A 115343-nucleotide genomic window follows, 5' to 3' on the forward strand; every position below is an offset into this window, starting at 1 on the left:
AAAAATTTGAGCTTCTTTGCGGCTGGTTTACAATGAGCGCAGCTAAATCCGTACAGCAGTGACAGTACGGGAAAAAATAATGAGGAAGCTGAATGAGTCGTCGTGCTAAAAGCGTGGTTTCTGCGCCAAAAGGACCACTGAAAGATATTGAAGAGCATGTCGAAGGTTTTCGGCAGGTGCGTGAAGCGCATCGTCGGGAATTAATTGATGACTACGTTGAGTTAATCTCTGATTTGATTGGTGAATTTGGCGAAGCGCGTCAGGTTGATATGGCGGCCCGCCTGGGCGTTTCACAACCGACCGTAGCGAAAATGCTGAAGCGGCTTGGCAGTGCCGGGCTGGTTGAACAGGTGCCTTACCGCGGTGTCTTTCTGACTGGTGAAGGAGAGAAACTGGCAGAGGAGAGTCGCGCCCGTCATCACATTGTTGAAAGTTTTCTGCTGGCGTTAGGCATCAGTCCCGAAACTGCCCGACGTGATTCAGAAGGTATTGAGCATCACGTCAGTGATGAAACGCTGGCCGTATTTAAGAAATTCTCCGAAACCCGCTAACGCTAAGGCGTACCTTCATCATGCCTCAACTGCTTCGATCTTTTTTGCATGACTCTGTTTTGCATTTATTAATCGTGATTGGTGTAGTTCTGGCATTTCTGGCGGATTTTCGCTGGGCCGATCTGCCCGGTGCCGTAGACTGGCATACCATTATTACGCTCACCGGGTTGTTGATCCTGACCAAAGGGCTGGAAACCAGTGGCTACTTTGACGTGCTGGGGGGACGACTGATTGCGCGTTTCCGGCACGAACGTGCGCTGGCGCTGTTTATGGTGCTGGCTGCCGCGTTGCTCTCTACGTTTCTGACCAATGATGTGGCGCTGTTTATTCTGGTGCCGCTGACGCTGACGCTGCGAAAGTTCTCTCACTTACCCATCTCGCGACTGATCATCTTCGAGGCGCTGGCGGTCAACGCCGGATCCCTGCTGACGCCGGTCGGCAACCCGCAAAACATTCTGCTGTGGAGCCACGGCAAACTAAGCGTTGTCGCGTTTATTGTGCAGATGCTGCCGCTGGCCGCCTGGCTGCTGCTTAGCCTGATGGTATTAACCTGGTTCAGCTTTTCAAAGCGGTCGATTGATAAGCATGACAACCCGGAACAGCCGCAGTGGCAGAAGCCGCTGTTTATTGTCAGCGTGGTGCTATACCTGCTGTTTATCGCCGGCCTGGAGCTGGAAATCACCGGCTGGGTCCTGCTGCTGATTCTTGCCACGTTCCTGGTGATGGCGCGTCCGGTGCTGCTGCGCATCGACTGGAGCCTGCTGGCGGTGTTTATCGCCATGTTTATTGACGTCTTCCTGATGACGCGTCTGCCGGTGATGCAGGCTCACTTTGATGCGGTTTCTCATTTCGGTCAGGGGCAGCTCTACCTGCTGGCGATTGGTCTGTCACAGGTGATCAGCAACGTTCCGGCGACGATTCTGCTGCTGCAAAAAGTCCCGCCTGGCGATGTGCTGGCCTGGGCGGTCAATATTGGCGGATTCGGCCTGCTGCCGGGTTCGCTCGCTAACCTTATTGCCCTGCGTATGGCGAAAGATCGGGCCGTCTGGTGGCATTTCCATCTCTTTTCTCTCCCTCTGCTTGCCTGGTCGATGGCCAGCGGCTGGCTGCTGTTGCGGCTGCTTAATTAGGCCCGACGCATCCTGCTACCCGCCACAGGTGGCAGGATGTGCGCCATTTCTCAAGTTTCGTAAAGTTGCGCTGGATTTTGTCAGTTTCCGATATAAGGTTAACAGGACCTTTATGCCCGGGAATTAGGGCCTTAGCCAGTGATGGGAACTATGAGCGAGAATAACCAACGCGATCCACACCAGCAGGACGCAGAGAATGCGACGGATAAAAACCGTCAGTCAGAGGAAAATCAGGACAACGACCAGCAGCCTGAGCGTAAACGCCCCGGTAAAAAGCCGCTGATTATTCTGGCGGTAGTGGTGGTGATTATGCTGATTGTCGGCTTCTGGTTCTGGTTCACTACCCGCAATATTGAAACCACCGACGACGCCTTTACCGAAGGCGATGCCGTTACCATTGCACCTAAAGCCTCCGGCTATGTCGTGAAGTTGCTGGTGAAAGATAACCAGCGGGTGAAGAAGGGCGATCTGCTGGTGGAGATCGATCCCAGCGACAATCGTGCCCAGCGTGAACAGGCTAATGCGCAGCTCGGTTTAGCTGTCGCACAGCTGCATCAGGCGCAGGCTCAACTTGCGCTGTCAAAGGTACAGTATCCGGCACAGCGCGATCAGGCGCTGGCGGATCAGGCGAAAGCCGAAGCGAATCTGCTTAATGCGCAGGCGGATTATCGTCGCCAGCGCGGCGTCGATCCGCGTGCGACCAGTCAGCGTAATATCGACAGCGCGTCCGCGCAGTTACGTTCGGCGCAGGCGCAGTTACAAAGCGCGAAAGCACAGGTTGAAGTGGCGTCACAGGTTGCTCTGCAGATTCGCCAGCAGGAGACCAATGTTGAAGCGCGTCAGCAACAGGTTGAGCAGGCGAAGGCGCAGTTAAGCACGGCCGATCTTAATCTCTCCTATACCCAGGTTCGCGCGCCCTATGACGGGTTTGTCACCAAGCGTAACGTTCAGCTGGGCACACTGGTGCAGGCGGGATCGTCGCTGTTTTCGCTGGTCTCGCCTGAGATCTGGGTCACCGCTAACTTCAAAGAGTCTCAGCTGCAACACATGAATCCTGGCGACAAAGTTGAAATCAGCGTCGATGCCTGGCCGGATATGAAGCTGGAAGGGCATGTCGATAGTATTCAGATGGGCTCTGGTTCACGCTTCTCGACTTTCCCGTCAGAAAACGCCACCGGTAACTATGTGAAAATCGTTCAGCGCGTGCCGGTGAAAATCGTCATCGACAAGGGCCTTGATCCGAACCATCCTCTGCCGCTGGGTCTCTCTGTTGAACCGAAGGTAACGGTGGAATGAGTACGGCGCAGAGCTGGAAACCCGCCAGTAATCCGTGGTTAGTGGCGATCACGGTCACGCTGGCGGTGTTTATGGAGATCCTCGACACCACCATTGTTAACGTGGCGCTGCCGCATATCGCCGGTTCGCTCTCCTCCAGTTACGATGAGTCAACCTGGGTGCTGACCTCTTATCTGGTGGCGAACGGCATTGTGCTGCCTATCTCTGCGTTCTTCAGCCGACTGTTTGGCCGTAAACAGTTTTTCCTGATCTGCATCGTGATGTTTACCATCTGCTCCTTCCTGTGCGGCATCGCTACCGAACTGTGGCAAATCATTCTGTTCCGCGTGCTGCAGGGCTTTTTTGGTGGCGGATTGCAGCCGGTTCAGCAGTCTGTGCTGCTGGACTACTTCAAGGCGGAAGATCGCGGCAAGGCATTTGGGCTCTCCTCTATCGCCATTATTGTCGCGCCGGTGATTGGTCCGACATTAGGTGGCTGGATTACCGACAACTACAGCTGGCGCTGGGTGTTCTTTATCAACATTCCGGTCGGCGTACTTACCGTGCTGGCGATCTATCAGCTGCTGGAAGATCCACCGTGGGAGCGTAAATGGGCCAAAGGTAAACTGAAGATCGACTATATCGGTATCAGCCTGATTACCTTAGGACTGGGTTGTCTGCAGGTGATGCTGGATCGCGGAGAGGATGAGGACTGGTTTGCCTCGCACTTTATTGTGCTGTTCGCCATTCTGGCGCTGATTGGCATCGTCGGCGCCATCTACTGGCTGATGTATGCCCGTAAGCCAGTGGTCGATATTCTGGTGATGAAAGACCGCAACTTCTGGGTCGCCGGGCTGTTGATGGCGGGGATGGCGATGATTCTGTATGGCAGTTCCGTAGTGCTGCCACAGCTGGCGCAGCAGGATCTGGGGTACACCGCCACCTGGTCAGGTCTGGTGCTGTCGCCTGGCGCGGTGCTGATTGTGCTGACCATACCGCTGGTGCTGAAACTGATGCCAATCGTTCAGACGCGCTACATCATTGCCTTTGGCTTTAGCTGTCTGGCCGTGGCGTTTCTCTACTCCGCTACCTTAACGCCCAACGTTGATTTCACCACTTTGGTGTTGATGCGTAGCGCACAGTCAATCGGGCTGGGTTTCCTGTTTGTCCCGCTGACGACTATCGCCTTTGTCACCATTCCGCAGCGGCTTAATGCTGACGCCTCGGCGCTGTTTACCATGTTCCGTAACGTTGCCGGATCGATTGGGATTTCACTCTCGACCGCTGCCATTACCGAGCGCGAACAGGTGCGGTCAGCGCACATGGTGCATAACATGACGCCGCTGAATGAGCCGTTCAACATTACGCTTCAGCACTGGGCGCAGGCGATACGCGACTTTACCTCGGCGGTAGGCGATCCCGTCACGCTGGCAACCGGTCAGCTCTATCAGGAGATGATTGCGCAGTCGCGTATCCTCGCTTACATCGATGTCTTCTCAGGCCTGAGTATTGTCGCCCTGATTTTGATTCCATTTTGTTGGCTGCTGTCGCCGATTAAGAGCGAAGGCAGTGCAGGAGCACACTAACATGAAGGTTTTTTATTCTCATCGCCTGAAACCCCTGAGTTTACTGCTGGCCCTCGGGCTGGCGGGCTGCGCCGTCGGACCTGACTATCAGGCGCCGAAACCTGCCGTGCCGGGTGGCTACAACACCCTGGATTCGCAGGAGGCGTCTAAGCCACAAAACGCCGCGATTAATTCACGCTGGTGGCGCAGCTTCAATGATCCGCAGCTCGACAGTCTGATTGAGCGCGCGATTGCGGGCAATCTGAGCCTGCAGCAGACGGTGCTGCGCATTGCCGGGGCACGTGAACAGCTGACGCAGGCGCAGGGCAGTCTGTTCCCCACCCTGGGCGGTTCAGCCAAAGTGACGCGTCAGCAGCTCGGGCTGGAAGGCTTGCTTAAATCCAATGGCGCAACCGATCAGCTCGACAGCAACGTGGCCAGCCAGCTCAATGGATTGACCCAGCCGGTTAACCTCTATCAGGGCAGCTTCGATGCCAGCTGGGAGCTGGACCTGTGGGGCAAAGTGCGCCGTCAGGTTGAGGCAGCTAATGCCCAGCAGCAGGCAGCGATAGAACAGCGCAACGATGCGCTGGTCTCACTGGAGGCCGAAGTGGCGCGTGCCTGGCTGCAACTGCGCGGCGCGCAGAGCACGATTCAGACGCTGCAACAGCAGATTGAGGTGGCGCAGCAGACGACCGAGCTGACCCAAAGCCAGCAGCGTAATGGCCTGGCCCCGCTGACCGATGTGGAAAATGCGCGTGCCCAGCTCAGCACGCTGCAGGCGCAGCTGCCGCAGTATCAGTCGCAGGCACGGCAGGCGATGAATGGGTTAGCGGTGCTGCTCGGCAAGACGCCGGGTGCGCTGGATGCTGAACTCAGTACGCCAAAAGCGTTACCCCCGCTGCCACAGTTTGTCCCGGTAGGCATTCCTTCTACGCTGGCACGTCGTCGTCCTGATATTCGTCAGGCTGAAGCGACGCTGCATGCACAAACCGCTGAGATTGGGGTTTCTGTCGCGCAGCTTTTCCCGAGCCTGTCACTGACCGGCCAGCTGGGCGTGCGCAACACCGATGTCAGCTATCTGGATAACTGGAGCAGCCATTTCTACAGTTATGGCCCGTCGTTATCGATTCCGATTTTCCAGGGCGGACAGCTGGTGTCGAGCGTGAAGTTAGCGCGGGCACAGCAGGCCAGTGCCGCGCTGGATTATCGCCAGACGGTGCTGACGGCGTTGCAGGATGTGGAGAATGCGCTGGTCAGCTATCGCGCCGATCAGCAGCGGGTCACCGCGCTGGATGAGACAACCGGTGCGCTTCAGCGCGCGTTTGATCTCGCCAGCGACAGTTATCGCCAGGGGCTCTCGACCTTCCTGGAGGTGCTGGATGCGCAGCGTCAGCTGGCTCAGGCAGAGGAGCAGGCGACACAGGCGCGGATGCAGAGTGCACTCGATTTAGTGGCGCTCTATAAAGCACTGGGCGGCGGCTGGGAGACTTACCAGAACGTGGATATGCCGCAATATCCGGTATTTGGCCCGGCCACGCAGGCGAATTAGTCATCCGGCGGTAGCTGCCTCTGCGCAGTTACCGCTTTATCTCTCCTCCGGCAGCGTTAAACCGATGCTGCCTGTCTCTCCATGCTGTTCATCATGATCTAACCCGTTGATAAAGAGAGCTTCTCAGCATCACTGGAACGGGCGCAGCCAGCAGAAAATAAAACAGTGGTAATCGCAGGGTTATTATCAGCGCCTCCGGCGAGCGATTAATTTTATGTTGCAGGCACTTTCCGGATTCAGGTTTTTGAGCTCTGTCACCTTTCTCAGTTTATTTCTTTGGCGTTTTTTTAAGGCAACTTTCGACTGAACGAGTGAGGGCGCGTGAGGCTATTCAGTCAGCCTGAGCCGGGCGGAACTGTTATTGCGCAGCTAAGCGATCTGCGAATAATCCGACTCTGCTATAAATCGCAGCGGCAAAAATGGTTAACAGGTGGCAAAGTGCATAATTAAAAAAGCCACCAGAGCGTTAATTCTTTTGCGCTATTTAACGGTGCCGGGGGTGGCTTTTTAAGCATAATCTGTAAGCTGGTGTGACTGGGGTCACGGGCAGGCACATTTTTAATCTGTTATCTCCGGCCCGTAAGCGTAAATAATGAGGCTGCATGGCCCGCATTTAGTTGATAGCGTTAACTGCCTTCTGCCGGGATAATCTGCCTGAAATCGTTTTCAACTCCTGAGTAAAAGTGCCATTTGTTGTTAATTCAGCGTTAATAAAAGGTCAGGCACGCCCGATTTTAATAGCTCTGTTTCGGCCGAATTAATACTTAGGAATTATCTGTAGCGTAAAAATAATTTATTTTTTTATTTGAATTAGGTAGTCTTGGCGCTACAGTTTTATTAACCCCCCTTAATCAAGGACATTGTGATGAGTGACGCATTTAAGGTACTGAACAATATTCGCACATTACGTGCCCAGGCTCGTGAACTGCCACTGACCGATCTTGAAGAGATCCTGGAAAAATTAACGGTTGTTGTTACTGAGCGCCGTGAAGAAGCAGAAGCGGAAGAGACGCAGAATCGCGAAAAAGAAGAAAAGCTTTCTAAATATCGCGAAATGCTGCTGGCTGACGGTATCGATCCTAATGAATTATTAGGTGCACTGGAAAGCGGGAAAAAACGTACCAAGCGTGCGCCGCGTCCGGCTAAATATTCTTACACCGACGAAAATGGTGAGCAGAAATCCTGGACTGGCCAGGGCCGTACCCCGGCAGCGATTAAAAAAGCGCTGGATTCCGGTAAAAGCCTGGACAGTTTCCTGATCGATTGATCGACACAATCCTTGTAAGTGGGAGCCGGGGGGCCATTATGGCCTTCCGGCTTTTTTATTTCTGCCGGGATATCAATCACCCCGCAAGGAATCCACGGCTGACGCTGGCGTGCGCTGCGTCACATCTGGCATAATAGCCGCCGTTTTTTCATCCATTCTCTTCACAAAGGTCAATGCCGTGTTAGTTAGCAGCAATATCACCATGCAGTTTGGCAGCAAGCCACTGTTCGAAAATATCTCCGTTAAATTTGGCGGCGGTAATCGTTACGGTTTAATCGGTGCGAACGGCAGCGGAAAATCCACCTTCATGAAGATTTTGGGTGGCGATCTGGTGCCTTCAGGCGGCAATGTTTCTTACGATCCCAACGAGCGCATCGGTAAGTTGCGTCAGGATCAGTTCGCCTTTGAACAATTTAGCGTGCTGGACACCGTTATCATGGGTCACCATGAGTTATGGGAAGTGAAGCAGGAGCGCGACCGTATTTATTCTTTGCCAGAAATGAGCGAAGAAGAGGGGTATAAAGTCGGCGATCTTGAGGCACTTTACGGTGAGATGGACGGCTATAGCGCGGAGTCTCGTGCCGGTGAGTTATTACTCGGCGTCGGCATTCCGGTTGAGCAGCATTATGGCCCGATGAGCGAAATTGCGCCGGGCTTTAAATTACGTGTGCTGCTGGCGCAGGCGCTGTTTTCTAATCCTGATATTCTGTTACTCGATGAACCGACGAACAACCTGGACATCGATACTATTCGCTGGCTGGAGCAGGTGCTGAACGAGCGTGACAGCACCATGATTATCATTTCGCATGACCGTCACTTCCTTAATATGGTCTGTACGCACATGGCTGATTTGGATTATGGCGAGCTGCGGGTTTATTCCGGTAATTATGACGAATATATGACCGCGGCGACCCAGGCGCGTGAACGTCTGTTATCCGATAACGCCAAGAAAAAAGCGCAGATTGCTGACTTACAATCGTTCGTCAGTCGTTTTAGCGCCAACGCCTCTAAATCGCGTCAGGCGACATCACGCGCTAAGCAGATGGATAAAATTAAACTGGATGAAGTGAAAGCCTCCAGCCGCCAGAACCCGTTTATCCGCTTTGAGCAGGACAAGAAGTTGTTCCGTAATGCGCTGGAAGTGGAAGGTTTGACCAAAGGATTTGATAACGGTCCGCTGTTTAAGAATTTAAATCTGCTGCTGGAAGTGGGTGAGAAGCTGGCGGTGATCGGTGCCAACGGTATCGGTAAATCAACACTGTTAAAATCGCTGGTGGGTCAGCTGACGCCAGATAACGGCAGCGTTAAATGGTCAGAGAATGCGCGTATTGGTTATTACGCTCAGGATCACGCCGATGATTTTGCCAATGACCTGACGGTATTTGACTGGATGAGTCAGTGGAAACAGCCTGGCGATGATGAGCAGACCATTCGCGGTATTCTGGGTCGCCTGCTGTTTTCGCAGGATGATATTAAGAAGCCGGCCAAAGTGCTTTCCGGTGGAGAGAAGGGTCGTATGCTGTTCGGTAAGCTGATGATGGAAAAACCGAACATTCTGATTATGGATGAGCCGACCAACCACCTTGATATGGAGTCGATTGAATCGCTCAATATGGCGCTGGAGATGTATGAAGGCACGCTGGTGTTTGTTTCACACGACCGTGAATTTGTCAGCTCGCTGGCAACCCGCGTGATAGAGCTGAAAGCAGATCGCGTGGTGGACTTCACCGGTAATTACGAAGATTACCTGCGGAGTCAGGGTATCGTCTGATTGAAACGGGGGTGGCGCAGGTCACCCCGTTTTTTTTGTGCTGATGATTGGTTTTGTTATTTTTGATGCTGTTGGGTCTGTTGATTGAGCACGGGCTTCAGGGAGCATACGCCTTTCGCAAAGACGCAAAAGCGCCATCCATGGCGGCTCAGCGCGGGCCATCCGTGGCCCGCGATGCTTTGCTACAGGCGTATGCTCCCTTCGCTTTAAGTTTTGAGCTGTCAGTGAACGTATACCCGCTGACGTTAAGCCCCGTCTCCACACACTTCACAATGCGCATCCTGCGCCACCTTCATGCTGCGGAACTCCGCGCTCATCGCATCGTACATCAGCAACCGGCTGGTGGCGGGCGTGCCAAATGCCGTCAGCACTTTAATCGCTTCCATCGCCTGCATCGCACCAATCACGCCAACCAGCGGAGCCATGACGCCCGCTTCCACGCAACTCAGGGTTTGTTCCCCAAACAGGCGGCTGATGCAACGATAGCAGGGTGTGCCGGGCTGCCAGTTGAATACACTGATCTGACCTTCCATCCGAATCGCGGCGCCGGAGACCAGTGGCACCCGCTGCTGACGGCAGAGCTGGTTAAGCTGCTCACGCACCGCAACGTTGTCGGTGCAGTCCAGCACCACCTGCTGCCGGGCGATCAGCGCCAGCAGCGCTGCATCGTCCAGCTGTCCATTAACAGGATGCAGCTGGCAGTGCGGATTGATGGCGGCCAGGCTTTGTGCGGCGGAGTCCACTTTGGCATGACCAATATCAGCATCATGATGCAGGATCTGCCGTTGCAGGTTGGAGTGCGATACGGTATCGAAGTCGAGCAGCGTCAGGCTGCCGACACCGGCAGCCGCCAGATAGGGCGCAGCGGCGCAGCCGAGTCCGCCCAGCCCCACGACCAGCGCATGACTCGCTTTCAGCCGCTCCTGACCGTCGAAATCAAAGCCGCGCAATACAATCTGCCGGTTGTAGCGCAGCATCTCCTCATCGCTTAATTCAGGCAGCATTTACGCCTCCAGCAGGGCGTTGAACGGTTCCACCTCGACCCATTCGCCCGGTTCAACATTGCCGCGATCCCGTTCCAGCACAATAAAACAGTTTGCCTGGGCGAAGGAGCTGAAGACGTGTGAACCCTGCATCCCGGTGGTTTCCACCTCCAGTTCACCCTGTGCGTTCTGTCGCAGGATGCCGCGCTGGAAATCGAGCCGGCCTGGTGACTTTTTAAGCCGCGAGGCGCAGCGCACTTTCTGACGTGGCGGCAATGCTGATTTTTGCTGGCCGGTGAGGGTGGCAAGCAGCGGCTGAACGAGCTGATAAAAGGTCACGGCGGCGGAGACCGGATTACCAGGCAGGCCGCAGAACCAGCTGCTGTTGAGGCGGCCAAAGGCAAATGGTTTGCCAGGCTTGATCGCCAGCTTCCAGAAGCTGATGGCGCCAAGCTCTTCCAGCATCGTTTTGGTGAAGTCCGCTTCGCCCACCGAGACGCCGCCGGTAGTAATCACGACATCCGCCTGCCGATCGGCCTCGGTGAAAGCAGCACGCAGTGCGGCCGGGTCATCTTTGATGATGCCAAGGTCGATGACTTCGCAACCCAGCTTATGCAGCATCAGCGATACCGCAAAGCGATTGGTGTCGTAGATCTGGCCTTCGGCCAGCGGCTCGCCTACCGGCTGGAGTTCATCACCGGTGGAGAAGATAGCGACCCGCAGTTTTCGCAGCACGCTGACCTGTGCGATACCCAGTGAGGCGAGCAGTGGCAGCTCCGCCGCGCCCAGACGCGCTCCCGCTTCCAGCACCACGGTGCCTGGCTGAATGTCATCGCCGATGAGACGAATGTTCTGTCCGGGACGGACCGGCGCGGTGATCATAATCGCATCACCCTGTGTTTCGGTCTGCTCCTGCATCACTACTGCTTCACAGCCTGCGGGCACCGGCGCACCGGTCATGATGCGAATCACGCTGCCCTGCGGCCACTCACCGTTAAACGGTGCGCCGGCAAAGGCTTTACCCGCCACTGGCAGCGGCTGACCGCTGCTGGCGTCTGCCAGCCTGACGGCGTAGCCATCCATCGCAGAGTTATCAAATGGCGGCACGGCAATCGGTGAGGTCACCGCTTTGGCGGTGATACGCCCGACCGCTTCGGCCAGCGGCACGCTAAGAGAGTCGGTGACGGGCGTCAGCTGTGACAGCATTTTTTGTTGTGCCTCCTCAAGGGAGATCAAGCCTGCAGTAAAACTTTCCATGGATATTCCAGCCTGGTTATCTCAGATGCTGCCTATTATGGTGGGAATTAGCCGCTGAGTCACATCGGTGTCGGCCTGACTTGCCTGTTGTTGTGGCCAAAGTGAAATATGGCGGTAAGAAAAGGTTATAACCACAGGAACAGTTTCCGCTTTACAACACTTAGCAGGCTTTCTATAGTCAAAAATCACCAAAAATGGGTGAAAACCATTTTAAATCAGTGTTTTTCGTCCTGATGCAACCACAGGGTAGATCGTTATGGTCAATGCAGTGATCGCCATTCATGGAGGCGCCGGTGCCATTACGCGCTCAGCAATGAGCGCCGAAAAAGAGCAACTCTATCGTCAGGCGCTACACGATATTGTCACTCAGGGCCAGCAGATACTGGCTCAGGGCGGCAGCGCACTCGATGCGGTGACCGAAGCGGTGCGGCTGCTGGAAGAGTGCCCGCTGTTTAACGCCGGTAAAGGTGCGGTCTTCACCCATCAGGGCACACATGAACTCGATGCCTGCATCATGGATGGCCGCACCCTGGGTGCAGGGGCGGTCGCGGGCGTAACGCGGGTACGGAATCCGGTGCTGGCGGCACGTGCCGTGCTGGAACATAGCGAGCATGTCCTGTTTATCGGCGAGGGCGCAGAGCAGTTTGCTAAAGCGCACGGGCTGGAAACGGTCACGCCTGATTACTTCTCGACCCCGGAACGCTGGGAGCAGTTGCAGCGCGCGCTGAACAGCGATACGGCAGTGCTGGACCATGATGGAGCCGCGCACAGCGATGACCCGCTCGACCCGGACCGTAAGTTTGGTACGGTGGGGGCCGTCGCGCTGGATCTTGAGGGCAACCTCGCGGCCGCCACGTCAACGGGCGGTATGACCAACAAGCAGGCCGGGCGGGTCGGCGACTCGCCGCTGCCGGGCGCAGGCTGCTACGCCAGCAACGACAGCGTGGCGGTCTCCTGTACCGGCACCGGTGAAGTCTTTATGCGGACGCTGGCGGCCTACGATGTGGCAGCGCAGATGCGCTACGCCGGGCGCTCACTGCAGCAGGCCACGGTTAATGTTATTCATGACAGTGTGCTGGAGCTGGGCGGCAGCGGGGGGCTGATTGCCGTCGACCGCGCAGGCAACGTAGCGCTGCCTTTCAACAGCGAAGGGATGTATCGCGGTGTGGCGCGGGTTGGCGAAGTGGCAGACGTCGCTATCTATCGCGAAAGTTAAGGAGCAGAGATGAGCGACAGGCAAACGTTACCGCCGCTGGCCCCTGAGCAGGTCCTGGCGGTGCGCGATCTCAATGTGCGTTTTCAGCACGAAACCACCGTCACTGACGCGGTGCGTCATTTGTCACTCGATCTGTTTCGCGGCGAAACGCTGGCGCTGGTGGGGGAGTCAGGCTCAGGGAAATCAGTGACCTCGCTGGCGCTGATGCGGCTGATTGAGCAGGCTGGCGGGAGGGTCAGCGGCGAGGTGCTGTTGCGGCGTCGCAACGGCGACGTGCTGGATCTGATGCGCGCCTCAAAAGGTCAGATGCGGCGGGTGCGCGGTGCGGATATGGCGATGATCTTTCAGGAGCCGATGAGCTCGCTGAATCCGGTCTTCTCCGTGGGCGAGCAGATCGCGGAATCCATCCGTCTGCATCAGGGTCTGAGCCACGCTGGCGCGCTGGCCGAAGCGCGCCGGATGCTGGATCTGGTACGAATCCCGGATGCGCAAAATGTATTATCCCGCTTCCCGCATCAGCTGTCGGGCGGGATGCGCCAGCGCGTGATGATCGCCATGGCGCTCTGCTGCAAACCGGCCCTGCTGATTGCCGATGAGCCGACCACCGCGCTCGACGTCACCATTCAGGCGCAGATTCTGCAACTCATCCGCGTGCTGCAAAAAGAGATGCAGATGGGGGTGATTTTTATCACTCACGATATGGGCGTGGTCGCCGAAATGGCCGATCGGGTTCAGGTGATGTATCGCGGCGAAGTAGTAGAAAATGCCCCGGTAGCCAGGCTGTTCAGCGCACCGCAGCAGCCCTATACCCAGGCACTGCTGGCGGCGGTGCCAAAGCTCGGTTCGATGCAGGGCCAGCCCCTGCCGGCCAAATTTCCGTTGCTGCACAGCGATGCCGTTGATGACGTACCGCAGGATACGGTTCGCCGCCTGCAGCCACCCATTTTGCAGGTGCGCGATCTGGTCACCCGCTTTGATATTCGCGGCGGCCTGCTGAACCGCGTCAAAAGCCGGGTGCATGCCGTCGAAAAAGTCAGTTTTGATCTCTATGCCGGTGAGACGCTGGCGCTGGTGGGCGAGTCTGGGTGTGGTAAATCGACCACCGGGCGATCGCTGCTGAAGCTGGTGGCCAGTCAGGGTGGCACCCTGACGTTTGACGGACAGCGGATAGACCATTTGTCGGGTGCCGCGCTGGCCCATCTGCGACGCGACATTCAGTTTATCTTCCAGGATCCCTACGCCTCGCTGGATCCCCGGCTGACGGTTGGCTTCTCCATTATGGAGCCGCTGCTGGTCCACAAGGCGATGCCGCGTCGCGAGGCGGAGCAGCGCGTCGCCTGGCTGCTGGATAAAGTGGGTCTGCTACCGGAACATGCTCAGCGCTATCCCCATGAGTTTTCCGGCGGCCAGCGTCAGCGCATCTGTATAGCCCGCGCGCTGGCGCTGAATCCCAAAGTGGTGATCGCTGATGAGTCCGTCTCGGCGCTGGATGTGTCAATTCAGGCGCAGATTATTAATCTGATGCTCGACCTGCAGCGCGAGTTTGGCATCGCCTTCCTGTTTATTTCTCACGATATGGCGGTGGTGGAGCGTATCAGCCATCGCGTGGCGGTGATGTATCTCGGTCAGATTGTCGAGATGGGGCCGCGTCAGGCGGTGTTTGAGCAGCCTCAGCACCCTTACACCCGAAAACTCATGGCAGCGGTGCCGGTAGCCGATCCGGCTCACCGGCGTCGCGAACGAGCCTTACTGGTCGATGAGATCCCCAGCCCGATTCATGCGTTAGGGGATGAACCTGAAGTGGCGCCGCTGATGGAGGTGGCTCCGGGCCATTTCGTCGCCCGCCACGTTATCAGTGCGACCTGAACAGTGACGATGTCGCCCCGGCGACCAACCCGACAGGGATTACAGGAGAACAAGATGCAGATTACGATGCGTAAAGGGTTACTGGCGGCTGGCGTGTTAAGCAGCGCAATGGCATTGCCCGCCTGGGCAGCACAGGATGCGGTGATTGCCGTCGCGTCCAACTTCACCACTCTCGATCCCTATGACGCCAACGACACGCTGTCGCAGGCGGTCGCGAAATCCTTCTATCAGGGCCTGTTTAGCTTTGATAAAGAGATGAAGCTCACCAACGTGCTGGCTGAGAGCTATCAGGCCAGCGCCGACGGCCTGACCTACACCATTAAGCTGCGTTCCGGAGTTAAATTCCAGGATGGCACTGACTTCAATGCGGAAGCGGTAAAGGTCAACCTCGATCGCGCCAGCAATCCGGATAACCATCTCAAGCGCTACAACCTGTTTAAACATATCGCCAGCACCGAAGTGGTGGATCCAACTACGGTAAAAGTAACGCTGAAAGAGCCGTTCTCCGCCTTTATCAACATTCTGGCCCATCCGGCGGCGGCGATGATTTCACCCACCGCGCTGAAAAAATATGGCAAAGAGATCGGTTTCCATCCGGTAGGAACCGGCCCGTTTGTGTTCGAAACCTGGAACCAGACCGATTTTGTGAAGGTGAAAAAGTGGGACGGCTACTGGAAGCCGGGCTATCCGAAGCTGGACAGCATTACCTGGCGACCGGTGGTGGATAACAACACCCGCGCGGCGATGCTGCAGACCGGCGAAGCGAACTTTGCTTTCCCGGTGCCCTATGAGCAGGCAAAACTGCTGGAGAAGAACAGCAAGCTTGCTGTGGTAACCACGCCATCGATTATGCAGCGTTACATCAGCCTTAACGTCACTCAGAAGCCGTTCGATAATCCGAAGGTGCGTGAAGCGCTGGAATATGCCATCAACCGTCAGGCGCTGGCGAAAGTGGCGTTCTCCGGTTACGCCACGCCTGCTACCGGCATCGTGCCGCCCACCATCGACTTCGCTCAGACCTATCCGGCCATCAGCTACGATCCGGCCAAAGCGAAAGCCCTGCTGAAAGAGGCGGGTTACCCGAACGGGTTTGAAACCACGCTCTGGTCGTCACACAACCACAGCACCGCGCAGAAAGTGTTGCAGTTCACCCAGCAGCAGCTGGCGCAGGTTGGCGTGAAAGTTAAAGTTACGGCGATGGATGCGGGTCAGCGTGCCGCTGAAGTAGAAGGCAAGGGCCAGAAAGAGAGCGGCGTGCGCATGTTCTACACCGGCTGGTCCGCCTCAACCGGCGAAGCGGACTGGGCACTGACGCCACTGTTTGCTACTACGGCCTGGCCACCGGCGATCTTCAATACCGCGTTTTACAGCAATCCTAAGGTCGATAAAGATCTGGCAGATGCGCTGAAAACCACCGATCGTGCCGAGAAAGCGCGTCTCTACAAAGATGCGCAGGATACCATCTGGCAGGATCATCCGTGGATCCCACTGGTGGTTGAGCAGCTGGTTTCTGCCAACAGCAAAAACCTCAGCGGTTTTTATGTGATGCCCGATACCTCATTCAATTTCGATGAGGCAACTCTGAAGTAACGGAGCAGGCCAGCCCGCGAGGCTGGCCGCAGCTGCAGGATGTTGCATGTTTAACTATTTTCTCAAACGACTCTTTGGGCTGATCCCCACGCTGCTGATTGTGGCGGTGCTGGTGTTCCTGTTTGTTCACCTGCTGCCGGGCGACCCGGCGCGTCTGATCGCCGGGCCGGAAGCCGATGCCTCGGTGGTGGCGCTGGTGCGTCAGGAGCTGGGACTCGACCTGCCGCTGCCGCAGCAGTTCTGGCACTTTATGCTGAATGCGCTGCAGGGCGATTTCGGCCAGTCGATGGTCTCGAAGCGGCCGGTCGCGGAGGAGATCGCCTCACGCTTTATGCCAACTTTGTGGCTGACGCTGGTCAGCATGATCTGGGCAGTGATTTTTGGCATGGCAATCGGCATCGTTTCCGCTGTCTGGCGCAATCGCTGGCCCGATCGACTGGGGATGACGCTGGCGGTGTCGGGCATTTCGTTTCCCGCCTTTGCACTGGGCATGCTGCTGATGCAGGTCTTCTCGGTGGAGCTGGGATGGCTGCCAACCGTCGGTGCAGAGAGCTGGAAACATTACATTCTGCCCTCCATCACCCTGGGTGCGGCGGTGGCGGCGGTGATGGCGCGCTTTACCCGTGCCTCGTTCGTGGAGGTGATGCAGGAAGATTATATGCGGACCGCCCGGGCCAAAGGGGTGCGCGAGTCGCTGGTGGTGGTCAAGCATGGCCTGCGCAACGCCATGATCCCGGTGGTGACGATGATGGGGCTGCAGTTTGGTTTCCTGCTGGGCGGATCGATCGTGGTCGAGGTGGTGTTTAACTGGCCGGGCCTGGGGCGACTGCTGGTCGATTCCGTGGCGATGCGCGACTACCCGGTTATTCAGGCGGAAGTTTTGCTGTTTTCACTGGAGTTTATTCTGATCAACCTGTTTGTCGACATGCTCTATGCGGTGATTAATCCCGCTATTCGCTTTAAGGAGTCGCGATGAAAAACTGGCGACGCGAAGCGGCACTGAAAACGATGCCGCTGATTGCGGAGAATCGGGTGCGAACGCCGTGGCGTGAATTCTGGCGGCGTTTCAGAGGACAGCCGGTGGCGCTGCTGGCCGGGCTGTTTGTGCTGGTACTGATTGTGCTGGCGGTTATCGCCCCATGGATTGCGCCGTTCGACGCAGAGAACTACTTCGATTATGACCGGCTCAATGACGGCCCCTCGCTGATGCATCTGTTTGGCGTCGATTCGCTGGGGCGTGACATTTTCAGTCGGGTGCTGGTCGGCACGCGGATTTCCCTGATTGCGGGCTTCTTTTCGGTAGTGATCGGCGCGCTGATCGGTACATTCTTTGGTCTGTTAGCCGGCTATTACGAAGGCTGGTGGGACCGCATCACCATGCGTATCTGCGATGTGCTGTTTGCCTTTCCCGGCATTCTGCTGGCGATTGCGGTGGTGGCGATTATGGGCAGCGGCATGAGTAATGTGATTGTGGCGGTCGCTATCTTCAGTATCCCGGCTTTTGCCCGGCTGGTTCGCGGCAATACGCTGGTGCTGAAGCATCAGACCTATATTGAGTCGGCACGCAGTATCGGCGCTTCTGACTGGACTATCCTGATGCGGCATATCCTGCCCGGCACGGTATCGCCGATTGTGGTCTATTTCACCATGCGGGTCGGTACCTCAATCATTACCGCGGCCAGCCTGTCGTTTCTGGGGCTGGGCGCACAACCGCCTACGCCGGAGTGGGGGGCGATGCTGAATGAGGCGCGGGCCGACATGGTTATCGCGCCTCACGTGGCAATTTTCCCCAGCCTGGCCATCTTCCTCACCGTTCTGGCATTTAATTTACTCGGAGACGGGCTGCGCGACGCACTTGATCCTAAACTAAAGAGATGAAACCTTTCGATTATGATCAGGACTTCAGCACTATCGACTTCCGCCAGCACCCCGAGCTTTATCAGGTCGGGCGTGGTGAGCAGGGCGTGCTGATGGTCGAGCCTTATAAAGGCGAAATACTGCCACACTGGCGTTTTCGTACCGTTCCCATTGCTGAAGAGTCGGCTGAGAAAATCATGGCGCTGTTTGAGGAGTATCGGCGCAAAGATGATTTTGTCGGCATGGATATGGCGCGCAAATTTATTCAGATGGGGTATACCCGTGCGCGCCGTTACAGCAACCACAAGGGCGGACGCAAATATGATGCGGATGGCAAGGAGCTGCCGCGCGGTGTCAACGAGGAAAAAGCCGCGGCGGCGGCTGTTTTCAAAGGCTACTGGGACAAACTTCGTGCAGATGAAGACTATCTGCGACGTAAAAAAGCGCATCAGCAGCAGTATGGCTAAGCGTTAATCCTGCTCTTCCGGCAGCTGTTACCTCCTGCTGCCGGGGTTGTTTTAATGAACCCGTCCTGCTCTCTCCTATCCCTCATTCCTTGCCTGCAACGGTTCTGGCGCAGCGCCCGTGCTGTCAGATGCGCAGCCGTTTCGCCACGCCCCAAAACGCCATAGCCCGCCACGCTTGCCAGATAAAGTCAGACAGCAGCAGAAGAGAAACCTTTTCTGCTGGCGAGCCGGGGGCGTAAAGTAGTGAAAAAACGCGTAAAAGCCGATCCACAGCACAGGCAAAAAAACGGGCGGTTCAAACCGTGCTTTTTCCAATAACTTCCCGTGCTATAAAAAGAAATTGGCTGCGGAGCCTCTGACTGGTGAACAAGCGAAACGCTGACAGTGTCCGCTGTTTAGAGCATCCGGTAAAAGGTGGGTTGATATTCACTTGTTTTCATTAATAATAAACGGGCAAACCCCACTGAGGGGGCTATGCCCCTCAGGTAATGAAATGGATAATGTGAGAGCTAAATAATGAAAGAGATCATCAACGGATTTCTGAATTTCCAGCAGAATGTGTTTCCTGAAAGGAAGGATCTTTTCAAAAGCCTGGCATCAAATCAAAATCCGAAAGCGCTGTTCATCTCCTGTTCAGATAGCCGTCTGGTGCCTGAACTGGTGACGCAGCAGGAGCCAGGAGAGCTGTTCGTTATCCGCAATGCGGGCAACATCGTTCCCTCATTCGGCCCGGAGCCAGGCGGTGTCTCCGCCACTATCGAATATGCGGTGGTCGCGCTGGGCGTCTCCGACATCATCATCTGTGGTCACTCTAACTGTGGTGCCATGAACGCCATCGCCTCCTGCGCCTGCATGGATACCATGCCTGCGGTTGAGCACTGGCTGCGCTATGCCGATGCGGCAAAAGCGGTGGTTGAGCAGCGTGAGTATGACTCGCCAGAGAAGAAGCTGAACGAGATGGTCAAAGAGAACGTCATCGCCCAGCTGAACAACATGAAAACCCATCCTTCCGTCTCCGTCGCGCTGCGTAACGGTAAGCTGCGTCTGCACGGCTGGGTTTACGATATCGAAAGCGGCACCATTATGGCGCTGACCCAGGGTGGCAAACAGTTCATCACCCTGTCTGAGAATCCTGATACCTGCTTTGAGTAATCTTTTTCGCCCGCTGTGCTCTGCAGCGGGTTTTCCTGCTATTTATTCTGCATAACAGCGTTAAACCGCCTCTGTTATTCTGCATTTCCCCTCTGGCTTATCTATGCTTGCTTAAACCTTCCTGATACAAGCGAGTTGATGATGCGTAAAACTTCCGTTGCTGCTCTTCTGGCGGTCTCTGCCGTGCTGCTCAGTGGTTGTACTTCTCATGTTGCTGATAAGCAGCAATATTCAGGTTTTTTAAGCGATTACAGTCAGTTGCAACCGGCTTCGTCAGCCAGTGGTGAACCGACTCTGCGCTGGATATCACCCGACTATCAAAGCAGCCATTATAAAGATGTGCTTTATACATCGCTGATCTACTACCCGGCGGCGCACCCCACGCCACGCGTCACTCAGCAAACGCTGGATCAGGTGCTCAGTTACACCGAGATCCAGCTAAAAGGCGCGATAGCCACCCGCCTGCCGCTGGTGAATCAGGCTACGCCGCATACCCTGAAGGTAAGGGCCGCCATTACCGCAGTGTCAGCAGAAAATCAGGGCGTGCAGTTTTATGAAGTGGTACCGGTTCCCGCGGTCGTTGCCAGCACCATGGCGGCGTCAGGGCATCGTACTCAGAACAGCGAACTGTTTCTGGAGATAGAAGCCACCGATGCGGTGACGGGCAAACCGATGATCCGGGTGGTTCGCAAAGCCTTTGGCAAAACGGTCAGTAACAGCAATACGCCGATCACCTTTGACGAGCTGAAGCCTGGTATCGATACGATGGTGCGTGACACGGTAAGTTTTAACGCGCCCTGACTCTGACGGGCGACAGCAGAGCGCTGTCGCCCTGATTAATCTTTTGTAAATCCTCAACATCATTGCAGAGGGGCTGACTACGCTTAAGGGCATTCTATCCCGTCAGGAGATCGTTATGGCCCGTTTCTCAACTGCCTTGTTGCTGAGTGGCTCCCTGTTCTGTACCGCCCCCCTGTTTGCCGCCGACGTAAAGGTCGAGGTATTACAGGATAAGTTACAACATCCATGGTCCGTCGCCTTCCTGCCCGACAACAAAACGCTGCTGATTACCGAACGTAGCGGACAACTGCGCAGCTGGAGCCCGGAGAGCGGCCTGTCGCAGCCGATCCAGGGCGTGCCAAAGGTCTGGGCAGAACGGCAGAGTGGCCTGCTGGACGTGGTGCTGGCACCCGATTTTGCCACCAGTCGTCGCGTCTGGCTTAGCTATACCGAAGCGAACAGCAGTGGCAAAGCGGGCGCGGTGGTAGGCGTGGGCACGCTGAGCAAGGATAACCGGCAACTCAGCGATTTCCGCGAGGTGATTCGGCAGACGCCGATGCTCTCCAGCGGCAACAACATCGGTACCCGTCTGGCGTTTGATACCCAGGGCTATCTCTGGATCGCCTTCGGCGATAACTTTGCCAGCAGCGCTGCGCAGGATCTCGATAAGCTGCAGGGCAAACTGCTGCGGCTCAACGCCGATGGCAGCGTGCCGGACGATAACCCGTTTGCGAAACAGCGCGGCGCACGGCCAGAGATCTGGGCCTATGGTTTGCGTAATCCGCAGGGGCTGGCGCTTAACCCCTGGACCGGCAAGATATGGGAAAATGAACATGGCCCGCGCGGCGGCGATGAACTGAATATCATGGAGCGGGGCAAGAATTACGGCTGGCCGCTGGCAACCTACGGCATCGACTATAGCGGTGACAAAGTGCCGGAGTCACAAGGCACACAGGTTGCGGGTACCGAACCGCCGCTTTATCACTGGAAGGATTCTCCGGCCATCAGCGGCATGGCGTTCTACAATAGCGCCCGTTTTCCGCAGTGGAAAAACTCGCTGTTTATCGGCGCTCTGAAAGAGAAAAACCTGATTCGTCTGAGTATCAACGGCGAGAAAGTGGTGGAAGAGCAGCGTCTGCTGGACGATCAGAAGGCGCGCATTCGCGATGTGCGTCAGGGGCCGGATGGCTGGCTCTATGTGCTGACCGATGAGGCCAATGGCAAGCTGCTGAAAGTGGGATTAGCGCAGGACGCTGGTGCGTCCCGCGGCTAAGAGCCTGTCCCCGGGCTATTTTATTGGTCAGTCTGGGCCTGGGCAGTGCTCACACAGGCTGCTTTAGCAACCTGAACGCCCGTCAGGGCGGCCCTGAAGGGGCGAGCGCAGCGAGTAATCCTCACGGACTACGTGTACTACGGATTGTGCCGCGCTGCCCGTGTCCAGGCTGCCAGCAACAGTATGCCTGATGGAGCAGGCTCTGAGTCAGCGCGCCCAGTGATAAACCTGCCAGCCGCGGTTTAACGCTTCCTTGTGTAACTGTTCGTCAGGGTTGATGACATGGGCATGATCGGCCTGTTCCAGCAGCGGCAGGTCGTTCATCGAATCGCTGTAGGCCCAGGTGCGGTCAAAGGCCTCGTCCTGCTGCAGCGCTTTCCAGTCACCCAGTCGCGTGACTTTGCCCTCTTTATAGGTCATGGTGCCGTAAGTGTTGCCGCTGTAGCGCTCGTCCACGATTTCAACGCCAATCGCCAGCGCGCCGCAGGCACCCAGCTTTTCTGCAATCGGCACCACCAGATGCTCGCCGCTGGCGGAGATGATCATGACCTTGTCGCCACGCGCCCGGTGCCATTCAATCCGCTCGCGGGCCGCAGGATAAACGCGTGGCATAATGTCGCGGTGAATGAAGCGGCGCACCCAGCCTTCAACGGTAAGCGTGGCCATGCCCGCCAGAGGGGAGAGTGTTTTATTCATATACTCTTCAATCGACAGCGTACCGGCATAGTACTGGCTCATTAATGCCTGTTCCTGATCAATCAGTTCACTAGGGGCGAATCCCTGTGATACCAGCCAGCGCAGCCACAGGCTGGTGCTGTCTTCACAAATGAGTGTTTCATCCAGATCAAAAAGGGCTAAGTCCATGGTCGGTCTCCTCGGCTGACTGGCGTTCAGGTTAACTGATATTTGTGACGGGCTTAACTCTTCTGCGAAAAATCGGAATTTCACGCAGTTTTAATAGCGACAGAATCGGGGAAAAGCGGCACGCGCGCGGCACTTATGCCAGGGTTACTCTACTAAACTCTAAAAAACTTTACGATTCGACGGTTTTTTTCGCTGCCGTCAAGGGTTAGCGTTTGAGTGAGAATTTTCTGCCCCTGGAATTTCGATTTAACAAGGACAATCCGGCCAAGCCCATGACAAACACTCGCTTCACATCTCGCCTGCGGCACCTTGCTGCCACTTCATTACTGATTCTTGCCCCCGTCAGCGTTTTTGCTGAGCAGGCTCCCGCCGCGCCAGGCATTGATGCTAAAGCGTGGATTCTGATCGACTACGCCAGCGGTAAGGTGTTAACCGAATCCAGTGCCGATCAGCGCCTCGACCCCGCCAGTCTGACTAAAATGATGACCAGCTATGTTGTGGGTCAGGCGATTAAAGCGGGGAAAATCAAGCCGGATGACCTGGTTACCGTCGGACAGGATGCCTGGGCCACCGGCAACCCTAAGCTGCGCGGCTCGTCGCTGATGTTCCTCAAGCCGGGCGATCGTATTCCGGTGCATGAGCTGAATAAGGGAATCGTGATCCAGTCCGGCAATGACGCCTGTATTGCGCTGGCGGATTATGTGGCGGGCAGTCAGGATTCGTTTATCGGCCTGATGAACAACTACGTGAAGGCGCTGGGACTGCAGAATACCCACTTTATGACGGTGCATGGTCTGGATGCAGAAGGGCAGTACAGTACCGCGCGTGACATGGCGCTGATTGCTCAGGCGCTGATCCGCGATGTGCCCGAAGAGTACGCGCTGAATAAAGAGAAAGAGTTCACCTTCAATAATATTCGCCAGATCAACCGCAACCGCCTGTTGTGGAGCACCAATCTCAAGGTTGATGGCGTCAAAACCGGCCACACCTCAGGCGCGGGGAATAACCTGGTCGCTTCAGCAACCGAAGGGGATATGCGTCTGATCTCGGTGGTGCTGGGCACCGCCAGCGATGCGATTCGTTTCCGCGAAAGTGAAAAGCTGCTGACATGGGGCTTCCGTTTCTTTGAAACGGTCACGCCGATTAAAGCGGATGCGCCGTTTGCGCAGCAGCGGGTCTGGTTCGGTGATCGCAGCCAGGTCAATCTGGGCGTAGCGAAAGATGCTGCGCTAACCATCCCTAAAGGGCAGATGAAGAATCTGAAGGCGAGTTTCAGACTCACTACGCCGCAGCTGGAAGCCCCGCTGAAGAAGAATCAGGTGGTCGGCACCATCGATTTCCAGCTGGACGGGAAAACGATTGAGCAGCGGCCGCTGGTGGTGATGCAGGATGTGCCGGAAGGCGGGTTCTTCAGCCGGATGATTGATTTCGTGATGATGAAATTCAATGGCTGGTTCGGGAAGTGGTTTTCATAAGTAAGCAGGGACGCTGATATGTTCCTCTCAGACGAGCGCTGTTTCTAAAACAGGATCTAACCGCAACGCATTAGCTCAGCGCGCAGGGAGCTGGGTCAGAAGAGGAAAGCGTCCCGCGCCAGGGATGGCGCGGGCCGAGCATGCCATGGATGGCGGTTTTTGCGTCTTTCCGATCTGACCCAGTTCCCTGCGCAGGCTCGATCTCACCGCTGTCAGGTGCAGTTTTTTTCCGACAGCTTCAGGGACGCTAACGCGTCCCTTTCTTAATCCTGCGTCCAGCCTTTGCGAATCGGCACGGCAAACAGCGACCGATAGAGTGGATTGATTACCGCCAGCATCCGCTCGCCATAGAACTGCCACGCCAGATGCGAAGCCAGACAGCTCAGCAGACCCACCAGGAACCCGCCCAGCATATCCATTGGCCAGTGAACGCCAAGGTAGACCCGCGACCAGGCAATAGCGCAACCGGCCACCATCAGAACCACACCTGACCAGAGGCGATGCCAGAAGATAAAGGCCAGTGCAAAGGTGAAGATCGTGGTGCCGTGATCGCTGGGATAGGAGTCATCGGCGGCGTGATGCAGGAACTGATAACCAAAACCGATAGCGAAAGGGCGGGGATGCGGCAACAGCTGGCCCACAGACCAGGAGATCGCCAGCGCATAGATCAGCGCCATACCGGTTTTCAGTACCAGCACCCGCTGCGAAGAAACCTGATCGCGCGGTCCCCAGAGCCACATCGCCACGATTAACAGCGGCACGATGGCGATCAGATCTTTGGCAAAAAACGTCGCCAGCTGCAGTAACCAGGCGGGTGAAGCCGGTGTGGCATTAATGGCAGTAAACAGTGAATGGTTCAGCTCTTCCATTTCGGGATAAATTCCTCAGCAGACGGTCCGGTTAACGGCAGCTGGCAGCATCCCGCCAGCCCGGTCCGATAACAGCGGCAAAAAAAACGGTAAGCGACAGCTCGCTCACCCAATCAGTCAGCACAAATTGCTAACTAAACAGCGGTCTATCCTGCTTTTTACCGTTTTGTTCGTCTATAGAAAGGCTCTTAATCTGCCGTTGAGTTGTGTAACGGTTTAAGTTTTATGACACTTGAAGTTGCGAATCAGGCGGGGAATGACGGGGAGGGACGAAAAAAGGCATAAAAAAACCCGCCGGGAAAAAGACCAGCGGGCTCCACAATTTGGGGATTTCAAAGAAAAGCAGTGGCACTTATTATGACTATCCCTTAACAATAAAGTTCTGGACGCAGGCAAAAAAATTTTATAGGGGCAATATCGGCCAGATAATCACAATCAGCGTTCCCGCCAGCGTCAGCAACACGTTGGCGATGGCATAGGTTCCGGCATAGCCCAGCGCCGGAATATTGCTGCGTGCCGTATCACTGATGATCTCCATGGCCGGTGCGCAGGTACGTGCGCCCATGATGGCGCCAAACAGCAGGGCGCGGTTCATCCGCAACACATAAGCACCAAACAGATAGCAGATGATCACCGGAATCAGGCTGACCAGCAGGCCGCACAGCAGCATCAGCGCACCATCGCTGCTCAGGCCGTGATTAATGCCGCTACCGGCACTCAATCCCACTCCCGCCATAAACACCATCAGACCGAACTCTTTCACCATAGTGAGCGCGCCCTGCGGAATATAACCAAAGGTTGGATGGTTGGCGCGCAGGAAGCCGAGCATGATACCGGCGAACAGCAGGCCCGCGGCGTTACCAATACCAAAACTGAAATTGCTGAACTGGAAGGTGATCAGACCAATCATCAGACCCACGATAAAGAAGGCGCAGAAGGCTAAAAGATCGGTCATCTGACTGTGAATCGCGATAAAGCCAATGCGATCCGCAACGCTTTTGACCCGTCGTGCCTCGCCGCTGACCTGCAGCACATCACCTTTGTTCAGCATGATACTGTCATCGATCGGCATCTCAATCTGACTGCGTATCACCCGGTTCAGGAAGCAGCCGTGATCGGTGAGGTTTAACTTGCTGAGGCGTTTGTTTACCGCATTGTGGTTTTTCACCACGATCTCTTCAGTGACGATGCGCATATCCAGCAGGTCGCGGTCAAAGACCTCTTTGCCGTTGCGGAAGCTGGGGTCGAGCCGGGCGTGAGCATCGGGATAGCCCACCAGCGAGATATCATCGCCGAGCTGTAACACCGCATCACCATCGGGACTGGCGAGAATACCGTTGCGGCGGATGCGCTCAATGTAGCAACCGGTCTGACGATAGATACCCAGTTCGCGCAGGTTTTTGCCGCCGCTCCATGCCACCAGTTCCGGACCGACGCGATAGGCGCGGATCACCGGCAGGAAAACTTTGCGCTGGCTGTCCGCATCCAGACCGCGCTCCCGGGTGATCTGCTGGGCGCAGGTGGGCAGATCCTGATGTTGCAGACGGGGCAGATAACGTGCGCCGAAAATCAGACTGACCAGGCCTATCAGATAGGTCACGGCATAACCGAGGCTCAGCTGATCCTGCATCAGTCCAAGCTGCTTCGGATCGCTGATGCTTTGCCGCAGGGTATCGCCCGCCCCGACCAGCACCGGCGTTGAGGTCATCGACCCGGCCAGCATGCCGGCGGTGAGACCGATATCCCAGCTAAAGAGTTTGCCCAGTCCCAGCGCCAGCAACAGTGCGCTGACCACCATGACGATGGCGAGCATGAAATAGTTTTTGCCGTCGCGAAAGAAAATGGAAAAAAAGTTGGGACCCGCTTCGACGCCGACACAAAAAATAAACAGCATAAAGCCCAGACTCAATGCATCGGTATTGATCGTAAAGTGCTGCTGGCCTAATAAGAGCGAAACCACTAATACGCCAATCGAATTTCCGAGCTGAACCGAGCCCAGACGCAACTTACCCAGACAGAGGCCGAGCGCTAAAACGACAAACAATAACAAAATGTCATTTCCGCTTAACAATCCTGCGACGTTAATATTCACTGTTTAACTTCTTGTTTACATGTAACCTATTGAAGAGTAGCCTGTTTTTCGCTATCGTTAGCAGGCCGTTGAGGTGCTGTTGCATCAGTACTGCAAATGGAACCTTTACCGCGGCGCTATTCTAATCACAAATATCTTTCACAGCCATTGGCTGTTTTCATTCGTTGCCACAGCGAACTGTTTCTTTTTATTTCCATCTGAACGCATCAGGGTTATCAGCAGGTTATTTTCGGGGTTACTTTTAATCAGTGGGGTGGTATGCCGCAGCGTTCTTATCTCTGGACTACCCGCCTGTGCGGCGTGGTGTTGTACAGTCTGGTGTTTGTCTTTACCTGTCATTTCTGGCAGGTCGGTCCCGGCCCGCTTCGCGGTCAGCCCGAATTACTGCTCTTTATGTTGCCCGGTATCGTGATGGCATTGGTGCAGGTGGAAAGCCCGTTAAAAAGCACTCTGCTGATGGGGCTATGGGGAACGTTACTGGCAGCACTGCTGTTAAACAGCAGCCTGTTTATCCACAGCAATGCACTTTTTGTGGTCGCATGGAGCCTTAGCGCGCTGTTCTGGGCAGGCTGCGGGGCTTTGCTGGTGCGGTTGATGCAGATAGTGATGGCCTCACTCAATTAAACAGTGCCGGGTGACGGGTGTCAGGCAGAGCGCAAAAAGGCGAGCCAGGAAATCCTGGCTCGCCTTTTTCATTCCGGATATCAGCGCTTACGCGGCAAATCCCAGATTCTCTTTGGTCCAGGCCGCAAACTCGGTGTAGCCACCGATATGTTTTTCGTCGACGAAAATCTGTGGCACGGTGCTGACCGGTTTACCGGCGCTCGCTTCCAGGTCGGCTTTAGTAATGCCTTCTGCGTTGATATCGACATACTGGTAGCTAAAATCATCACGTTCAGCGGTCAGCTTGTCGGCCAGTTCATGGGCACGCACACAGTAGGGACAGCCCGGACGACCAAAAATAACAGCAATCATTGAAACTCCTTGCAGCGACTATTATGTGATGTGTATCACACAATGAAACAGAGAATGGCAACCATGATGCCCGCTCGTATCGCTTAAGGAAAGCAGGATTTGCCTGTTAGTCTGATGCCCGCACGCTATCGCTGCCCGGTCAGGAAGCCTCTGAATCAGAGGCTTTTTCGCGCCGGCAGCCCGTGTATCTCGCGCAATTTTTGGGTTGTTGACCATAATTGACGCTCAGTCAGCCGCTAAGGCAGGAGGATATCATGCAGAGTGTAGCCAGATTACCCCGGTTTGTGGTGGTGCTGGAGGCGGCTGGCGGCCTGTTAATCGTGGCCGCGCTGCTGCTGATCAACCACTGGCTTCCGCTGCCAGACAAGGCGGATGTAAAAACGCTGGCCACTGTGCTGTTTATTGCTGGCGTGGTTCTGATGCTGCCTGCTGCCTGGCTGTTAATGTGGCGCACCGCGAAAGCGATAGCACCACAGCTGTTTAATCAAACTGACAAAAAAAGATAATATTGCTGGAGACTTTATGACACCGACCATTGATCTACTGTGCAGCCATCGTTCAATCCGCGCCTTTACTGACCAGCCGGTCAGCGAAGCACAGCGTGAAGCGATTATTACTGCGGCGCAATCGGCGTCCACATCCAGTTTTTTACAGTGTTCTTCCATTATCCGTATCACCGACAAAGCCCTGCGCGACAAGCTGGTGACGCTGACGGGCGGACAGACCTGGGTCGCGGATGCGCCTGAGTTCTGGATCTTCTGCGCTGACTTTAATCGCCACCTGCAGATTTGCCCTGATGCGCAGCTGGGTCGTGCCGAGCAGTTGCTGCTGGGCTGCGTCGATACCGCGCTGATGGGTCAGAATGCCATGGTCGCAGCGGAATCGCTGGATCTGGGCGGCGTCTTTATCGGCGGAATCCGTAACAGTATCGTGGAAGTAACCGAACTGCTGGGCCTGCCGAAATTTGTTCTGCCGTTGTTTGGTTTTTGCCTGGGCCATCCGGAGTCAAAGCCGGACGTCAAACCGCGTATGCCGCACGCGATGCTGGTGCATGAGAACCGCTATCAGCCGCTGGATCCGGCGGTACTGGCCGAATACGATAGCCGCACAGAACTCTATTATCAGCAGCGCGGCAGCAACCAGCGCAGCGAAACCTGGAGTGAGCTGATCCAGCGCCTGATCATTAAAGAGACGCGTCCGTTTATGCTCGATTATCTGCATCAGCAGGGCTGGGCCACGCGTTAAGCCAGTAAGGGAGAGCAGCGATGAAGATAGCTATCCTGTCACGTGATGAGACGCTCTACTCCAGTCGGCGACTGCGTGAGGAGGCCGCCGCACGCGGCCACCAGGTTCAGATCATCGATCCGCTCTCCTGCTATATGAATATTAATCCCGCCTCACCGGCGGTTCACTACTGTGGTGAACCGCTGGGCCATTTTGATGCGGTTATCCCGCGCATCGGCAACCCTATTACCTTTTATGGCACGGCCGTGCTGCGACAGTTTGAGATGTGCGGCAGCTATCCGCTGAATGAGTCCGCCGCCATTACCCGCACCCGTGACAAATTGCGCTCGCTGCAGCTGCTGGCACGGGAAGGCATCGACATGCCGGTCACCGGCTTTGCCTCCTCACCCGATGACACCGCTGATCTGATCGCCCTTGTCGGCGGTGCGCCGCTGGTGGTCAAGCTGGTGGAAGGTACCCAGGGCATTGGCGTGGTGCTGGCGGAGACACGGCAGGCGGCAGAAAGCGTTATCGATGCCTTTCGCGGCCTGAATGCCCATATTCTGGTGCAGGAGTTTATTAAAGAAGCGCAGGGTCGTGATGTTCGCTGTCTGGTGATTGGCAATCAGGTGGTGGCAGCGATTGAGCGGGTGGCGAAAGAGGGCGACTTCCGCTCTAATCTGCATCGCGGCGGCAAAGCTTATCCGGTCGTCATTACGCAACAGGAGCGCCAGATCGCCGTGAAAGCGGCGGCTACGCTCGGGCTGGAAGTGGCGGGCGTCGATATTCTGCGCGCCCATCGCGGCCCGCTGGTGATGGAAGTTAACGCCTCGCCCGGTCTTGAAGGCATTGAAACCAGCAGTGACCTTAACATCGCCGCCCTGATGATCGAACGGATTGAGCAGCAGGCCATCCCCGGGCTCCGTCCTAAAACCGCTGGCTGACACGCGCTTTTCAGCGGTTTTCATGGCATCGTCGCGCATTTTTCCGTAAGCTAAGTCGCCTGTTTATCACCCCACTGGGATTTTACGATGGATTCTCTTGTCGTTCCTGATATCGACCTGCTGCGTCGCTGGCTGGATCAGCAAAATATCACCTGGTTCGAATGCGATGCCTGTCAGGCACTTCATCTGCCGCACATGCAAAACTTCGATGGGGTGTTTGACGCCAAAATCGATCTGGTCGACAACGTCATTCTGTTTTCGGCGCTGGCTGAAGTGAAGCCGACGGCGCTGATTCCACTGGTTGGCGATTTGTCGCAGATCAATGCCAGTTCGCTGACGGTGAAAGCATTTATCGACATTCAGGATGATAATCTGCCGAAACTCATTGTCTGTCAGTCAATGATTACCACCGCCGGGTTAACCTTTGGTCAGTTCTCGCACTTTATGAAACAGAGTGAAGAGCAGATCTCCATGGTGATCCTGGAAGCCTTTGCCAACAATCTGTTGATCGTGGGCGAAGAAGAAGAGCACGTTCCGGTGACCAGCGTTCATTCTGTGCTGCACTAAGCCCGACATGGTCACACACTAAGCCGTCCCTGAGACGGCTTTTTTATGCCCGCCATCCGCTGCCGCGATAATTTTTTATTCTGCATTTTGCCCTTTAACGCCAGATATTAGTCGTGGTTTATGCCATCAAAGCCGAACCTCATAGCTCAAACATGCATAAAATATCGCTTTCAGGCGTTTTTTACGCTGGGGTCTGGTGAAGCCTGACCGGGGGGGCTATGCTTGCGGGGCTGTAACAGGCGCGTAACTGCGCCTCAGCTATAGGTTTTTGCTATTAAACTCCCGCTGAATAATGATTCATTGTGTCACTGACGTCTTGTACAGAACGCAATGCAGGGATCTCTGGTTTGCAGCGTTGTAATGACCCGCTCAGGAGGATGGAAAAATATGTTCAACTCACGTCAGAAATGGCTGTCAGCTGTGGTAGCTGCTGCGCTGATGGCCGCATCGGCCAGCAGCATGGCGGAAGATAAAACGCTGCACGTCTACAACTGGTCCGATTATATTTCGCCAGATACCGTGCCGAACTTTGAAAAGCAGTCCGGCATCAAAGTGGTCTACGATGTGTTTGACTCCAACGAAGTCCTGGAAGGCAAACTGATGGCGGGCAGCACCGGCTATGATGTGGTGGTGCCATCCTCCAGCTTCCTGGCGCGTCAGTTGCAGTCCGGGGTATTCCAGCCGCTGGATAAGAGCAAACTGCCTAACTACAAAAACCTCGATCCGGCGCTGATGGAAAAAGTGGCGCAGCACGATCCGGGTAATAAATATGCCATTCCTTATCTGTGGGGCACCACCGGTATCGGCTACAACGTCGACAAGGTCAAAGCCGCACTGGGCGCCGATGCGCCGGTCAACAGCTGGGATCTGGTGCTGAAGCCGGAAAATCTGGAGAAGCTGAAAAGCTGCGGCGTCTCCTTCCTGGATGCGCCAGAAGAGATTTTCGCCACGGTGCTCAACTACCTGGGCAAAGATCCTAATACCTCTGATGCCAAAGAGTATTCCGGCGCGGCCACTGACCTGCTGCTGAAACTGCGTCCGAATATCCGCTACTTCCATTCGTCGCAGTACATCAACGATCTGGCCAACGGTAATATCTGCGTCGCCATTGGCTGGTCGGGCGATATTCTGCAGGCGAAAAACCGTGCTGATGCGGCGAAAAATGGCGTGCATCTGGGCTACAGCGTACCGAAAGAGGGCGCACTGGCCTTCTTCGATATGATGGCGATCCCGAAAGATGCGAAAAACCTCGATGGTGCTTACGCCTGGCTGAACTACATCATGGATCCGAAAGTGATCGCCGATGTCTCCAACAAAATGAACTACGCCAACGGCAACAAAGCGTCGCTGCCGTTGATCAATGCCGACGTCCGCAACAACCCGGGTATCTTCCCGACGCCAGAAGCGATGTCGAAATTGTTTGTGCTGAAAGTCCAGGATCCTAAACTGGATCGTGTGCGTACGCGCGCATGGACTAAAGTAAAAAGTGGTAAGTAATTCGTCCTTAACGGATTGACCTGTCATGAATCAGCAACAGAGGCGCGGTGTCGGCCTCTGTTGTGCCATTTTTAGCGGCAAATTTTGTCGCCATGTTCCGCCTGGCTCCGGAGAGAACCTTTGTGAACGATGCCATTCCCCGTCCTCAAAATAAAACCGCAAAGGCGTTAACGCCACTGCTGGAAATTCGCAATCTGACCAAATCCTTTGACGGGCAACACGCCGTGGATGATGTCAGCCTGACTATTTATAAAGGTGAGATCTTTGCCCTGCTGGGCGCATCGGGCTGTGGTAAATCAACGCTGCTGCGCATGCTGGCCGGTTTTGAGCCGCCAACCAGCGGGCAGATTGTGCTGGATGGCCAGGATCTGTCCCACGTTGCTCCCTATCAGCGCCCGATCAACATGATGTTCCAGTCCTACGCGCTGTTTCCCCACATGACGGTGGAGCAGAATATCGCCTTTGGTCTGAAACAGGATCGGCTGCCGAAAGGGGAGATCACCAGCCGGGTAGCAGAGATGCTGGCGCTGGTGCATATGCAGGAGTTTGCTAAACGCAAACCGCACCAGCTCTCCGGTGGTCAGCGTCAGCGTGTGGCGCTGGCCCGCAGCCTGGCGAAACGGCCAAAACTGCTGCTGCTGGATGAGCCGATGGGGGCACTGGACAAGAAGCTGCGCGACAGGATGCAGCTGGAAGTGGTCGATATTCTGGAGCGTGTTGGCGCCACCTGTGTGATGGTGACGCACGATCAGGAAGAGGCGATGACCATGGCGGGCCGTATCGCGATTATGAATCGCGGCAAGTTCGTGCAGATTGGCGAGCCGGAGGAGATCTACGAGCATCCTACCAGCCGCTACAGCGCGGAATTTATCGGTTCGGTTAACGTCTTCGAAGGCTTACTGCGTGAACGTCAGGCGGATGGCCTGGTGATCGACAGTCCCGGCCTGATGCATCCGCTGAAAGTCGACTCCGATGTCTCGGTGGTGGATAACGTTCCGGTCCATGTCGCGCTGCGCCCGGAAAAAGTGATGCTGTGCGATGAGGTGCCTGCCGATGGCTGTAACTTTGCGGTGGGTGAAGTGGTCCACATCGCCTATCTCGGCGACCTCTCTATCTTCCATGTCCGTCTGCACAGCGGACAGATGATCAGCGCACAGTTGCAAAACGCGCATCGCTACCGCAAAGGGTTGCCGACCTGGGGTGATGAAGTCCGCCTCTGCTGGGAATGCGACAGCTGCGTGGTGTTGACGGTTTAAGGAGCGGCTATGAGCCAGATTTTCCAACGCGCTAAAGCGCCTGCCCGACTGGTCGGCACGCCGCTGCAACGCTGGGCCACGCGGATAAAAATGCAGCATGGCCGCAAGCTGGTGATCGCCTTGCCTTATGTCTGGCTGGTGCTGTTGTTTCTGCTGCCGTTTCTGACGGTGCTGAAGATCAGCTTCGCGGACATTGCGCGTGCGATTCCCCCCTACACCGAGCTGGTGAGCTGGGCTGATGACCAGTTCAGCATTGTGCTCAATTTCGGCAACTACCTGACGCTGACCGACGATCCGCTCTACGTCGATGCCTATCTGCAGTCGCTGAAAGTGGCGGCGATCTCCACGGTGATCTGTCTGCTGATTGGCTACCCGCTTGCCTGGGCCGTGGCGCACAGCAAGCCATCCATGCGCACCATTCTGCTGCTGCTGGTGATCCTGCCGTCATGGACCTCATTTCTGGTGCGCGTCTACGCCTGGATGGGGCTGCTTAACAACAACGGTATTCTGAACCGGTTCCTGCTGTGGCTGGGGGTGATCGATCATCCGCTGGTGATCCTCTACACCAATACAGCGGTCTATATCGGTATCGTCTACTGCTATCTGCCGTTTATGGTGCTGCCAATCTACACAGCCCTGACCCGCATTGATTACTCGCTGGTGGAAGCCTCACTGGACTTGGGTGCGCGTCCGCTGAAGACCTTTTTCAGCGTTATTGTCCCGCTGACTAAAGGGGGCATTATCGCCGGATCGATGCTGGTGTTTATCCCGGCGGTGGGGGAGTACGTGATCCCTGAACTGCTGGGTGGCCCGGACAGCATCATGATTGGCCGTATCCTGTGGCAGGAGTTCTTTAACAACCGCGACTGGCCGGTGGCCTCCGCGCTGGCGGTCATCATTCTGCTGATCCTGATTCTGCCGATCATCTGGTTCCATAAGCATCAAAACCGTGAAATGGGAGAGAAGGCATGAATAATTTGCCAACCATCCGCTCACCCTGGCGTACCGGTATTCTGGTCTGCTGCTTCCTGTTCCTCTATGCGCCGATGCTGCTGCTGGTGGTTTACTCCTTCAACAGCTCACCGCTGGTGACGGTGTGGGAGAGCTTCTCGTTCCACTGGTACAGGGTGCTCTTCCAGGACAGCGCGATGATTGACGCCGTGCTGCTGAGTCTGAGCATTGCCGGTCTCTCCGCCACCATGGCGGTGGTGCTGGGCACGCTGGCGGCGGTGATTATCGTGCGCTTTGGTCGCTTCCGTGGCCACAATGGTTTTGCCTTTATGCTGACCGCGCCGCTGGTGATGCCCGACGTCATCACCGGACTGTCGCTGCTGCTGCTGTTTGTGGCAATGGGCAACGCCTTTGGCTGGCCGAGCGAACGCGGCATGCTGACCATCTGGCTGGCCCACGTCACCTTCTGTACCGCCTATGTGGCCGTGGTGATTAACTCGCGTCTGCGTGAGCTGGACCGCTCCATCGAAGAGGCGGCGATGGATTTAGGCGCAACGCCGCTGAAGGTCTTTTTCGTGATTACCGTGCCCATGATTGCACCGGCTATTGTGACCGGCTGGCTGCTGGCGTTTACCCTGTCACTCGACGATCTGGTGATCGCCAGCTTTGTGACCGGGCCGGGTGCCACTACATTGCCGATGGCGATCTTCGCCACCGTGCGACGCGGCGTTAACCCGGAAATCAATGCGCTGGCTTCATTGATCCTGTTTGTGGTCGGTTTAGTGGGTTTTATCGCCTGGCGGGTGATGGCACACGAAGAAAAACAACGTTTAAGCGATATTCAGAAAGCTAAACGTGGCTGAAATCCGTAACCTTTGCCACTATATGAACGGGCCGGTCTGACCGGCCCGTTTTTCGATCAGGTGGAGTCACGGACTATGTCAGAAATCTTCAAAAGCAGTGCTACGCTTTCAATCGCGCCGGTTCCGGTGACCGTTGCGGGCATTGCTATTATCGCGACCCGCTGCCTGAGCGTCCTGATGCTGGCAAACGAGCTGGGTTACAGCGAACTCGCCAACTTTGTTCACCGCAGCGCCCAGTCCTGGGACGCGACACTCATCTTTATCGCCAGCCAGCTGATCTTCCTGTTCGAACTGCGCTGCGCCTTTACCCTGATGCGCGGCAGTAACCGTGGACGCTGGGGCTATGTGGCGACGCAGGTGATTGTGCTCAGCTATATGCTGGTCGCCTCGCTGGGCTGGATCTACCCTGAGATTTTCAGCATTGATGGCGACAATAACGTTCAGATTATCCACCATACCCTGTCGCAGAAAATCCCCGATCTGCTGGTGCTCCTGCTGCTGTTTCTGCCTGCCAGCAGCCGCGCTTTTTTCAGGAAGCGATGATACAATCGCGCTCCGCCCGACCCCATCGTTAAGGCTTTACCATGCACTGCGCGCTTTATGACGCTAACCGCTGCCGCTCCTGTCAGTGGCTGGAAAAACCCTATCCCACTCAGCTGAACGACAAACAGTCGCTGCTGGAACAGTTACTGGCTGAGCAGCAGGTCGCTGCCTGGTTGCCGCCGGTCACCTCACCGCAGCAGGCATTTCGTAATAAAGCCAAAATGGTGGTGAGTGGCAGCGTAGAGCGTCCGGTGCTGGGATTAATCCATCGTGATGGTGAAGCTGTGGATCTGTGCGATTGTCCGCTCTATCCCGCCAGCTTCCAGCCGGTTTTTGCTGCACTTAAGCCCTTTATCGCCCGTGCCGGACTGACGCCCTATAACGTGGCGCGCAAACGCGGCGAACTCAAATTCCTGCTGATAACCGAAAGCCAGCAGGGCGGCGTGATGCTGCGCTTTGTCCTGCGTTCAACCGCGAAACTGGAACAGCTGCGCGCCGCATTGCCGTGGCTGCAACAGCAACTGCCGCAGCTGGTGGTGATCTCTGCCAATATTCAGCCGGTGCATATGGCGATTCTGGAGGGGGAAGAGGAGATTGCGCTGACGCCCGCGCAGTCGCTGGCAGAGAACTTCAACGGCGTGCCGCTGTGGATCCGCCCGCAAAGCTTCTTCCAGACCAACCCGCAGGTTGCCAGCGCACTCTATGCCACCGCGCGCGACTGGGTCAGGGCGCTGCCGGTCAACAGCATGTGGGATCTCTTCTGCGGCGTAGGCGGTTTTGGTCTGCACTGCGCGACAGCGGAGATGGAACTGACGGGCATTGAGATCAGCGCCGAGGCGATAAAATGCGCCCAGCGTTCCGCTGAGATGCTGGGGCTGGAAAAAGTGCAGTTTGCGGCGCTGGATTCTACGGCGTTTGCGACCGGACGCGATGCGGTGCCGCAGCTGGTGCTGGTTAATCCGCCGCGTCGTGGAATTGGTGAGGCGCTGTGCGACTATCTCAGCCAGATGGCCCCGGATTATCTGCTCTATTCAAGCTGTAATCCGCAGACCATGGCGCAGGATATTGCCCGACTGAGTGCCTATGAGGTGACGAAGGTGCAACTGTTCGATATGTTTCCCCACACCGCCCATTTTGAAGTGCTGACGCTGTTAACCCGCCGTCAGCACGCGTCCGGGAAAGCATCGTCAGAGGTAGCCTCAGCCGGTAATCACTCCGGGAACCACTTCTGATTAAGCTGCTGCCAGCTGCCGTTGGCTTTCAGTTCGTTCAGCGCCTGATTGAACTGATCGCGAAGCGCCGTATTGCCTTTGCGTACGGCAATGCCGAGACCGGTGCCAAAGTAGTCCGCATCCGTAACATGTTCACCGACAGTGGCGAGATCCGCATTGGTCTTCAGCCACTGATTCACCACCGCGCTGTCGCCAAACACGCCATCCAGCCGGCCACTCTTCATATCCAGAATCGCATTCTGATAGCTGTCATAGGCCACCACTTTCACTTCCGGATACTTATCCTGCAGGTACTTCTGGTGAGTGGTGCCGTTTTCCACGCCAATGCGCTTGCCCTTAAGCTCAGCAAAGCTGCTGAACTGGCCTTTACGGGCGATCACGATGGCGGAGTTAGCGTAATAAGGCTGGGTAAAATCGACCTGCTTGCTGCGCTCAGTGGTGATATCCATGCCGGAAATCACCGCGTCATAGCGGCGGAACTTCAGTGACGGGATCAGGCTGTCGAAGGCATTGTTGGTAAAGGTACACTCCGCTTTCATCTGCTGGCACAGCGCTTTGGCCAGATCGATATCGAATCCCACCAGGTTATTTTCCCGATCCAGGGATTCAAACGGCGGGTAGGTCGCTGAGGCGGCGAAGCGAATCTTTTCCGCTGCCTGGGCGGTAAGTGCCAGCGAAGCCAGCGCAGCGGCAACAATCCATTTTTTCATTTTATGATTCCTGTGATGTGGTCAGCCAGAGAAGGCGATACCCTGCCATAAAATGCATTTTTATGCAATTAGTGTGATTTTTCAGGCGAAAAGGGCGAGGGGCCTCGCCCGGATATCAGTTACGTCGTTCGAAGGCCAGGGCGCGCTTTTCGATCAGCCGCATCATCAGCGTCAGCAAACCGTTAACGCAGAGATAAACCAGACCCGCCGCGGCATAGACTGTGATGTCGTAGGTGCGGCCATAGAGCAACTGGCCGTGGCCCATGACTTCCATCAGGGTGATGGTGTAGGCCAGCGAGGTGCCTTTGAACACCAGCACCACTTCATTGGAGTAGGAGGAGAGGGCGCGTTTAAATGCATATGGCAGCAGAATGCGCAGCGTATCTTTGCGGCTCATGCCGAGCGCGGCACACGATTGCCACTGTCCGGAAGGAATCGCACGCACCGCACCGTAAAACAGCTGCGTGGTGTAAGCCGCGCTGTTCAGCGACAGCGCCAGCATCGCGCACAGCCAGGGCTGCGACAGTAAATGCCACAGCCAGGGGATCTGCTGGATCGAGGGAAACTGTCCCGGACCGTAATAGATCAGGAAGATCTGCACCAGCAGCGGTGTGCCGGTAAACAGTGTAATAAAGCCTTTGACCAGCGGGTTGAACACCGGCGTTTTCAGCGACAGCACCACGGTGAAGAGCAGCGCCAGCAGCAGGGCCACGACCAGCGATGCTGCCGTCAGCGTCAGGCTGGTATGCAACCCTTTCAGGAGTTCAGGCAGATAGGCCAGCATTAGCTGTTCCCCCGTTCAAAGCGGGTGGTGCGCAGTTCGATGCGGCGTAACACCGCCTGGCTGAACAGCGTGATCACTAAGTAGATAGCGGCCGCCACCAGGAACCAGGTAAACGGCTCCTGCGTGCGGGTGGCAATACTTTTGGTTTGCAGCATCAGATCGTTGACGCTAATCAGCGAGACCAGCGCGGTATCTTTCAGCAGCACCAGCCACTGATTGCCCAGACCGGGCAGGGCGTGACGCCACATCTGCGGCATAATCAGCCGGAGAAAGATGGCCGATTTTTTCATGCCCAGCGCCTGACCCGACTCCCACTGACCCATCGGCACCGCTTTCAGCGCGCCGCGCAGCGTCTGCGAGGCGTAGGCGGCATAGAGCATCGCCAGCGCTATCACACCGCACAGGAACGGACTGACGTCGAAGTTTTCAATTTCAACCTGAATCGGTAACTGAAACAGGCCGAAATTCAGGGTGAAGCCGTCAGAGAGGGTGAGCAGCAGCTGGGAGGCGCCAAAATAGATAAACAGCACCACCAGAATTTCCGGCAGGCCGCGGATCAGCGTCACCAGGCCGGTGCCAATCCACGCCAGCGGTTTCAGGCGCAGTGACTCCCAGCCAGCGAAAATCATCGCCAGCACCAGGCCAGCGATGAGAGCACAAACAGCAAGGCCGACGGTCATGCCGGCGGCGCTTGCGAGGGTCATCATTTCATTCATCAGAGATTACTGCTGGAACCATTTGCTGTAGATGGTTTTGTACGTGCCGTCTGCTTTGATCTTATCCAGCGCGCCATTGAATTTGGTCTGCAGATCGGTGTTACCGGTACGTACCGCAATGCCCAGGCCGGTACCAAAGTAGGCTTTGTCCGTGACTTTCTCACCAACGGCAGCCAGCGCGGCATTCTGCTTCAGCCATTCGTTGACGACTGCGGTGTCACCGAACACAGCATCAATACGGCCATTTTTCAGATCCAGCACCGCATTCTGATAGCTGTCGTAAGGAACGGTGGTGATCTCGCTATGTTTCTCAGTCAGGTATTTCTGATGGGTGGTGCCGTTCTGGACGCCAACCCGCTTGCCTTTCAGCGCTTCCACGCTGGCGACTTTGCCTTTCTGGGCAACAAACAGCGCGGAGTTGTCGTAGTAAGGCTTGGTGAACAGGACCTGTTTTTCACGATCTGGTGTGATATCCATGCCCGCCATCACCGCATCAAAACGACGGAATTTCAGGCTTGGGATCAGGCTGTCGAACGCCTGATTGGTGAAGGTGCAGGTCGCATCAATCTCTTTACACAGCGCATTGGCCAGATCGACATCAAAGCCCTGAATCTTGTTGTCCGCATCCACAAACTCAAAAGGAGGATAAGAGGCTTCGGTCGCAAAACGAATCGTCTGTGCCGCCGTAGCGCTCAGGCTAAAACCAGCAAGCAGTGCAGCAAGTACCATTTTTTTCATTTTTAGCATCCTGACTTAGTGCGAAAGATAGTGAGCAAACGCCTCGGTTTGCGGCTGTGTAAAGCGGCTGGCATCGCCCTGTTCCACAATGTGACCGTTCTCCATATAGACGACGCGGCTGGCCGTTTTACGTGCCACCTCCACTTCATGGGTCACAATCACCTGGGTAATGCGGGTCTGGGCCAGTTCGCGAATGATACTGACAATCTGTGCGGTAATTTCAGGGTCCAGCGCGGCAGTCGGCTCATCGAACAGCAGCACCTGCGGCTCCATCATCAGCGCGCGGGCAATCGCCACACGCTGCTGCTGACCACCGGAGAGATGCAGCGGAAAGCGATCGCTGTAGGGCGTCAGGCGCAGCCGGTCAAGCAGCTTGTCGGCGCGGGCGCGGGCGTCACTTTTGCTGAGACCCAGTACCCGGCAGGGCGCTTCAATCAGATTCTGCAGCACGGTAAGATGCGGCCAGAGATTGTACTGCTGAAACACCATACCGACGTTCTGACGCAGTTCGCGAATCGCAGCATCGGAGGGTTTCTGGCTGAAGTCGAACTGATTACCGGCAATCTGCAACTGACCTGAACGGGGTTGCTCCAGCAGGTTAAGCACCCGCAGCAGCGAACTCTTACCCGCACCGCTGGGACCCAGCAGTACCAGGGTCTCGCCTTGCGGACACTCAAGGTTAATGTCGAACAGCGCCTGATGAGCACCGTAGAAGCAGTTTATTGCGTTTAGTTGAATACTCATGCGCCAGATTTGAATAGCTATTAGTGTCGCGGATTTTAACGTCACCAGAATAGTTATGCAAATAAGGTGGGTTAAAATTTGTAAAACAGCAGGCTAACCGCAAAAGCTTAGCACAATATCATGCACTGCCTGGGGTCAGCCCACTGCAGCGGGACGGGCGGCGGAAATAAAAAAAGCGCAGCGCCCGGGGGCGACTGCGCTTCTCTGAACGGTTAAGCCTGAGGTTATTTTTTCGATTTCTCAAGCATCTGGCTCAGGCTGCCACCCTCTGCATGCGCAGGGTTGGCCATGTAGCGCACATCATCCACCACCCAGCAACTGCCCTGATGGATCATCAGCACTTCATCCTGCCACTGCTTGCCGTCGCGGCTCAGATCGACCCGCAGCGGGATGTTGCGTGCATCGCGGTTCGGAATGGTGGAAGCATCAGCGACGCTGGCGGCGGTCGGACCCTGTGACAGGCTGGAGAAGAGATCGCCATTGCGCCACTGTGCGCCTGCATTGCTGCCGCTGGCCGCCTGCAATGAGTGGTACAGCGCATCACTCAGGTAAGGGCGATATTTTGCCAGGGTGTTGCTGTCGGGCAGACCCTGCGTAGGCTGTTCGATACGCAGGTCGTAAAACTGCTGGGCCACCTGGTCAGGACCGCCTTCAATGCACGGTGCGGTACGTGGGCCATTATCCTTAATCACTGGCTCAACGGTGGTACAGGCGCTGAGCAGCAGGGCCGCCGGGATCATTAGCGCAAACGCGTTGTTTCTCATCTCGATTTCCTTATGGTTCTCTGGCAAGGTGCCCTTTTTAGCATAGAGTATAGCCGTGCTTTTTAGTCGAAAGAGCCTTAGCCCGGTTTTCAACAAGGAGAATGCGATGAAATTTTCAACAACCCCCACGCTGGAAGGTCACAGCATCAGCGAATATTGTGGCGTCGTCACCGGTGAAGCGATTCTGGGTGCCAACATCTTCCGTGACTTTTTCGCTGGCATCCGTGATGTGGTCGGTGGCCGCTCCGGTGCTTACGAGAAAGAGCTGCGTAAAGCGCGAGAGATCGCGTTTGAAGAGCTGGAGGAGCAGGCAAAAGCGCTGGGCGCCAACGCAGTGGTCGGTATCGATATTGACTACGAAACGGTCGGCAAAGATGGCAGCATGCTGATGGTGAGCGTCAGCGGCACGGCGGTGATCATTCGTTGAAACGGGGGCTGTGGCTGATACTGGCGCTGCTGCTGGCGGGCTGCCAGTCCGGGATAGAATCCCGTGACGGCTACTGGGCCGATCTGCGGCATCCGGCGCAGGGCGCGCGACCGCGGGTGAAGGTGATTGTGATCCACTACACCGCCGAAGATTTTTCTTCGTCGCTGGCGACCCTGACCGATCGGGAAGTCAGCGCCCACTATCTGATCCCCCGCCAGCCGCCACAGCGCGCCGGGAAAGGTGTTATCTGGCAGCTGGTGCCGGAGCAGCAACTCGCCTGGCATGCCGGTCCAAGCTTCTGGCGCGGAGCCAGCCGCATCAATGACACATCGATTGGTATCGAACTGGTAAACCAGGGTTATCGCCGGACCCTGACCGGTCTTGAATGGCAGCCGTTTACCGCTGCGCAGATCACCACGCTGGAGGCGCTGCTGCGCGATATTGCACAGCGCTACGGCATCACACCGGAAAATATTGTCGGTCACAGTGATATCGCGCCGCAGCGTAAGCAGGATCCCGGCCCACTCTTTCCGTGGCATCAGCTGGCCCAGCGCGGAATGGGTGCCTGGCCTGATGCCGGACGAGTGCAGTTTCATTTAGCGGGTCAGGATCCGCACGCGGTGGTGCCCGTGGAGCCACTACTGGAACGTTTACAGCGCTATGGCTATCCCGTAACGGCAGAGATGAGCGCGCGTGAACAGCAGAGGGTGATCGCCGCGTTTCAGATGCATTTCCGGCCTGCGGATTATCGCGGGCAGCCCGATGCAGAAACCGCCGCGATAGCCGCCGCGCTACTGGATAAATATGGCGCGGCGCAATAGCGGATTATTGGTGTAAAAACGCCTTCCAGTGGGCGACGACCTGCGCCAGTGCCGCACGATCAGCATCCAGATGGGTGACCAGACGGGTGCGGGTTCCTGCGCTGATTAACACCCCGCGCGCCTTCATCCACTCACCTAATGGTTTGACCTGGGCTTCCGGCACCGCCACAAACAGCATGTTGGTCTGCTGATCGATGACCTGAACGCCCAGCTCATGCAACTGCTGTCCCAGCCAGGCGGCATTGTCATGATCCTCCTGCAGCCGCGCCACGTTGTGTTCTAACGCATAGAGACCCGCCGCCGCCAGAATACCGGCCTGGCGCATGCCGCCGCCGGTCATTTTACGCCAGCGACGTGCGCGCTCAATCAGCGCCGTGTCGCCACACAGCAGAGAACCGACAGGCGTGCCCAGGCCTTTAGAGAGACAGATGGTCAGGGTGTCGCAGTAGCGGGCAATCGCCGCCAGCGTGGTCTGCTGCGCGACTACCGCATTGAAAATGCGTGCGCCATCAATGTGCAGCGCCAGCTGGTGCTCGCGGGTAAAAGTCCACGCCTGTTCCAGATACGCCAGCGGCAGGACTTTACCGTGATGCGTGTTCTCCAGACTCAGCAGACGGGTGCGGGCAAAGTGAATATCGTCCGGCTTGATGGCGGCCGCTACTACGTCGAGCGGCAGGGTGCCATCGTCGGCGGCCAGAATCGGCTGTGGCTGAATACTGCCCAGCACCGCCGCGCCGCCCGCCTCATATTTGTAGTTGTGCGCCTGCTGACCGACGATATATTCATCGCCGCGTTCGCAATGGCTGAGTAGCGCCACCAGATTTGCCTGGGTGCCGGTCGGGAAAAACAGCGCCGCTGCTTTGCCGCTCAGCCGTGCGGCTTCCGCCTCCAGCGCATTTACGGTGGGGTCGTCACGGTAGACGTCATCACCGGTTTCGGCAGACATCATCGCGCTTAACATGGCGGCGCTGGGCCGGGTTACGGTATCACTGCGTAAATCGATCACCCTATGCTCCTGAACGTGGCGGAAGAAAAAAAAGGCGGGCATCGCGCCCGCCTGGATGGAGTCTCTGTTTTACCGCAGCCAGTTGGTTTTCGCCAGTTCTACCACCTCATCACCGCGACCATTCATAATGGCGCGCAGCATGTAGAGACTGAAGCCTTTAGCCTGCTCCATTTTGATCTCGGGCGGCATCGCCAGTTCCTCTTTGGCGGTAATGACATCCACCAGCACCGGGCCATCGTGGGCAAACGCCTGCTCCAGCGCGCCATTGAGATCAGATGCCTTTTCCACCCGGATACCCCGGATACCGCAGGCCTCGGCGATAGCGGCAAAGTCAGGATTCTCCAGCTCGGTGCCATCGGTGAGATAGCCACCCGCTTTCATCTCCATCGCCACAAAGCCCAGCACGCTGTTGTTGAAAATCACCAGTTTGACCGGCATTTTCAGTTGCGCCAGCGAGATAAAATCCCCCATCAGCATGCTGAAGCCGCCGTCGCCACACAGTGCTACCACCTGACGATTGCGATCAATCGACTGCGCGCCCAGCGCCTGTGGCATCGCGTTCGCCATTGAGCCGTGGTTAAACGAACCCAGCAGGCGACGTCTGCCGTTCATCTTCAGATAGCGCGCCGCCCAGACGGTCGGTGTCCCGACATCGCAGGTAAAGATGGCGTCATCACTGGCGTAGTGGCTGATCTGCTGTGCCAGATATTGCGGATGGATCGGCTGCTTGTCGTTGGGCTGCGCCAGTTCGTCCAGACTTTTGCGCGCCTCGCCATAGTGCTTAACCGCGCTGTCGAGATGGCTGCGATCGCTTTTGTGTGTCAGTTGCGGCAGCAGCGCCTGCAGTGTGCTTTTCACATCGCCGACATAGGCCTGATCGACGTGACAATGTGACCCAAGGCTGCCCGGATTGATATCAATCTGGATGATTTTAGCCTTTTCCGGATAGAAGGCGCGATAGGGGAACTGCGTGCCCAGCAACACCAGCGTCCCGGCATTCATCATGGCGTGGAAACCGGATGAGAAACCGATCAGTCCGGTCATGCCGACATCATAAGGGTTGTCATATTCGATGTGTTCTTTGCCGCGCAGCGCATGGACGATAGGGGCTTTCAGCGCTTCTGCCAGCGCTACCACCTCCTGATGCGCTCCGGCGCAGCCACTGCCGCACAGCAGCGTAATATCGCTGGCTTCGTTCAGCGTCTGCGCCAGCTGCGCCAGTTCGGCGGGCTGTGGCAGGACCTGCGGCAACTGTGGCGGATACCATTCCGCGCTGGCGCTCTCTGGTGCCAGTTTAAGCGCGACATCCCCAGGCAGCACCACCACCGAGACACCACGATTCAGAATCGCTTTACGCATCGCGATGCCCAGCACCTGCGGGAGCTGCTCAGGGTTCGAAACCAGTTCGCAGTAGTGGCTGCATTCGCGGAACAGCTCCTGCGGATGGGTTTCCTGAAAATAGCCGCTGCCGATTTCGCTGGAGGGAATATGTGCCGCAATCGCCAGAACAGGAACGCGGTTACGATGGCAATCGAATAGACCGTTGATCAGATGTAAGTTGCCTGGCCCACAGGAGCCGGCGCAGACCGCCAGTTCACCGCTGATGTGCGCTTCCGCGCCCGCTGCGAATGCGGCGACTTCTTCATGGCGCGTCGGCATCCATTCAATGGTGCCCATGCGATTAAGACTGTCGCTCAGGCCGTTAAGGGAATCCCCGGTGACGCCCCAGATGCGTTTTACGCCCGCGCTTTCCAGCGTTTTGGCGACCAGCGCCGCGACGGTTTGTTTCATGCTCTTCTCCTTTGTCGGCCCGCCCTGAAGAGTGACGTGACCAGAACCGAAAAAAGAAGCGTAGACGACACGGAAGAAAAGCAGGCGTGAAAAAATGCGCTGGCAGAGCTCAGCGCATATCAGACAGGATTCAGGCGGAGAAGAGGGCGATAAGAATCGGGGCCAGCAGGCTCATCACAAAGCCGTGCACAATGGCGGCCGGGACGATCTCATTGCCGCCCGCCCGCTGCAGCACCGGCAGGGTAAAGTCCATTGAAGTTGCGCCACACAGGCCCAGTGCGCTGGAGCGATGACGGCCAATCAGCGCCGGAATGAGCATGATTGCCACCAGTTCACGTATCAGGTCGTTGAAGAAGGCGGCGCTGCCGATGACCGGACCAAAAGCTTCGGTCATCAGAATGCCGGAGAGAGAGTACCAGCCAAAACCGCTGGCTAACGCCAGACCGGTTTTCAGCGGCACGCCCAGCAGCAACGCCGCAATCATGCCGCCGATAAGCGCGCTGACCAGCACTACGCTGGCAACCAGCAGGCCACGACGGTTCAGGATAATCTGACGCAGCGTCATGCCGCTGCCGCGCAGCTGAATGCCAACCAGAAACAGCAGGAAGATCAGCGCATATTCGCTGGCCGTCGAGGCGTGTTGCAGCAGTGGCCACTGGGTCAGGCCAAGCAGAAAACCGATGACAACCACGCCGCATAGCTTCAGAGAGTCCAGCGCCATATGCAGCCGCGAGGGCAGTTTCTCCTGCCGATGCGCATGCTGCCATGGGGCATATTTTTCCAGCCCGCGCAGCGCCAGCAGGTTGCACAGCAAAATACAGAAGGCCGCTACCAGCGCGGTGTGAAATACCGCCAGCAGATTGCTGCTCAGGTTGTCGAGAAAGGCCAGGCTGATGCCCATAAAGAACAGAATGACGTAAACCATCCAGCCCAGCAGCTGATTGACCCGGCGCAGGGTTGAAGTTTGACGGAACGGTAGCAGCCAGCCGGCGATCAGCGGCAGAAGAATAATCAGGAGTCCGGAGTACATAGCGATAAGGGCCATCCATGGTGGAAGAGGCCACACGCTAGCGAAAAAGCGTAACGGAGTAAACCCTGATAAAGCGGCTTGACCGGCTCGCTGGCGGCAACCATGCTGTTTATAAACTGAGGATGGACGCCTATGATTCTGGAACATATCGACATTCGCGGTTTCCGCGGCATCAATAAGCTCTCACTGCCTTTAACCCAGACCAATCTGCTGATTGGTGAGAACGCCTGGGGCAAATCCAGTCTGCTGGATGCCCTGAGCCTGTTACTTTCGCCCCATGAACCGGCCTATGTTTTTACCGAGGCTGATTTCCATTTCACCCCAGGCGATGTGACCGATGCGATGCGCCGTCTGTCGGTGGTGTTCCACTTTCGCGATGACGGCAACGACCCGGATGCGGTGCTCTCAACCTTCTGGCAGCGTGATGCTCAGGGCCAGCGTCAGCTCTGTTACAGCGTCAGCGCCACCTGGCGTGACAGCGGTATCGAAACCCGGCGCCGTTTTGTTGACCTGAACTATCAGCTGTTGCCTGAGCAGAACTGCGCGGCGGCCATCGATCTTTTGCTGAAACGGTATCCGGTTTTGCGATTGCGCGATGCGCGTTTCAGTAAGCGGACGCGGAGTAGTGCACCGCTCCCCACCGCACATCCTGAGCTACTGGCGGGTATGGAGACGCTGGCGCGCGATCTGGAGCACCATCCGCAACAGCTCAGCGATGAGGTGCTGCGGCAGGGGCTGAAGACGATGCAGCAACTGATGCAGCACTACTTTCTGGTGCAGCCGCCCGATGCGGGCAACGAGGTCAGGCTACGGGACCCGCAGACGCGCGAGGGGGGACAGGGATGGCGGGCGCTGGATCACCTGAATCAGCTGATTGCCGGAACCGACTCCCGCAGCCGTCAGCTGATACTGCTGCAGATGTTTACCCTGCTGATTGAGGCACGAGGAGACGTCCCGCTGGCCGCCGGTGCCCGCCCGCTGCTGCTGATTGAAGATCCGGAAACCCGGCTGCATCCGATTATGCTGTCGGTAGCATGGAATCTGCTGAGGCTGCTGCCGCTGCAAAAAATCGCCACCACTAATTCGCCGGAGCTGCTGTCGCAGGTGCCGGTGGAAAACGTCTGTCGTCTGGTGCGTGGACCCTCGCGCGTAGCGGCCTGGCGCATCGGTCCAGAGGGACTGAGTGCCGAAGAGAGCCGGCGCATTGGCTTCCATATTCGGGTCAACCGGCCTGCTGCACTGTTTGCCCGTTGCTGGCTGCTGGTGGAGGGAGAAACCGAAGTCTGGATCATGAATGAGCTGGCGCAGCAGTGCGGTTACAACTTCGCTGCTGAAGGCGTGAAGGTGATTGAGTTTGCGCAGTCGGGGTTAAAACCGCTACTGAAGTTTGCCCGGCGCATGGGTATCGCCTGGCATGTCCTGACTGACGGTGATCAGGCGGGGAATAAATATGCCAGTACGGCACGCACTCAGTTACAGCCGGGTGAACCGGAGCCGCGTTTTCTGACGCAGTTACCGGCGCTGGATATGGAAAATTTTCTCTATCAGCACGGCTTTCAGGATGTCTATCATCAGATGGCGCACCTGCCGTTAAACGTTCCGATGAGTTCCAGGCGTATTATTACTAAAGCGATTCACCAGAGCTCCAAGCCGGAACTGGCGATCGCAGTGGCTACGTCGGCGGCGGAACGCGGGCCAGAGGCCATCCCGCCATTGATGCGGCAGATGTTTGCCCGGGTGATTGGACTGGCGCAGGGCCAGGCAGATTAGGTGACATCGAACAGGAAAATGCCAGCGGCACTGGCTGGCATTTTTGGGTCTTTGTTCAGAAAGGCGATATGTGTCAGGCCACAGCCTGCACCTCGACCGGCACGATCAGGCTGGCGTGATTGCCTTTCGGGCCTTCGTGGACATCGAACTGTACCTGCTGGCCTGCCTTAAGCGTGCGGTAGCCTTCCATCTGAATGGTGGAGTAGTGCGCAAAAATATCTTCGCCACCGCCAATCGGACAGATAAAGCCAAAGCCTTTGGAATTGTTGAACCATTTAACTGTGCCCGTCTCCATGCTTTTACTTCCCTCGCAAGACATTTTATAAGTAGGTGAGGTCATCGAAGCTGTGAGTCGGATTTGATTAAAACTCAATCAGCCTGTGCAGCTAGAATGTAGAGAAAGCGCGGCTGACGTCAAGCAAACCACCGGGCCAGGTGGGGGAAAAATCATCAAAATTTGAGGCAGTTAACGCTATTGCAAATTTTGTGATGCAGGTCGCGCAGGGGAATTTCTGAATAAATTTTCAGCAGCGGCATGCGGCTTGACAGGCATGTTAAACTCTCAATATGTAGCTACTTAAAGGCTAAAAGCAAAATCTCAACGGAACACTATGGCAAACGCAAACGACTGGCTTAACTTTGAACATCTGGCCGACGATAAAGTACGTGAAGGGTTAAAGCCGCCTTCTATGTATAAAGTCATTCTGAATAATGACGATTATACACCTATGGAATTTGTTATTGACGTTGTACAAAAGTTCTTTTCTTATGATGTTGAACGTGCAACGCAGCTGATGTTGAAAGTTCACTATCACGGCAAGGCGATCTGTGGTGTATTTACTGCAGAAGTCGCCGAAACAAAAGCGGCCCAGGTGAACAACTATGCACGGGAAAATCATCATCCGTTGCTGTGTACGCTGGAAAAGGCCTGAACCCGTCTCCATATAGGAAACAGGTAAGGGCGATAATTGGGGGAGGTGCCTAATGCTCAATCAAGAACTGGAACTCAGTTTAAATATGGCTTTCGCCAGAGCGCGTGAGCACCGTCATGAGTTTATGACCGTCGAGCATCTGTTACTGGCGTTGCTCAGTAACCCGTCGGCCAGAGAGGCACTGGAAGCCTGTACGGTGGACATTGTGGCTCTGCGGCAGGAACTCGAAGCCTTCATCGAACAAACTACGCCCGTGCTGCCTGCCAGCGAAGAGGAGCGTGATACACAACCCACGCTTAGCTTCCAGCGCGTCCTGCAGCGTGCGGTTTTCCATGTCCAGTCATCCGGTCGCAGCGAAGTCTCCGGTGCGAATGTGCTGGTCGCCATTTTCAGCGAGCAGGAGTCGCAAGCGGCTTATCTGCTACGCAAACATGAAGTGAGCCGCCTTGATGTGGTGAACTTCATCTCTCACGGTACGCGTAAAGATGAGTCTGGCCAGGCGCCAGGCGCAGAAAATCCGGTTAACGAAGAGCAAGCAGGCGGGGAGGAGCGTATGGAAAACTTCACCACCAATCTTAATCAGCTTGCTCGCGTCGGTGGTATTGATCCACTGATTGGTCGCGATAAAGAGCTGGAACGTACCGTTCAGGTGCTATGCCGTCGCCGTAAAAATAACCCGCTGCTGGTGGGTGAGTCGGGTGTGGGTAAAACCGCCATTGCTGAAGGTCTCGCCTGGCGCATAGAGCAGGGCGATGTACCGGAAGTGATGAAAGACTGCACGATCTACTCGCTGGATATCGGTTCGTTATTAGCCGGCACCAAGTACCGTGGTGACTTTGAAAAACGTTTCAAAGCGCTGCTGAAGCAGCTGGAGCAGGACGAACACAGCATTCTGTTTATCGATGAGATCCATACCATCATCGGTGCGGGTGCTGCATCCGGCGGCCAGGTCGATGCTGCGAACCTGATCAAACCTCTTCTTTCCTCTGGCAAGATTCGGGTGATGGGTTCCACCACCTATCAGGAATTCAGCAACATCTTTGAAAAAGACCGTGCCCTGGCACGTCGCTTCCAGAAGATCGATATCACGGAGCCTTCACCAGAAGAGACCGTGCAGATCCTGAATGGCCTGAAGACCAAGTACGAAGCGCATCACGATGTGCGCTATACCGCGAAAGCGGTGCGCGCAGCCGTGGAACTGGCTGTGAAATATATCAACGACCGTCATCTGCCTGATAAGGCGATTGATGTGATTGATGAAGCGGGTGCGCGTGCGCGCCTGATGCCAGCCAGTAAGCGCAAGAAAACCATCAACGTCTCTGACATTGAAACGGTGGTGGCCCGTATTGCCCGTATTCCTGAGCAAAGCGTGTCAGCAAGCGACCGCGATACGCTGAAAAATCTGGGCGATCGTCTGAAGATGCTGGTGTTTGGCCAGGACAACGCCATTGAGGCGCTGACGGAAGCGATCAAAATGAGCCGTGCAGGTCTGGGTCAGGATCGTAAGCCGGTCGGTTCCTTCCTGTTTGCCGGGCCTACCGGTGTTGGTAAAACGGAAGTCACCGTGCAGCTGGCGAAAGCGCTGGGCATTGAGCTGCTGCGCTTTGATATGTCCGAGTATATGGAGCGTCACACCGTCAGCCGTTTGATTGGTGCGCCTCCGGGTTACGTCGGTTTTGATCAGGGCGGCCTGCTGACGGATGCAGTGATTAAGCATCCTCATGCGGTGGTGTTGCTGGATGAGATTGAGAAAGCACACCCGGATGTCTTCAACCTGCTGCTGCAGGTGATGGATAACGGTATGCTGACCGACAACAACGGTCGCAAAGCGGACTTCCGCAACGTGGTGCTGGTCATGACCACTAACGCCGGTGTCCGCGAGACTGAACGTAAGTCGATTGGCCTGATTCATCAGGACAACAGCACCGATGCCATGGAAGAGATCAAAAAGATGTTTTCTCCAGAGTTTCGTAACCGTCTCGACAACATTATCTGGTTCAGCCACCTGTCACCAGAGGTGATCCATCAGGTGGTCGACAAGTTCATTGTCGAGTTGCAGGCGCAGCTGGATGCCAAAGGCGTGTCGCTGGAAGTCAGCGATGAAGCACGCGACTGGCTTGCTGAGAAAGGCTACGACAAAGCGATGGGCGCTCGTCCGATGGCGCGCACCGTGCAGGACAGCCTGAAGAAACCGTTAGCCAATGAACTGCTGTTTGGTTCGCTGGTGGATGGCGGCTCGGTGTCAGTGGCGCTGGATCGTGAGAAAGGTGAACTGACCTATCACTTCCTGAGTGCTGAAAAACGCAAAACCGAAGGCACTGTGCATTAATCACCTGCTGCAGATATGAAAAAGGCCGGATTAAAATCCGGCCTTTTTTTCGCTGCAAATTGCAGAGCGATGAGATTACTGCAAATTAGCGACTACGGAAGACAATGCGGCCTTTGCTCAGGTCGTACGGGGTCAGCTCAACGGTCACTTTGTCACCCGTCAGGATGCGGATGTAGTTTTTGCGCATTTTACCGGAGATATGAGCAGTAACCACGTGTCCGTTCTCAAGTTCTACGCGGAACATGGTGTTAGGTAACGTATCCAGTACGGTACCTTGCATTTCAATATTGTCTTCTTTGGCCATCGAATCCTCTGGGTGTACTACCTTTCAGTTGAACCGGCAAGATAATGCCCAATTCAACGATTTATGTAAAGAACCGTCGGCGATTTTGCCAACGCTTTGCCGGGGTGCACGTCAGTCGCGCGCATCCGGTAAAATTAGGGTGTTTATGTGACGTCTGCGGGGGATTAGCGGGCTAAGAATCTGTATCAACCGGTTACACGCGCACGATTGAAAACAGTTCCGAGAGTGCGTTGAGATTCCCAGCCTGGCAATTCCGGCTCGTTATTGCGAAGCGCGGACGACATACCAAACTCGACCATTATACCACTTAATACGCCTTTATGTGTGCAAAACATCTCTGTGCGACTAAAAAAGGGTTTGTGTCTGCCAGCAGCCATCGCTGACAGGCTGGCACGCAAGGCTTTGTACATATTGCAGATAGTCAGCGCGCGGTATCTCCTGCGCCCCCAACGAGGCCGTATGAGGGTTAAGTACCTGACAATCCACCAGACGGCCCTGATGTCTGAGGAAATGCTGACAAAATACCCAAAGTGCGGTTTTTGACGCATTCTGCTGACGGCTGAACATTGATTCGCCGCAGAAGATTTGCCCCATCGCCAGCCCATACATGCCACCTGCCAGCTGATGTTCGTCCCATACTTCAATGGAGTGGGCGTGGCCCAGTTCATACAATCGCAACCAGGCGCGCTTCATTTCAAAGGTGATCCAGGTGCCTTCCTCACGACCGGTGGCACAGCCCTCGATCACCTCGGCAAATGACTCATTCATCGTCACCCGATAGGGCGAACGGCTGTGGAAACGCTTCATGCTCCGGCTGAGATGAAACTGCTCAGGTAACAGCACTGCACGGGGATCGGGCGACCACCAGAGAATCGGGTCGCCGGAAGAAAACCACGGAAAGATGCCGCGCTGATAAGCGTTAAGTAACCGGGCAGGGGAGAGATCACCCCCCATGGCCAGCAGGCCGTTTGGCTCGCGCAGCGCCATCTCCGGTGGGGGGAATTGCAAAGATTCCCGTGACAGTTGTACCAGTCTCATCGCGTTTTGTTACCTATCAGCATTTCGCTAAGACTATAGCGCAATCCGCTGTCGGAAACGCCAGTACCGACCCGCTTTTGAGATTAATTCGGCATGACTTCCCTGTTCCACAATCACGCCATTATCCATCACGCAGATGCGATCCATCTGCTCCAGGCCGCTGAGCCGGTGGGTGACCATTATTACGGTCTTGCCAGCGGTCAGCCGCTGCAGCAGGGTGAGGATATGCTGCTCGGTTGTGGCATCCAGTCCTTCGGTGGGTTCATCCAGCAGCCAGAGATCGCCGTTATGCAGTAACGCACGCGCCAGCGCCAGCCGACGCAGTTCGCCGCCTGACAGCGGGCGACCGCCTTCTCCCATCCAGGCGTTTAATCCTTCCGGGCTCTCAAGCAGGCGCTGCAGGCCGACGTCATTCAGCACGCGGCGTAACTGCTCATCAGTAGCATCGGGACAGGCCAGCAGTAAGTTATCACGCAGGCTCTGACTGAAAAGATGAACCCGCTGAGTCACCACGCTGATGCGCTGACGCAGCGCTGGCTCTGACCATGCGGTGATCGGCAGGTCATTCAGGCTGATAACACCGTGCTGGCTATCCCAGCCACGGGTTAACAGCACCAGCAGAGTGGATTTGCCGCAGCCGGTCGGCCCCAGCAGTGCAATGTGTTCACCGGCTGCCACCTTAAGGGTAAAGCGGTTCAGTACCTTATCCGGGCGGTCGGGATAGCTGAAGTCGAGCTGATCGATATCGACTGCGAGACGTCCTGGCCGGGCATCTGAATCTGCCGGAAAGGTGATAGCGGGTGACTGCTCGATAATGTCATTGACCCGCTGAGCGGCATTTATCACCTGCGACATGGGCAGAAAGGCCCCTGCAACCGGTGCCAGCGCCTCGAAAGCAGCCAGCGCGCAAAACACCACCAGGGCAATCAGCGAGCCGGGCAACTGCTGCTGGCTGATTGTCGCCGCACTGAGCCAGAGCAACAGTGTGACGGTTACGCCGCTGATCAGCAGCAGCAGGCTCTGTGCCGCAGCCTGCAAGCGCTGTTGCTGGCTCTGAGCCTGCTGCCAGCGCTGTTCATCTTCATCAAGTTGCTGACGCCAGCCCCGCGAGGCACCGTACAGGGTGAGTTCAGCCTGAGCCGCCAGCCACTGCATCAGCTGTAAGCGCCAGCGGGCGCGCCCACGGGCAATCGCGCCGCCTGCGGGCGATCCCAGACGGTAAAACAGCGCTGGCATCACCACCAGGGTACTCAGCATGATGCCGCCCAGCGTCAGTGCCAGCTGAAGATCGATGAAGCTCATTCCGAGGGCAACCACGACAATCACCACCAGTGCGCCGATCAGCGGCGAGATGACGCGCAGATAGAGGTGATCCAGCGTATCGACATCGGCCACGAAGCGGTTGAGCAGGTCCGCCTGCCGGAACCGCAAAAGCTGGCCTGGCGAAAGGGCCATCAGGCGGCTGAAGGTGTGGACACGCAGATGCTGAAGAACCCTGAATGTTGCATCGTGGCTGACCAGCCGTTCAGCATAGCGTGCGGCAGTGCGAATGATGGCGGCGCCACGCACGCCTGCCGCAGGCAGCATATAGTTGAAGGTATAGAGACCGGCTACGCCTGCCACTGACGAGGCGGCCAGAAACCAGCCTGAAAGCGTCAGCAGGCCGATGCTGGCCAGCAGGGTAACAATCGCCAGCACGATGCCCAGCGCCAGGCGATAAGGGTGGCGCAGCCAGAGACGAAGAAAAGGACGCAAGGCGGACATCAGCGAATCTCCTGTTGACGATGCTTCAGCATCTCACTGAAAGCACCCGGCTGTTGCGACAGATGCTGCCAGTTACCCTGTTGCACCAGCTTACCGGCTTCCATTACCCAGAGGGTCTGCCAGTGACTTAACGTATCAATCTGATGGGTTATCATCAGCGTGGTCTGGCGGGCTGCCGCCTGGTTAAGTGCCAGCATCACATGACGTTCACTGAGCGCATCCAGGCTGGCTGCGGGTTCATCGAGCAGCAAAAAATGCGAGGATTTATAGAGTGCGCGCGCGACCGCGACCCGCTGCGCCTGACCCACCGACAGCTGATTACCGCCATCGCCTGGCAGGGTGTCAATGCCCTGGGGCAGACGAGGCAGGAACTCATTAATGCCGCACGACTCCAGCAGCGCCGCAAAACGCTCGTCATCCCAGGCCGCATTCATCACGATGTTGTCGCGCAAGGTGGCGGCCGGTAACTGAGGATTCTGTCCTACCCAACTGAGTTGCTGATGCCAGTCACTCCGTCGTATATCGCGAAGTTCAACGCCATTCGCTTTCAGCGAACCCTGATAAGGCAGAAAACCGAGCAGGGCGTTCATCAGGGCCGTTTTACCGGCCCCGCTTTGACCGACCAGCGCAATCTGTTCGCCAGGGACGACAGTAAAAGAGAGCGGGCCGCACAACACCTGACCATCAGGCGCACAGACACGCAGATCTTCGGCGGTAAGTGCGATTGAGCGATCGGCAGTGAAGGGCAACTGGCCTTCCTGCGGCGCGGTGGCAGGCGTCGCCTGCATAAAGGCTTCAAGGGCATCGGCACCGCCTACAGCCTGGGCTTTGGCGTGATAGAAAGCGCCGAGATCGCGCAGCGGCTGGAAAAACTCCGGGGCGAGGATCAGCACCAGAAAGCCGGCAAACAGCGTCACGCCCTGGCCGTAATCACCAAAATGCAATTCGCCCAGATAGGAGAAACCAAAGTAGACGGCCACCACGGCAATCGCCAGCGAGGCAAAAAACTCCAGCACGGCAGAGGAGAGAAAGGCTAAGCGCAGCACTTCCATGGTGCGCTGGCGAAAATCGGTGGTGGCGGCGGCAACCGCCTGCTGCTCCGCTGCGCCACGATGAAACAGCCGCAGCGTCTCTCTGCCGCGCAGGCGGTCGAGAAAGTTACCGCTCAGTCGGGCCAGCACCAGGAAGTTCCGGCGGTTGGCCTCGGCCGCACCCATCCCGACCAGCGCCATAAACAGCGGAATCAGTGGCGCGGTGGCAAACAGGATCAGACCCGCCGTCCAGTTGAGCGGAAAAATAGTCAGCAGAATGCAGCAGGGGATCAGCACCGCCAGGGTCATCTGCGGCAGATAGCGCGCGTAATACTCCTGCATCTCTTCGATCTGCTCCAGCAGCAGCGTCGCCCAACTGCCGGCTGGCTTTCCCTGAATCCACGCCGGCCCCAGATCAGACAATCGGTCTAATACCTGCTGACGTAAAGCCTGACGGATAGCCTGTCCGGCACGATAACCGGTCAGTTCACGGGCATAGTTAATCAGGGCGCGGAGCACAAAGCAGAGCAGTAACAGCAGGATGCTGACAGTCAGGGATTCACGCGGCTGCTGGTCAACAATCAGAGCCTGCAGCAGCGAGGCCAGTAAACCCGCCTGAGCAATGATCAGAAGTGCACTTGCCATGCCCAGCAGGGTGTTGAGTCGCAACCAGCGACCGGCGAAATGACGTTGCTGACGAAGCCAGCGGGTAAGATGCTGCTGCCGCGATTTGTCCATGCGAGACCATGATGAATGTCGATGACGGGTGAAAATGGAAAGACATTTCCATCTCTTCAGGCGCAAGAATCTAGCATGAGAGCAATAAAAAAGGCGACGGAAAAACCGTCGCCTGGAACATTTGAGATCAGAGGGTTAACAACTTACTGATCGTTTTTAACCAGTCCGTCAAGAAAGCGCTCAGCGTCTAACGCGGCCATACAGCCGGTGCCCGCAGAGGTGATCGCCTGACGATAGATATGGTCCATCACATCGCCTGCCGCAAAGACGCCAGGGATGCTGGTCTGAGTGGCGTTGCCGTGCAGACCTGACTGAACTTTGATGTAACCGTTCTCCAGCGCCAGCTGACCTTCAAAAATGGCCGTATTCGGGCTGTGTCCGATAGCAACAAAAAGACCCGCCACCTCCAGCGCTTCTGTCTCATCACTGTTCTGGGTAGAACGCAGCGTCAGACCGGTGACACCCATCTGATCGCCCACCACTTCTTCCAGCGTGCGATGGGTATGCAGCACGATATTGCCATTGCGCACTTTTTCCATCAGGCGGTCGATCAGGATCTTCTCTGCGCGGAAGCTATCACGACGGTGAATAAGGTGCACTTCAGCCGCAATATTCGCCAGGTAGAGCGCCTCTTCCACAGCCGTGTTGCCACCGCCAATCACCGCGACTTTCTGGTTGCGATAGAAGAAGCCGTCACAGGTTGCACAGGCAGAGACGCCTTTGCCTTTGAAGGCATCTTCGGAAGGCAGACCGAGGTAGCGCGCTGACGCACCGGTGGCGATGATCAGGGCATCTGCCGTGTATTCGCCGCTGTCACCCGTAAGGCGGAACGGACGGTTCTGCAAATCGACGGTGTGAATGTGATCGAAAATGATCTCAGTATTAAATTTTTCGGCATGCTCATGCATCCGCTCCATCAGCGATGGACCTGTCAGATCGTGCGGGTCGCCCGGCCAGTTCTCCACCTCGGTGGTAGTGGTCAGCTGTCCGCCTTTTTCCAGACCCGTAATCAGTACCGGGTTCAGGTTGGCGCGTGCAGCATAAACGGCTGCGGTATAACCCGCTGGGCCGGAGCCCAGAATGAGTAACTTACTGTGTTTGGCCGTACTCATGCGTTCCTCAGTTTCATTCGGCTGACATAGCCTGCGATTGTAGGGAATATCCGGCGACAATGACAAGGCTTAGGCAATTTTGTTAACGATAGCTGCAAACGGCGTAGACGATGAGCGACGGTTTTGCCTGGGCCAATGCGCCAAAAGGGGGCAAAACTCGGGTTAGAGGGGTGCAATAGTGGAAAAATAGTCATTTAAAAACAGATACCCAGCGGACTGTCTGGCATCTTGTCCTGAATTTGGTGATTTTACTTTGACAATCGCCTGCGCTTTTGCGAAAACATTATCAGAAGCGAATAACATTTATCGGAACAAAACAGGTTTTCATCGCCCGTTTTGCACGTAACGCCGAATAAAAGCAGCCTGATATGGATAATGACGCATGATGTGGACAGACAACATGCGTCATATCGATAGGTGTCAGAACACAGGCTCTGTTAGCTCACTTCAGAAATGCCCCGAACAATGAGCGTTTTCAGGGCGTGGCAGGTAAAGGGAAGGAATTAAGAGAGACAATAATAATGGTAGACAATAAGAAACGCCCCGGGAAAGACCTCGACAGAATTGACAGGAACATTCTGAATGAACTTCAGAAAGATGGTCGCATTTCAAACGTAGAGCTTTCCAAACGCGTAGGCTTATCGCCTACGCCATGTCTTGAACGCGTGCGTCGTCTCGAACGTCAGGGATTTATTCTTGGCTACACCGCGCAGTTGAACCCGCACTATCTGGATGCGTCGCTGCTGGTGTTCGTTGAGATTACTCTGAATCGTGGTGCACCGGATGTGTTTGAGCAATTTAACGCCGCTGTGCAAAAACTTGAGGAAACTCAAGAGTGTCACCTCGTTTCCGGCGATTTCGACTACCTGCTGAAAACGCGCGTACCTGATATGTCAGCCTACCGTAAGCTGCTGGGTGAAACCCTGTTGCGCCTGCCGGGCGTAAACGACACGCGTACGTATGTGGTGATGGAAGAGGTTAAACAGAGCAATCGACTGGTGATCAAAACTCGCTGATGCGGGGCAGGTGCAAAACCTGTGAGATTTCGGTACACTCCTGTGCATTCATACAGGATCAGCGTCGGGCTCGCCCGGCGCTGTTGCTTCTTACTTTACAGGCACCTGGAGAGTCCTCTTGAGCCAGGAATATACAGAAGATAAAGACGTTTCGTTACAATCGATGAGCAGTGGACGTCGTCTGCTGGAAGCAATGCTCATTCTGGTGGCGCTGTTTGCCATCTACCTGATGGTTTCTCTGGTCAGTTTTAACCCTTCCGACCCGAGCTGGTCGCAAACGGCCTGGCATGAACCTATCCACAATATCGGCGGCAGCGTCGGTGCCTGGCTGGCTGACACCTTACTCTTCATTTTTGGTGTGATGGCGTATGCCATTCCGCCCGTCATCCTGGGTCTGTGCTGGATTGCTTTCCGTCAGCGCGACAGCCAGGACTACTTTGACTACTTTGCCGTCGGGCTGCGCTTAATTGGCGTCCTCGCGCTGGTGGTGACGACCTGTGGTATGGCGGCGCTGAATGCCGATGATATCTGGTACTTTGCCTCGGGCGGCGTGATCGGCAGCCTGGTCAGTAATGCTATTGCACCCTGGTTCAGTCCGGCTGGCGGCACGCTGATGCTGCTCTGCGTCTGGGCGGCGGGCATTACCCTTTACACCGGCTGGTCATGGCTCACCATTGCAGAAAGAATTGGTGGCGTAGTCATGGGCGTACTGACGTTTGCCAGCAACCGCTCACGTCACGATGAACCCTGGCAGGAAGAGGATGACGAGCGGGACGCGCGTGAATACGCGGATGTGCCTGAGCTTCATGCCGCCGATCAGGATGATGATGTGCTGCTTTCTGCCCCACGTGCAGTTGCTGAGCCTGCGGCGTCACAACAGGATCCGCTGCTGGCTAAAGCTGCAGCAGCCACCAGTGCGGCAGTCGCGGCCACCGCTGAAGCCGCTGAGGTGACCCTCGCCCCGGCAGTCACGGTGACGCCTGCACCTGTCGCTGCACCTGCTGCTGCGGTTTCAGCTTCGGCGCCTGCCGCGTCAGCGACATCCATCCCTGCATCGCCGTCTGCACAACCTGCGCCTGCGTACGCACAGAGCGCGCCAGCTCCGCAGAGTGTGGCGAATTCCCCGGCGCAGAGTGCTTCTGAACCCGCAGACTCACCACCGCTTTATCATTTTGAAATGCCAGACGACGCTCCGGCTACGCCGTCGTTCAGTGCTTACGACGATGATGAACCTAAAATGGGTAACTGGCGGGATACGTCAGCCATCCCTGCGGCCTCGGCGGCAGCGGCAGCGGCAGCCGCTGCAACGGCAGCCCAGGCAACAACGCGTACTGCGCCTGTTTTTGATTTAGCCCCTGAAACCAATCTCAATCCGCAGGTTAAACAAGGTATCGGCCCGGCACTGCCGCGTCCTAACCCGGTAAAACTGCCAACCCGTCGTGAGCTGGCCTCTTATGGCATTAAGCTGCCTTCTCAGCGCATGGCAGAAGAGAAAGCGAAAACGGAAGAGACCGAACCGGTTAGTGCTGGCTCCGTTTCCTCTGCTCCGGATGCTGAAGAGGCGCTGCAGCAGGCTGAACTGCGACAGGCTTTCCAGTCTGAACAGCAGCAGCGTTACGGCACCAGCTGGCAGCAGGACGAGGAAGATGAACAGGATGCACAGCAGCAGGATGCACTGGCGCGTCAGTTCGTCGAGCAGCAACAGCAGCGCTATGAGCCAGAAGTGAAAAAAGAGCCGGTATTTAATATTGATACCGCCTCAGCGTTTGATTTTTCACCGATGAAAGATCTGGTGGATGACGGTCCTTCTGAACCGCTGTTTACCATTGCGGCGACGCCAGAACCTGAAGCCCCGGCGGTTTCGCACGAACCCTGGCAGCAGGTGAGTGAGGTTTCAAGACCTCAGGCTCCGGCTCATGTTCCTGCACCAGCCAGCTTTGCCCCGGCAGAACCTGCCTATAGCGCGCCGGCTGCACCGTCTGAACCTGACTATGCTGCGCCTGCGGCAACCTCTGCGCCCGCTTATAGTGCCCCTGCGGCTCCTCAGGCTCCGGCGTACGCTGCGCCTGCCTATGGCACGCCACCGGCAGCGCCGCTTCAGCCGGTGGAAGAGGCGAAACCTTCACTGCATGACAGCCTGATTCATCCGTTCCTGATGCGCCATGAGCAGCCGCTGGAGAAACCTTCCACGCCACTGCCTTCGCTGGATCTGCTGACCGCACCGCCAGAAGAGGAAGAACCGGTTGATATGTTCTCGCTGGAGCAGACTGCCCGTCTGGTGGAGTCGCGCTTAGGCGATTATCGCGTCAAAGCGGAGGTGGTCGGTATCTCGCCTGGCCCGGTTATTACCCGCTTCGAACTTGACCTGGCACCGGGCGTTAAAGCGGCGCGTATCTCCAACCTGTCCCGCGATCTGGCGCGTTCGCTGTCGACGGTAGCGGTTCGTGTGGTGGAAGTGATCCCAGGCAAACCCTACGTAGGTCTGGAACTGCCAAACAAGCATCGTCAGACCGTCTATCTGCGTGAAGTGCTGGATTGCCCTAAATTCCGCGACAACCCTTCACCGCTGGCCGTCGTGCTGGGTAAAGACATTGCCGGTCAGCCGGTGGTGGCCGATCTGGCGAAAATGCCACACTTACTGGTCGCCGGTACCACCGGTTCCGGTAAATCTGTGGGCGTGAACGCCATGATTATCAGCATGCTGTATAAGGCGACGCCGGAAGAAGTTCGCTTCATCATGATCGACCCGAAAATGCTTGAGCTGTCGGTCTATGAAGGTATTCCGCATCTGCTGACCGAAGTGGTCACAGACATGAAGGATGCTGCCAATGCGCTGCGCTGGAGCGTCGGTGAAATGGAGCGTCGCTACAAGCTGATGTCGGCACTGGGCGTGCGTAATCTGGCGGGCTACAACGAAAAAGTGGAACAGGCCGAAGCGATGGGTCGTCCGATTCCCGATCCGTTCTGGAAGCCGGGCGACAGCATGGATATGACGCCGCCGGTTCTGGAGAAGCTGCCTTATATTGTTGTGATGGTCGATGAGTTTGCTGACCTGATCATGGCAGTCGGTAAAAAGGTGGAAGAGCTGATTGCCCGCCTGGCACAGAAAGCCCGTGCTGCCGGCATCCATCTGGTACTGGCGACACAGCGTCCATCCGTGGATGTCATTACCGGTCTGATCAAAGCGAACATTCCGACGCGTATCGCCTTTACCGTTTCCAGCAAAATTGATTCACGTACCATTCTCGATCAGGGCGGCGCGGAGTCATTGCTGGGTATGGGTGACATGCTCTACATGCCGCCGAACTCCTCGCTGCCGATTCGTGTTCACGGTGCGTTTGTTCGTGACCAGGAAGTGCATGCAGTGGTTCAGGACTGGAAAGCGCGTGGTCGTCCGCAATATATCGACAGCATTACGGCGGGCGAAGAGAGCGAAAATGCCGGTGGCATCGACAGTGATGAAGAGCTCGATCCGCTGTTCGATCAGGCGGTCGGTTTTGTGGTCGATAAGCGCCGTGCGTCGATTTCAGGCGTTCAGCGTCAGTTCCGCATCGGCTATAACCGCGCGGCACGTATCATTGAACAGATGGAAGCGCAGGGCATCGTTTCTGCACCAGGACACAATGGTAACCGTGAAGTGCTGTCGCCACCGCCACACGATATGTAGTGGCTAAATGTTTTGAAACACAACGCAATGAGCCAGTTCCGACTGGCTCATTGTTTTTATGCGGTTAAACCCCATATCTGAATCAGCTTTCGGTTTTTTCCTCTGTTCTGATGGCGGAACGGCGGCCAGGCTTAATGCAGTTATCGATGGGAACGTTTAAATAAGGAATTGAAGCAGATGAAATTACGCGTAATCGCTCTGGGCCTGTTGGCCACCTTTTCTTCAGCCAGCGTTCTGGCTGATGCTTCCAGTGATCTGCAACAGCGCCTGAACAAGGTCAGCAGCTTCCACGCCAGCTTCACCCAAAAAGTGACCGACAGCAGCGGCGCGAATGTGCAGGACGGCGAAGGCGAATTGTGGGTAAAACGTCCCAGCCTGTTTAACTGGCACATGACCGCGCCGGACGAAAGCATCATCATCTCCGACGGTAAATCGCTGTGGTTCTACAACCCGTTTGTTGAGCAGGCGACAGTCAGCCTGTTGCAGAATGCGACCAGCAACACGCCCTTTATGCTGATTGCCCGCAACCAGTCAAATGACTGGAAGCAGTACAATATCAAACAGCAGGGTGACAATTTTGAACTGACACCTAAGAACAGCGACGGCAACCTGAAACAGTTCACCATCCAGGTGACGTCCAGCGGGACCATCAACCGCTTCAGTGCTATCGAGCAGGATGGCCAGCGCAGCGATTACCAGCTGAAAAGCCAGCAGAATGGCGCTATCAGCCCGGATAAATTCACGTTCACACCGCCAAAAGGCGTGACGGTGGACGACCAACGTCAGTGAGGTCACGGTGAGTAACCTGTCCCTGGATTTTTCCACCGAAAATTTCAAACCTCTGGCCGCGCGTATGCGGCCAGAAACATTGAAACAGTACATTGGTCAGCAACATCTGCTGGGCGCAGGCAAACCTCTGCCGCGCGCGATTGAAGCAGGGCACCTGCATTCAATGATCCTGTGGGGACCTCCCGGGACCGGCAAGACCACGCTGGCTGAGATCATTGCCCATTACGGTAACGCCGATGTGGAACGTATTTCAGCCGTCACCTCCGGCGTAAAAGAGATCCGTGAGGCGATTGAGCGGGCCCGTCAGAATAAACATGCCGGGCGACGCACGATCCTGTTTGTGGACGAGGTCCATCGGTTCAACAAGAGCCAGCAGGATGCCTTTCTGCCCCATATCGAAGATGGCACCATTACCTTTATTGGTGCGACCACCGAAAACCCCTCTTTTGAACTTAACTCAGCGTTGCTGTCACGCGCCCGCGTTTACCTGCTGAAATCACTGACTCTGGAAGATATTGAGCAGGTGCTGGATCAGGCGATGCAGGATAAAGCGCGAGGCTATGGGGACAGTGACATCGTGCTGCCGGACAACACGCGCAGGATGATCGCTGAACTGGTTAGTGGTGATGCACGTCGGGCGCTGAACACGCTGGAGATGATGGCTGATATGGCCGAAATCACCGCATCAGGTCAGCGGGAACTGACGCCGCAGCTGCTTAACGAAGTCTCTGGTGAGCGATCCGCGCGGTTTGATAATAAAGGCGATCGTTTTTACGATCTGATTTCTGCACTGCACAAATCGGTACGCGGCTCCGCACCGGATGCGGCGCTCTACTGGTATGCACGCATTATCACTGCGGGCGGCGATCCGCTCTATGTGGCTCGTCGGTTGCTGGCAATCGCCTCCGAAGATGTCGGCAATGCCGATCCGCGCGGTATGCAGGTGGCAATTGCGGCCTGGGATTGCTTCACGCGCGTCGGTCCGGCAGAAGGGGAGCGCGCGATTGCCCAGGCCATTGTTTATCTGGCTTGCGCGCCTAAAAGTAATGCGGTCTACAACGCGTTTAAAGCCGCAATGCGTGATGCGCGCGACCATCCCGATTACGATGTGCCGGAACATCTGCGCAATGCCCCGACTAAGCTGATGAAAGAGATGGGCCTGGGTAAAGAGTACCGTTATGCCCATGATGAAACCAACGCCTATGCCGCGGGTGAAGTCTATTTCCCGCAGGAACTGGCCAGCGCGCGCTATTACACCCCAACCCAGCGCGGGCTTGAGGGTAAGATTGGTGAAAAGCTAAGCTGGCTGGCCGAGCAGGATCAAAATAGCCCGACAAAACGCTACCGCTGAAACAGACGTTACGGTAATGTGGGCAATGTTTTCAACGCATTCCGCTGGAATGCGTCCCTTCTTTCAACCAACTTTTTATACACAGGATAAGCATGCTCGATCCCAATCTGCTGCGTAACGAGCCAGACGCAGTCGCAGAAAAACTGGCACGCCGGGGATACAAACTGGATGTGGAAACGCTGCGTTCGCTTGAAGAGCGTCGCAAAGTGTTGCAGGTGGAAACAGAAAATCTGCAGGCAGAGCGTAACTCCCGATCCAAATCCATCGGTCAGGCCAAAGCACGTGGGGAAGACATCGAGCCGCTGCGTCAGGAAGTGAACGCGCTGGGCGAACGCCTGGATGCCGCAAAAGCAGAACTGGATGAACTGCAGAATCAAATCCGTGACTTCTCACTGGCACTGCCGAACATTCCGGCCGATGAAGTGCCGCTGGGCAAAGATGACAGCGAAAACCAGGAAGTGAGCCGCTGGGGTACCCCGCGCGAGTTCAGCTTCCAGGTTAAAGATCACGTTGAGCTGGGTGAAGCGGCTAAAGGCCTGGATTTTGCGTCTGCCGTGAAACTGACCGGTTCACGCTTTGTGGTCATGCAGGGGCAGATTGCCCGCCTGCACCGTGCACTGAGTCAGTTTATGATTGACCTGCACACCGAGCAGCATGGCTACCTTGAAACCTACGTGCCTTATCTGGTTAACCACGAAACGCTTTACGGTACCGGACAGCTGCCTAAGTTTGGCGAAGACCTGTTCCACACCCGTCCGCTGGAAGAGGAGTCAGACAGCAGCAACTATGCGTTGATTCCTACTGCGGAAGTGCCGCTGACTAACCTGGTGCGTGATGAGATCCTCGAAGAGGATAGCCTGCCGGTTAAACTGACTGCGCATACGCCGTGCTTCCGTTCTGAAGCGGGTTCTTACGGTCGTGACACGCGTGGCCTGATCCGTATGCACCAGTTCGACAAAGTTGAGATGGTGCAGATCGTCACGCCGGAGCAGTCAATGGATGCCCTGGAAGAGCTGACCGGTCACGCTGAGAAAGTGCTGCAGCTGCTGAACCTGCCATATCGTAAGGTTTTACTCTGCACCGGCGATATGGGCTTTGGATCGACTAAAACTTACGATCTGGAAGTCTGGCTACCGGCGCAGAATACCTATCGTGAAATTTCATCCTGTTCCAACATGGGTGATTTCCAGGCGCGTCGTATGCAGGCGCGTTGCCGCAACAAACAGGATAAGAAACCGCGTCTGGTTCATACCCTGAATGGCTCAGGGCTGGCCGTAGGCCGTACCCTGGTGGCGGTGCTGGAAAATTATCAGCAGGAAGATGGCCGCATCACTGTGCCTGAGGTTTTACGCCCCTATATGAATGGCGTCGAAATTATCGGCTAAGCAACAGTAACTCTCTGAACCCGGCCATGGCCGGGTTTTTTTATGTTATTGCTCCGGAAAAACTGTTCTGTCAGGCCTCATTTTAATCACAAATAAACGTTATCGATACCAGCCAGGCCAGAATGGCTAAAAACCTAATTTTTCATAGAGATAGCATTTAGCGACCTGCCGCTTCTTACGATTGTAACCCACTGAAGATTAGTAAATTAAATTGTCGCACAGCAAAATGTGCTGCCGTTAAAGTTCGCCCATTGACTTTAAAAAGGCCAGTGGCAAACTGCGCGCAATTTCCTTCATTTGCTCTGGTTTCTATCCCCTATGTCAACCTGGTCACGCCCCGTGATATTGCTGCTTTGCGGCCTGATGTTAATGACTGTCGCAATTGCCGTGCTGAATACGCTCGTTCCACTGTGGCTGACGCATGACTTACTGACAACCTGGCAGGTGGGCATCGTAAGCTCCTCCTATTACACCGGTAACCTCGCAGGGACTCTGCTGGCTGGCTGGTTAATCAGGCATTACGGCTTCAACCGCAGCTACTACCTGGCTACCTTGATGTTTGCCGTCGCGACTCTGTGCCTGGCGATGATGTCGGGTTTCTGGGCATGGAGTTCAATGCGTTTCATCGCCGGTGTCGGCTGTGCGCTGATGTGGGTGGTGGTCGAGAGCGCACTTCTGTGCAGCGGAACGGTACGTAATCGGGGACAGCTGCTGGCGGCCTATATGGTTGTCTATTACATCGGCACCGTGACAGGCCAGTTGCTGGTCAGCAAACTGTCTACGGAATTACTCAGCGTGATTCCGTGGGTGACGTCGCTGGTCTTCTGCGCCGTGCTGCCACTGGTCTTTACTCGCGTCTCCGCCAGCGGTGAAGCGACAGAAGCCGCTCCGGCCCGCATCTGGCCGATGCTGCGTCGCCGTAGCTCACGTCTGGGCATCAATGGCTGCATTATCTCTGGCATCCTTCTGGGCTCGCTTTATGGCCTGATGCCGCTTTACCTGTCACATCAGGGAATGAGTGATGCCAATGTGGGTTACTGGATGGCGTTGCTGGTCAGCGCAGGCATTGTGGGCCAGTGGCCCATTGGCCGTCTGGCCGATCGTTTTGGTCGCATGCTGGTGCTGCGAGTTCAGGTCTTTGTGGTTATCCTGGGTGCGATGGCCATGTTAACCAATGCCGCGATGGCACCAGCGCTATTTGTTCTGGGGCTGGCAGGCTTCACACTCTATCCGGTGGCGATGTCCTGGGCTTGCGAGACGGTCGCACATCATGAACTGGTAGCGATGAATCAGGCACTGCTGATGAGTTATACCGTGGGCAGTCTGGCTGGACCGGCAATGACCTCTGTTCTGATGCAGAATTATTCTGACCAGCTGCTGTTCGTGATGATCGCTGCTGTGGCGCTGATTTATCTGGTGATGCTGCTGCGCAAAGCGAATCATCAGGCTACGCCAGTGGCACATGCCTGATCGCTGAACAGCAAAAAGGGAGCGTTAAGCTCCCTTTTTTTGTGGCAGATTCTTCAGTACATCACTTCGTGGCCATAGCTGGCGAGAATGTTTTTCACGCGATCCATTGTCTCTTTGCTCGGTGGCTTCACCCCGTCCAGCTTGTACTCTTCACCCATCGCAATCCATTTATGCTTACCCAGCTCGTGATAGGGCAGCAATTCAATCTTCTCAACGTTCTCCATGTCACGCGTGAATTCACCCAAGCGATGCGCGGTGTCATCATCGTCGGAATAGCCGGGCACCACGACAAAACGGATCCATGTCCGTTTGCCTTTTTTCTGCAGGTAACGGGCAAAGTCCAGCGTACGGTGATTGGAGACACCCACCAGAATCTGATGCACGTCGTCATTCATCTGTTTCAGGTCGAGCATCACTAAGTCGGTAACGTCGAGCAGTTCATCGATCACCGGATCATAGCGGCGTACGAAGCCGTTGGTGTCGAGACAGGTATGAATACCTTCGGCCTTGCAGGCACGGAACCAGTCGCGCACAAATTCAGCCTGGAGAATGGCTTCACCGCCTGAGGCCGTGACGCCGCCACCAGAGGCGTTCATAAAATGGCGATAGGAGAGTACATCCGCCATCAGCGCTTCGACGCTGATCTCTTTGCCACCGTGAGTATCCCAGGTGTCGCGGTTGTGACAGTAGAGGCAGCGCATCAGGCAGCCCTGGAAGAAGGTGATAAAACGGATACCGGGACCATCGACGGTGCCGCAGGATTCAAATGAGTGGATACGACCGTTAACTGACATTGCGATGTTTTCTCCAGTAAGTCTGCCGGGACAGACGGCGCAATCTCTGTTGCGCTCAGGGCAGGAAATCGATTCTGGTGGGAACCTTGATGGAGATGACCACCAGAACAGACTTTTAATTAAAAGGCTCCGCGAGGAGCCTTTTTTATCAGGTAGAGCAGTAATTACAGTGACTTAGTGAAGGTTCGGGTAATCACATCCTGCTGCTGCTCTTTAGTCAGTGAGTTAAAGCGCACAGCGTAACCGGAAACGCGAATGGTCAGTTGCGGATATTTCTCTGGATGTTCCATCGCATCCAGCAGCATTTCACGGTTCATAACGTTAACGTTGAGGTGCTGACCGCCTTCGATGCTGGCTTCGTGATGGAAGTAACCATCCATCAGACCGGCAAGGTTGGTTTTCCGCACGTTATCATCTTTACCCAGCGCGTTTGGTACGATTGAGAAGGTATAGGAGATACCATCTTTTGCGTAGGCAAACGGCAGTTTCGCGACGGAAGTCAGCGAGGCAACTGCACCTTTCTGGTCACGACCATGCATCGGGTTAGCACCTGGTCCAAACGGCGCGCCAGCGCGACGTCCATCTGGTGTGTTACCGGTTTTCTTACCATATACCACGTTCGAAGTAATGGTCAGAACAGACTGCGTCGGCACGGCATTACGATAGGTGTTCAGCTGCTGAATTTTCTTCATGAAGCGTTCAACCAGATCGCAGGCCAGGTCATCTACCCGTGAGTCGTTGTTACCGAACTGCGGATATTCGCCTTCAATATCGAAGTCGATGGCCAGACCATCTTCGTCACGAATTGGTTTCACTTTGGCATATTTAATGGCAGAAAGTGAATCCGCAGCGACGGAGAGACCCGCGATACCACAGGCCATGGTGCGGTAGACATCCCGATCATGTAAGGCCATCAGCGCCGCTTCGTAGCTGTATTTATCATGCATGTAGTGAATGATGTTCAGCGAAGTCACATACTGTTTTGCCAGCCAGTCCATGAAGTGATCCATACGCTCCATGACGGTGTCGAAATCCAGTACGTCGTCGCTGATTTTGTCGCCTTTCGGTCCAACCTGCATTTTCAGCTTTTCATCCACGCCGCCGTTGATTGCGTAGAGCAGCGTTTTCGCCAGGTTGGCACGTGCGCCAAAGAACTGCATTTGTTTGCCGACAATCATCGGGCTCACGCAGCAGGCGATTGCGTAGTCATCATTGTCGAAATCAGCACGCATCAGGTCATCGTTCTCATACTGCAAAGATGAGGTATCGATAGAGACTTTAGCGGCATATTTTTTGAAATTAATCGGCAGTTTTTCTGACCACAGGATGGTCATGTTCGGCTCAGGTGAAGGACCCATGGTGTAGAGGGTATTCAGGAAGCGGAACGTACTTTTTGAGACCAGGGTACGGCCATCAACGCCCATACCTGCCAGGGATTCTGTTGCCCAGATTGGGTCACCTGAGAACAGCTCATCATATTCAGGTGTACGCAGGAAGCGAACCATACGCAGTTTCATCACCAGATGGTCAATCAGTTCCTGTGCCTGCTCTTCGGTCAGTTTACCGGCTTTAAGGTCACGTTCGATATAAACATCAAGGAAGGTTGAGACGCGGCCAAATGACATGGCAGCACCGTTTTGTGATTTAACTGCAGCCAGGTAGCCATAGTAAGTCCACTGTACTGCTTCAACCGCATTGGTAGCCGGACCGGAGATGTCATGGCCATATTTTGCTGCCATCTCTTTAATCTGGGCCAGCGCATGATGCTGGTCAGAAATCTCTTCACGCAGACGAATGGTCGCTTCCAGATTAACGCCATTCTCTAAATCTTCCTGCAGTGAGGCGAACTGAGCGAATTTATCCGCCATCAGGAAATCGATGCCGTACAGCGCCACACGACGATAGTCACCGATAATACGGCCACGGCCATAAGCATCAGGAAGGCCGGTCAGGATTCCTGATTTACGGCAGCGCAAAATGTCCGGGGTATAAACATCGAACACGCCCTGGTTGTGCGTTTTGCGATATTCGGTGAAGATTTTTTTCAGTGAAGGGTCGAGTTCACGGCCATACACTTTGCATGACCCTTCGACCATTTTGATGCCGCCATAAGGAATGATGGCGCGTTTTAATGGCGCTTCGGTCTGCAGACCGACAATTTTTTCCAGTGGCTTAATGATGTAACCCGCGTCGTGCGAGGTAATGGTTGAGGCGAGATCGGTGTCGAAGTCGACTGGCGCGTGGGTGCGGTTCTCAATTTTGATGCCTTCCAGCACGCTTTCCCACAGTTTGGTGGTCGCTTCGGTGGCACCCGCCAGGAATGACTCGTCACCTTCATATGGGGTGTAGTTTTTCTGAATGAAGTCGCGCACATTGACGCTATTCTGCCATTCGCCTTCAGCAAATCCTTCCCATGCTGAAGCCAGTTTTGCATTAAGTTCGGTCATAATATACCTGCCTTATATGAGGAGACTTTACGGTCGGGCACAGCCAACTTCCTGTGCCGTCAAAAATGCGTTTAATGAACCTGGTCACCTTTACGGAGATAGATAACCCAGTAGGTCAACCCAACCAGAACGCCGCCGCCGATAATGTTTCCGATGGTCACGGGAATCAGGTTGTCGATAATAAAGTTACTGAGGGTCAGCGAGTGAAACTGTGCCGCCGTGGTGCCAGCTGCCTGCCAGAATTCAGGTGTCGCGAAGTCACGAATAGCAATGGCATAGGGTATAAGAAACATGTTGGCGATACTGTGTTCGAAACCGCTTGCGACAAACATCGCAACAGGCAGAATCATCACGACCAGCTTATCGGTCAGGGTGCGGCCTGAGTAACTCATCCAGACGGCGAGACAGACCAGCAGATTGGCCAATGTACCCAGACAAACCGCCTCTATGAAGGTGTGATGCATCTTGTGGTCGGCGGTTTGCAGGACATTCAATCCCCAGGCACCATTCGCGACCATGTGCTGTCCTGCAAACCACATCAGGGCGACAAAGAAGAGTGCACCTGCAAGGTTACCGGCGTAGACGTTAATCCAGTTGCGGGCCAGCTGGCCCCAGCTGATACGGCCACTGGCTTTGGCGACAACGATTAATACAGTAGAAGTAAAAAGGTCAGCACCACATACCACGACCAGCATTAAGCCAAGTGAAAAGCAGATACCTCCAATCAGTTTGGCTATGCCATAGGGCATCGCGCCGCTACCGGTGGTTGCTGTAATATAAAAAACGAATGCGATTGAGATAAATACGCCGGCGTTTATTGCCAGAAAGAAGGTCGTAAAAGGATGTTTGGTTGCTTTATAGATACCCGCGTCTTCGGCCACTTTCGCCATCGCGGCGGGTAATAAAAGATTAAAAGGGTTGTCAGTTTTCACACTAACTTACTCCTGAAGTTGTCTGAAAAAATACTAACAAAGGAGTATAGGTCAGTAATTGATATGGATCATGTTTGCCAGGGTGGTAACCCACTGGTCGCAAATTAATGAGAAAATTATGAGTTAACTAACTGAATATAAAAAAATAAATTTATTTTAAAAATACAAAAATATTTTAATATAAAGTGATGCGCCACTTTTTTAGTTCAGGCTGTGTTATTAATTAATGGCTTATGTGTTAATTAAAATGATGTGATGTAATAAGAAGGAATTTTAAAGTAGCTAATGTTTCATAGAGAAAGTGGGGAATGATGGCACCAGATAAATCCAGTGCCATGGTTAGCCGTCTGCTTTCAGTCTGACGCGTTATGGCTTACGCGTTTTTCCAGTAGTGACGTTTGGCGTTTTGCAGTTTTTCGTAGGCGGCAAGCAGCGACTGATGGGCCGGGAAGGCCTGCAGCTCATCATCAACAGCCTGAAGGCCATTAAACGGATTCTCACCACTGATCGCGGCTGAGGCTGCTTCCATTGCGCTCTCACCATACATCCGCAGGAAAGCGTGATGATACTGCAACGGATCACGCTCATCTTCCATAGCCAGTAACAGCAGGGTCTGCAGGCAACGATAGTAGTTAGCGCGCTCTGGCGTAAAGATTGAGCTGTTAAACTCCATCGTCCATTCTGTCCAGATCAATGCCTGATCCAGATCGCCGCCCGCCAGCGCCAGCATCGCTTTTAATTCGCCAACACGCAGCGTGTACCAGCCATTGTCTTTACCGGTCGCCAGACCCAGCAGCTCACGAACACGGGTGAAGTCGTCAAAGCCTTCATCATCAAGCTGTCCAATCAGATCCAGATACTCTTCCGGATTCCAGTTGCTGTCAGGCAGGGCCAGCAGGGTTTCACGCATGCCCGCTCCCATGCTGTTGTTCGCCAGGAACAGGTCTTCTGCCGGGTAGATATCAGACATGCCTGGCACGATGATGCGGCAGGCATAGACACCCAGATGCTCGTAGTCTGCAATATAGACTTCCTGATCTTCCGAGGTGAAGATTGCCATCAGCGTGGCGAATTCCTGTTCGGTGCTGCCCGCGAATGACCAGTCGACAAAAGGATAATCCGCAGTTTCTTTAAACAGATCCCAGGAGATCAGGCCGCTTGAATCGATAAAGTGTGTTTCAAGGTTGGCATGCTCAGCCACTTCTTCGTCATCAAAGGTCGGTGGAGTAAACACATCCAGATCTTTGAGGCTTCGGCCCTGCAGCAACTCGGTAACGGTACGCTCCAGCGCCACACCGAAATCAGGGTGAGCACCAAATGAGGCAAAACAGGTTCCGTTGGTTGGGTTAAACAGCACCACGCAGATAACCGGATATTTACCGCCGAGAGAGGCGTCATAAGCGAAAATCGGGAAGCCTTCCGCTTCAAGACGTGCAATGGCTTCGATCACCTCAGGATAACGCTGCATCACGTCATCAGGAATCGCAGGCAGGCTGATCGCTTCAGCAATAATGCGGTTTTTAATATAGCGCTCAAACACTTCAGACAGCCCCTGAACACGCGCTTCGTTCGCGGTATTACCTGCCGACATGCCGTTTGAGACATAGAGGTTGCCGATAATATTCATCGGGATATAGACAGTCTGCTGGTCGGACTGACGGGTAAAGGGCAGGGCGCAGATACCACGTTCAGTATTCCCGGACTGCAGATCAATCAGGCCGGAAGCCGTCAGGGCATTATCGGGATCGTAAAATGCGCGCAGGCGTGGATCCAGAATACCTTCAGGTAAGGATTCATCATCAGGTAACGCAAACCATTTTTCATTGGGATAGTGAACAAAATCGCCGTTAGCGATCTTTTTTCCCAGCCAGAAGTCAGCAAAGAAATAGTTAGTTGAGAGACGCTCGAAATACTCGCCAAGCGCGGAGGCCAGCGCCGCTTTTTTACTGGCGCCCTTGCCGTTGGTAAAACAGAGCGGGCAATCGCGGTCGCGGATATGCACTGACCAGACATGGGGGACAGGATTCAGCCAGGATGCTTCTTCAATGTTAAAGCCAAGATCCTGCAGCTTGTTCTGGAAACGCGCAATGGAGTCTTCCAGTGCGGCATCTTTGCCCGGGATAAATGTTTGCGTCATAGTGCCGCTCTCTCAGTTGTCATAGGGTGCGTAAAGCGCGCAATGATACGGATTTTGCTAACAGACCGCTATCAGGGCGGGACATTTTTACCGGCTTACTTTACCGGCTTAGTTTTCATCACTTTCGCTCTAAGGCCAAACGCGAATTAATGGCGCTGGATAAAGCCTCACAAAATTCCGCGCAGATTTGCATTGGTAACATAACCTCCGGCGAGCCAGATTCAGAAAATGTGACCGCTCCCTGATTTATGATTGCAGCTATCAGAATGCAGTGATAAAACCGGATGGTTATTCATAACCGTTCGATATGACAGTGGTGAGGGGAAATGACGCAAGTTTATAATTTTAGCTCTGGCCCGGCGATGCTACCGGTTGAAGTGCTTCGTCGTGCAGAACAGGAACTGACGAACTGGCGCGGTCTGGGTACCTCTGTAATGGAGATCAGTCACCGCAGTAAAGAGTTTATTCAGGTGGCTGAAGAAGCGGAGCAGGACTTCCGTGATCTGCTAAAAATACCGTCGAATTACAAAGTTTTATTCTGTCATGGCGGGGCGCGTGCGCAGTTCGCTGCCGTACCGGGAAATCTGCTGGGTAAAGCGACCAGTGCCGACTATGTTGATAGCGGTTACTGGGCGCATAGCGCAATAAAAGAAGCGGAAAAGTATTGTTCCCCACGCACGCTGGATGTCAAAACAACGCGCGACGGTAAACGAGCCATCCTGCCAATGAGCGAATGGGAGGTGAGTGAGACGTCCGCTTACCTGCATTTCTGCCCGAATGAAACCATTGATGGCATCGCAATTGACGAACAGCCCGACTTTGGCAGTAAAACCGTTGTTGCTGATTTCTCATCCACCATTCTGTCACGCCCTATCGATGTGAGTCGTTACGGTGTGATTTATGCGGGTGCGCAGAAAAATGTGGGTCCGGCCGGATTAACGCTGGTTGTCGTTCGCGAAGATCTGCTGGGTCAGGCGCACGCCTCTGTGCCCTCAATCCTCGATTACAAAGTGCTGGCCGATAACGATTCGATGTTTAACACCCCGCCGACTTTTGCGTGGTATCTCTCAGGGCTGGTGTTTAAATGGCTGAAAGAGAAGGGCGGTGTCGCTGAAATTGATCGTATCAATCAGGCAAAATCTGACCTGCTTTATGGCGTAATCGATCACAGTGGCTTCTATCGTAATGATGTGGCAACAGAAAACCGCTCACGCATGAACATCCCTTTCCAGCTGGCCGATGCTTCACTCGATGCGCTGTTCCTGGAAGAGTCGTTTAAGGCGGGATTACACGCGCTTAAAGGCCATCGTGTAGTAGGCGGTATGCGCGCCTCTATTTATAATGCGATGCCGCTGGAAGGTGTGAAGGCTCTGACCGATTTCATGGTCGATTTTGAACGCCGTCACGGCTGATTATTAAGATATCAGCATTGATGCTGATGCCAGACCTCGTCACACGGCGAGGTCTCTGTATTTTTTGAGGATTTCGTTTCACATGCAGGACTCCCTGACTCTCCAACCGATTGCGCGCGTCAACGGCACGGTAAATCTGCCCGGCTCAAAGAGCGTTTCCAATCGTGCATTGCTGCTGGCTGCTCTGGCTAAAGGTACAACCCGTCTTACCAACCTGCTCGACAGCGACGACGTTAAGCACATGCTGAATGCGCTGACCGCGCTTGGTGTAAGCTATACGCTTTCCAGCGATCGCACCCTGTGTGAAGTGACGGGAAATGCCGGGCCACTGCACGCATCTCAACCGCTGTCACTGTTTCTGGGCAATGCCGGAACCGCAATGCGTCCGCTGGCCGCGGCGCTTTGTCTGGGCCAGCACGATATCGAACTGACCGGCGAACCCCGCATGAAAGAGCGTCCAATCGGGCATCTGGTTGACGCACTTCGTCAGGGCGGAGCAACCATTGAGTACCTGGAAAACGAAAACTATCCGCCGCTGCGTTTACGCGGTGGTTTTACCGGGGGTGAAGTCAGTGTGGATGGCAGCGTTTCCAGCCAGTTCCTGACCGCGCTGCTGATGACCGCGCCGCTGGCACAGCAGGATACCTGTATCACCATCAAAGGTGATTTGGTGTCGAAACCTTACATCGATATTACCCTCAATCTGATGCAGTGCTTTGGCGTCGAGGTTGAGAATCAGAACTATCAACGCTTCCTGATCAAGGGACAGCAACAGTATCAGTCGCCGGGTGATTACCTGGTTGAAGGCGATGCCTCTTCCGCGTCCTATTTCCTGGCCGCTGCCGCTATAAAAGGCGGAACGGTTCGCGTCACCGGGATTGGACGCCAGAGTGTGCAGGGTGACATCCGGTTTGCTGACGTGCTGGAAAAGATGGGCGCGACGATTGAGTGGGGCGATGATTACATTGCCTGTACGGCCGGAAAACTGCAGGCCATCGATATGGACATGAACCATATTCCGGATGCTGCAATGACCATCGCGACTACGGCGCTATTTGCAGAGGGCACCACCCGGTTACGCAATATTTATAACTGGCGGGTAAAAGAGACCGATCGACTGAGCGCAATGGCCACAGAGCTGCGTAAAGTCGGGGCAGAAGTCGAAGAGGGTCATGACTACATCCTTATTACGCCGCCAGCGACGCTGATTCATGCGGATATTGGCACCTACAATGACCACCGCATGGCGATGTGTTTCTCTCTGGTTGCACTTTCTGATACCCCGGTGACCATTCTCGATCCTGGCTGTACTGCAAAAACCTTCCCGGACTATTTCGTTCAACTGGCTAAAATCAGCCAGAGCGCCTGATATCTTCCCTTCCGGTGCGGTTCGCACCGGAACTCCCCTGATTTTATCTGGCTGTAACAGGCCAGAGATCCTCTGAATTGACTAAGATTACGAACCCGATCAGTGCGAAAGGGTAACCAAGCCGTGCTATGCAGCGTATAATGCTAGTCATTAATGGTGACCGAAAGGTCAGGAAGCACGCAGCAACAGGAGGGAATAATGACAGTAACTGCCCCGGTCATAACTATTGATGGGCCAAGTGGAGCGGGAAAGGGAACCCTGTGCAAAGCGATGGCTGAATCGCTGCAGTGGCATCTGCTGGACTCCGGTGCTATTTATCGCGTGCTGGCGTTGGCCGCATTGCATCATCAGGTGGAGATTGAATCTGAAGAAGCGCTGGTGCCGATTGCTGCTCACCTGGATGTGCGCTTTGTGTCACAAAATGGTGAAATGCAGGTCATACTTGAAGGTGAAGATGTCACCGGTGAAATCCGTACTCAGGAGGTCAGCAACACCGCTTCTCGTGTTGCCGCTTTTCCCCGGGTACGCGAAGCATTATTGCGCCGCCAGCGCGGTTTCCGCGAGATGCCGGGCCTGATTGCTGATGGCCGTGATATGGGCACCGTGGTTTTTCCGGATGCGCCAGTGAAAATTTTCCTTGATGCCAGCCCGGAAGAGCGTGCTCAGCGCCGTATGCTACAGTTGCAGGATAATGGCTTTAATGTTAACTTTGACCGCCTTTTAGCCGAGATAAAAGAACGCGACGACCGCGATCGTAATCGCGCAATTGCGCCTTTAGTAGCCGCTGGCGATGCATTGGTTCTGGACTCTACCGAGATGTCTATCGATCAAGTCATTGAAAAAGCGCTACAATATGCCCGCGAGAAGCTGGGTATTACGGCTTAACTGAATCTACCACCCTGTACCATGGATCCGGTGCCGGGCATGTGAAACAACCCCATCCGACATGAAGTCAGATGGACGTTAAATTGAAGAATCCTGAAGATTATCAATATGACTGAATCTTTTGCTCAACTATTTGAAGAATCCTTAAAAACAATCGAAACCCGCCCGGGTTCTATCGTTCGTGGCATCGTCGTTTCTATCGACAAAGATGTCGTTCTGGTTGATGCGGGTCTGAAATCTGAATCTGCAATTCCTGCAGAGCAGTTCAAGAACGCAGCCGGCGAACTGGAAATCCAGGTAGGCGACGAAGTTGATGTTGCTCTGGATGCAGTGGAAGACGGCTTCGGTGAAACCCTGCTGTCCCGTGAGAAAGCTAAGCGCCATGAAGCATGGATCACGCTGGAGAAAGCTTACGAAGACGCTGAAACTGTTACCGGTGTTATCAACGGCAAAGTTAAAGGCGGCTTCACAGTTGAGCTCAACGGTATCCGTGCGTTCCTGCCAGGTTCACTGGTAGATGTGCGTCCGGTGCGCGATACGCTGCACCTGGAAGGCAAAGAGCTTGAATTCAAAGTGATCAAGCTGGATCAGAAACGCAACAACGTCGTGGTTTCACGTCGTGCGGTTATCGAATCCGAAAACAGCGCAGAGCGCGATCAGCTGCTGGAAAACCTGCAGGAAGGCATGGAAGTCAAAGGTATCGTTAAGAACCTGACTGACTACGGTGCATTCGTTGATCTGGGCGGCGTTGATGGCCTGCTGCACATCACTGACATGGCATGGAAACGCGTTAAGCATCCAAGCGAAATCGTCAACGTGGGCGACGAAATCACCGTTAAGGTGCTGAAGTTCGACCGCGAGCGTACCCGTGTTTCTCTGGGTCTGAAGCAGCTGGGCGAAGATCCATGGGTTGCTATCGCTAAACGCTATCCGGAAGGCACTCGCCTGACCGGTCGTGTTACCAACCTGACTGATTACGGCTGCTTCGTGGAAATCGAAGAAGGCGTTGAAGGTCTGGTACACGTGTCTGAAATGGACTGGACCAACAAAAACATCCATCCGTCTAAAGTTGTTAACGTAGGCGACGTGGTTGAAGTTATGGTTCTGGACATTGACGAAGAGCGTCGTCGTATCTCCCTGGGTCTGAAGCAGTGTAAATCTAACCCATGGCAGCTGTTCGCTGAGACGCACAACAAAGGCGATCGTGTTGAAGGTAAAATCAAGTCAATCACTGACTTCGGTATCTTCATCGGCCTGGATGGCGGCATCGACGGTCTGGTTCACCTGTCTGACATCTCCTGGAACGCGACTGGCGAAGAAGCCGTTCGTGAGTACAAAAAAGGCGACGAAATCGCTGCCGTTGTACTGCAGGTTGATGCAGAGCGCGAGCGTATCTCTCTGGGCGTTAAACAGCTGGCAGAAGATCCGTTCAACAACTACATCACTTTGAACAAGAAAGGTGCCATCGTCACCGGTAAAGTGACTGCAGTTGATGCTAAAGGTGCTACAGTTGAATTAGCAGACGGCGTTGAGGGTTACCTGCGCGCTTCTGAAGCTTCACTGGACCGCATTGAAGATGCAACTCTGGTTCTGAACGTTGGCGACGACGTTGAAGCTAAGTTCACCGGCGTTGATCGTAAAAACCGTGTCGTAAGCCTGTCTGTCCGTGCGAAAGACCAGGCTGATGAGAAAGAAGCCATCAATACTGTTAACACCAAACAGGAAGAAGGCAATTTCTCTAGCGCTATGGCTGAAGCGTTCAAAGCGGCTAAAGGCGAGTAATCGGCCTGAAGCACCGGGTGGGCAACCACCCGGTTTCGGTAAAAGCTGTCATACATTCCCATAGGGATAAACCGGAGGTTACATGACCAAGTCAGAACTGATCGAAAGACTGGCGGGACAGCATACTCATATACCGGCGAAAGTCGTTGAGGATGCAGTAAAAGAGATGCTAGAGCACATGGCCACTACGCTGGCACAGGGCGAACGCATCGAAATCCGGGGATTCGGCAGCTTTTCTTTGCACTATCGCGCTCCGCGTACTGGACGTAACCCGAAAACGGGTGACAAAGTGGATCTGGAAGGTAAATACGTTCCCCACTTTAAGCCAGGCAAAGAGCTGCGCGATCGCGCAAATATCTACGGCTAAGCCGATACCGAACCAGATAAACGACATCTCCGGATGTCGTTTTTTTTTGCCTGCGATTCAGGCTCAGACCTGACATCCGGATTGCTGTCATCAACACTGCAACACCGCACTCTCTTTGTGAGAGCGCTCCAGCCTGCCTGATCATCCGCTGTTACTTTCATCTCCTTTGCCCAGAATAATCGAACTGAATCAATGGATACGATTATGCTGACATGGACCGTTCTGGCGCGACTGGCGATCGTTGCAACGTTACCGCTAATGCTGATGGCCCGGCTGCCTTCCGGTGAGGTGATGTGGGGCTTCCTCCTCACAGGACTGGCTCTGCTGCATTGCCCTTACCAACCCGTCCGTCTGGCCGGTATTACTCTGCTGTTGCTGGCATGGGCCTGTAACGACGCCCGTCTGATAGTGCGGGATATCGAAAAGTTCTCGGTGCGTCCTGCCACCTACACCCTTCAGATCAGTGAACTGCGGAAAGAGCGGAAGCAAATCCGGGTTCGTCTGCTGAAAGAGGAGGGCAGGATGATTTTTCCGCCTCGCTTTGCCTGGATCTGGTTTGATGCTGATCCGGAGGTCTACTGTCCAGGACAACGCTGGACGATGCAACTACGTCTGCGACCGGAACATGCCCGCCTTAATGAGGGCGATTTTGATGCGCAGCGTTTTGCACTGGCTAATAATACGCCGCTTCAGGGACGAATCCTTAAGCAGACTGCGGTAAGCGATCGCTGTGATAGCCGCTGGCGATTTATTTTATGGCATCGTGACAGGACCCGTGCAATGCCTGCACGTGCAACGCTGGAGGCACTGGCTTTTGGCATTCGGGATGAGATGAGCCAGCAGACGCGTCAGCTACTGCGGGATACCGGTACCGCGCATCTGATGGCGATATCGGGCATGCATATCGCCCTGGCCGCCAGCACCGGCTGGATGATTGCGCGTGGGGTGCAATTTATCTTGCCAGCCCGTTATATCAGCTATCTTTTCCCCCTCATCGTGAGCTGGCTGTTTGCTGCAATCTATACCTGGCTCTCTGGTGCACAGCCTCCCGCAGAGCGTTCGCTGCTTGCCCTGACGCTATGGGCGATAACACGGTTTGCGGGTGTTCAGCTGAATAGCTGGCAGGTCTGGACGTTCTGTATTGCGTTGCTGCTGGTAACCGACCCGCTGACCGTGTTCTCTGACAGCTTCTGGCTCTCGGTACTGGCTGTGGGCATGCTGCTGGTCTGGTATCACTGGTTCCCGCTGCCTGCGGCGTTCCGTCAGCAACGGCGCTGGATTCCGGTACAGCTGCTGCATTTACAGGCGGGCATGATGATTTTAATGGTGCCGTTGCAGGTGGCGATTTTCAACGGCATCAGCCTGACTGCGCTGGTGGCAAATGTTGTCGCGATTCCGGTCGTCTCGTTTATTACCATGCCTCTGGTGACGCTCGCCCTGCTGCTGCCGGTGGCGAATTTATCTGGCTTCTTCTGGGGAGCGGCCGATCTCTCTTTACGTGCACTGTTTCATTGCCTGACGTTGCTGCCACCAGGCTGGTGGCCGCTGAGTGGCACAACCTGGTTTACGGTTATGGTATGGGGCGGCCTGATTCTCTGGCGTGCGCAGCTCTTCTTCTCTCTGCCACTAAGCAGCTGCGCCTTAGCGCTGGCGATGATACTGAGTCGCCAGCCAAATCAGGAGCAGGGCTGGCGCATCGATATGCTGGATATCGGGCACGGTCTGAGTCTGGTGATCAGCCAGGGCGACGAGGCGGTGATGTATGACACCGGCCCGCGCTGGCAGAACGATAATGCGGGGAGTCGGGTGATCATTCCATGGCTGGAGCGCAGGCAGTTACGGTTAAAACAGGTCATCCTGAGTCATAAACATCTGGATCATACTGGCGGGCTGGAGGCGATTACTCAACGCTGGCCAGCGGTTGAAGTCAGAAGTGCGCTGGCTGATGAGGCACACTTACCCTGCGTACGGGGCACGCAGTGGCGCTGGCGGCAGCTCCACTTTCGGGTGGTCTGGCCGCTGACGGCACCCCTGCCGGGCGGAAATAATGACTCCTGTGTGGTGATCGTTGATGATGGTCAGGTCCGGCTGATGTTAACCGGTGATATTGAAGCGAAAGCGGAACGCCAGCTGGTGGCGCTGGAGAAGCAGGGGCTGAAGGTCGATATTCTGCAGGTCCCGCACCACGGTAGCCGGACGTCGTCGACCTCATTGCTGCTGCGTAAAGCCGCAGGCCACACCGCTATCGCCTCGCTGGCACGCTACAATGCATGGCGTATGCCCGCGAAAAATGTGCTGGAAAACTATCGAACGGCCGGTTTTCAGTGGCTGGATACGGGCCAGTCAGGACAAATCAGTATCAGGATAGAGCAGGGCAGAGCGCAGGTTTCCACCTTGCGGGATCAATTAATGCCCCGTTGGTATCATCAGTGGTTTGGCGTCAAACGCGAATCCAGGTAGAATGGCCGGCTATTTCCAACAGCGTGAATAAATAATGCATCAAGATAAAGATCTCTCTACGTGGCAGACGTTTCGCCGACTCTGGCCGATGATCGCGCCTAATAAAGCGGGATTAATTGCGGCCTCAGTCGCCCTGATTATTAATGCTGCGGGCGACGCCTTAATGCTCTCACTGTTGAAACCGTTACTGGATGATGGTTTTGGTAAAGCTGACAGATCGGTGATGCTGTGGCTGCCGTTAGTGGTTATTGGCCTGATGCTGGTACGCGGAGTTACCAGTTATATCTCCAGCTACTGCATCTCCTGGGTCTCTGGCAACGTCGTGATGAACATCCGCCGTCGTCTGTTCAGCCATATGATGGGCATGCCGGTTTCGTTTTTCGACCAGCAGTCAACCGGCACTCTGTTGTCACGCATTACTTACGATTCTGAGCAGGTCGCCTCCTCTTCTTCGGGCGCGCTGGTCACCGTAGTGCGTGAAGGGGCTTCCATTATTGGCCTGTTTATCATGATGTTCTACTACAGCTGGCAGCTGTCGCTGATCCTGATTGTACTGGCACCTATCGTCTCCTTTGCTATCCGCACCGTCTCTAAGCGCTTCCGCACCATCAGTAAAAGTATGCAGAACACTATGGGGCAGGTGACAACCAGCGCCGAACAAATGCTGAAAGGGCACAAAGAAGTGCTGATTTTTGGCGGACAGGACATTGAATCGGAGCGCTTTTCCCGCGTCAGTAACCGGATGCGTCAGCAGGGAATGAAACTCGTTTCAGCCTCCTCCATTTCCGATCCGATTATTCAGCTGATCGCGTCGCTGGCACTGGCTTTTGTGCTCTATGCCGCCAGCTTCCCCAGCGTCATGGATACCCTGACAGCCGGTACCATCACCGTGGTCTTCTCCTCGATGATTGCCCTGATGCGCCCGCTTAAGTCTCTGACCAACGTCAACGCCCAGTTCCAGCGTGGGATGGCGGCCTGTCAGACACTGTTCTCTATTCTGGATAGTGAGCAGGAAGTAGATAACGGTACGCGCGAAATTACCCGTGCTAAAGGGGATATTGAATTCCGTGATGTCACCTTTACCTACCCAGGTCGTGAAATTCCGGCACTGCGTAATATCAATCTGTCGCTGCCAGCAGGAAAAACGGTGGCGCTGGTGGGCCGTTCCGGTTCCGGTAAGTCTACGATGGCGAGCCTGCTGACCCGCTTTTATGATATCCAGCAGGGCGAAATCCTGCTGGACGGTCATGATCTGCGTGAGTACAGCCTGCGCTCATTGCGTAATCAGGTGGCGCTGGTGTCACAGAATGTGCACCTCTTCAACGACACGATTGCCAATAACATCGCGTATGCCCGCAGTGAGCAATACAGTCGTGAAGAGATCGAGCAGGCGGCCACCATGGCGCATGCCATGGACTTTATCAATAAAATGGATAAGGGCCTGGATACGATGATTGGCGAGAATGGCGTGCTGTTATCTGGCGGTCAGCGTCAGCGTATTGCCATTGCCCGTGCGTTGTTACGTGATTGCCCGATCCTGATCCTCGATGAAGCCACCTCGGCGCTGGATACCGAGTCTGAACGCGCGATTCAGTCTGCACTGGATGAGTTGCAGAAGAACCGTACCTCGCTGGTAATTGCGCACCGACTCTCTACCATCGAGAAAGCGGATGAAATCGTGGTAATTGAAGATGGCCAGATTGTTGAACGCGGTACGCATCAGGTGCTGTTAGCAGAACGCGGTGCCTATGCACAGCTGCACAAGATGCAATTCGGCCAATGATTGAACGTATCTGGAGTGGTCGCTCACCGCTATGGCTGCTGCTATGGCCATTCAGCCTGCTGTATGGTGCGATCACGGCCCTGATACGCATCAGTTACAGGCGCGGCTGGCGTAAAAGCTGGCGTGCGCCTCTGCCGGTCGTGGTGGTAGGTAACCTGACTGCTGGCGGGAATGGAAAGACGCCGGTGGTCATCTGGCTGGTCGAGGCGTTACAGCAGCGCGGCCTGCGCGCTGGCGTGGTCTCCCGAGGATATGGTGGCAAGGCGGACCACTATCCCTTGCTGGTCACGGCGCAGACCCCCACCGAACAGGCCGGGGATGAGCCGGTATTGATCGCCCAGCGCACCGGGGCGCCGGTCGCGGTCGCCCCTCAACGGCGACGGGCGATTGAGGCGTTACTGAAACAGGGTTCGCTGGATGTGATCATCACGGATGATGGCCTGCAACATTACGCCCTGCAGCGCGATCGCGAGATCGTGGTGGTTGATGGGGTCCGTCGTTTTGGTAATGGCTGGTGGTTGCCTGCCGGTCCGATGCGTGAACGTGCCGATCGTCTGCAGCAGGTCGATGCCGTGATCATTAACGGCGGCGAAGCACAGCCCGACGAGATTGCCATGCAACTTCAGCCCGGGCTGGCCACCAATCTGCTGACCGGTGAAACCTGCCCGCCGGAGCAACTGGGTGCGGTAGTCGCCATGGCCGGTATTGGTCATCCCCCGCGTTTTTTCACCACGCTGAAACAGCAGGGTATAACGCCGGTCGCAGAGATCGCCTTTGCCGATCATCACGCCTACAGCAAAGATGAACTGACCCGATTACTCCAGGCGGGTCAGCAACTGCTGATGACCGAAAAAGACGCGGTGAAATGCCGTCACTTTGCCCAGCCTGACTGGTGGTATTTGCCGGTCGATGCCCATTTAACTGGTAATGCCGTGACGCCGTTACTGGATGACATTGAACAACTCTGCCGCCATATTTCCTGATACCCGCCCCCGTTCAGGTGAAGCCTGATAAGGAAGAGGATGAACAGTACGCATTCACTTTCGTTACAGCAAGCACGCCACCTTCATCTCGCCGCGCAGGGCCTGCTGCGAACTCCGGCAAAACGTGCTGTTTATCAGGATCTGATTGACTGCATTTCCCGCATGTCGCTGCTGCAAATCGATACCATTCATGTGGTGGCCCGTAGTCCGTATCTGGTGCTGTTCAGTCGCCTGGGGAACTATCCTCAGGCATGGCTGGAACAGGCTCTGGCACAGGGCGAACTCTTTGAGTACTGGGCGCACGAAGCCTGCTTTATTCCCCGTGCCGATTACCGACTTCTTCGTCATCGCATGCTGTCGCCGGAACGTCTGGGCTGGAAATACAATGCGCAATGGGTCGCTGAGCACCAGCAGGCCATTGCCGAATTACTGCAGCAGATCAGAGACAACGGCCCGGTACGCGCCGCCGATTTTACCCATGCCGATAACCCGAAGTCAGGCTGGTGGGCATGGAAACCGCACAAACGTCATCTGGAGAATCTCTTCAGCGCCGGTGAGCTGATGGTCACCGAACGCCGTAATTTTCAGCGCGTCTACGATCTGCGCAGCCGCGTGATGCCCGACTGGCAGGATGCGATACATGGCATCAGTGAAGCGGAGGCGACCCGTCAGATGCTGATGAATAGCGCCCGCAGCTTAGGGATTTTCCGCGCGGCCTGGCTGGCGGATTACTATCGCCTGAAGCGGGCACCCGTGAACCACTTTATCGCTGACGCCCAGGCTGCGGGCGATCTGGTCGCCGTCAATACAGAGGGACTGGGTGAGATGTGGCTGCATCGTGACTACGTGCCGTTGCTGGATACGCCGCTGCAGGCGACGCACAGCGCGCTGCTGTCGCCGTTTGATCCGGTGGTCTGGGATCGCAAGCGTGCGCGTGAGCTGTTCAATTTTGACTACCGTATTGAGTGCTATACCCCAGAGGAAAAACGCAAATTTGGCTATTTTGTTTTGCCCATCCTCCATCGCGGCCAGATAAAAGGGCGGCTGGATGCCCGCATGCTGCGTCAGGCAAAACAGCTGGAGATTAAAAATATCTGGCTGGAGGAGAAGACCCGCGTTACGGCGCGATTTTTGCTGGATATCCGGCGTGCTATCGAACGCTTCGCGACGTGGCAGGGTGCTGAAAGTGTCGCTATCCTGCAGGCACCCGACGCGCTTAACGATCAGTGGCCAGCCCTGTGGACGCTGGATTAATCAATTTTGCGGCAGCCGCTGCGGGATGGCGTTTTACCCCATCCCGCACGCGCCGCGCTATGGTATGCTTGAATCCTTAAGCATTCGGTCCCTGATGGAGGACATATGGATCATCGTTTACTCGAAATCGTTGCCTGCCCGGTTTGCAATGGCAAACTCTACTTCAACAATGCTCAACAGGAGCTGATCTGCAAACCTGATGGCCTGGCCTTCCCGGTCCGGGACGGCATTCCGGTGCTGCTGGAAACCGAAGCCCGCACGCTGTCAGTTGAAGAGATTCATCCATGAGTTTCACCGCTATCATTCCTGCGCGTTATGCGTCAACCCGCTTACCCGGCAAGCCGCTGCTCGATATCCACGGTAAACCGATGGTCGTGCATGTAATGGAGCGGGCCCGTGAATCGGGTGCCAGCCGGGTCATTGTTGCCACCGATCATCCCGACGTGGCGCAGGCAGTGGAAGCGGCAGGCGGCGAAGTCTGCATGACGCGCGCCGATCACCAGTCTGGCACTGAGCGACTGGCGGAAGTGATCGAAAAATATCAGTTTGCCGATGATGAAATCATCGTAAATGTGCAGGGCGATGAGCCGATGATTCCGGCCGAGATTGTGCGTCAGGTGGCGACCAATCTGGCGGGGTCGGCGGCCGGGATGGCGACGCTGGCGGTGCCGATCACCGATGTGGAAGAAGCCTTTAATCCGAATGCGGTGAAAGTCGTCATGGATGTGAATGGCTACGCGCTCTATTTTTCACGGGCGACCATCCCCTGGGATCGTGAACGGTACGCCGCCTCGCGCGAGCAGATCGGTGATACGCTGCTGCGCCACATTGGCATCTACGCCTACCGTGCTGGTTTTATTCGCCGCTATGTCGCCTGGGCGCCTTGTCCTCTGGAACAGATTGAGCTGCTCGAGCAACTGCGTGTTTTATGGTACGGCGAAAAAATTCATGTCGCCGTCGCGAAAACCATTCCCAGTGTGGGTGTGGATACGCCAGACGATTTGCAACGCGTTCGTGATGCCATGCAGGCCTGACAAGCGGGGAGCCTGTCTCCCCGTTTCAGCGCAACGTTCTTGATCCGCCGCTAAACTTATCTCCAACACTTCCTTCAGGATATTGTGATACTCATCTGAGGAGGATGCCGCATGGAACAGCTTAAATCGGAACTCACGCTGGCGCTGGGTGAAACCATCAGCCGCCTCGAAATGATCAGTGAACATCCACCCACCCGGCTTTATGCGTTATACGATCGGGATGGGCGCCCCATGCCGGTGGTGGCGAAATATTTTCGTCATCAGGGCCGGGCGGCGATGGAAGCCAGAAAGCTGGCGCTGCTGGGCCAGGCCGGACTGATCGCCGTGCCAGCGGTCTATGGTCTGGTGATGAGCCAGCAGCCGCCGGTGCATGAAATGCTCCTGCTGGCGCGACTGAATGGCGTGACGGCGGAGGCACCTGCGCGGGATGCTCAGCGCTGGCAACAGTTTTGCGAACAGGTGGTCGAGGGAGTGCTGGCCTGGCACCGGCTCGACAGCCATGGCCTGGTCGGTACGGTGGACAGCACGCAGCAGAACAGCTGGCCCGCCTGGTATGCACAACGGGTTGAGGTGCTATGGGCGACCCTGAGCTATCTGCGTCCGCCAGCCTTTACGCTGGAAGATCGCCAGATTCTGTTTCGCTGCCGGGCGCGACTGGCGTATCTGTTTCGCGGCTTCGACGATCCCTGTGTGATGGTTCACGGCAACATTCAGCTGCAGAGCATGCTGAAAGATAGCCGCAGTGACCAGTTAATCGCGATGACACAGCCGGGCACCATCCTCTGGGCACCCCGTGAATACGATCTTATCCATCTGGATACCTCGCCTGCCGAAACGGCGCTGCTGCACAATTACCTGCAACGGGCGCCGGTTTCAGAGGGTTTTGTCTGGCGTCGGTGGGTTTATCAACTGTGGGACTGCATTGAGCATCTGGTACAGACCGGCACGTTTAATCGTCCACGTTTTGACCATGCACGCGCGCAATTACTTCCCTGGCTCGGCTGAGTCCGATTCCTCGCCTTTCAGCCGTTGCAATAGTGTGCCAAGCGTTTCGTAGACCGCACGTTCGCTGTGACTCAGCCAGATCGATGAGGGTATCGCCCGTTCCCATCCATTCAGCGGTGACGTAATCGCCAGCTGATTAGCGGGAGCGGCCATCGGCTTCAACCCGATCGCGTGGAAAAAGCGTATTGCCCGCGGCATATGATTCGCGGATGTGACCAGCAGAAACGGGCGATCGCCCACCACGGTTTTAACTGCCTGCGCTTCATCCGCGGTGTCACGGGGCTGGTCGAGAATCTGAATATGTTCGCGGGGAACGCCCAGACTTTCCGCCACCTGTGCCGCTACCCAGGCACTACTCTTTGGATTGGTGCCGCCCGCTGCGCCGGTAAAAATCAGCGTCGACTGCGGATTCCGCTGCCACTGACGAACGCCTTCTGCCACGCGCGGCAGACTGTTATTCAGCAGGTTCGAGCTGGGTGCCCACGCCGGGTTAAAGGTGTAGCCTCCGCCCAGCACCACAATGAAGTCCACCTTCTCTGATCCGTTCCAGGTCGGATAGCGGCTATCCAGCGGCAAAAGCAGACGATCGGCCAGCGGTTGCAGGCTCAGCAGCAGCAGTAACAGCCAGCTGACGGAGATCACGGTTTTGCCGCTTTTCTGCCAGCCAGTAAACCAAAGCAGTAAAATGCCAAGCGCCATCAGCAAAAGCAGAAACGGCAGGGGTAAAAGCAGCCCGCCGATAACTTTTTTAAGGGTAAATAACATCAAAAAAGAGTCCTGTTGTCCGAAAATAGAGCACCCGGAAGGGAAGATGGGGATGAAAGGTTCATTCTTCTGGTGCCTGTGACAAAATAGCACAAGTCTCACCGCAGCATACCGGAGCGCATGCCATGCAGGATCGTAACTTTGACGATCTCGCGGATAAATTTTCGCAAAATATTTACGGCACCACTAAAGGGAAGATACGCCAGGCCATCCTCTGGGATGAGCTGGAGAAGATAGTGCCCGGTCTGTCACCGCACCCGCTGTCGGTGCTGGATGCTGGCGGCGGTGTCGGCCAGGTCTCCAGCGGGCTTGCTGCGCAGGGCCATCAGGTTCTGCTGTGCGACCTTTCCAGCGAGATGCTGCGCCGGGCCGCGGAAAATGCAGCGGCACAGGGTGTGAGCCACAACATGCAATTCAGACAAATTAGCGCTCAGCAGGTGGGCGAACATTTGGATAAGCCGGTGGATCTGGTATTGTTCCACGCTGTGCTTGAGTGGGTCGCTGAACCGGAGAAGGTGCTGAAAGCGCTGTTCGATCTGCTGCGTCCGGGGGGCGTCATGTCGCTGATGTTTTACAATCTGCACGGCCTGACATTGCGCACCTTAACGCTGGGTAACTTCGGCTATCTGCGCACCAACCTGACCAAACGCAAAAAGCGAACGCTGTCGCCTGACTATCCGCGCGACCCCGAGCAGGTCTATCGCTGGCTGGAGGCGTGTGGCTTTGTGATTGAGCAGCGTGCCGGGATCCGGGTGTTCAGTGACTACATGAAGCCGCCGAAGGGCGAGCCAAAAAGCGACGACGAAATTATTGAGATGGAGCGGCGTTACTGCCGTCAGGAACCCTTTTTGAGCTTAGGGCGCTACATCCACGTGACCGCGCGTAAACCCGGGCAGAAGGACGAATTATGAGTGAATTTTCCCAGACGGTACCTGAACTGGTCTCCTGGGCGCGCAAAAATGACTTTTCCCTTGCGCTGCCAGTGGAACGTCTGGCCTTTTTGCTGGCTATCGCCACCCTCAACGGTGAGCGGATGGATGGCGAAATGAGCGAAGGCGATCTGATTGATGCTTTCCGTCACGTCAGTAAAGCTTTCGAACAAACCCATGAAACCGTGTTGGTTCGTGCCAACAACGCCATCAACGACATGGTGCGACAGCGCCTGCTCAACCGTTTTACCAGCGAAATCACGGAAGGCAATGCCATCTATCGCCTGACGCCGCTGGCGATCGGCATCACTGACTATTACATCCGTCAGCGTGAGTTCTCGACCCTGCGCCTGTCGATGCAGCTGTCGATTGTGGCCAATGAGCTTAAGCGGGCAGCCGATGCCGCGCAGGAAAACGGCGATGAGTTTCACTGGCACCGCAATGTTTTCGCGCCGCTGAAATATTCCGTGGCGGAGATCTTCGACAGCATCGATATGACCCAGCGTCTGATGGATGAACAGCAGCAGGCGGTTAAAAATGATATCGCCGAACTGTTGAACAAAGACTGGCGCGCGGCCATCTCCAGCTGTGAAATGCTGCTTTCTGAAACCTCAGGGACGCTGCGTGAACTGCAGGATACGCTGGAAGCCGCAGGCGACAAACTTCAGGAAAATCTGCTGCGCATTCAGGATGCCACGCTGGACAGTCCCGATCTGGGCTTCGTCGATAAGCTGGTGTTTGATCTGCAAAGCAAACTCGACCGTATTACCAGCTGGGGCCAGCAGGCGATTGACCTCTGGATCGGCTATGACCGCCACGTCCATAAATTTATTCGTACCGCCATCGACATGGATAAAAACCGCGTCTTTGCGCAGCGCCTGCGGGTATCGGTGCAGAATTACTTCGACGCGCCCTGGGCGCTGACCTATGCCAACGCCGACCGCCTGTATGACATGCGTGATGAGGCGCTGACGCTGCGTAACGACGAAGTGATGGGTGAACTGCCGCCGGAGATGGAGTACGAAGAGATCAACGAAATCCGCGAACAGCTGGCAGCGATGATTGAAGAAGCGCTGCAGGTCTACAAATCGCAACAAAAACCGCTCAACCTCGCGTCAGTGATGCGCGACTACCTGGCCCAGTATCCCCGAGCCCGCCATTTCGATCTGGCGCGTATTGTGGTGGATCAGGCGGTGCGCCTTGGCGTAGCGGAAGCTGATTTAGCCGGTTTGCCTGTGGAATGGCAAGCCATCAATGATTACGGAGCCAAGGTGCAGGCACATGTCATCGACAAATATTGAACAAGTGATGCCGGTTAAGCTGGCACAGGCACTGGCCAACCCGATTTTTCCTGCGCTGGACAGCCAGTTACGCGCCGGACGCCATATCGGTATCGAAGAGCTGGATAATCACGCTTTTCTGATGGACTACCAGTCGTTTCTCGAAGAGTTTTACAGCCGCTATAACGTTGAGTTAATTCGTGCGCCGGAAGGCTTTTTCTATCTGCGTCCGCGTTCAACCACGCTGATTCCGCGTTCCGTGCTCTCTGAACTGGACATGATGGTCGGGAAGATTCTCTGCTATCTCTATCTCAGCCCGGAACGACTGGCCAATGAAGGTATCTTCACCCAGCAGGAGCTGTACGACGAACTGCTCTCTCTGGCCGATGAGAACCGCCTGCTGAAGCTGGTCAACCAGCGTTCAACCGGTTCGGATCTGGATCGCACCAAACTGCAGGAGAAAGTGCGCGCCTCTCTGAGCCGCCTGCGTCGCCTTGGCATGGTGTGGTTTTTCGGCAACGACAGCAGCAAGTTCCGCATCACGGAATCGGTGTTCCGCTTTGGTGCCGACGTGCGCGGCGGTGATGACGCCCGTGAAGCGCAGCTTCGTCTGATTCGTGATGGCGAGGCCATGCTACTGGAAAACGCGACAGCACCGGTCGACACCGATGACGGTGAAGGACAGGAAGGCGACGCGAGTGAGAACGCAGAGGAAGAACAGGCATGATTGAGCGCGGAAAGTTTCGTTCGCTTACGCTGATCAACTGGAACGGCTTTTTTGCCCGTACCTTTGATCTCGATGAATTAGTGACCACGCTGTCAGGCGGTAACGGTGCGGGTAAGTCCACCACGATGGCGGCATTTGTCACCGCGCTGATCCCCGATTTAACGCTGCTGCACTTCCGTAATACCACCGAAGCGGGCGCGACATCAGGATCCCGTGACAAGGGTCTGCATGGTAAACTGCGGGCTGGGGTCTGCTACTCCATGCTGGATGTGGTGAACTCACGCCATCAGCGTGTCGTGGTCGGTGTCCGTCTGCAACAGGTCGCCGGACGCGATAAAAAGGTCGATATCAAGCCATTCAGTATTCATGGCCTGCCCACCGACACCAACCCAACCGATATGCTGACGGAAGTGCTTAACAGCCGTCAGGCACGCGTATTACCGCTGAACGAAGTCAAAGAGCGGGTTGAGGCGCAGGAAGGGGTACAGTTCCGCGCCTATAACTCAGTCACCGATTATCACGCCATGCTGTTTGATCTTGGTGTGGTGCCGCGTCGTCTGCGCTCTGCCAGCGATCGCAGCAAGTTTTATCGTCTGATTGAAGCCTCGCTGTATGGCGGTATCTCCAGCGCCATCACCCGATCGCTGCGTGATTACCTGCTGCCTGAAAACAGTGGCGTGCGCAAAGCGTTCCAGGATATGGAAGCCGCGCTGCGCGAGAACCGCATGACGCTGGAGGCGATCCGCGTTACCCAGTCTGACCGCGATCTCTTCAAGCATCTCATCTCCGAGGCGACCAGCTACGTTTCGGCTGACTATATGCGCCACGCCAACGAGCGTCGGGGACACCTCGACAGCGCGTTACAGCTGCGCAACGAGCTGTTCAGCAGCCGCAAGCAGCTCGCCACCGAGCAGTATCGTCATGTTGAGATGGCGCGCGAACTGGCCGAGCACAATGGTGCAGAAAACGATCTTGAAGTCGATTATCAGGCCGCCAGCGATCACCTGAACCTGGTACAGACGGCGATGCGTCAGCAGGAGAAGATTGAGCGCTACGATGCGGATATCGAAGATCTGACGCTGCGGCTGGAAGAGCAGACCGAAGTGGTCGCAGAAGCGCGTGAAATTCAGGAAGAGAATGAAGCGCGTGCCGAAGCGGCTGAGCTGGAAGTGGATGAGCTGAAAAGTCAGCTGGCCGATTTCCAGCAGGCGCTCGACGTGCAGCAAACCCGCGCTATCCAGTATCAGCAGGCATTGCAGGCGCTGGAACGCGCCCGCACGCTTTGCCAGCTGCCCGATCTGAGCATTGAAAATGCGGCTGAATGGCAGGAAAGCTTCCAGGCCAAAGAGGAAGAGGCGACAGAACGGTTGCTGCGCCTGGAGCAGAAGCTGAGCGTAGCGGAAGCGGCGCACAGTCAGTTTGAACAGGCGCTGGCGCTGGTGACCAGCATTGCCGGTGACGTGACCCGTCAGGACGCCTGGCAAACCGGCCGCGAACTGCTGCGTGATGCCAGCAACCAGCGTCATCACGCCGAACAGCTCTCTTCGCTGCGTCTGCGTCTCAATGAGCTGGAACAGCGTCTGCGCGAACAGCATGAGGCGGAGCGTCTGCTGGCGGAATTCTGCAAGCGTCAGGGGCAGCATTATGAAGCGGATGCGCTGGCAGGCCTGCAGCAGGAGCTTGAAGCACAGATTGAACAGCTGAATAGCAGCGTCTCCGACGCCGGTGAACAGCGCATGATGATGCGCCAGGAGCTGGAGCAGCTGCGTGAACGCATCACCAGCCTGACCGCCCGTGCGCCACACTGGCTGGCGGCGCAGGAGATCCTGACCCAGCTCAGCGAACAGACCGGCCAGGCGCTGAACAGCAGCCAGGACGTGACCGAATATATGCAGCAGTTGCTGGAGCGTGAGCGTGAAACCACCGTCGAGCGCGACGAAGTGGCGGCGCGTAAACGCGATATCGAGCGGCAGATTGAGCGGCTCAGCCAGCCGGGCGGTGCCGAAGATGCGCGCCTGACCCAGCTTGCTGAACGTTTTGGCGGCGTGTTGCTGTCAGAGATTTACGATGATGTGACGCTGGATGATGCGCCTTACTTCTCGGCGCTCTACGGTCCGTCGCGTCATGCGATTGTGGTGCCGGATCTCTCCCGCGTTCGTGAGTTGCTGGATGGTCTGGAAGAGTGTCCGGAAGATCTCTACCTGATCGAGGGTGATCCGCAGTCGTTCGATGACAGCGTCTTCAGCGTCGATGAACTGCAGAATGCGGTGGTGGTGAAGGTGGCAGAGCGTCAGTGGCGCTACTCCCGCTTCCCGAAAATCCCGCTGTTTGGCCGCGCGGCGCGTGAGAATCAGCTGGAGCTGCTGCACCTTGAGCGCGATAAGCTGGCCGAACGCTACGCCACGCTGTCGTTCGACGTGCAGAAAACGCAGCGTCTGCATCAGTCATTCAGCCGCTTTATCGGCAGTCATCTGGCCGTCGCCTTTGACGCCGATCCGGAAGCCCAGATCCGTCAGCTCGGCGCACGCCGGGGTGAGCTGGAGCGTGCGCTGAATCAGCATGAGAGCAACAATCAGCAGCAGCGTCAGCAGTATGAGCTGGCCAAAGAGGGCGTATCACAGTTAAACCGGCTGCTGCCACGCGTCAATCTGCTGCTGGATGAGACGCTGGGCGATCGCTGCGAAGAGATCCGCGAGCAGGTCGATGCCGCACAGGAAGCGGCGCGCTTCCTGCATCAGCATGGCGCTAAGCTGGCGAAGCTGGAACCGATCATCGCCGTGCTGCAGAGCGATCCTGAACAGCATGAGCAGTTACAGGCGGATTATCAGCAGGCGCAGCAGCAGCAGCGCAACGCCCGTCAGCAGGCCTTTGCCCTGACAGAAGTGGTGCAGCGTCGCGCCCACTTCAGCTACGACGACTCGGCCAGCATGCTCAACGGCAACAACGATCTCAGCGATAAGCTGCGTCAGCGTCTGGAGCAGGCTGAGGGCGAACGCAGCCGCAGTCGTGATCGCCTGCGTGAACATCAGGCGCAGCTGACGCAATACTCCCAGGTGCTGGCCTCGCTGAAAAGCGCCTATGACGCCAAGCGCGACATGCTGAAAGAGCTGCAGCAGGAGATGCAGGACATTGGCGTCCAGGCTGACAGCAGCGCGGAAGAACGCGCGCGTGTTCGCCGTGACGAACTCTACACGGCACTGAGTCATAACCGCGCCCGCCGCAATCAGCTGGAGAAACAGCTCACCTTCTGCGAAGCGGAGATGGATAACCTGCAGAAGCGACTGCGTCAGCTGGAGCGTCAGTATCATCAGGTGCGTGAACAGGTGGTCAGCGCCAAAGCGGGCTGGTGTACTGTACTGCGTCTGGTGAAAGAGAATGGCGTTGAGCGTCGTCTGCATCGCCGTGAACTGGCCTACCTGAGCGGCGATGAGCTGCGCTCTATGTCGGATAAAGCGCTGGGTGCGCTGCGTCTGGCGGTAGCGGACAACGAACATCTGCGCGACGTGCTGCGACTCTCGGAAGATCCAAAACGTCCGGAACGTAAAATTCAGTTCTTTATTGCGGTTTATCAGCATCTGCGCGAGCGTATTCGTCAGGATATTATTCGGACTGACGATCCGGTCGAAGCAATTGAGCAGATGGAAATCGAACTGAACCGTCTGACGGAAGAGCTGACGGCGCGTGAGCAGATGCTGGCAATCAGTTCGCGCAGTGCGGCCAACATCATCCGTAAAACGATCCAGCGTGAACAGAACCGTATCCGCCAGCTCAACCAGGGTCTTCAGACCGTCAGCTTTGGTCAGGTACGCAGCGTGCGGCTCAACGTGAACGTGCGTGAAACCCACGCCATGCTGCTGGATACGCTGTCGGAAGAGCACGAGCAGCATCAGGATCTCTTTAACAGCAATCGCCTGACCTTCTCGGAGGCGCTGGCGAAGCTCTACCAGCGTCTTAATCCGCATATCGACATGGGGCAGCGTACGCCGCAGACCATCGGTGAGGAGCTGCTGGACTACCGCAACTATCTGGAGATGGAAGTGGAAGTTAACCGTGGTTCCGATGGCTGGCTGCGCGCAGAGAGCGGGGCGCTCTCAACCGGTGAAGCGATCGGTACCGGTATGTCCATTCTGGTGATGGTAGTGCAGAGCTGGGAAGAAGAGTCCCGTCGTCTGCGCGGCAAAGATATTTCGCCATGCCGACTGCTGTTTCTTGATGAAGCGGCCCGTCTTGATGCCCGTTCCATCGCCACGCTGTTTGAACTCTGTGAGCGACTGGAGATGCAGCTGGTGATTGCAGCACCGGAGAATATCAGTCCGGAAAAAGGCACGACCTACAAACTGGTGCGTAAGGTGTTTAATAACACCGAGCATGTGCATGTGGTCGGTCTGCGTGGTTTTGCTGCCGATCCTTCGCCGGTGCGGGCGGGAAGCGACGCAGATGCGCTGCCCGATTTAACCGCTGAAAATTCGCAGGCGGAAACGTAGTCAAAAACTGAACCATTCGTTAATCTGGTTACGGCATTTGTCGCATGAGGCAAATGCCGTTTTTGTTTGTATACTCACATGATGAGTCACGGCGCGGTCGCAGTGGATACAGGGAACACTGCGAAGTTGAAAAACAAGGGGGCAGGGATGTTGCTGGTAAAAAAATTAAATCATCATCGCGTTCTATCATTGTTAGCGCTGGCGCTAACCGTTGTTCCATTTACGCTACCGCAGGCCGCTGTCATCGCCGCTTTGCCCGGGACAACGCAGGCGGCTATCTCCGTTTCCGAAAGTCAGCAACGCATCCGGCAGGCGTTTTCCAGCGCCGATCAGCCGTTTTATCTGGCACCGCTGGCGACGCTCTATGCATCCCGCCATATGCAGCCGCTTTGGGAGGATCCTCAGGCGATACAAAAATTTCAGCAGCAGCTGGCTGAAGTGGCACTTTCTGGTGTTCAGCCACAATTCACGCGCTGGATTGAGCGTCTGACTAACCCGGCGATCACCGGCTTTGCCCGGGATGTCGCGCTGTCCGATGCGATGCTGGGCTATCTGCAATTTGTTTCTAATGTGCCGACGCAGGGTGAAACCTGGCTTTACAGCAATGTTCCCTACCGGCTGACACAGCCGTCGGTGGCGGTCGTGAATCAATGGCAGAACGCGGTCAATGCAGGATCGGGCAACACGTTTATTGCGTCACTGCAGCCGCAGCACCCGCAGTATCAGCCGATGCACGCCGCGCTGAAAACCCTGCTAGGTGATAAGCAGCCCTGGCCGCAGCTGAAGAGCAGTGAAACGCTGCGTCCGGGACAGGTCAGTGACGATGTGCCGGCGCTGCGTGAAATCCTGCAGCGCAGCGGCATGTTAACGGCGCAGGTTAATGCACCTGCACCGGATGACGATGCGGTGCCGGTGGCCGCCTCACCAGTGACCCACAGCGACCAGCCGGTTGCGGTCAGCCCTTCCGCCGCGCCAGTCACCGATCTGTCCGCGCCTTCACTGCATTCGCCGGGTAACGTTCAGAGTCAGACGCTGGAAGGGAATACCGCCAATGTCTATGACGAGACGCTGGTGGCAGGTGTGAAGCGTTTCCAGCAGTGGCAGGGACTGGATGGCGACGGTGCTATCGGTGCCAGAACGCGGCAGTGGCTTAACGTCTCTCCGCAGATGCGTGCTTCGTTGCTGGCGCTGAACATTCAGCGACTGCGCCTGCTGCCGGACGATATGCACAACGGCATTATGGTGAACATCGCCAACTACTCGCTGATTTATTACAACAACGGCAACAAGATCCTCTCATCACGCGTCATCGTCGGGCGTCCCGATCGCAAAACGCCGTTGATGCGCAGCGCACTCAATAATGTGGTGCTGAACCCGCCATGGAATGTGCCGACCACGCTGGTGCGTAAAGATATCATTCCTAAAGTGAAGCAGGATCCGACCTATCTCTATAAGCATGGCTATACCCTGCTGTCGGGCTGGAGCGCTGACGCTGAAGTGATCGATCCCAGCATGATCGACTGGCGCATGGTCACCGCTTCATCGTTCCCCTATCGGTTGATTCAGGCACCGGGTGTGGCGAATGCGCTGGGCCGCTATAAATTTAATATGCCCAGCTCAGATGCGATCTATCTGCACGACACGCCGAACCACAACCTGTTCCAGCGGGATATCCGCGCGCTCAGCTCAGGCTGCGTCCGGGTAAATAAAGCGTCCGAACTGGCGGGCTTATTACTGCAGGACGCGGGCTGGAACGATGCCCGCATCTCCAGTACGTTAAAAGAGGGTGACACCCGCTACGTGCCCATTCGGCATCGTATTCCGGTCAATCTCTATTATCTGACGGCGTGGGTCGCTGATGATGGCAAACCACAGTTCCGCACAGATATTTACAATTATGATGACACCGCGCGTTCGGGCAGCCAGGCTTTGAGTCGGGCTGAGCAATTGCTGCTCTAGTGATTGATTTTAAATCGTTAGCGGCGGGCCGGTTATTCAGAAAAATGTTATCAAATGGCGATTCCTGCAGGGATCGCCACGCAAACAGGTTGCAGATGGGTTGACGCTCTACTGAGAGAAAGTTATGGTTCGGGCTGTGCGCTTTTTGCACATTTCTATGGCTTCACTCTCAGGTAAATCGTTACATGTCTACTATTGATTCTTTTCGTCGCAAACTACTGCTGTGCGGTAGCGCCGCCGCCGGTCTGGCATTATTACCCGCTTCTGCAAGGGCCTCGCTTTCTACCTCTCGCCCGCGTGTATTGATGCTTAATAATCTTCATACCGGTGAAACCCTTAAAACTGAGTTTTTTAATGGTAAGAGTTACGACAAGGATGAGTTGTCACGATTAAATCACTTTTTCCGTGACTATCGCGCCAATAAAGTGAAAAGCATCGATCCGCACCTGTTTGATCAAATCTTCCGCCTGCAGGCGCTGCTGGGAATGCGTAAACCGATACAGCTGGTTTCGGGCTACCGTTCACTGGCAACCAACAACATGTTACGTGAGAGCGGTCCTGGGGTGGCAAAGCACAGCTATCATACCAAAGGACAGGCAATGGATTTCCATATCGAAGGAGTTTCTCTGGCCAATGTACGCAAAGCGGCGTTATCTCTGCGTGCGGGTGGTGTAGGATATTATCCCCGCAGTAACTTTGTACATATTGATACCGGGCCGATCAGGCACTGGTAATGACACCGGCAACGCTGCGTGAGCCGGTCATGGAGCGTTATGAATTACCACATTATTCCTGTTACCGCGTTTGCCCAGAACTGTTCAGTTATCTGGTGCGAGTCTACTCGTGAAGCCGCGCTGGTTGATCCAGGCGGCGATGCCGATCTGATCAAAGAGACGCTGGAACAATGCCAGCTTAAACCTTCCCGGATTCTGCTGACCCATGGGCACCTTGATCACGTCGGGGCCGCCGTCGAGCTGGCTGCCTTCTGGCAGATTCCGATTGTCGGACCACAAAAGCGTGATGCATTCTGGCTGGAGGCGCTGCCTACCCAGAGCCGGATGTTCGGACTTGATGAGTGCGCGCCTTTTACCCCCGATCGCTGGCTGGAAGAGGGGGAGAGCGTACAGGTAGGGCTGACCACGCTGGAAGTGCTGCACTGTCCGGGACATTCGCCTGGCCACGTGGTGTTCTTCGATCGGCCAGGACGTTTACTGATTTCAGGTGACGTGATTTTTAATGGTGGTGTGGGACGCACAGACTTCCCGCAGGGCGATCATCAGCAGTTAATCAATGCTATCCGCACGAAACTGCTGCCGCTGGGCGATGATGTCACTTTTCTGCCCGGTCACGGCCCGATTTCTACGCTGGGGCATGAACGCATCAGTAATCCTTTCCTGCAATAAAAAATGGGCCAGCAGGCCCATTTTTCAATTCGGTCATCCTGCTTACAGCACGGCGACAATCGCTTCGCACAGCGCCGACATATTGTCTGGCGTCATGCCCGCCACATTCACCCGCCCTGAGTTCACCGCGTAGACGCCAAACTCTTCACGCAGGCGAATGACCTGCTCTTTGGTTAAGCCGCTGAACGAGAACATACCGTTCTGCTTAATAATAAAGCTGAAGTCGCGCTGTGCGCCTTTTTCCGCCAGGGTATTTACGAAGAGCTGGCGCATGCGCTGAATGCGCTGACGCATGTCCGACAGCTCCTGCTCCCAGATGGTACGCAGGGTATCGTTGCCCAGAATGGTGGCGACGATGGCGGCGCCATGTGCCGGCGGATTGGAGTAGTTCGCGCGAATGGTGTACTTCACCTGACTGAACGCGGTATCTGCCACGCTCGCATCGGCGGCAACCAGCGTGATGGCACCGACACGCTCGTTATACAGGCCGAAATTCTTGGAGTAAGAGCTGGCGACGATCAGTTCCTGATGCGAGGCGGCAAAAATACGCAGGCCTTCTGCATCTTCCTCCAGACCACGGGCAAAACCCTGGTAAGCGAAGTCGAACAACGGCAGCCAGCCATTGGCCTGTGACAGCTGCGCCAGCTGTTGCCACTGCTCGGCGGTCGGGTCGATACCGGTCGGGTTATGGCAGCAGCCGTGGAACAGCACCACATCGCCTGGCTGAACCTGTTTCAGTGACGCGACCATGCCATCGAAATCCAGCGTATGGTTTGCCGGGTCGTAATAGTGGTATTCACAGACCTCAAGACCGGCAGCGTTAAACACGTTGTTGTGATTCGGCCAGCTTGGATTGCTGATCCAGACCCGCTTCACCGATGTTTGCGTGGCGAGGAAATCGGCTGCAACGCGTAGCGCGCCTGTACCACCCGGTGTCTGAGCCGTGCGAGCGCGGCCAGCGGTGATTAGCGGGCTCTGGTTGCCAAACAGCAGGGCCTGTGTGCAGCGGGCAAAATCAGCCAGGCCATCAATGCTGAGATAGTTTTTGGTGGTTTCATTTTCCAGCAGATATTGCTCAGCTTTTTTAACACTGGTCAGCACCGGGGTCTTGCCGGTTTCGTCTTTATAGACGCCGATACCCAGATTGATTTTTTCCGGGCGGTCGTCAGCACGAAACAGATCGGCCAGCCCAAGAATAGGATCGGCGGGTGCAGCAGAGATCGATTCAAACATGTGTCAGGTCCATTAGCGTGAACTTTAGCGAAAAGAGCTCTCAGGTTAGCGTCCGGCCAGTCAAATGCCAACCGTTTGCGAGACAAATTCATACATTTTGTAGTGTGGATTGGGCGACGGGGAAATGCAGACGTTTAAGCGGAGTAGAAGGGCGTGAGAAAACAGAGTTCTGGTGAATAGCAGCCATAAAAAAACGGGGCCTTAGCCCCGTTTTTAAACATGCTTAAAGCGGAATTAGAACTGGTAAACCAGACCTACACCAACAATGTCGTCTGTGTTCAGATTTAGTGGGTTGTTGTCATCCAGCTGGTTGATTTTGTAATCAACATAGGTAGACATGTTTTTGTTGAAGTAGTAAGTCGCGCCAACGTCGATGTATTTGTACAGGTCAGCATCGCCGATACCTTCGATATCTTTGCCTTTCTGCTGCACGTATGCAACGGATGGACGCAGACCGAAGTCGAACTGGTATTGAGCAACTAATTCAATAGTCTGGCTCTTATTGGCAAATGCAGTCACTGAGTCGGTAGTGTTAGCTACAGGGATGCCGATAACGGAAGAGTTACGGCCCTCACCGTACAGCGCTGCCAGGTAAACGTTGTTCGCATCATATTTCAGCGCGGTTGCCCAGTTCTCAGCACGTTTGCCCTGACCAACTACGTTACCATTCACAGCAACACCCGCTGCCTGCGAATTTGTACGGTCGCTGCTGCTATACGCACCAACAATGCCTACACCAATTGGTAAGGTATATGAAGTTGAGAATGCATAGCCGTCACCGTTAGCACGATCGATTGCGGTACGTTCGTTTTTACCCTGATACTGAGCAGCAAAGTCCCAGCCATCAACCAGGCCGAAGAAGTTGGTGTTGCGGTAGGTCAGCAGGCCGGTGCTACGACCATTCATAAAGCTGTCTGAGCCGCCCCAGTCACCACCAAATACTGGCAGCATATCGGTCCAGCCGATTGCATCGTAAACCAGACCGTAGTTACGGCCGTAGTCGATTGAACCGGCATCGCCGAATTTCAGACCCGCGAAGCCCAGACGGGTTTTGGTGCCGTCCCGTGCGTCATCACCTTCAGATTTGTTCGCCTGAATGTTGTATTCCCACTGGCCGTAACCGGTCAGCTGGTCATTAATCTGGGTTTCGCCTTTGAAGCCGAAGCGCACATAAGTCTGATCGCCATCATCACCAGCGCTATCAGAGAATTGGTGACGCGCATCCACTTTACCGTACAGGTCCAGTTTGTTGCCGTCTTTGTTATAGATTTCTGCAGCGTTTGCTGCGCCAGCTACTAACAGAGCAGGGATAACCACTGCAAGAATATTGCGCTTCATCATTATTCATTACCCTCATTGGAGTTATTTGTACACCTGCCACTGCCGTCAGGAAATCTTTACGGGAACCCTGAACGAAGTTTGGTGTCTTCCTGTGTCTGCACGCATCTTTCCATCCCACCCGCCGTAATTCTAGCGCTTAAATGCTACTAAACTCGTAATCTTGTTTCAGTAAGAAAATATGTATTACAAAATGTAAAAAACACGGAACTTTGTGAGAGAACTCAAAATTTACAAAAATAAAAAAAGGCCGGCAGTGCCGACCTCGTTATATATATGAATTTCTTATATTTAATGCCGAATATCAGAAACTCGCGTTGCGTGGGGTGCGCGGGAAGGGGATTACGTCCCTGACATTTTGTACGCCGGTGACATAGGCGATTAAACGTTCAAAGCCTAATCCAAAGCCAGAATGTGGCACGGTACCGTAGCGACGCAGGTCACGATACCACCAGTAATCTTCTTTATTCAGACCCATCTCTTCCAGACGCGCATCCAGGACATCCAGACGTTCTTCACGCTGTGAACCGCCAATGATCTCACCAATGCCTGGCGCCAGAACATCCATCGCCGCCACGGTTTTGCCATCATCATTCAGGCGCATATAGAATGCTTTAATGTCTTTCGGATAGTTTTTCACCACCACCGGTGCTTTAAAGTGTTTCTCCGCCAGGTAACGCTCATGCTCAGAGGAGAGGTCAATACCCCAGGAAACCGGGTTTTCGAAGGTCTGACCGCAGTTCATCAGGATCTCAACCGCATCGGTGTAATCCACCTGCGCGAAATCGGTGGTGATGAAACGCTGCAGGCGCTCAACCGCCTCTTTATCTACCCGCTCAGCAAAGAAGGCCATGTCATCGGCACGCTCTTCCAGCACCGCGTTGAAGACATACTTCAGCATTGATTCGGCCAGTGCAGCGGCATCATCCAGTGAGGCAAAGGCGATTTCCGGCTCCAGCATCCAGAATTCCGCCAGATGGCGGCTGGTGTTGGAGTTCTCTGCGCGGAACGTCGGACCGAAGGTGTAGATCTTCGACAGGGCGCTGGCATAGGTTTCGCCATTCAGCTGACCTGAAACGGTCAGGAACGCCTCTTTACCAAAGAAATCTTCGCTGAAGTCAACTTTGCCCTGATCGTTACGCGGCAGGTTTTCCATATCCAGCGTAGAGACACGGAACATTTCGCCGGCACCTTCGGTATCGGAGGCGGTAATCAGCGGCGTCGAGACCCAGAAATAGCCATTCTCATGGAAGAAGCGATGCAGCGCCTGCGCCAGGGTGTGGCGAACGCGGGCGACCGCGCCAATCAGGTTGGTGCGCGGACGCAGGTGAGCGACTTCGCGCAGGTACTCGATACTGTGGCGTTTCGCCGCCATCGGATAGCTGTCGGGATCTTCCACCCAGCCCACGACTTCCAGGCTGGTCGCCTGAATCTCAAACGCCTGGCCCTGACCCGGTGAGGCCACCACTTTACCGGTGACGATAACGGAACAGCCCGTGGTCAGACGCAGCACTTCATCCTGATAATTATTCAGAGAATTATTGACAACAGCCTGAACGGGATTAAAGCAGGAGCCGTCATAGACAGCGATGAAGGAAAGACCGGCTTTGGAATCTCTTCGGGTACGCACCCAACCACGTACGGTGACTTCACTGTCAACCGCGACGCGACCGTGCAGTACGTCCGCTACAGGCACTACGCTCATAAATATCTCTCTATATAGAAGAAGTGAGTAAAAAAGTTGCCCCATCCGGGGTTTTGCTATGTTACTTGCGAGTCTTCAGGAAACAAGCAAAATTCAGGGGGAAAGCAGATTTATTACAGCAGAGGCGGGGCGTATCAACGCCCCGATAAGAAGAGGATTAACTCGCTTTTTTCACCAGCGGCAGATCAAAAGCTTTACGCAGGGCCCTGACAAAGGCTTTATCCTGGCAGATGGTTTTGCCCGGGCTGTCTGAGAGTTTCGCCACCGGCTTGCCATTGCACTGCACCAGTTTGATAACGATATTCAGTGGCGTCACGCCCGGAATATCGCAGGTGAGGCGGGTTCCGATGCCGAACACGACGTTCGTCCGCTGGCCAAAGTGGCGGTAAAGCGCCAGCGCTTTGTCGAGATTTAAGTTGTCAGAAAAGACCAGGTGTTTGCTTTGCGGATCGATACCCAGCTTCTGGTAGTGGGCGAGCGCTTTCTCGCCCCATTCGACCGGATCGCCGGAGTCGTGGCGCAGTCCCTGGTAGCGGCGGGCAAACACCGGGCCGAAATCGCGCAGGAATGCGTCCATGGCGATGCAATCGGTCAGGGCGATGCCCAGCTTATCGTCATACTCATCCAGCCACGCCTGTAGCGCAGCGCGCTGGCTGTTGGCCAGTACCGGACTGATCTGCTGGAAGGCCTGGAACCACTCATGCGCCTGTGTTCCCACTGGCGTCAGTGACAGACGGCGCGCCAGATCATAGTTACTGGTGCCAATCAGCCACGGAAATTCCTGTTTCAGCGTTGAGACGATCGACTGTTGCACATCCTGCGAATAGCGACGACGGGTGCCAAAATCCATCAGGCGGAAGCGTGACATATCGAGGTCAGCCACCTGAGCTTTAAAGTCGCCGAGTTTCTGATGTAAGTGGTCAAGTGCCTGCTGAGTGGTGACCTGTGGCGTACGATGACGATGCACAATCTCACTGATCAGCGCCAGCAGCGGCACCTCCCACATGATCACTTCTCGCCACGGCCCCTGAATACGGAGTTCCAGCTTGCCATGATGATTGCGCACCTCAACCTGATCCGGGTTATAGCGGAACTGGCGTAACCAGCTGAGGTAATCCTGCCGGAAGAAGGGAAGGTGAGACAACCAGGTCGCTTCATCATCAGTCAGCGCCAGGTGTTGCATTGCGGTTATCGCGTCACGAATTTCGTCAGCGTAGAGACCCAGCAGTTCGTCGCCGCGGCAGCGAAACTCCGCCGCCACCGTTATGTCATGATAGCGGTGGAAAACGGCCTGTTGCATATGGAGCTTATAGGCGTCCGTATCCAGCAGCGAGGTCAGTATCGGGGAAGCATGTCCTGTCATGGCGCGTTTCAGCATCCTGTTCGGTGGCGCAGAGCCCGGTGTTGTACACAGTCATAAAGACGCAAAAGTATAATTCACTATCTGAAGCCGATCACAGCATATTTCAGACGGGCGGGTCGAGGCCAATCTGTGCCATTGTTAACAAAGTGTAGCCATTTCACCCTTTAGGTGCATTGTGCGTGGCAAGCTTGTAGTAACAAGCTTAGACTTTGCCGGTAAACTTATAACAACGCGAGACGCAATATGACGCAACAGCCCCAAATCAAGTATCGCCACGACTACCGTGCGCCTGAGTACACCATCACCGATATCGATTTAACTTTTGAACTGGATGCGTCCACCACCCGCGTAACGGCCATCAGCCAGGTTAAACGACTGGGCGACAGCCAGGCTGAGCTGCGACTGGACGGCGAAGCGTTAACGCTGATAGCGCTGGAGGTCGACGGGCAAGCCTGGACGGCCTTCCGTGAAGAAGAGGGCGCACTGGTCATCAGCCAGCTGCCGGAAAGCTTCACCCTGAAAATTATTAACGATATTCACCCGGACCAGAACACCGCGCTGGAAGGGCTGTACAAATCGGGCGAGGCGCTCTGCACCCAATGTGAGGCTGAAGGCTTTCGTCATATTACCTGGTATCTCGATCGCCCCGACGTGCTGGCGCGCTTTACCACCACCATTTATGCCGATGGTGAGCGTTATCCATTCCTGCTCTCCAACGGTAACCGCATTGACAGCGGCCGGGATGAGCAGGGTCGTAGCTGGGTGAAGTGGCAGGATCCGTTCCCGAAACCCTGCTACCTGTTTGCGCTGGTGGCGGGCGATTTCGACGTGCTGCGCGACAGCTTCACTACCCGTTCAGGACGTGATGTGGCGCTGGAGATCTTCGTCGATCGCGGTAACCTCGACCGTGCCGACTGGGCGATGACGTCGCTGAAAAACAGCATGAAGTGGGATGAAGAGCGTTTCGGTCTGGAGTATGACCTCGACATCTTTATGATCGTGGCGGTGGACTTCTTCAACATGGGCGCCATGGAGAACAAAGGCCTTAACGTCTTCAATGCCAAATATGTGCTGGCTAAAGCGGAAACGGCGACGGACAAAGATTACCTGGGCATTGAAGCGGTTATCGGTCACGAATATTTCCACAACTGGACCGGTAACCGCGTGACCTGCCGCGACTGGTTCCAGCTCAGCCTGAAAGAGGGGCTGACGGTGTTCCGCGATCAGGAGTTCAGCTCTGATCTGGGTTCACGCGCGGTGAACCGCATTGATAACGTGCGTATCGTACGCGGTGCGCAGTTCGCCGAAGATGCCAGCCCGATGGCACACCCGATCCGTCCGGATCAGGTCATCGAGATGAACAACTTCTATACCCTGACGGTGTATGAAAAAGGGTCAGAAGTGATCCGTATGATGCACACCCTGCTGGGTGAAGAGAATTTCCAGAAGGGCATGAAGCTCTATTTTGATCGCCACGACGGTAGCGCCGCCACCTGCGATGATTTTGTTCAGGCGATGGAAGATGCTTCAAATGTTGACCTGTCGCAGTTCCGCCGTTGGTACAGCCAGTCCGGTACGCCGGTGCTGACCGTGCGCGACGATTACAACCCGGAGCTGGAGCAGTATACGCTGCACGTCACGCAGCACACGCCTGCGACTGCCGATCAGAAAGAGAAGCTGCCGCTGCATATCCCGCTGGATATTGAACTCTACGATGGCGAAGGCAAGGTGATCCCGCTGCAGAATAATGGTCATCCGGTACATCATGTGCTGAATGTCACCGAGGAGTTCCAGACCTTTATTTTCGATAATGTCTACTTCCAGCCAGTGCCGTCGCTGCTGCGCGAATTCTCTGCCCCGGTGAAGCTTGATTACAAATGGAGTGATGCTCAGCTCACCTTCCTGATGCGTCATGCACGCAACGACTTCTCCCGCTGGGATGCGGCTCAGAGCCTGCTGGCGACCTATATCCGTCTGAATGTCGCCCGCTATCAGCAGGGCCAGCATCTGTCACTGCCGCTGCATGTCGCCGACGCCTTCCGCGCGGTGCTGCTGGATACCGACTGCGACCCGGCACTGACCGCGCTGATTCTGACGCTGCCGTCGGAAAATGAGATTGCCGAGCTGTTTGATACTATCGATCCGCAGGCGATTGCGCTGGTGCGTGACGCGCTGCAACGCACGCTGGCACGCGAACTGGCCGATGAGTTTTTTGCGATCTACAACGCCAATCAGCAGCCTGAATACCGCGTGGAGCATGACGCGATTGGTCAGCGCAGCCTGAAAAATATCTGCCTGACCTATCTCGCCTTCAGCGATGCGCAGCTGGCGGATAAACTGGTGCAGACCCAGTATCACCAGGCGACCAACATGACCGATGCGCTGGCGGCGCTTTCTGCTGCTGTTGCGGCACAGTTACCGTGCCGTGATGCGCTGCTGGCAGCTTACGATGAGCGCTGGCATCAGGATGGTCTGGTGATGGACAAATGGTTTGTGCTGCAGGCGACCAGTCCGGCCGCTAACGTGATGCGCAATGTGCGTCAGCTTCTGAATCATCGCTCCTTCACCATGAGTAATCCGAACCGCGTTCGCTCGCTGGTGGGTGCCTTTGCCTCGGCTAACCCGGCCGCCTTCCATGCTAAAGATGGCAGCGGGTACAAGTTCCTGGTGGAGATGCTTACCGACCTTAACACCCGCAATCCGCAGGTTGCGGCACGGATGGTGGAGCCGCTGATTCGCCTGAAACGTTATGACGAAGGCCGTCAGGCGATGATGCGCCAGGCGCTGGAGCAGCTGCTGGAGCTGGATAAACTTTCTGGCGACCTCTACGAGAAAATTACCCGGGCACTGAACGCCTGATAATTAAAAAGGGGAGTGTCTGAGACACTCCCCTTTTTTAGCGCTGCTGCGCGTAACGAACCGGCTGCGGTCGTTCCGTACGCTGCATGACCCGATCCAGAACCTCCGCTTCCAGCTCGGCCAGCCGCGCCGATCCGCGACGGCGAGGACGAGGCAGATCCACCAGCAGATCCAGCCCGATCTGACCCTCTTCGATCAACAGCACGCGATCTGCCATCACCACCGCTTCACTGACATCATGCGTGACCAGCAGTACGGTAAAGTGATGCTGCTGCCACAGTGACTCAATCAATCCCTGCATTTCAATGCGGGTCAGGGCATCCAGCGCCCCCAGCGGTTCATCCAGCAGCAGTAAACCGGGCCGGTGGATCAGCGCTCTGGCCAGTGCGACGCGCTGTTTCTGGCCGCCGGAGAGGGCGGCTGGCCACTCATCAGCCCGATCGGCGAGGCCTACCGCCGCCAGCGCATCCAGCGCCGCGCTGCGCCATTCGCGTCCGCGCAGACCCAGCCCGACGTTATCGATCACTTTTTTCCACGGCAGCAGTCGCGCATCCTGAAACATCAGGCGGGTATCTTCACGTGCCGACTGCAGCGGCGCATTGCCTGCCAGCAGTTCACCGCTGGAGCTCTGTTCGAGACCGGCCAGCAGGCGCAGCAGCGTGCTTTTGCCACAGCCGCTGCGACCCACCACCGCCACAAACTGGCCGGAGGGAATATGCAGGTTAATCTTATTCAGAATGGTGCGGCTGCCATACTGTTTGCTGACGCCGTTAACGCCAACCGGGGTGCCGGTGTTAAGGCGCGCCGGTGAGAGAGTCTGACTCATGCGTTCTCCTCCTTCAGTTGATAAGCGGGATGCCAGCGCAGCCAGACACGTTCAAGTAACAACGCAGCGACATCCGCCAGTTTGCCGAGCAGGGCGTAAAGAATAATAGCGACCACCACCACATCGGTCTGCAGGAATTCACGCGCGTTCATGGCCAGATAGCCGATACCCGCGTTGGCAGAGATGGTCTCTGCGACAATCAGCGTCAGCCACATCAGACCCAGCGCGAAACGCACGCCGACCATGATATTGGGCAGCGCGCCGGGCAGGATCACCTGAATAAACAGGCTCCAGCCGGAAAGGCCATAGCTGCGCGCCATCTCAACCAGCCCGCGATCGATGTTGCGGATGCCGTGATAAGTATTGAGGTAGATCGGGAACAGCGTACCCAGCGCCACCAGAAAGATTTTGGCGGACTCATCGATACCGAACCAGAGGATCACCAGCGGGATCAGCGCCAGATGCGGCACATTGCGCAGCATCTGTACCGAGGTATCCAGCAGCCGTTCACCGGTTCTGGAGGTGCCGGTAATCAGCCCGAGTAGCAGGCCGATAGAGCCGCCGATACTGAAGCCGATCAGCGCCCGCCAGCTACTGATCGCCAGATGCTGCCAGAGTTCACCACTGGCGGTCAGCTGCCAGAAAGTGGTCACAATTTTCTCCGGTGCGGGCAGAATACGGGTCGACAACCAGCCGGTTTGCGAGGCAATCTGCCACACCACCACCAGCAGCGTCGGCAGCAGCCAGGGCACCAGCTTATCAGCAAGGCGTTTTCGGGTTCTGGTCATCATGCTCTCCTCAGCCCCGGGCGACTTTTTTCTCAGGGGTAAAATCGTTGGCTACCGCTTCACCGTGTGCCTGAACCACGCGCGGCTGGGGCACCAGTGGAATCTGCAGATCAAGATGCGGGAACAGCAGTTCGCCGACGCGATAAGCCTCTTCCAGGTGCGGATAACCCGACAGGATAAAGGTCTCAATGCCCAGCGCTTCATACTCTTTGATGCGTGCGGCCACGGTCGGGCCATCGCCGACCAGCGCGGTCCCGGCTCCGCTGCGCACCAGGCCGACGCCTGCCCACAGGTTAGGGCTGATTTCGAGCTTGTCGCGGCGACCGCCATGCAGTGCGGCCATCCGGCGCTGCCCCACAGAGTCTGCCCGCTGGAACGCCGCCTGCGCTTTCGCGATGGTGGCGTCATCCACATTGGCAATCAGTTTGTCTGCGGCCTGCCAGGCCTCTTCATTGGTTTCACGCACGATCACATGCAGACGGATGCCGAACCGGACGGTGCGTCCCTGGGCAGCCGCTTTCGCACGCACCTGATCAATCTTCTCTTTAACCTGCGCAGGGGGTTCGCCCCAGGTGAGGTAGACATCGACCTGTTCGGCCGCCAGCTCCTGGGCGGGTTCAGAAGAGCCACCAAACCACAGCGGGGGACGAGGCTGCTGCACCGGTTTAAACATCAGACGCGCACCGCGTACCTTCACGTGCTTGCCTTCATAATCGACGGTTTCGCCTTCCAGCACCCGACGCCAGACGCGGGTAAACTCGGCGGATTCCGCGTAACGCTCGCGGTGATCGAGAAACACGCCGTCGCCCGCCAGCTCTTCCGGATCGCCGCCGGTCACCAGATTAAACAGCGCACGTCCGTTAGAAAGACGGTCCAGCGTGGCGGCCTGACGCGCTGCCTGGGTTGGTGAAATCACCCCAGGACGCAACGCCACCAGGAATCGCAGGCGCTGCGTCACCGGAATCAGCGAGGCGGCAACCAGCCAGGCATCTTCACAGGAGCGGCCGGTCGGGATCAGTACGCCACCAAAACCGAGGCGGTCAGCGGCCTGTGCCACCTGTTGCAGGTAGGCGTGGTCAACCGGTCGCGCCCCTTCGGCGGTACCAAGATAGTGACCGTCGCCATGCGTCGGCAGGAACCAGAAAATGGATACGCTCATTGTTGCTCCTTATTGCGTCACGGTATGCGGATGCCAGATGCGATCCTGAATCGTCACTTTTACTGGCAAGAGATGATTGGCATAGAACAGGTCAGCGGTGCGCTGCTGAGCTGCGGCAGTTTCGGCACTGACCGGCGAAATGCGGGTGGGTGGCCGATGGCTGAGGTAGCTGGCGATAACCGGTTCGGGCAAGCCCATCGCCTGCGCCAGTAACGTGGTGCTCTGCTGACGCTGGCTGATTGTCAGCGCGTCAGCAGTGCTGAAGGTGTCGAGCACCTGCTGAATAAACGCGCCATGGGCTTCGGCGTAGCTGCGGGTCGCTAAATAGAAGGAGCCGGTCAGATTAAGGGAGCTGCCATCAATCAGCAGGCGCGAATTTCCCTGCAGCAGCACCGATGAATAGTAGGGGTCCCAGATTGCCCAGGCATCAACGTCACCCTGCTGGAAGGCGGCGCGCGCATCGGCGGGGGTGAGATAGACCGGCGTGATGTCTTTAAAGGTCAGACCCGCCTGCTGCAAGGCACGCAGCAATAAATTATGTGAGCTGGAGCCTTTCTGGAAAGCCACTTTCTTGCCTTTCAGATCCGCAACCTGTTTCAGGGGGCTGCTTTTTGGCACCAGAATCACTTCCGCTTTGGGTTTTGGCGGTTCAGAGCCGACATAAAGCAGATCCGCGCCCGCGGCCTGGGCAAACAGCGGCGGAAGGTCACCGGTGCTGCCCAGGTCGATACTGTTGATATTCAGCGCTTCCAGCATTTGCGGACCTGCAGGGAACTCGATCCACTTAATCCGGGTATGGGGAAATCGTTTTTCCAGTAACTGATGTGACTTCGCCAGCACCATGCTGACCGAACCTTTCTGATAGCCGATGCGAATCTCAGACGGATCGGATTCGGCGGCCTGTACCTGGAGGCCAGCCAGTAAAAGTCCGGCCACCAGCCACTTTCCTAATCTCTGTTTCATCGATCTCTTCCTTATACCGCTTGCGCAACGGGATGGTGGTGACGGGTCAGCGCCAGCCAGAAGGCGGAGACGGCTTCATCCAGGCGCTGTGACAGTGAATCCTGCAGTTCGGGCTGACGGTCGTAATGGCTGATCTGGCTGTCTTCGGCATAAACACCATGCAGGATCTCCTGCGCCTTTAAGGCGTTGAGCACCGGCTTGAGGGCATAGTCCAGCGCCAGCATATGACCGGCGCTGCCGCCGCTGGCCAGCGGTAATACGACTTTGTGTTCCAGTGCGCGCTCAGGCAGCAGATCGAGCAGAGTCTTCAGCGCACCCGAAAACGACGCTTTATAGATAGGTGTCGCAATAATCAGGCCATCAGCCGAAGCCAGATCGTCACGCAGGGCGAGAAGCGCAGGCGCATCAAAACGCGCATTGATCAGATCGTCAGGCTGAAAGTTGTGAATATTCCAGGGGATGACTTCAATGCCACGCGCCTCCAGCTTGTGCTGACACAGCGTCAGCAGTGAGGTTGAGCGGGAGGGGAATCGTGGGCTGCCTGCCAGCGTAATAACTCGCATCATCACTCCTTATAACTAAAAGTTATTGATTATCAAATGTTGAGAACTTATGTCTTCATACTGTCAGAGCAGGAGAGTGGGCTTAAATGATTTATCCGGCAAAGTAAGGGTGAAATCTGCAAATAGAAGCGGTAGTGGCAGGTGTCAGCATCGCCGCTTCCGATAATTCTTAAATTATGTGTCGGCAGCAGAACAATTCATTAAGAGGGATGATACGAGATCGTCAAAATGAGACGGTTCAGCAGAAAAAATAGCTTTCGTCTGATTGCTTAATCATTTTCCCTGAGAGTGGCGCGGCAATAAAGCGAAACGGCTGACAAAAGAGCGCTGCGAAGCAGCACAGAATCAGCTTATCTGCGGCAAGCATCTTTCAGGGATTAGGATTAGTTGCAGAAAGAAGACTGTAATAAAAATGAAGGAATGCTGAACTTATTCATCGTTTCAGATGTTCGCTTACAGATTCCTGAATCTGGTTACGTCTGCTTCACAGGGCTATTTTAAATCGATCATCAACGGTTTTAACATTAACGCAGGCTATAGATGCACTTTCGTTAACAGTGATTCTCACGTGAAACGTTAAGATAATTTTTACGACTGGTCTTTTTTCGCCTTACCGGTTTAAGATAATCAGGCTAAATGAAAGCCATCATAATATTAGCGCATTACTCTTTTCGACGTTTCGCCTCTGGTCATGCCCTGCATCTGGCGGGTGAATCGTATTGTCTTTTTTCTAACAGCAGAGAATTGCCTATGTCTGACACTTTATTATCAGTGATTATTCCAACTTACAATGTTGAAAAATATATTGTGGAGTGCGTCGATTCATTATTACGTCAGGTTAAAGCGCCCAATGAAATACTCATTGTGAATGATGGCTCCACCGATGGAACATTAGCCTTACTTGAACAGAATTATGCGCATCTTTCTCAGGTGAAAATAATTACCACTGAAAATGGCGGTGCCGGTCATGCACGGGATGTGGGTATTGAGCAGGCGCAGGGCCAGTTTCTCTTTTTCTGTGACCCGGATGACGTCGTAGCGGATGGGCTGGTAGCTGAACTGGCCATGGTGGCGGAAAAGCACCCTGAAACCAACCTGTTCTGTTTTAACTCCTGCGTCTACCGCGATGGTCAGACAGAGATCACATCGCCAAAAGTCAGACACGAACACTTCGGCCAGCAGAAATCGCAGGAAGTCTTATTGGGCCTGCTGCGTAACGGCAGCTATACCTCTGCGGCCTGGAGCTATGTCATCAGCAAACGCGTTATTGAGCAGCATATATTACGCTTTGTTAAGCGCGTTCATGAAGATCACAATTTTACGCTCTCCTGCTTTATGAAAAGTCAGCAGGCATGGGTCAGTCATCAGGTCTATTATAAACAGCGTATTCGCAACGGCTCACTGACTAACAGTACCAAAAGTAATGAGTTTTTCTATCAGCGCTATGATGCCTTTATGCACGCCTACAACACCTTAACCTGTTCTCAGGTTAAATCAGCGTGGCGCGATACGCTGGAAAAAGCTTATTTAGTGCACTCGTTTCGTCTGATGATCTATTTATCACTCTATAATCGCACCCCTGTTCCGGAATATGTGCTTAACGCTATTCGCTTTATGGGCCGTAATGTGAAAACAGAGAGCTTTAAAGAGTGGTTATTGTTCAAACGTCCTGAACTGTTTATAGCGCTACAGCATTACAAGGTTAAAAAAGAGCTGAAAAACGCGGCCTGATTCTGAAAAACAGCCTGATTCTGAAAAATGTTTAGCGATATTGTTTATGCCTTTACGAAATGAGAAGGTGAGACATGCAATGTGTATAAGGTTGTTGCGTCATGGCAAAAGTTCTCGATAAAAGTCTGGTTATTAATATTTTTTCGCTGCTGGCTTACCGCGGCGCGTCGTTTTTGTTCCCGCTGGCCACGCTGCCCTATCTTGCCCGCGTTCTGGGTGTAGAGCAGATGGGTACGCTGGCGCTGGCGATCGCCTGCGTGCTCTATTGCAGCACCATCTCCGACTGGGGATTCAATGTCTTTACCACCAAAGATATTGCTCACCATCGTGATGACAAAGAACGCGTCAGCCAGCTCTTCTGGTCAACGTTTAACGCCAAGCTGATGCTGCTGGTGGTCACCAGCGGCACGCTGCTGACCGCGACCTGGTTTAATCCCTCCTGGCACCCTCTGTTCTTCATTATTCTGGCGAACTGCACCACGCTGGTCGGCTCGCTGTTTTCATTCGGCTGGCTGATGCAGGGCTTTGAGAAGCTGGGTAAGACGGCGATGATCGCCACCTTCGGTAACTTCTGTGCGATTCCGCTGACCTTTTTGCTGGTGAAATCCCCGCAGGACACCTGGCTGGCGGCCCTGATCCCTGGCGCGGTCTCCATTATCAGCGCGGCGATTACGCTGAAGTTTGTGCTGGAGATGAAAGTCATTGGCCGCTATCGCTTTGAACCATGCGAAATCAAACAGCGCATCACCGACAGCATGGATGTGTTTATCGCCATTGCCGGCGCTAACCTTTTCAACAGCGTCAACGTGGTGATTCTCGCCTCCTTTGCTTCTACTTACATGGTCGGGATCTACAACGGCGCCGATCGCCTGCGTAAAGCGGCCAACTCTGTCCCGGAGCAGATTGGCAGCGCCTTCTTCCCACGCGTCAGCCACCTGTTTGGCCGGGATAAACGGGCCGCGATTGCGGCGACACGCAAAAGCCTGCTGCTGTCGTTCTCCCTGAGTCTGGCAATTGTGATCTTTACCTGGTTTTTTGCTGACCTGGTGGTCTCCATATTGCTGGGTAAAGACTTTATCCCGTCGGCGGATGTGCTGCGCGTCTTTGTGCTTTGCTTCCTGTTTGGCAACATTGCCTATCCGGCTGGATTGCAGATTCTGATCCCACATGGTCTGGCCCGCCAGCGTATGTGGGTGATGATGGCCGCTGGTGTGGTTAACGTGCCGCTGTGCTGTTTCCTGGCGTGGAAGTTTGGCGCAATCGGTGCCGCATGGTCGATGGTCGGGGCTGAAGCGTTTGTCTGTCTCGGTATTTTTGGCATCATGCAACGTCACGGCATCCTGCGGGAATATCTGTTTCCCTCTGAGGTGAAAAATCACCCCGTAAACGATTCCGCCGCGTAAGATCAAAGCATTTTCAGATAGTTTTATGCATCCCCGCTGTTCGATTTACTTTTGCGCCAGAGCACTTTACCATTCTGGCGCACATTTTCC

The 115343-nt window shown here is 55.5% G+C and carries 96 protein-coding genes; 61 read left to right on the forward strand and 35 right to left on the reverse strand.

Translation table 11 applies throughout. From position 1 onward, the window contains the following. Positions 1 to 92 precede the first annotated feature (92 nt). From mntR to AC6I8B_RS06230, 7 genes are all read left to right on the forward strand, one after another. On the forward strand, positions 93 to 551 hold the full coding sequence (gene mntR / locus AC6I8B_RS06200) for a manganese-binding transcriptional regulator MntR (protein WP_010254350.1): 459 nt from the start codon (positions 93 to 95) through the stop codon (positions 549 to 551). A 20-nt stretch (positions 552 to 571) separates the two neighbouring features. After that, entirely contained in the window at positions 572 to 1681 is a 1110-nt protein-coding gene (locus AC6I8B_RS06205; RefSeq protein WP_022625975.1) for an SLC13 family permease, read from the forward strand. 150 nt (positions 1682 to 1831) lie between these two features. Continuing rightward, on the forward strand, positions 1832 to 2977 hold the full coding sequence (locus tag AC6I8B_RS06210) for an HlyD family secretion protein (protein WP_010254357.1): 1146 nt from the start codon (positions 1832 to 1834) through the stop codon (positions 2975 to 2977). Further along, on the forward strand, positions 2974 to 4542 hold the full coding sequence (locus AC6I8B_RS06215) for a DHA2 family efflux MFS transporter permease subunit (protein ID WP_010254360.1): 1569 nt from the start codon (positions 2974 to 2976) through the stop codon (positions 4540 to 4542). Before AC6I8B_RS06210 ends, AC6I8B_RS06215 begins: the two co-directional genes overlap by 4 nt. A gap of 1 nt (position 4543) precedes the next feature. Further along, the gene (locus tag AC6I8B_RS06220; protein ID WP_010254363.1) at positions 4544 to 6073 is read left to right on the forward strand and encodes an efflux transporter outer membrane subunit; all 1530 of its coding nucleotides are present in this window, start codon (positions 4544 to 4546) and stop codon (positions 6071 to 6073) included. An 865-nt stretch (positions 6074 to 6938) separates the two neighbouring features. Continuing rightward, on the forward strand, positions 6939 to 7340 hold the full coding sequence (locus tag AC6I8B_RS06225) for an H-NS family histone-like protein (protein ID WP_003850507.1): 402 nt from the start codon (positions 6939 to 6941) through the stop codon (positions 7338 to 7340). 178 nt (positions 7341 to 7518) lie between these two features. After that, a complete protein-coding gene (locus AC6I8B_RS06230) occupies positions 7519 to 9111 on the forward strand; it encodes an ABC-F family ATPase (protein WP_010254366.1) in 1593 nt (530 codons plus the stop codon). A 245-nt stretch (positions 9112 to 9356) separates the two neighbouring features. Here the strand turns inward: AC6I8B_RS06230 and moeB are convergent, their stop codons facing one another. After that, the gene (moeB, locus tag AC6I8B_RS06235; protein WP_157351773.1) at positions 9357 to 10115 is read right to left on the reverse strand and encodes a molybdopterin-synthase adenylyltransferase MoeB; all 759 of its coding nucleotides are present in this window, start codon (positions 10113 to 10115) and stop codon (positions 9357 to 9359) included. Next, positions 10116 to 11351 (reverse strand): molybdopterin molybdotransferase MoeA, encoded by a 1236-nt coding sequence (gene moeA / locus AC6I8B_RS06240; protein ID WP_157351775.1) that lies wholly within the window; start codon positions 11349 to 11351, stop codon positions 10116 to 10118. It lies immediately after the preceding gene. Between the two features lie 256 nt (positions 11352 to 11607). Here moeA and AC6I8B_RS06245 point away from each other — a divergent pair, with 256 nt between their 5' ends. The 9 genes from AC6I8B_RS06245 (at position 11608) to AC6I8B_RS06285 (ending at position 21552) form a co-directional block, all read left to right on the forward strand. Continuing rightward, positions 11608 to 12567, forward strand: coding sequence for an isoaspartyl peptidase/L-asparaginase family protein (locus tag AC6I8B_RS06245; RefSeq protein ID WP_033771238.1), 960 nt, complete (start codon positions 11608 to 11610; stop codon positions 12565 to 12567). A 9-nt stretch (positions 12568 to 12576) separates the two neighbouring features. After that, a complete protein-coding gene (locus AC6I8B_RS06250; RefSeq protein ID WP_497817615.1) occupies positions 12577 to 14433 on the forward strand; it encodes a dipeptide ABC transporter ATP-binding protein in 1857 nt (618 codons plus the stop codon). Between the two features lie 54 nt (positions 14434 to 14487). Further along, positions 14488 to 16023 carry a glutathione ABC transporter substrate-binding protein GsiB gene (gsiB, locus tag AC6I8B_RS06255; RefSeq protein WP_157351777.1) on the forward strand — a complete coding sequence of 512 codons (1536 nt, stop codon included), beginning with the start codon at positions 14488 to 14490 and terminating at the stop codon, positions 16021 to 16023. Positions 16024 to 16069: 46 nt separating this feature from the next. Further along, complete coding sequence (gsiC, locus tag AC6I8B_RS06260) at positions 16070 to 16999, forward strand: glutathione ABC transporter permease GsiC (protein ID WP_010254376.1); 930 nt, start codon at positions 16070 to 16072, stop codon at positions 16997 to 16999. Then, a complete protein-coding gene (gene gsiD / locus AC6I8B_RS06265) occupies positions 16996 to 17901 on the forward strand; it encodes a glutathione ABC transporter permease GsiD (RefSeq protein WP_010254377.1) in 906 nt (301 codons plus the stop codon). The genes gsiC and gsiD overlap by 4 nt, the downstream gene beginning before the upstream one ends. Continuing rightward, a complete protein-coding gene (locus AC6I8B_RS06270; protein ID WP_010254385.1) occupies positions 17898 to 18347 on the forward strand; it encodes a DUF4385 domain-containing protein in 450 nt (149 codons plus the stop codon). Before gsiD ends, AC6I8B_RS06270 begins: the two co-directional genes overlap by 4 nt. 516 nt (positions 18348 to 18863) lie before the next feature. Continuing rightward, positions 18864 to 19499 (forward strand): carbonic anhydrase, encoded by a 636-nt coding sequence (locus AC6I8B_RS06275; RefSeq protein ID WP_010254395.1) that lies wholly within the window; start codon positions 18864 to 18866, stop codon positions 19497 to 19499. Between the two features lie 141 nt (positions 19500 to 19640). Then, the gene (locus AC6I8B_RS06280) at positions 19641 to 20300 is read left to right on the forward strand and encodes a DUF3313 domain-containing protein (RefSeq protein ID WP_497817738.1); all 660 of its coding nucleotides are present in this window, start codon (positions 19641 to 19643) and stop codon (positions 20298 to 20300) included. Positions 20301 to 20415: 115 nt separating this feature from the next. Continuing rightward, complete coding sequence (locus AC6I8B_RS06285) at positions 20416 to 21552, forward strand: PQQ-dependent sugar dehydrogenase (RefSeq protein ID WP_157351779.1); 1137 nt, start codon at positions 20416 to 20418, stop codon at positions 21550 to 21552. Positions 21553 to 21759: 207 nt separating this feature from the next. Here AC6I8B_RS06285 and AC6I8B_RS06290 read toward each other — a convergent pair whose 3' ends face one another. Next, complete coding sequence (locus tag AC6I8B_RS06290) at positions 21760 to 22416, reverse strand: HAD family hydrolase (protein WP_022625965.1); 657 nt, start codon at positions 22414 to 22416, stop codon at positions 21760 to 21762. A gap of 272 nt (positions 22417 to 22688) precedes the next feature. On the opposite strand from AC6I8B_RS06290, the gene AC6I8B_RS06295 reads away from it, so the two are divergent. Further along, positions 22689 to 23891, forward strand: a complete 1203-nt coding sequence (locus AC6I8B_RS06295) for a serine hydrolase (protein WP_010254406.1) — start codon at positions 22689 to 22691, stop codon at positions 23889 to 23891. 263 nt (positions 23892 to 24154) lie between these two features. On the opposite strand, the gene ybjG is transcribed toward AC6I8B_RS06295, so the two are convergent. Next, the gene (gene ybjG, locus AC6I8B_RS06300) at positions 24155 to 24760 is read right to left on the reverse strand and encodes an undecaprenyl-diphosphate phosphatase (protein WP_010254408.1); all 606 of its coding nucleotides are present in this window, start codon (positions 24758 to 24760) and stop codon (positions 24155 to 24157) included. Positions 24761 to 25163: 403 nt separating this feature from the next. After that, on the reverse strand, positions 25164 to 26852 hold the full coding sequence (locus AC6I8B_RS06305) for an aspartate:alanine antiporter (RefSeq protein WP_497817616.1): 1689 nt from the start codon (positions 26850 to 26852) through the stop codon (positions 25164 to 25166). Between the two features lie 258 nt (positions 26853 to 27110). On the opposite strand from AC6I8B_RS06305, the gene ybjM reads away from it, so the two are divergent. Continuing rightward, on the forward strand, positions 27111 to 27476 hold the full coding sequence (ybjM, locus tag AC6I8B_RS06310; protein WP_010254412.1) for an inner membrane protein YbjM: 366 nt from the start codon (positions 27111 to 27113) through the stop codon (positions 27474 to 27476). 87 nt (positions 27477 to 27563) lie between these two features. Here the strand turns inward: ybjM and AC6I8B_RS06315 are convergent, their stop codons facing one another. Beyond that, the gene (locus tag AC6I8B_RS06315; RefSeq protein WP_010254413.1) at positions 27564 to 27827 is read right to left on the reverse strand and encodes a GrxA family glutaredoxin; all 264 of its coding nucleotides are present in this window, start codon (positions 27825 to 27827) and stop codon (positions 27564 to 27566) included. Between the two features lie 254 nt (positions 27828 to 28081). Between AC6I8B_RS06315 and AC6I8B_RS06320 the strand changes: the two genes are divergently transcribed. From AC6I8B_RS06320 to rlmC, 10 genes are all read left to right on the forward strand, one after another. Then, on the forward strand, positions 28082 to 28333 hold the full coding sequence (locus tag AC6I8B_RS06320) for a DUF1418 family protein (RefSeq protein WP_010254414.1): 252 nt from the start codon (positions 28082 to 28084) through the stop codon (positions 28331 to 28333). Positions 28334 to 28349: 16 nt separating this feature from the next. After that, positions 28350 to 29072 carry an oxygen-insensitive NADPH nitroreductase gene (nfsA, locus tag AC6I8B_RS06325; protein WP_050679485.1) on the forward strand — a complete coding sequence of 241 codons (723 nt, stop codon included), beginning with the start codon at positions 28350 to 28352 and terminating at the stop codon, positions 29070 to 29072. A 20-nt stretch (positions 29073 to 29092) separates the two neighbouring features. Continuing rightward, positions 29093 to 29995, forward strand: coding sequence for a 30S ribosomal protein S6--L-glutamate ligase (rimK, locus tag AC6I8B_RS06330; protein WP_010254416.1), 903 nt, complete (start codon positions 29093 to 29095; stop codon positions 29993 to 29995). Between the two features lie 87 nt (positions 29996 to 30082). Next, positions 30083 to 30562 carry a YbjN domain-containing protein gene (locus AC6I8B_RS06335; protein WP_022625960.1) on the forward strand — a complete coding sequence of 160 codons (480 nt, stop codon included), beginning with the start codon at positions 30083 to 30085 and terminating at the stop codon, positions 30560 to 30562. 387 nt (positions 30563 to 30949) lie between these two features. Further along, positions 30950 to 32059, forward strand: a complete 1110-nt coding sequence (gene potF / locus AC6I8B_RS06340) for a spermidine/putrescine ABC transporter substrate-binding protein PotF (protein WP_010254418.1) — start codon at positions 30950 to 30952, stop codon at positions 32057 to 32059. A gap of 122 nt (positions 32060 to 32181) precedes the next feature. After that, positions 32182 to 33315, forward strand: coding sequence for a putrescine ABC transporter ATP-binding subunit PotG (potG, locus tag AC6I8B_RS06345; RefSeq protein ID WP_010254420.1), 1134 nt, complete (start codon positions 32182 to 32184; stop codon positions 33313 to 33315). A gap of 9 nt (positions 33316 to 33324) precedes the next feature. Beyond that, positions 33325 to 34287, forward strand: a complete 963-nt coding sequence (gene potH / locus AC6I8B_RS06350; RefSeq protein WP_010254421.1) for a putrescine ABC transporter permease PotH — start codon at positions 33325 to 33327, stop codon at positions 34285 to 34287. Beyond that, positions 34284 to 35129 (forward strand): putrescine ABC transporter permease PotI, encoded by an 846-nt coding sequence (potI, locus tag AC6I8B_RS06355; protein WP_010254422.1) that lies wholly within the window; start codon positions 34284 to 34286, stop codon positions 35127 to 35129. The genes potH and potI overlap by 4 nt, the downstream gene beginning before the upstream one ends. 75 nt (positions 35130 to 35204) lie before the next feature. Further along, positions 35205 to 35672 carry a YbjO family protein gene (locus AC6I8B_RS06360; RefSeq protein WP_022625959.1) on the forward strand — a complete coding sequence of 156 codons (468 nt, stop codon included), beginning with the start codon at positions 35205 to 35207 and terminating at the stop codon, positions 35670 to 35672. Between the two features lie 41 nt (positions 35673 to 35713). Continuing rightward, positions 35714 to 36904, forward strand: coding sequence for a 23S rRNA (uracil(747)-C(5))-methyltransferase RlmC (rlmC, locus tag AC6I8B_RS06365; RefSeq protein ID WP_157351781.1), 1191 nt, complete (start codon positions 35714 to 35716; stop codon positions 36902 to 36904). On the opposite strand, the gene AC6I8B_RS06370 is transcribed toward rlmC, so the two are convergent. From AC6I8B_RS06370 to AC6I8B_RS06395, 6 genes are all read right to left on the reverse strand, one after another. Further along, entirely contained in the window at positions 36883 to 37614 is a 732-nt protein-coding gene (locus AC6I8B_RS06370; protein ID WP_157351783.1) for an arginine ABC transporter substrate-binding protein, read from the reverse strand. The genes rlmC and AC6I8B_RS06370 overlap by 22 nt on opposite strands. Positions 37615 to 37729: 115 nt before the next feature. Further along, positions 37730 to 38398: an arginine ABC transporter permease ArtM gene (artM, locus tag AC6I8B_RS06375; protein ID WP_031593159.1), complete on the reverse strand. Its 669-nt coding sequence runs from the start codon at positions 38396 to 38398 to the stop codon at positions 37730 to 37732. Then, positions 38398 to 39114 carry an arginine ABC transporter permease ArtQ gene (gene artQ, locus AC6I8B_RS06380; protein WP_010254430.1) on the reverse strand — a complete coding sequence of 239 codons (717 nt, stop codon included), beginning with the start codon at positions 39112 to 39114 and terminating at the stop codon, positions 38398 to 38400. The genes artM and artQ overlap by 1 nt, the downstream gene beginning before the upstream one ends. Before the next feature lie 6 nt (positions 39115 to 39120). Further along, positions 39121 to 39852 (reverse strand): arginine ABC transporter substrate-binding protein, encoded by a 732-nt coding sequence (artJ, locus tag AC6I8B_RS06385; protein ID WP_022625956.1) that lies wholly within the window; start codon positions 39850 to 39852, stop codon positions 39121 to 39123. 15 nt (positions 39853 to 39867) lie between these two features. Next, the gene (gene artP, locus AC6I8B_RS06390) at positions 39868 to 40596 is read right to left on the reverse strand and encodes an arginine ABC transporter ATP-binding protein ArtP (protein WP_010254433.1); all 729 of its coding nucleotides are present in this window, start codon (positions 40594 to 40596) and stop codon (positions 39868 to 39870) included. A 224-nt stretch (positions 40597 to 40820) separates the two neighbouring features. Next, positions 40821 to 41360, reverse strand: coding sequence for a lipoprotein (locus AC6I8B_RS06395; protein WP_010254434.1), 540 nt, complete (start codon positions 41358 to 41360; stop codon positions 40821 to 40823). Between the two features lie 106 nt (positions 41361 to 41466). On the opposite strand from AC6I8B_RS06395, the gene AC6I8B_RS06400 reads away from it, so the two are divergent. Continuing rightward, positions 41467 to 41787 carry a heavy metal-binding domain-containing protein gene (locus AC6I8B_RS06400; RefSeq protein WP_003849304.1) on the forward strand — a complete coding sequence of 107 codons (321 nt, stop codon included), beginning with the start codon at positions 41467 to 41469 and terminating at the stop codon, positions 41785 to 41787. Next, positions 41784 to 42608: an N-acetylmuramoyl-L-alanine amidase gene (locus tag AC6I8B_RS06405; RefSeq protein WP_157351785.1), complete on the forward strand. Its 825-nt coding sequence runs from the start codon at positions 41784 to 41786 to the stop codon at positions 42606 to 42608. Before AC6I8B_RS06400 ends, AC6I8B_RS06405 begins: the two co-directional genes overlap by 4 nt. 4 nt (positions 42609 to 42612) lie before the next feature. Here the strand turns inward: AC6I8B_RS06405 and ltaE are convergent, their stop codons facing one another. From ltaE to AC6I8B_RS06420, 3 genes are all read right to left on the reverse strand, one after another. Beyond that, on the reverse strand, positions 42613 to 43614 hold the full coding sequence (gene ltaE, locus AC6I8B_RS06410; protein WP_010254443.1) for a low-specificity L-threonine aldolase: 1002 nt from the start codon (positions 43612 to 43614) through the stop codon (positions 42613 to 42615). Positions 43615 to 43683: 69 nt separating this feature from the next. Beyond that, entirely contained in the window at positions 43684 to 45405 is a 1722-nt protein-coding gene (gene poxB, locus AC6I8B_RS06415) for a ubiquinone-dependent pyruvate dehydrogenase (RefSeq protein ID WP_022625954.1), read from the reverse strand. A 130-nt stretch (positions 45406 to 45535) separates the two neighbouring features. Further along, positions 45536 to 46435 carry a LysO family transporter gene (locus AC6I8B_RS06420; RefSeq protein ID WP_010254448.1) on the reverse strand — a complete coding sequence of 300 codons (900 nt, stop codon included), beginning with the start codon at positions 46433 to 46435 and terminating at the stop codon, positions 45536 to 45538. A 132-nt stretch (positions 46436 to 46567) separates the two neighbouring features. Between AC6I8B_RS06420 and AC6I8B_RS06425 the strand changes: the two genes are divergently transcribed. Continuing rightward, the gene (locus AC6I8B_RS06425; RefSeq protein WP_060679855.1) at positions 46568 to 48205 is read left to right on the forward strand and encodes an ATP-dependent nuclease; all 1638 of its coding nucleotides are present in this window, start codon (positions 46568 to 46570) and stop codon (positions 48203 to 48205) included. A gap of 73 nt (positions 48206 to 48278) precedes the next feature. On the opposite strand, the gene cspD is transcribed toward AC6I8B_RS06425, so the two are convergent. Continuing rightward, positions 48279 to 48500 carry a cold shock-like protein CspD gene (cspD, locus tag AC6I8B_RS06430; RefSeq protein ID WP_010254451.1) on the reverse strand — a complete coding sequence of 74 codons (222 nt, stop codon included), beginning with the start codon at positions 48498 to 48500 and terminating at the stop codon, positions 48279 to 48281. A gap of 316 nt (positions 48501 to 48816) precedes the next feature. Between cspD and clpS the strand changes: the two genes are divergently transcribed. Both clpS and clpA read left to right on the forward strand, forming a co-directional pair. Beyond that, entirely contained in the window at positions 48817 to 49137 is a 321-nt protein-coding gene (gene clpS, locus AC6I8B_RS06435; RefSeq protein WP_010254453.1) for an ATP-dependent Clp protease adapter ClpS, read from the forward strand. Positions 49138 to 49189: 52 nt separating this feature from the next. Beyond that, positions 49190 to 51466: an ATP-dependent Clp protease ATP-binding subunit ClpA gene (gene clpA / locus AC6I8B_RS06440; protein WP_010254457.1), complete on the forward strand. Its 2277-nt coding sequence runs from the start codon at positions 49190 to 49192 to the stop codon at positions 51464 to 51466. An 85-nt stretch (positions 51467 to 51551) separates the two neighbouring features. On the opposite strand, the gene infA is transcribed toward clpA, so the two are convergent. The 5 genes from infA to trxB form a co-directional block, all read right to left on the reverse strand. Then, entirely contained in the window at positions 51552 to 51770 is a 219-nt protein-coding gene (gene infA, locus AC6I8B_RS06445; RefSeq protein ID WP_002211347.1) for a translation initiation factor IF-1, read from the reverse strand. A 345-nt stretch (positions 51771 to 52115) separates the two neighbouring features. After that, entirely contained in the window at positions 52116 to 52808 is a 693-nt protein-coding gene (gene aat / locus AC6I8B_RS06450; RefSeq protein WP_010254921.1) for a leucyl/phenylalanyl-tRNA--protein transferase, read from the reverse strand. A gap of 33 nt (positions 52809 to 52841) precedes the next feature. Beyond that, on the reverse strand, positions 52842 to 54572 hold the full coding sequence (gene cydC / locus AC6I8B_RS06455) for a heme ABC transporter ATP-binding protein/permease CydC (protein ID WP_497816197.1): 1731 nt from the start codon (positions 54570 to 54572) through the stop codon (positions 52842 to 52844). Then, a complete protein-coding gene (gene cydD / locus AC6I8B_RS06460; RefSeq protein ID WP_157351791.1) occupies positions 54572 to 56341 on the reverse strand; it encodes a heme ABC transporter permease/ATP-binding protein CydD in 1770 nt (589 codons plus the stop codon). The genes cydC and cydD overlap by 1 nt, the downstream gene beginning before the upstream one ends. A gap of 143 nt (positions 56342 to 56484) precedes the next feature. Continuing rightward, the gene (gene trxB / locus AC6I8B_RS06465; protein ID WP_157351793.1) at positions 56485 to 57453 is read right to left on the reverse strand and encodes a thioredoxin-disulfide reductase; all 969 of its coding nucleotides are present in this window, start codon (positions 57451 to 57453) and stop codon (positions 56485 to 56487) included. Between the two features lie 521 nt (positions 57454 to 57974). On the opposite strand from trxB, the gene lrp reads away from it, so the two are divergent. The 6 genes from lrp (at position 57975) to AC6I8B_RS06495 (ending at position 67131) form a co-directional block, all read left to right on the forward strand. Then, on the forward strand, positions 57975 to 58469 hold the full coding sequence (gene lrp, locus AC6I8B_RS06470) for a leucine-responsive transcriptional regulator Lrp (RefSeq protein ID WP_006118610.1): 495 nt from the start codon (positions 57975 to 57977) through the stop codon (positions 58467 to 58469). Between the two features lie 118 nt (positions 58470 to 58587). Then, complete coding sequence (locus AC6I8B_RS06475; protein ID WP_157351795.1) at positions 58588 to 62136, forward strand: DNA translocase FtsK 4TM domain-containing protein; 3549 nt, start codon at positions 58588 to 58590, stop codon at positions 62134 to 62136. 177 nt (positions 62137 to 62313) lie between these two features. Beyond that, the gene (gene lolA / locus AC6I8B_RS06480; RefSeq protein WP_003849334.1) at positions 62314 to 62925 is read left to right on the forward strand and encodes an outer membrane lipoprotein periplasmic chaperone LolA; all 612 of its coding nucleotides are present in this window, start codon (positions 62314 to 62316) and stop codon (positions 62923 to 62925) included. A gap of 7 nt (positions 62926 to 62932) precedes the next feature. Continuing rightward, positions 62933 to 64276 carry a replication-associated recombination protein A gene (locus tag AC6I8B_RS06485; protein WP_010254929.1) on the forward strand — a complete coding sequence of 448 codons (1344 nt, stop codon included), beginning with the start codon at positions 62933 to 62935 and terminating at the stop codon, positions 64274 to 64276. A gap of 92 nt (positions 64277 to 64368) precedes the next feature. Next, complete coding sequence (serS, locus tag AC6I8B_RS06490; protein WP_039387614.1) at positions 64369 to 65661, forward strand: serine--tRNA ligase; 1293 nt, start codon at positions 64369 to 64371, stop codon at positions 65659 to 65661. Positions 65662 to 65979: 318 nt separating this feature from the next. After that, complete coding sequence (locus AC6I8B_RS06495; protein WP_010254932.1) at positions 65980 to 67131, forward strand: MFS transporter; 1152 nt, start codon at positions 65980 to 65982, stop codon at positions 67129 to 67131. Between the two features lie 53 nt (positions 67132 to 67184). Here the strand turns inward: AC6I8B_RS06495 and pflA are convergent, their stop codons facing one another. From pflA to ycaO, 4 genes are all read right to left on the reverse strand, one after another. After that, the gene (gene pflA / locus AC6I8B_RS06500; protein ID WP_010669755.1) at positions 67185 to 67925 is read right to left on the reverse strand and encodes a pyruvate formate lyase 1-activating protein; all 741 of its coding nucleotides are present in this window, start codon (positions 67923 to 67925) and stop codon (positions 67185 to 67187) included. A gap of 164 nt (positions 67926 to 68089) precedes the next feature. Then, entirely contained in the window at positions 68090 to 70372 is a 2283-nt protein-coding gene (pflB, locus tag AC6I8B_RS06505) for a formate C-acetyltransferase (protein WP_010254936.1), read from the reverse strand. Positions 70373 to 70443: 71 nt separating this feature from the next. Next, positions 70444 to 71304, reverse strand: coding sequence for a formate transporter FocA (gene focA / locus AC6I8B_RS06510; RefSeq protein ID WP_010254939.1), 861 nt, complete (start codon positions 71302 to 71304; stop codon positions 70444 to 70446). 373 nt (positions 71305 to 71677) lie between these two features. After that, entirely contained in the window at positions 71678 to 73441 is a 1764-nt protein-coding gene (ycaO, locus tag AC6I8B_RS06515; protein WP_010669756.1) for a 30S ribosomal protein S12 methylthiotransferase accessory factor YcaO, read from the reverse strand. A 326-nt stretch (positions 73442 to 73767) separates the two neighbouring features. Between ycaO and serC the strand changes: the two genes are divergently transcribed. The 12 genes from serC to AC6I8B_RS06575 all read left to right on the forward strand — a co-directional run bounded on the left by serC (position 73768) and on the right by AC6I8B_RS06575 (position 87775). Continuing rightward, positions 73768 to 74853: a 3-phosphoserine/phosphohydroxythreonine transaminase gene (gene serC, locus AC6I8B_RS06520; RefSeq protein WP_157351797.1), complete on the forward strand. Its 1086-nt coding sequence runs from the start codon at positions 73768 to 73770 to the stop codon at positions 74851 to 74853. 82 nt (positions 74854 to 74935) lie between these two features. After that, positions 74936 to 76222 (forward strand): 3-phosphoshikimate 1-carboxyvinyltransferase, encoded by a 1287-nt coding sequence (aroA, locus tag AC6I8B_RS06525; RefSeq protein ID WP_033766826.1) that lies wholly within the window; start codon positions 74936 to 74938, stop codon positions 76220 to 76222. Between the two features lie 198 nt (positions 76223 to 76420). Next, entirely contained in the window at positions 76421 to 77107 is a 687-nt protein-coding gene (gene cmk / locus AC6I8B_RS06530) for a (d)CMP kinase (protein ID WP_010254946.1), read from the forward strand. A gap of 108 nt (positions 77108 to 77215) precedes the next feature. Further along, positions 77216 to 78889 (forward strand): 30S ribosomal protein S1, encoded by a 1674-nt coding sequence (gene rpsA / locus AC6I8B_RS06535; protein WP_003849352.1) that lies wholly within the window; start codon positions 77216 to 77218, stop codon positions 78887 to 78889. Positions 78890 to 78971: 82 nt separating this feature from the next. Then, on the forward strand, positions 78972 to 79256 hold the full coding sequence (gene ihfB, locus AC6I8B_RS06540) for an integration host factor subunit beta (protein WP_003849360.1): 285 nt from the start codon (positions 78972 to 78974) through the stop codon (positions 79254 to 79256). Positions 79257 to 79460: 204 nt separating this feature from the next. Then, on the forward strand, positions 79461 to 81716 hold the full coding sequence (locus AC6I8B_RS06545) for a DNA internalization-related competence protein ComEC/Rec2 (RefSeq protein WP_497817617.1): 2256 nt from the start codon (positions 79461 to 79463) through the stop codon (positions 81714 to 81716). Between the two features lie 34 nt (positions 81717 to 81750). Then, positions 81751 to 83499: a lipid A ABC transporter ATP-binding protein/permease MsbA gene (gene msbA, locus AC6I8B_RS06550; protein ID WP_010669759.1), complete on the forward strand. Its 1749-nt coding sequence runs from the start codon at positions 81751 to 81753 to the stop codon at positions 83497 to 83499. Further along, positions 83496 to 84482, forward strand: coding sequence for a tetraacyldisaccharide 4'-kinase (gene lpxK, locus AC6I8B_RS06555; RefSeq protein WP_157351801.1), 987 nt, complete (start codon positions 83496 to 83498; stop codon positions 84480 to 84482). Before msbA ends, lpxK begins: the two co-directional genes overlap by 4 nt. 39 nt (positions 84483 to 84521) lie before the next feature. Next, positions 84522 to 85736 (forward strand): winged helix-turn-helix domain-containing protein, encoded by a 1215-nt coding sequence (locus tag AC6I8B_RS06560; RefSeq protein ID WP_157351803.1) that lies wholly within the window; start codon positions 84522 to 84524, stop codon positions 85734 to 85736. 105 nt (positions 85737 to 85841) lie between these two features. Then, positions 85842 to 86024 carry a Trm112 family protein gene (locus AC6I8B_RS06565; RefSeq protein ID WP_003849374.1) on the forward strand — a complete coding sequence of 61 codons (183 nt, stop codon included), beginning with the start codon at positions 85842 to 85844 and terminating at the stop codon, positions 86022 to 86024. Further along, a complete protein-coding gene (gene kdsB, locus AC6I8B_RS06570; protein ID WP_010254955.1) occupies positions 86021 to 86770 on the forward strand; it encodes a 3-deoxy-manno-octulosonate cytidylyltransferase in 750 nt (249 codons plus the stop codon). Before AC6I8B_RS06565 ends, kdsB begins: the two co-directional genes overlap by 4 nt. Before the next feature lie 111 nt (positions 86771 to 86881). Next, positions 86882 to 87775 carry a fructosamine kinase family protein gene (locus tag AC6I8B_RS06575; protein WP_010669762.1) on the forward strand — a complete coding sequence of 298 codons (894 nt, stop codon included), beginning with the start codon at positions 86882 to 86884 and terminating at the stop codon, positions 87773 to 87775. Here AC6I8B_RS06575 and elyC read toward each other — a convergent pair. Continuing rightward, a complete protein-coding gene (elyC, locus tag AC6I8B_RS06580; protein ID WP_157351805.1) occupies positions 87755 to 88540 on the reverse strand; it encodes an envelope biogenesis factor ElyC in 786 nt (261 codons plus the stop codon). The two genes, AC6I8B_RS06575 and elyC, sit on opposite strands and share 21 nt — an antisense overlap. A gap of 125 nt (positions 88541 to 88665) precedes the next feature. Here elyC and cmoM point away from each other — a divergent pair, with 125 nt between their 5' ends. The 7 genes from cmoM to AC6I8B_RS06615 all read left to right on the forward strand — a co-directional run bounded on the left by cmoM (position 88666) and on the right by AC6I8B_RS06615 (position 99322). Beyond that, the gene (gene cmoM / locus AC6I8B_RS06585; protein WP_031594104.1) at positions 88666 to 89451 is read left to right on the forward strand and encodes a tRNA uridine 5-oxyacetic acid(34) methyltransferase CmoM; all 786 of its coding nucleotides are present in this window, start codon (positions 88666 to 88668) and stop codon (positions 89449 to 89451) included. Beyond that, the gene (gene mukF, locus AC6I8B_RS06590; protein ID WP_010254963.1) at positions 89448 to 90770 is read left to right on the forward strand and encodes a chromosome partition protein MukF; all 1323 of its coding nucleotides are present in this window, start codon (positions 89448 to 89450) and stop codon (positions 90768 to 90770) included. The genes cmoM and mukF overlap by 4 nt, the downstream gene beginning before the upstream one ends. Continuing rightward, complete coding sequence (gene mukE, locus AC6I8B_RS06595; protein ID WP_010669765.1) at positions 90751 to 91476, forward strand: chromosome partition protein MukE; 726 nt, start codon at positions 90751 to 90753, stop codon at positions 91474 to 91476. Before mukF ends, mukE begins: the two co-directional genes overlap by 20 nt. Then, a complete protein-coding gene (mukB, locus tag AC6I8B_RS06600; RefSeq protein ID WP_497817618.1) occupies positions 91473 to 95960 on the forward strand; it encodes a chromosome partition protein MukB in 4488 nt (1495 codons plus the stop codon). Before mukE ends, mukB begins: the two co-directional genes overlap by 4 nt. Positions 95961 to 96107: 147 nt before the next feature. Further along, positions 96108 to 97919, forward strand: a complete 1812-nt coding sequence (gene ldtD / locus AC6I8B_RS06605; protein ID WP_497816201.1) for a L,D-transpeptidase — start codon at positions 96108 to 96110, stop codon at positions 97917 to 97919. Positions 97920 to 98104: 185 nt separating this feature from the next. Then, entirely contained in the window at positions 98105 to 98653 is a 549-nt protein-coding gene (mepK, locus tag AC6I8B_RS06610) for a peptidoglycan L,D-endopeptidase MepK (protein ID WP_010254972.1), read from the forward strand. A gap of 39 nt (positions 98654 to 98692) precedes the next feature. Next, on the forward strand, positions 98693 to 99322 hold the full coding sequence (locus tag AC6I8B_RS06615; RefSeq protein WP_157351811.1) for an MBL fold metallo-hydrolase: 630 nt from the start codon (positions 98693 to 98695) through the stop codon (positions 99320 to 99322). Positions 99323 to 99364: 42 nt separating this feature from the next. On the opposite strand, the gene AC6I8B_RS06620 is transcribed toward AC6I8B_RS06615, so the two are convergent. The 4 genes from AC6I8B_RS06620 to pncB form a co-directional block, all read right to left on the reverse strand. Then, on the reverse strand, positions 99365 to 100555 hold the full coding sequence (locus AC6I8B_RS06620) for an amino acid aminotransferase (protein WP_064704738.1): 1191 nt from the start codon (positions 100553 to 100555) through the stop codon (positions 99365 to 99367). A 234-nt stretch (positions 100556 to 100789) separates the two neighbouring features. Next, positions 100790 to 101896 carry a porin OmpC gene (ompC, locus tag AC6I8B_RS06625; RefSeq protein WP_061901610.1) on the reverse strand — a complete coding sequence of 369 codons (1107 nt, stop codon included), beginning with the start codon at positions 101894 to 101896 and terminating at the stop codon, positions 100790 to 100792. A gap of 301 nt (positions 101897 to 102197) precedes the next feature. Next, complete coding sequence (asnS, locus tag AC6I8B_RS06630) at positions 102198 to 103598, reverse strand: asparagine--tRNA ligase (protein WP_010254981.1); 1401 nt, start codon at positions 103596 to 103598, stop codon at positions 102198 to 102200. Positions 103599 to 103755: 157 nt separating this feature from the next. Continuing rightward, positions 103756 to 104961 carry a nicotinate phosphoribosyltransferase gene (pncB, locus tag AC6I8B_RS06635; protein WP_010669771.1) on the reverse strand — a complete coding sequence of 402 codons (1206 nt, stop codon included), beginning with the start codon at positions 104959 to 104961 and terminating at the stop codon, positions 103756 to 103758. A 243-nt stretch (positions 104962 to 105204) separates the two neighbouring features. Here pncB and pepN point away from each other — a divergent pair, with 243 nt between their 5' ends. Beyond that, positions 105205 to 107820 carry an aminopeptidase N gene (gene pepN, locus AC6I8B_RS06640; protein ID WP_033766848.1) on the forward strand — a complete coding sequence of 872 codons (2616 nt, stop codon included), beginning with the start codon at positions 105205 to 105207 and terminating at the stop codon, positions 107818 to 107820. Positions 107821 to 107857: 37 nt separating this feature from the next. Here the strand turns inward: pepN and ssuB are convergent, their stop codons facing one another. The 5 genes from ssuB to ssuE are packed head-to-tail and all read right to left on the reverse strand — an operon-like array spanning position 107858 to position 112119. Next, positions 107858 to 108646, reverse strand: a complete 789-nt coding sequence (gene ssuB / locus AC6I8B_RS06645) for an aliphatic sulfonates ABC transporter ATP-binding protein (RefSeq protein WP_157351813.1) — start codon at positions 108644 to 108646, stop codon at positions 107858 to 107860. Continuing rightward, on the reverse strand, positions 108643 to 109434 hold the full coding sequence (ssuC, locus tag AC6I8B_RS06650; RefSeq protein ID WP_122889041.1) for an aliphatic sulfonate ABC transporter permease SsuC: 792 nt from the start codon (positions 109432 to 109434) through the stop codon (positions 108643 to 108645). Before ssuC ends, ssuB begins: the two co-directional genes overlap by 4 nt. A gap of 10 nt (positions 109435 to 109444) precedes the next feature. Next, a complete protein-coding gene (gene ssuD, locus AC6I8B_RS06655; protein WP_033757171.1) occupies positions 109445 to 110593 on the reverse strand; it encodes an FMNH2-dependent alkanesulfonate monooxygenase in 1149 nt (382 codons plus the stop codon). Positions 110594 to 110602: 9 nt separating this feature from the next. Next, positions 110603 to 111556, reverse strand: a complete 954-nt coding sequence (locus AC6I8B_RS06660) for a sulfonate ABC transporter substrate-binding protein (RefSeq protein WP_031592846.1) — start codon at positions 111554 to 111556, stop codon at positions 110603 to 110605. An 11-nt stretch (positions 111557 to 111567) separates the two neighbouring features. Beyond that, a complete protein-coding gene (ssuE, locus tag AC6I8B_RS06665) occupies positions 111568 to 112119 on the reverse strand; it encodes an NADPH-dependent FMN reductase (RefSeq protein WP_010669775.1) in 552 nt (183 codons plus the stop codon). Between the two features lie 750 nt (positions 112120 to 112869). Here ssuE and AC6I8B_RS06670 point away from each other — a divergent pair. After that, positions 112870 to 113850 (forward strand): glycosyltransferase family 2 protein, encoded by a 981-nt coding sequence (locus AC6I8B_RS06670; RefSeq protein WP_497817619.1) that lies wholly within the window; start codon positions 112870 to 112872, stop codon positions 113848 to 113850. Positions 113851 to 113951: 101 nt separating this feature from the next. Beyond that, positions 113952 to 115253 carry a flippase gene (locus AC6I8B_RS06675; protein WP_157351815.1) on the forward strand — a complete coding sequence of 434 codons (1302 nt, stop codon included), beginning with the start codon at positions 113952 to 113954 and terminating at the stop codon, positions 115251 to 115253. Positions 115254 to 115343: the final 90 nt, after the last annotated feature.

It is taken from the genome of Pantoea sp. X-Soil-ISGK-285 (assembly GCF_059730815.1).

Excerpts from the sequence above, each read along its gene's own strand:
- mntR (WP_010254350.1), top strand. The coding sequence starts at position 93 with ATGAGTCGTCGTGCTAAAAGCGTGGTTTCTGCGCCAAAAGGACCACTG.
- AC6I8B_RS06205 (WP_022625975.1), top strand. The coding sequence starts at position 572 with ATGCCTCAACTGCTTCGATCTTTTTTGCATGACTCTGTTTTGCATTTA.
- AC6I8B_RS06210 (WP_010254357.1), top strand. The coding sequence starts at position 1,832 with ATGAGCGAGAATAACCAACGCGATCCACACCAGCAGGACGCAGAGAAT.
- AC6I8B_RS06215 (WP_010254360.1), top strand. The coding sequence starts at position 2,974 with ATGAGTACGGCGCAGAGCTGGAAACCCGCCAGTAATCCGTGGTTAGTG.
- AC6I8B_RS06220 (WP_010254363.1), top strand. The coding sequence starts at position 4,544 with ATGAAGGTTTTTTATTCTCATCGCCTGAAACCCCTGAGTTTACTGCTG.
- AC6I8B_RS06225 (WP_003850507.1), top strand. The coding sequence starts at position 6,939 with ATGAGTGACGCATTTAAGGTACTGAACAATATTCGCACATTACGTGCC.
- moeB (WP_157351773.1), bottom strand. The coding sequence starts at position 10,115 with ATGCTGCCTGAATTAAGCGATGAGGAGATGCTGCGCTACAACCGGCAG.
- moeA (WP_157351775.1), bottom strand. The coding sequence starts at position 11,351 with ATGGAAAGTTTTACTGCAGGCTTGATCTCCCTTGAGGAGGCACAACAA.
- AC6I8B_RS06245 (WP_033771238.1), top strand. The coding sequence starts at position 11,608 with ATGGTCAATGCAGTGATCGCCATTCATGGAGGCGCCGGTGCCATTACG.
- AC6I8B_RS06250 (WP_497817615.1), top strand. The coding sequence starts at position 12,577 with ATGAGCGACAGGCAAACGTTACCGCCGCTGGCCCCTGAGCAGGTCCTG.
- gsiB (WP_157351777.1), top strand. The coding sequence starts at position 14,488 with ATGCAGATTACGATGCGTAAAGGGTTACTGGCGGCTGGCGTGTTAAGC.
- gsiC (WP_010254376.1), top strand. The coding sequence starts at position 16,070 with ATGTTTAACTATTTTCTCAAACGACTCTTTGGGCTGATCCCCACGCTG.
- gsiD (WP_010254377.1), top strand. The coding sequence starts at position 16,996 with ATGAAAAACTGGCGACGCGAAGCGGCACTGAAAACGATGCCGCTGATT.
- AC6I8B_RS06270 (WP_010254385.1), top strand. The coding sequence starts at position 17,898 with ATGAAACCTTTCGATTATGATCAGGACTTCAGCACTATCGACTTCCGC.
- AC6I8B_RS06275 (WP_010254395.1), top strand. The coding sequence starts at position 18,864 with ATGAAAGAGATCATCAACGGATTTCTGAATTTCCAGCAGAATGTGTTT.
- AC6I8B_RS06280 (WP_497817738.1), top strand. The coding sequence starts at position 19,641 with ATGCGTAAAACTTCCGTTGCTGCTCTTCTGGCGGTCTCTGCCGTGCTG.
- AC6I8B_RS06285 (WP_157351779.1), top strand. The coding sequence starts at position 20,416 with ATGGCCCGTTTCTCAACTGCCTTGTTGCTGAGTGGCTCCCTGTTCTGT.
- AC6I8B_RS06290 (WP_022625965.1), bottom strand. The coding sequence starts at position 22,416 with ATGGACTTAGCCCTTTTTGATCTGGATGAAACACTCATTTGTGAAGAC.
- AC6I8B_RS06295 (WP_010254406.1), top strand. The coding sequence starts at position 22,689 with ATGACAAACACTCGCTTCACATCTCGCCTGCGGCACCTTGCTGCCACT.
- ybjG (WP_010254408.1), bottom strand. The coding sequence starts at position 24,760 with ATGGAAGAGCTGAACCATTCACTGTTTACTGCCATTAATGCCACACCG.
- ybjM (WP_010254412.1), top strand. The coding sequence starts at position 27,111 with ATGCCGCAGCGTTCTTATCTCTGGACTACCCGCCTGTGCGGCGTGGTG.
- AC6I8B_RS06315 (WP_010254413.1), bottom strand. The coding sequence starts at position 27,827 with ATGATTGCTGTTATTTTTGGTCGTCCGGGCTGTCCCTACTGTGTGCGT.
- AC6I8B_RS06320 (WP_010254414.1), top strand. The coding sequence starts at position 28,082 with ATGCAGAGTGTAGCCAGATTACCCCGGTTTGTGGTGGTGCTGGAGGCG.
- nfsA (WP_050679485.1), top strand. The coding sequence starts at position 28,350 with ATGACACCGACCATTGATCTACTGTGCAGCCATCGTTCAATCCGCGCC.
- rimK (WP_010254416.1), top strand. The coding sequence starts at position 29,093 with ATGAAGATAGCTATCCTGTCACGTGATGAGACGCTCTACTCCAGTCGG.
- AC6I8B_RS06335 (WP_022625960.1), top strand. The coding sequence starts at position 30,083 with ATGGATTCTCTTGTCGTTCCTGATATCGACCTGCTGCGTCGCTGGCTG.
- potF (WP_010254418.1), top strand. The coding sequence starts at position 30,950 with ATGTTCAACTCACGTCAGAAATGGCTGTCAGCTGTGGTAGCTGCTGCG.
- potH (WP_010254421.1), top strand. The coding sequence starts at position 33,325 with ATGAGCCAGATTTTCCAACGCGCTAAAGCGCCTGCCCGACTGGTCGGC.
- potI (WP_010254422.1), top strand. The coding sequence starts at position 34,284 with ATGAATAATTTGCCAACCATCCGCTCACCCTGGCGTACCGGTATTCTG.
- AC6I8B_RS06360 (WP_022625959.1), top strand. The coding sequence starts at position 35,205 with ATGTCAGAAATCTTCAAAAGCAGTGCTACGCTTTCAATCGCGCCGGTT.
- rlmC (WP_157351781.1), top strand. The coding sequence starts at position 35,714 with ATGCACTGCGCGCTTTATGACGCTAACCGCTGCCGCTCCTGTCAGTGG.
- AC6I8B_RS06370 (WP_157351783.1), bottom strand. The coding sequence starts at position 37,614 with ATGAAAAAATGGATTGTTGCCGCTGCGCTGGCTTCGCTGGCACTTACC.
- artM (WP_031593159.1), bottom strand. The coding sequence starts at position 38,398 with ATGCTGGCCTATCTGCCTGAACTCCTGAAAGGGTTGCATACCAGCCTG.
- artQ (WP_010254430.1), bottom strand. The coding sequence starts at position 39,114 with ATGAATGAAATGATGACCCTCGCAAGCGCCGCCGGCATGACCGTCGGC.
- artJ (WP_022625956.1), bottom strand. The coding sequence starts at position 39,852 with ATGAAAAAAATGGTACTTGCTGCACTGCTTGCTGGTTTTAGCCTGAGC.
- artP (WP_010254433.1), bottom strand. The coding sequence starts at position 40,596 with ATGAGTATTCAACTAAACGCAATAAACTGCTTCTACGGTGCTCATCAG.
- AC6I8B_RS06395 (WP_010254434.1), bottom strand. The coding sequence starts at position 41,360 with ATGAGAAACAACGCGTTTGCGCTAATGATCCCGGCGGCCCTGCTGCTC.
- AC6I8B_RS06400 (WP_003849304.1), top strand. The coding sequence starts at position 41,467 with ATGAAATTTTCAACAACCCCCACGCTGGAAGGTCACAGCATCAGCGAA.
- poxB (WP_022625954.1), bottom strand. The coding sequence starts at position 45,405 with ATGAAACAAACCGTCGCGGCGCTGGTCGCCAAAACGCTGGAAAGCGCG.
- AC6I8B_RS06420 (WP_010254448.1), bottom strand. The coding sequence starts at position 46,435 with ATGTACTCCGGACTCCTGATTATTCTTCTGCCGCTGATCGCCGGCTGG.
- AC6I8B_RS06425 (WP_060679855.1), top strand. The coding sequence starts at position 46,568 with ATGATTCTGGAACATATCGACATTCGCGGTTTCCGCGGCATCAATAAG.
- cspD (WP_010254451.1), bottom strand. The coding sequence starts at position 48,500 with ATGGAGACGGGCACAGTTAAATGGTTCAACAATTCCAAAGGCTTTGGC.
- clpS (WP_010254453.1), top strand. The coding sequence starts at position 48,817 with ATGGCAAACGCAAACGACTGGCTTAACTTTGAACATCTGGCCGACGAT.
- clpA (WP_010254457.1), top strand. The coding sequence starts at position 49,190 with ATGCTCAATCAAGAACTGGAACTCAGTTTAAATATGGCTTTCGCCAGA.
- infA (WP_002211347.1), bottom strand. The coding sequence starts at position 51,770 with ATGGCCAAAGAAGACAATATTGAAATGCAAGGTACCGTACTGGATACG.
- aat (WP_010254921.1), bottom strand. The coding sequence starts at position 52,808 with ATGAGACTGGTACAACTGTCACGGGAATCTTTGCAATTCCCCCCACCG.
- cydC (WP_497816197.1), bottom strand. The coding sequence starts at position 54,572 with ATGTCCGCCTTGCGTCCTTTTCTTCGTCTCTGGCTGCGCCACCCTTAT.
- cydD (WP_157351791.1), bottom strand. The coding sequence starts at position 56,341 with ATGGACAAATCGCGGCAGCAGCATCTTACCCGCTGGCTTCGTCAGCAA.
- trxB (WP_157351793.1), bottom strand. The coding sequence starts at position 57,453 with ATGAGTACGGCCAAACACAGTAAGTTACTCATTCTGGGCTCCGGCCCA.
- lrp (WP_006118610.1), top strand. The coding sequence starts at position 57,975 with ATGGTAGACAATAAGAAACGCCCCGGGAAAGACCTCGACAGAATTGAC.
- lolA (WP_003849334.1), top strand. The coding sequence starts at position 62,314 with ATGAAATTACGCGTAATCGCTCTGGGCCTGTTGGCCACCTTTTCTTCA.
- serS (WP_039387614.1), top strand. The coding sequence starts at position 64,369 with ATGCTCGATCCCAATCTGCTGCGTAACGAGCCAGACGCAGTCGCAGAA.
- AC6I8B_RS06495 (WP_010254932.1), top strand. The coding sequence starts at position 65,980 with ATGTCAACCTGGTCACGCCCCGTGATATTGCTGCTTTGCGGCCTGATG.
- pflA (WP_010669755.1), bottom strand. The coding sequence starts at position 67,925 with ATGTCAGTTAACGGTCGTATCCACTCATTTGAATCCTGCGGCACCGTC.
- pflB (WP_010254936.1), bottom strand. The coding sequence starts at position 70,372 with ATGACCGAACTTAATGCAAAACTGGCTTCAGCATGGGAAGGATTTGCT.
- ycaO (WP_010669756.1), bottom strand. The coding sequence starts at position 73,441 with ATGACGCAAACATTTATCCCGGGCAAAGATGCCGCACTGGAAGACTCC.
- serC (WP_157351797.1), top strand. The coding sequence starts at position 73,768 with ATGACGCAAGTTTATAATTTTAGCTCTGGCCCGGCGATGCTACCGGTT.
- aroA (WP_033766826.1), top strand. The coding sequence starts at position 74,936 with ATGCAGGACTCCCTGACTCTCCAACCGATTGCGCGCGTCAACGGCACG.
- cmk (WP_010254946.1), top strand. The coding sequence starts at position 76,421 with ATGACAGTAACTGCCCCGGTCATAACTATTGATGGGCCAAGTGGAGCG.
- rpsA (WP_003849352.1), top strand. The coding sequence starts at position 77,216 with ATGACTGAATCTTTTGCTCAACTATTTGAAGAATCCTTAAAAACAATC.
- ihfB (WP_003849360.1), top strand. The coding sequence starts at position 78,972 with ATGACCAAGTCAGAACTGATCGAAAGACTGGCGGGACAGCATACTCAT.
- AC6I8B_RS06545 (WP_497817617.1), top strand. The coding sequence starts at position 79,461 with ATGCTGACATGGACCGTTCTGGCGCGACTGGCGATCGTTGCAACGTTA.
- msbA (WP_010669759.1), top strand. The coding sequence starts at position 81,751 with ATGCATCAAGATAAAGATCTCTCTACGTGGCAGACGTTTCGCCGACTC.
- lpxK (WP_157351801.1), top strand. The coding sequence starts at position 83,496 with ATGATTGAACGTATCTGGAGTGGTCGCTCACCGCTATGGCTGCTGCTA.
- AC6I8B_RS06560 (WP_157351803.1), top strand. The coding sequence starts at position 84,522 with ATGAACAGTACGCATTCACTTTCGTTACAGCAAGCACGCCACCTTCAT.
- AC6I8B_RS06565 (WP_003849374.1), top strand. The coding sequence starts at position 85,842 with ATGGATCATCGTTTACTCGAAATCGTTGCCTGCCCGGTTTGCAATGGC.
- kdsB (WP_010254955.1), top strand. The coding sequence starts at position 86,021 with ATGAGTTTCACCGCTATCATTCCTGCGCGTTATGCGTCAACCCGCTTA.
- AC6I8B_RS06575 (WP_010669762.1), top strand. The coding sequence starts at position 86,882 with ATGGAACAGCTTAAATCGGAACTCACGCTGGCGCTGGGTGAAACCATC.
- elyC (WP_157351805.1), bottom strand. The coding sequence starts at position 88,540 with ATGTTATTTACCCTTAAAAAAGTTATCGGCGGGCTGCTTTTACCCCTG.
- cmoM (WP_031594104.1), top strand. The coding sequence starts at position 88,666 with ATGCAGGATCGTAACTTTGACGATCTCGCGGATAAATTTTCGCAAAAT.
- mukF (WP_010254963.1), top strand. The coding sequence starts at position 89,448 with ATGAGTGAATTTTCCCAGACGGTACCTGAACTGGTCTCCTGGGCGCGC.
- mukE (WP_010669765.1), top strand. The coding sequence starts at position 90,751 with ATGTCATCGACAAATATTGAACAAGTGATGCCGGTTAAGCTGGCACAG.
- mukB (WP_497817618.1), top strand. The coding sequence starts at position 91,473 with ATGATTGAGCGCGGAAAGTTTCGTTCGCTTACGCTGATCAACTGGAAC.
- ldtD (WP_497816201.1), top strand. The coding sequence starts at position 96,108 with ATGTTGCTGGTAAAAAAATTAAATCATCATCGCGTTCTATCATTGTTA.
- mepK (WP_010254972.1), top strand. The coding sequence starts at position 98,105 with ATGTCTACTATTGATTCTTTTCGTCGCAAACTACTGCTGTGCGGTAGC.
- AC6I8B_RS06615 (WP_157351811.1), top strand. The coding sequence starts at position 98,693 with ATGAATTACCACATTATTCCTGTTACCGCGTTTGCCCAGAACTGTTCA.
- AC6I8B_RS06620 (WP_064704738.1), bottom strand. The coding sequence starts at position 100,555 with ATGTTTGAATCGATCTCTGCTGCACCCGCCGATCCTATTCTTGGGCTG.
- ompC (WP_061901610.1), bottom strand. The coding sequence starts at position 101,896 with ATGATGAAGCGCAATATTCTTGCAGTGGTTATCCCTGCTCTGTTAGTA.
- asnS (WP_010254981.1), bottom strand. The coding sequence starts at position 103,598 with ATGAGCGTAGTGCCTGTAGCGGACGTACTGCACGGTCGCGTCGCGGTT.
- pncB (WP_010669771.1), bottom strand. The coding sequence starts at position 104,961 with ATGACAGGACATGCTTCCCCGATACTGACCTCGCTGCTGGATACGGAC.
- pepN (WP_033766848.1), top strand. The coding sequence starts at position 105,205 with ATGACGCAACAGCCCCAAATCAAGTATCGCCACGACTACCGTGCGCCT.
- ssuB (WP_157351813.1), bottom strand. The coding sequence starts at position 108,646 with ATGAGTCAGACTCTCTCACCGGCGCGCCTTAACACCGGCACCCCGGTT.
- ssuC (WP_122889041.1), bottom strand. The coding sequence starts at position 109,434 with ATGACCAGAACCCGAAAACGCCTTGCTGATAAGCTGGTGCCCTGGCTG.
- ssuD (WP_033757171.1), bottom strand. The coding sequence starts at position 110,593 with ATGAGCGTATCCATTTTCTGGTTCCTGCCGACGCATGGCGACGGTCAC.
- AC6I8B_RS06660 (WP_031592846.1), bottom strand. The coding sequence starts at position 111,556 with ATGAAACAGAGATTAGGAAAGTGGCTGGTGGCCGGACTTTTACTGGCT.
- ssuE (WP_010669775.1), bottom strand. The coding sequence starts at position 112,119 with ATGCGAGTTATTACGCTGGCAGGCAGCCCACGATTCCCCTCCCGCTCA.
- AC6I8B_RS06670 (WP_497817619.1), top strand. The coding sequence starts at position 112,870 with ATGTCTGACACTTTATTATCAGTGATTATTCCAACTTACAATGTTGAA.
- AC6I8B_RS06675 (WP_157351815.1), top strand. The coding sequence starts at position 113,952 with ATGGCAAAAGTTCTCGATAAAAGTCTGGTTATTAATATTTTTTCGCTG.